This is a genomic window from Ciceribacter thiooxidans (assembly GCF_014126615.1).
GTDB lineage: Bacteria > Pseudomonadota > Alphaproteobacteria > Rhizobiales > Rhizobiaceae > Allorhizobium > Allorhizobium thiooxidans.
In genome coordinates, this window is record NZ_CP059896.1 from 3,455,001 (window position 1) to 3,570,343 (window position 115,343).

Here is a 115,343-nt window from a genome sequence, read left to right on the forward strand (position 1 = left end):
CCTCGTTACACCTCTTTACGGAAACCTGACGCAGAAGGAACAGGATGAGGCGATACGGCCGGCCCCTCCGGGCACCCGCAAGGTCGTTCTTGCCACGTCGATCGCCGAAACCTCGATTACCATCGACGGCGTGCGGATCGTGATCGACAGCGGGTTGCAGCGGCTTCCCGTCTTCGAGGCCTCGACTGGAATCACCCGGCTTGAGACTGTTCGCGTCTCGCGTGCCTCCGCAGACCAAAGGGCAGGACGCGCCGGCCGGACCGAGCCCGGCATCGCGATCCGTCTCTGGCACGCGGGACAAACCGCCGCCCTTCCCGCCTTCACCCCGCCGGAGATTCTGGCAAGTGACCTCTCTGGCCTCGTTCTCGACATGATACACTGGGGCGTCCAGGACCCCGACATGCTCTCCTTCCTCGACCCTCCTCCGGCTGCCGCTCTCCAGGAAGCACGCACGATGCTGACGCTGCTCGAAGCGATTGATCAGCAGGGACGACTAACGGCGAAGGGGCGGGCGATGCGTGACCTCGGCCTGTCACCCCGTCTCGCAGCAATGGTGATTGCGGCGGCCACCAGCGGACACGGGCGCAAGGCGGCCATGCTTGCGGTTCTCCTCACTGAACAGGGACTCGGCGGAGCGGGCATCGACCTCGACGAGCGTCTGCGCAGGTTTGCAGCTGATAACGGAACACGTGCCTCGGCGGCACGAAAGCTCGCAACCCGGATCGCCGGGAATATCGGCTGCAAAGCAGATTCCGAAACTTTTGCGACGGCAGGGCAGCTGTTGCTCCACGCCTTTCCCGACCGTGTGGCGCTGCAGCGTGGCGGCCGTGGCCGCTTCGTCATGGCGAACGGACGCGGTGCCGAAATCTCCGGTATGGAAGAACTTGCCGGCGCGAAAATGCTGGTTATCGCCGATCTCACGGGACGGGCGGCACAAGGACGGGTTCTCGCCGCGGCAGAGGTCAGCCGTGCCGACGTCGAGGAACAACTCGCGGACACAATCAGACGCAGCCAGGAATGCTTCTTCGACGCTGGGAGCGGTAAGGTTCGCGCTCGACGGGTCGTTCGACTTGGCGCGATCCTCCTGGAGGAATCACCCTTACCGAAGCCTTCGGGCGAAGCGGCGGCCGATGCCCTCGTCGCCGGCGTGAGGCAAAGCGGAATCAGTGCCCTTCCCTTCTCGAAGGAAGGCACGCAGTTGCGCCAAAGGATCGGCTTTCTCCATCGGACATTGGGGGAGCCGTGGCCGGATGTCGGCGACGACGCGCTGGCGGCGCGGCTTGATGAATGGTTTACGCCTTTCCAGCGTGACGTGCTCGGTCTCGATCAGATCGATCCAGGCGGCCTGACCGAGGGCCTGCGTATATTGGTCCCGCATGGCATGCAGCGTGACCTCGATCGACTGGCGCCGACCCACTTTCGCGCGCCCACCGGACAGAACCACCCGATTCATTACGGCGGTGACGAACCGAAGGTGTCGATGCGCGTCCAGGAGCTTTTCGGGCTTCGCCAGCACCCCACGATCGGTGGCAAGCTGCCGTTGCTGCTCGAATTGACCTCCCCCGCGCACAGACCGATCCAGACGACCCGCGACCTGCCGGGATTTTGGGCCGGCTCATGGAAGGACGTGCGCGCCGATATGCGCGGCCGATATCCAAAGCATCCTTGGCCCGAGAACCCCGAGGATGCGGAGGCAACGACACGGGCAAAACCCCGTGGTACCTAAAGCACAAACGACACACGAGAAACCGAGGGCGAAGAAAATGGTCGGGGCTGAGATCGAAACCCTAATGGCGCCGTCCAGCCGACGGCTGCGGCTGCAGACGCTCGTGCGGCTGCGGTGGGTCGCCGTGCTGGGGCAGACTGTTACCGTGCTCATTGTCGCTTTCTGGCTGCAGTTTCCGTTACCCGTCCTCGCTTGCGTACTGCTGATCGGTGCACTCGCAGTGGCCAATGCCTTACTGGCCGCCGCTTTCCCTTCGACCCACCGATTGGAGCCGCTCTCTGCCTTCGCGGTGCTCGGCCTCGACCTTCTGCAACTCGGTGCGCTTCTCTTCATCACCGGAGGTCTGGCAAACCCCTTCTCCCCCTTGATCTGTGTGCCTGTCATCATCTCATTCGCGTCACAGCCGCCAAGGCACTCTCTCGCGCTTTTGACACTCGCCATGGCGACCATCACCGCTCTCGCCTTTTCGCCCTTTCCGCTTCCCTGGTATCCGGAGGAGACACTGAAGATCCTGCCGGTGATGCAGGTCGGAACCTGGTTCGGCATCGCCTCAATGATGGGCTTTGCGGCCTTTTATGCCTATCGTGTTTCCCAGGAAGCTTCCTTGCTCGCAGACGCGCTTTCCGCGACGGAACTCGTGCTGCAGCGGGAAAAGCACCTTTCGCAGCTCGACGGCCTGGCCGCAGCGGCTGCCCATGAACTCGGCACGCCGTTGGCGACCATCAGCGTTGTCGCGCGGGAGATGGAAAAAGAGCTCGGCGAAGACGAACGATTCGGCGAGGACGTCCATCTCTTGCGAAGCCAGAGCGAACGCTGCCGCGATATCCTTCGGCGACTGACGACGCTGCCCTCCGCGAACGAAGCACACATGAGCCGCCTACCCCTGTCCTCCATGATCGAGGAGGTCCTGGCCCCCATCGCGAGTTCGGCATCAAGCTCGAACTCGTCGAAAAGGCTGACCGCGCAACAGAGCCGGTCGGCTTGCGCAATGCCGGCATCCTCTACGGCCTGGGCAACCTGGTCGAGAATGCTCTCGATTTCGCCAGGAGCAAAGTCACGGTGACGGTCGGTCACGACAGCGACAAGGTGTCGATCGTGATCGAGGACGACGGTCAAGGCTTCTCGCAGGACATTCTGCAGCGGATCGGTGAGCCCTATGTCAGCAGCCGTGCGCGCGAAAATCGGGCCGGTGGCCTCGGCCTCGGCCTCTTCATCGCGAAGACGCTGCTCGAGCGCTCGGGGGCGAAATTGCACTTCGAAAATCGTAGCGACCAATCGGGTGCCCGGATTTCGATCGTCTGGCCGCGGCGCCTGATGGACGCCGCAGCCACAAAATGACTTTACCGTCCATGCATAAGTGTCCATAACGCAAGGGCAAGTTTCGACCAGAATACCCCTGCAGGGATGTCAGCTCATGACTGAGAATGCTCCATCCAACGCTCAGAGCCCCTCGGGCAATGCAACAAGCGAGGCGCTCGGACCCGATCCCAGCCTTCTGATCGTTGACGACGACGTGCCGTTTCTACGCCGTCTGGCGCGCGCCATGGAATCGCGAGGGTTCGCCGTTGACATCGCAGCGTCGGTTGCCGAGGGCATCGCGAAGTCGAAAGCTGCGCCGCCGAAATACGCAGTTGTCGACCTTCGCCTCGGAGACGGTAACGGTCTCGACGTTATTCAGGCGATAAGGGAACGGCGCGACGACACCCGAATTGTGGTGCTCACCGGCTACGGCAACATCGCCACAGCCGTGACCGCGGTAAAACTCGGTGCGCTCGACTATCTGGCGAAACCTGCCGACGCGGACGACATATACCACTCTCTCACCCAGCGCCCTGGCGAGAAAGCCGAAGTGCCGGAAAATCCGATGTCTGCCGATCGTGTCCGGTGGGAACATATTCAGCGGGTCTACGAGAACTGCGAACGCAATGTCTCGGAGACGGCACGGCGGCTGAACATGCATCGTCGAACCCTGCAACGCATCCTCGCGAAGCGCGCACCGAAGTAGCGACCGACTACGACTCGACGCTCTGCCTCGAGGCGGCCCACTCCGCCATCATCAGGCGCTGTGCGGCCGTCCTGGAGAAATTCAGCATCATTGACTTGCGGGTCGCCGGAGCCAGGCGGTGTTCGGGCGCATCGCGGACGATATGCGCACCATAGCCGTCGGAAAGCAGGAGTCCACAATCCTCCGGAAAGATGTCCAGCGGCACCTCGCCATGTGTGGCGAAGAACAGGCGATCGCAATGCGCTCTGTAATCCGGCCATTTCCGGTCGACGCGGAAATCCTCGATCGAGGACTTGATTTCGATAATCCAGAGCTCCCCTTTTTCAGATAGGCTCACCAAATCTGCACGCCGGCCACTCGACAGCGAAAGTTCGGGCAATACGGCCTGGCGCATCTCGCTCAAAAGTACCTGTACTCCACGGCGGACGAGCAGTGCCCGCTCCGACTGGCGCCCGTCGATTAACGGGTTGTTAATGGCGATCGAAAGAATGGTCATTGATACCGCCCGTCGGGAACAAAGGCATGTTGCAAAAAAGCAATGCCGAGTCATTTTGCAGCGCCAAACAGATTTGGCGCCGACGGCACTCTTGCCAAGACCAGCTTAATTCAAAATAAACCATATTCAAAGATGGTTGGGCTGACCATCATCCCCGCAAAAGACGAGTTCTCCATGCGCCTCCGCAATGCTCTCACTGTGTTCGGTTTCGTGGCCACGATGGCCCTCACCGGCTGCTCCACGACGTCCGAATCCGGCAAGCCCGGAACCGAAACGGCAACGGCAAAGATCTTCAGCGATTCCTATGGCAAAGTGACCGACGCGGGCTATGCCCTCCCGGCGATCCCGATCGAAAAGCTGAACAAGAAGTTCCACCGGCAGATCGTTTCCTATCAGACGAAGGAAAAGGCGGGAACGATCGTCGTCGATACCCGCGAACGCTTTCTCTACTACGTGCTGCCGAACGGCAGGGCGATCCGCTACGGCATCGGCGTCGGTAAGCAGGGCTTTGCGTGGCAAGGCGAAGCCTATATCGCTTGGAAACAGGCCTGGCCTACCTGGCATCCCCCAAGGAAATGGCCGCACGCAAGCCGGAAGTCGCCAAGTATGTCGAGGATGGCATGGAGCCCGGCGTCCGTAATCCGCTCGGTGCACGCGCCCTCTACCTCTTCAACGACAAAGGACAGGATACGTTGTTCCGTCTCCACGGCACCCCGGAATGGGCCTCGATCGGAACCGCCGCGTCTTCCGGCTGCATCCGCCTGATGAACCAGGACATCATGGATCTCTATGATCGCGTGCGTCCCGGCAAGGCTGCACGGGTCGTCGTTCTCCAGTAAGGTTCTGCGAAAGAACCGTTGCCATACAAATGCGAAAGCCGCCGGCATATGCCGGCGGCTTTATTTTGTTCGGCGTATCGATTCAGGCGGTAAGTCTCGCCTTGAGTTCCCGCCGCCGCCGGTGCAGGACCGGCTCCGTATAGCCGTTCGGCTGTTCGCGCCCCTTGAGAACAAGATCGAGCGCGGCCTGGAAGGCGATCGACTCATCGAAGTGACCGGACATCGGCCGATAAGCCGGATCATCCGCGTTCTGGGCATCAACGACAGCCGCCATCCTTTTCATCGTCTCGACGATCTGCTCGCGGGTGGCGACTCCGTGGTGCAACCAGTTCGCCATGTGTTGTGCCGAAATGCGGAGGGTCGCGCGGTCTTCCATGAGACCGATGTTGTTGATGTCCGGCACCTTTGAGCAGCCGACCCCCTGGTCGATCCAGCGGACGACGTAACCCAAAATCCCCTGGGTGTTATTATCCAGTTCGCGCTGAATTTCTTCCGGCGTCCAATTCGGACGGACGGCAACGGGAACGGATAGAATGTCGGAAAGTTTGGCGCGCGGCCGAGCTTTAAGCACGTCCTGCACATCGGCAACGTTGACGTGGTGATAGTGCGTCGCATGCAGCGTCGCTGCTGTCGGCGAGGGAACCCAGGCGGTATTGGCGCCGGCCTTCGGATGCGCAATCTTCTGCTCGAGCATCGCCGCCATCATGTCGGGCATGGCCCACATGCCCTTGCCGATCTGTGCACGGCCGGAAAGGCCGCAGGCCAAACCTATATCAACGTTCCAGTTCTCGTAGGCAGATATCCACGTCGCCTGCTTCATGTCACCCTTGCGGATCATCGGCCCGGCCTCCATCGAGGTGTGGATCTCGTCGCCGGTACGGTCGAGGAAACCCGTGTTGATGAAGACGACACGGTCCTTGGCAGCGCGGATGCACTCCTTCAGGTTGACCGTCGTGCGACGTTCCTCGTCCATGATGCCCATTTTCATCGTGTTGGGCGACATGCCGAGCACTTCTTCCACGCGCCCGAATATCTCGCAGGCGAAGGCAACCTCATCGGGACCGTGCATCTTGGGCTTAACGACGTACATGGAGCCCTTGCGGGAATTCATCCGCCGACCGCCGGGGCCGACATCGTGAAGCGCGATCAACCCGGTAATCAACGCATCCATGATGCCCTCCGGAATCTCGTCGCCATTTCGGTCCAGGATCGCCGGGTTCGTCATCAGATGACCGACATTGCGCACAAGCATGAGCGAGCGACCGGCGATAGAAACCGGGCTGCCGTCAGGTGACGTGAACTCGACATCCGGATTGAGCCTGCGTGTGAAGGTCCTGCTCCCCTTCGTAACTTCCTCGGTCAGATCCCCCTTCATCAGGCCAAGCCAATTGGAATAGACGACGACCTTGTCCTCCGCGTCGACCGCGGCGACCGAATCCTCGCAGTCCATGATCGTGGTGATTGCCGATTCGAGGCGTACGTCATTGATGCCGGCCGGATCGCTCTTGCCGATCATACCCGAGCGGTCGATGACAATCTCGACATGAAGGCCGTTTCTGCGCAGGAAGATACTTTTTGGTGCCTCCGCCGCGCCGGTATATCCGACAAACTGCCTCGGCTCCTTCAGAGCGGTCTGGCGACCTTCGCTCAGGCCGACGGAAAGGATCCCGTCATTAAAGGCAAGGGACGTGACCTCCGACCACTTCCCTTCCAGGAGGGGCGCGGACGCGTCAAGTAGGTTGCGCGCCCATGCGATGACCTTCTCGCCGCGAACGGGATTGTAGCCTTTGCCTTTCTCAGCCCCACCGTCCTCTGGAATCGCATCGGTTCCGTAGAGCGCGTCATAGAGCGAACCCCAACGCGCGTTGGCGGCATTCAGGGCATAGCGGGCGTTCATGACCGGCACGACAAGCTGTGGGCCGGCGATCTCGGCGATTTCCGGGTCGACATCGGCGGTCGTCACCGAGAAATCGTCTCCCTCCGGAAGAAGGTACCCGATATCGCGAAGAAATTGCTCATAGACGCCCATGTCGGTCGGCGCGCCGTTTTTCCGGTACCAAGCGTCCAACTTCTCCTGGAGCTCGTCGCGTCGTACGAGAAGCAGGCGGTTCTTTGGTCCGAGTTCATGCACGAGCGCCGAAAAGCCGGCAAAAAAGCGTTCCGGATCCACCGTGGTTCCGGGAAGGGCCTGCGTTACCAAAAAATCATACAGACTCTGATCGATGGACAATCCGTGGCTCTGGACGCGGCCCATTGCATTCTCCTTACTGCGTTTGCTGCTCAGGCATGGCGCACAGGATCGCGTATTCGCATCCCTTGTCAATTATGCATAAGTGACAAATATTCTTTCCGATAGAGAAACAGTCAGTCGACCGCGACGGGCGGCCGGCCGACTGCACGCGCAACGATACGGGCCTCAATCAGGCGTCGCCTACCCTCGATTTCGGGCGCCTCGACGCTTTCTTCCATGACAACGAGCGTCGCACTGGCTCCGTTGGCGGCAACACGTTCGCGAACGACAGTGTCGGCCCGGCGCCTCGCCTCGGCGAACGCCTCCTCCTGTTCGGTCAGTCGTAGGCTGTCACCGCAACCGGACAATATGAAGAGACCTTCTTGCGGCGATGTCACGAGGACTTCCGCCGACATCTGTACCTGCCCCACCACCGCGCCAATGGCATTTGCCACATCGGAATCCACAGGGATTGAGACGGCGGATGAGAGAATTTCAGCGATTTCCGGATAGTAGACCCGTGCCGAAGCACCGAGGCCCACAAGGGGACGGTCGAGCGCGAGACCGAAGCGGACGATACCGTCCTTGCCAGAGAGAGCGCGATCGATCAGAATCGATCTCGCGGGATCAACCTCAGCCAGATCGTCCTCGGCAAGGCAGGTACCGAGGACGATTTCCGCCGACCGCCGATGCAACCTCGCGACAACACGGCCAGCAAGCTCCTCCGTGGATTCCGCGATCGGACGTCCCGTGCCGTCCTTCGTCCGCAGTGCAAGTCTCAGGCCGAGCTCGGCCGCTTTCCGCTCCCATTGTTCCTGCCGCCCCAAGAAATGCATAGCATCCGAAGGCGTTATACCGCAGAGATGGACGAGCCCCCTCGCCACCAGCCGATCGAGAACGGCACCCTGTGCAGTCGACGTCAGAAGTTGGTCGAGCGGAACCGGCTTGTCACCGACACGAGCAAACAGGTTGGCATCCTGTGGCTGAAGGCCGGCGGCCAGGCCTTCCGGAACGCCTGTGCGCACCACAAACCGGCCATCGTGACGGCCCGGGTGGACATTCCGAAGCTGCCGTTCAAGCGCATCGAGCACGATGTCACCGTGAAGTGCGGCGGCGAGGCTGAGCGGTACGAGGCGTCGCGGCCCGAGTTCGATCTTCGCGGTCAGGCCGCGCTCGTCGATCCGCACCTCGGAATCGCCGCCGAGACCGTAGGTACGCATCGCGACCGCTTCCACCATCGTACGGTGACCGCCAACGACGGCGCCATCCGCATCGAGGCGCGGCTTTCCCCCGTCGAGGATGGCGACATCAGTCGTCGTGCCGCCGATATCGGAGACGACGGCATCATCCAGGCCTGTGAGATAGCGCGCGCCGACCAGGCTCGCCGCCGGGCCCGAGAGGATCGTCTCGATTGGGCGCAGCCGGGCCTCCGCCGCAGAAATCAGTGCACCATCGCCGCGCACCACCATCATCGGTGCGGAAATTCCGCGCTGCTTCGTAAACGTTTCGCAGCTCCCGATCAGGCGATCGATCATGGCGACAAGGCGCGCGTTGAGCAGGGTCGTCAGCGCACGCCGCGGACCACCCAGTTTTGACGACAGTTCGTGGCTGCAGGTAACCGGCAGGTCGGTAACAGCGCGGATGCGGTCTCGGACACGGATTTCGTGGGCGGGATTGCGGACCGCGAAATAGCCGGCGATCGCGAACGAAGACACGGTCTGTCCAAGTTGCGTCAGTGCATCCTCGAGAGGACGCATGTCCAGCAGGTTTTCGTTGCCGTGGGTATCGTGTCCACCGGGGAGGAAGACCACGGGGTCGGTCCCCAGCGCCTCGAACAGACCGTCTCGCTTGAGGTCGGCGGGCTCGAAGCCGATCATGACCAGGCAGGTTCTACCGCCCTGCCCCTCGACCAGAGCGTTCGTCGCGAGCGTAGTTGACAGCGAGACGAGACCGATAGCACTAGCCGCAACACCGGAAGAGCGCAGGACTTCATCGACGGAAGCCGAAATCCCGATAGCAAGGTCGTGACGCGTCGTAAGCGCCTTCGCCTTGGCCAGAAGCCCATCCACTTCGGTGAAAAGGACCGCGTCGGTGTAGGTTCCACCGGTGTCGATGCCGAGCAGTACTGACATGGTCAACGGCGCTCCAAATGCCTGTCAAAGAAAAAGGTGCCCGGATCCGTCGGTTCCGGCTGCAAAGTCGGCCTGACAAATGACAAGTTTTTACGGGAAAGCCAAGACGTCTGCAGACATCTGTGACCGTCCGGCTCAAAGCAGCGCCCTGAGCTCCGCCAGACGATCGTTCACCAGCCAGCCGTAATAGTTTTCCTCCGGCAGAACGACGCCGCCTGCCGCGTTCTTGCGGGCAAGAGCCTGCGCCCGGCCGAGCGAGTTGCCGACATTGAACAAGGTGGCCGTGATGCCCGGATTGCGGGAGATGTCCATACCGGCAATCGATCGATAGTCATCGATTGATTTCCGGATAATTGCCGCCATGAAAGCAAGCGATATATCCGGATCCATGATGGCCTTGTACACACCGGCCGCATCACTCGCGTGGAGCTTCGGATAACCGGATTTCTGAGCGACGAAGTCCGTAAGCATCAATGCCGTCAGCGGATTGATCTGGCCGAGGCCAAACGTCTGGCCCGCATAGAAAGGCTGGAAAAACACAGCACTGAAGCGATTGTTCGGGTAACTTATGCCGCCAACCGAATGTCCGCGGAACGTCTTCTCCCAGACAAGCTCGCGGCACGACCACAGGCGATAGGAATCTGAAAAACCGTTGCACTCCGAGAACTCGGGACGGTTCACGAAATCCTCGATCGATTCGTCCTCATAACCGAAGCGGAAACTGCTGCCTGCGTACGACGCTGCCTTGACGTAATAGCTCTGGAGGCGGTCGTAAGCATCGACGTTATAGGTATGCTCTCCGACAATGGCGCCGACGATATGGATCGGATCGATGTCGTAGTCGGCCGCCGTAGACTTGATCTTCGCGATCAGCTGCCGATCGGAAGAAAGGAGATCCCGGACCTTCTCGTATTTCAGATCAAAGGTGGTCTTCCCGGCCTTCGTGCGCCTCACGGATGCGCCCGGGATCGAGGGTTGTTCGGCGTGGCGATTCCCTTCCGGAACGAGGACGACACCGGCGAGCGCCGATGTCGGCGCCACCAGCATCAGAGCTACGATGACTGCCAGAAAGAGCCGCACCACGATCCGCCTGCCCCATTGTTGTTACGCAAGGTCGGAGGTCGACCTCTCTGCGGCTGCTCCTCTATAAGGCGCAGCCTTCCTTGTCGACCACCGCATTAACCATCTCTGGTTCACCGTTTCCGGAAATAACACAGAGATGCACAAAGATCACAGGATATAGCGAGAGAGATCAGCGTCGGCGGCTATATCACCCACGTGTTCGCGTACGTAGCCTGAGTCGATCATGATGGACTGCCCACCCCGATCGGGCGCATTGAACGAAATATCGTCCAACACGCGTTCCATGACCGTCTGCAGCCGTCGGGCGCCGATATTCTCCACCGACGTGTTCAGGTGAACTGCAACATCCGCCAGGGCATCGATCGCATCCTCGGTGAAGTCGAGATTCAACTCCTCCGTGGCCATCAGTGCCCGGTATTGGCGGATGAGGCTCGCCTCCGTCTCCGTCAGGATTCGGCGAAAGTCCTCCTTCGTCAGCGGCTTCAGTTCGACGCGGATCGGCAGACGTCCTTGCAGTTCGGGTAGGAGATCGGACGGTTTTGCGACGTGGAACGCGCCGGACGCGATGAACAGAATATGATCCGTTTTGACCGGCCCGTACTTGGTGGACACGGTCGTACCTTCAACCAGCGGCAGCAAGTCTCGCTGGACCCCTTCACGGGAGACGCCTGCGCCGATCCCACCGTCGCGCGCGGCGATCTTGTCGATCTCGTCGAGGAACACGATCCCGTCGTTCTCGACCGATTTTACGGCTTCGCGCTGGATCAGCTCATTGTCGATCAACTTGTCGGATTCGTCGCGGATCAGTTCCGGATAGGAGTTCTTGACCGTCGTGCGGACCTTCTTAGTTCGGCCCCCCATCGCCTTCCCGAACATCTCCGACAGATTGAGAATTCCGACGTTTGCTCCGGGAATTTCGAAGCCGGGCATACCGCCGCCGGTATCGGCAACCTCGATCTCGATCTCCTTGTCGTCGAGAAGGCCGTCACGCAGCTTCTTGCGGAAGCTGTCGCGCGTAGCCGGGGACGCCGTGGAGCCGACTAGCGCGTCAAGGACACGCTCTTCCGCGCTTGCATGGGCTTTTGTCTGGACTTCGGCCCGCTTTTTCTCACGCACCAGTCCAATGCCGACTTCAACGAGATCGCGGATGATCTGCTCGACGTCGCGGCCCACGTAGCCCACCTCGGTGAACTTCGTGGCTTCGATCTTGATGAAGGGAGCGCCGGCGAGCTTCGCCAGTCGCCGGGAGATTTCGGTCTTGCCCACGCCCGTCGGCCCGATCATCAGGATGTTCTTCGGCATGACTTCATCACGAAGGCTCTCATCGAGCTGCTGGCGGCGCCACCGGTTGCGTAGGGCGATCGCAACGGCGCGCTTCGCCTCATGCTGTCCGATGATATAACGGTCGAGTTCGGAAACGATCTCGCGGGGAGAGAATGTTGTCATAGCCCTTTTCCGTAAAATGATGGCTTGAATAGGTGAGCTCAGGTGTCGCTTGCAATCGTTTCCACGACGACATTGCCGTTCGTGTAGACGCAAATCTCCGCCGCGATCGCCATTGCGCGGCGGGCAATATCCTCGGCGGACAGCTCGGTTTCCATGAGCGCGCGCGCGGCCGCGTAAGCATAGTTGCCGCCTGATCCGATGGCGATCGTGCCGTGCTCCGGCTCCAGGACATCTCCATTTCCCGTGATCGCCAGAGTTACCGATTTGTCCGCAACCAGCATCATCGCTTCCAGATTACGCAGGTACTTGTCCGTCCGCCAGTCCTTGGCCAACTCCACCGCCGCCCGCATCAATTGACCCGGATACTGTTCAAGCTTTTTTTCGAGCCGCTCCAGCAAAGTGAAGGCATCTGCCGTCGCACCCGCAAAGCCGGCGATCACATCACCCTTACCGATCCGCCGCACCTTTCGGGCGTTACCCTTCATGACGGTCTGGCCGAGGCTGACCTGTCCGTCGCCGGCCATGACGGCGACGCCACTCTTGCGCACAGTGATGATGGTCGTGCCGTGCATAGTGCCGTAGGGATTATGTTCGCTCATCTTGGAAACCAATCTGAAAGAATGAATTCATACCGGGGGATTGCCGCCAGCCTTTGCTCTTATTTAAGTTTCCGCAGACGGATTGCAAACCGGACACGTCGCCCGACGGCCAAGTGCCTGTCACCGCGCTGTTTTGACGCTCTCTTCTGGATATTTGCCACGGCGCCTGATAAGGAGCACGCAGAACTTTTCGGAGTAGAACCATGTCGACTGCCGCATCGGGCCGCGCGGGCACCGTCTCTCGCAAGACCAACGAGACTTCGGTTGCCGTTTCCGTCAATATCGACGGCACCGGCCAATCCCGGATATCGACCGGCGTCGGCTTCTTCGATCACATGCTCGACCAGCTCTCCCGGCATTCTCTCATCGACATGGATATCGACGTCAAAGGCGACCTGCACATCGATGATCACCACACGGTCGAAGACACAGGTATCGCGCTCGGGCAGGCGATCTCGAAGGCGCTCGGCGAGCGCCGCGGCATAAGCCGCTATGCGTCTATTGACCTTGCCATGGACGAGACCATGACGAAGGCGGCGATCGACGTATCGGGGCGGCCGTTCCTCGTATGGAACGTCGTCTTCAGTGCACCCAAAATCGGCACGTTCGACACGGAGCTGGTGCGTGAATTCTTCCAGGCGCTTGCGCAGAACGCCGGCGTCACGTTGCACGTCATGAACCATTACGGCGCCAACAACCACCATATAGCGGAAACCTGCTTCAAGGCGGTCGCCCGTGTGCTTCGCAGCGCGACGGAAATCGATCCGCGACAGGCAAGCCGCGTCCCGTCGACCAAGGGTTCCCTGGTCTGAAAAGACAGCGTCATTGCGGTCCTGCCTTGATGTCCTCATGACCCCGCCGGATGGCCGGAGCAAGGACGCGGTGGTGACCACGAACAGAAGGACTAAGCCCATGCGTGTGGCGATCATCGATTACGGCTCGGGTAACCTCCGTTCAGCCACCAAGGCATTCGAGAGGGCGGCACGGGAGAGCGGGGTCGTCGCGGATATCGAGTTGACCGACCAGCCCGAACGTGTCGCGTCTGCCGACCGTATCGTTCTACCAGGCGTCGGTGCCTACGCCGACTGCCGACGAGGGCTTGACGCGGTCGCCGGCATGACGGAAGCCCTTACCGTTGCCGTGGAAAAGAATGGACGACCATTTCTCGGTATCTGCGTCGGCATGCAACTGATGTCCAGTCGCGGTCTCGAGAAGACCGTCACTCCCGGTTTTGGCTGGATTAAAGGTGACGTCGTCGAGATGACACCTGGTGATCCCACTCTGAAAATACCGCAGATCGGCTGGAATACGCTCGATCTTCGTCGACCTCACCCGCTCTTTGAAGACATTCCGACCGGTCCGGACGGCTTACATGCCTATTTCGTCCACTCGTATCATCTGGCGGCTGACAATCCCGAGGACATCGTGGCTACGACCGACTACGGCGCGCCGGTTACCGCCTTCGTCGCCCGTGAGAACACGGCGGGTGCCCAGTTCCATCCGGAAAAGAGTCAGACACTCGGCCTCAAGCTGATCGCAAACTTCCTGACCTGGACTCCGTGAAACAGTTGGACGAAACCATGATCCTTTTTCCTGCGATAGATCTCAAGGACGGTCAATGTGTCCGACTGAAGCTCGGCGACATGGGCCAGGCGACCGTCTACAATCCTGATCCGGCGGCACAGGCAAGAACCTTCGAGAAACAAGGGTTCGAATGGTTGCACGTCGTCGACCTCAATGGTGCCTTTGCGGGCGAGAGCGTCAACGGCGCGGCGGTCGACGCGATCCTGAAGGCAACGAAAAACCCGGTCCAGCTCGGAGGCGGCATCCGTACGCTCGCACATATCGAATCCTGGCTGGCACGTGGTCTCGCCCGCGTGATCCTCGGCACAGTGGCCGTGCGTGATCCGGCGCTTGTCATCGACGCCTGCAAGGCGTTTCCCGGAAAGATTGCCGTCGGAATAGATGCCAAGGGCGGCAAGGTGGCGGTGGAAGGTTGGGCGGAGGCCTCTGAACTCGGCGTAATCGAGCTTGCACGCAAGTTCGAAGGCGCCGGAGTTGCGGCCATCATCTACACCGACATCGATCGCGATGGGATTCTGACCGGCATCAACTGGGAATCGACACTGGTGCTCGCAGATGCGGTCTCCATTCCGGTTATTGCGTCCGGTGGGCTCGCCTCGATCGAAGACATACGTCGCTTGTTGCGACCGGATGCCAGAAAGCTTGAAGGTGCAATTTCCGGCCGTGCCCTCTACGACGGCCGCATTGATCCGGCCGAGGCTCTTGCGCTGATCAAGACCGCCCGCCAAGCCGAGGTGCAACAATGACGTTGAAAGCTCGTGTAATTCCCTGTCTCGACGTCAAGGACGGCCGTGTCGTCAAGGGCATTAATTTCGTCGATCTCATCGATGCCGGCGATCCGGTGGAGGCGGCCAAGGCTTACGATGCGGCCGGCGCCGATGAACTCACCTTCCTCGACATCACCGCATCGTCGGAAGATCGTCACACCATTTTCGACGTCGTTGCGCGCACGGCGGAGCACTGCTTCATGCCGCTCACGGTCGGTGGAGGCGTTCGGACGATCGCCGACATCCGCAAACTTCTCCTCTGCGGAGCGGACAAGGTGTCCATCAACTCGGCCGCGGTGAAAAATCCGGACTTCGTGGCGGAGGCCGCGGACAAGTTCGGCGATCAATGCATCGTCGTGTCCATCGATGCCAAGAAGGTATCCGGGGCGGGAGAAACCGACCGATGGGAGATCTTCACCCACGGCGGTCGTCAGCCGACGGGCATCGACGCGATCGAATTCGCAGGCAAGATGGCAGCGCGCGGTGCCGGCGAACTTCTCGTCACGTCCATGGACAGAGACGGGACGAAGAGCGGCTATGACATCGTGCTGACTCGGACCATTGCCGACTCCGTACGTGTCCCGGTCATTGCCTCGGGTGGCGTGGGCAACCTCGACGATCTCGTTGCGGGCATCAAGGAAGGGCACGCCACTGCCGTCCTTGCGGCATCGATCTTCCATTTTGGTACATACAGTATCGGCGAAGCGAAGCGTTACATGGCGGACCATGGCATCCCCATGCGACTCGACTGAAGAAGACGGAGCGGCGGAATGACCACGTTTTCCCTGACGGACCTCGAAAAAATCGTCGCCACGCGTGCCATGGCCGAACCGGACCAATCCTGGACGGCGAAACTCGTCCACGGAGGACAGCAAAAAGCAGCCAAGAAGCTCGGTGAGGAAGCGGTAGAGACCGTGATCGCGGCGATCGCCGCCGACCGCCAGAATCTTGTCTACGAGAGTGCCGATCTGCTCTATCATCTGTTGGTCGTATTGAAAATCGCGGACGTACCGCTAGAAGCTGTCATGCAGGAGCTTCAGCGGCGAACAGCCCAGACAGGCCTCAGCGAAAAGGCCAACCGGCGGGATCCATGACAACAGCTATACGGCCAGCCGACGTGCCCGAAACGCTCGATCACTTCCAAGCCAACGATTATTCGCCCTATCACTTCTATTCGTCGGACGAATGGGCGCGCTTTCGCGCCGACACCCCGCTGACGCTGACCGCGGACGAAGTACACCGCCTGCGGTCGATCGACGACCCGATCGATCTGGAGGAAGTTCGGCGAATCTATCTGTCGCTGTCGCGCCTGCTTTCCTCGCACGTGGAATCCTCGCAGTTGCTCTTCGAGCAGCGCAACCGATTTCTCAGCATGTCGGATGTGGCGAAAACACCTTTCGTCATCGGTATCGCCGGGTCGGTGGCAGTAGGCAAGTCGACGACCGCCCGCATTCTGAAGGAATTGCTTGCCCGGTGGCCGTCGAGCCCGAAGGTCGACCTCATCACAACCGACGGCTTTCTCTATTCGAATGCGGTTCTCATCCGTGACAATCTGCTGAACCGCAAGGGCTTCCCCGAGAGCTACGATATTGGCGCACTTCTGCGCTTCCTGTCGGCGATAAAGGCCGGTCTGCCGAACGTGAAGGCCCCCTGCTATTCGCACCTCACCTACGACGTGCTGCCGAACGAGTACAAGGTCATCGACCGACCCGATATCCTGATCTTCGAGGGAATCAATGTCCTGCAGTCGCGTGATCTGCCCGCGGATGGTAAGATCGTCCCGATGGTCTCCGACTTTTTCGATTTCTCTATCTACATCGATGCCGACGAGACGCTGATCCATCGCTGGTATGTGCACCGCTTCATGAAGCTGCGACAGACGGCCTTCCGCGACCCGAACTCGTACTTTCATCGCTACGCCACCATAAGCGAGCAGGAAGCACTGGAGATCGCCGAAGATCTCTGGACCAACATCAACCTGAAGAACCTTCGGGAGAACATTCTTCCAACGCGACCGCGCGCCGACCTCATCCTTCAGAAGGGCGAAAACCACTTCATCGAGAAAGTGGCCCTGCGGAAGCTCTGACCCGCCCTCGCCAGCGATCAGAGGTTGACACGTCGAAGCGTGAGATTGATCCGTCCACCGTTCTTCAGCAACGTCGAGGTCCCGGGGTAAACCCGATCGACCCCGTGAAAAGCCAGGCGTCCCTCGCCTCCAAGAACGAGCACATCGCCGCTCGCAAGTCGGAATGAGCGGGTCCTGTCATCACGTCGCCTGCCACCAAGGCGAAATAGGCAAGTGTCGCCGAGAGAAACCGACACCACCGGTGCTTCAAGGGCCTGTTCGTCCTTGTCCTGATGCAAGCCCATCCGCGCGTCTTCAGTGTAGAAGTTGACGAGGCAAGCATCCGGTGGCTTCGGATAGCCTGTAACTTGCTCCCATATGTGGATGAGGCTGTCAGGAATTGGCGGCCAGGCCGCTTGGGTAACGGGATGCACGCTTTGGTATCGGTAGCCATGATCCTTGTCCGTCACCCACCCGAGCGGGCCGCAATTGGTCATGCGAACAGATAATGGTGTGCCGGTGCCGGGCATCACCGGGACATAGAGAGGGGCGGCGGCGACAACCTCGCGCACCTCTTCCAGCAGCGCCCTCTGATGCTCGCGCGTAAGATACTCGGGATAGAATTTTACCCCTTCCGGAAAACTCCAGCCTGTACCGGTGTTGGTTGCCATCACGTCTCCTTGTCAGGCCTCGCATCCGCACCGGGCAGCTCCCGTCAATCTCCGGCAGGCCGGCCGCGCATTTTCTTCACCTCCGAACGACCTGCCTTTTCCTTCAGCCGTCGCTCGACAGAGCCTTTGGTGGGTTTGGTCTTTCGTCGCGACGGCGGTGGCGGCTCGGCCGCTTTGAGGATCAGCTCCTTCAGTCGCTCTCGCGCATCGGCGCGATTGCGCTCCTGGCTGCGGAAACGGCTCGACTCGATCATCAGGACACCGTCCTTGGAGACGCGTCGGCCGCCAAGTTTCAGGGCGTTTACCTTGACCCGCTCGGGAAGAGAAGGCGATCCGGCAATGTCAAAGAAGAGCTGTACGGCAGTCGAAACCTTATTGACGTTCTGACCGCCCGGCCCGCCCGCCAGGACAAACTGCTCCGTCAGTTCCCAACCCGAAATGGTTATCCGGTCGTCAATGTAAAGTGCGTCGCTGGCCATCAGTTATCTCCAGCCGTTTTCTTCCCATATTCGAACGCCGACGGAAACCATAAATGGCAAGAGGCCCGGCGGTCATACGACCGCCGGGCCTCTGAAAACTTTGCGTAGTCGAAGTTATTCGGCGGCGATGCTCGCGCTCGGCGCGGCAGCCCGAACCGTATGGTCGACATGATCTTCAAACTTCGCGAAGTTGGTGATGAACATTGCGACCAACTTCTTCGCCTGAGCATCATACTCCTCGCCGTCCGCCCAGGTCGAGCGTGGATCGAGGATTGCGCCGTCCACCGCCTCGACGGCAACCGGAACAGCAAAGCCGAAGTTCGGATCGATACGGGTTTCGACCTTCTTGAGCTCACCATTGAGCGCCGCGGTCAGAAGGGCACGCGTTGCCTTGATCGGCATGCGATGGCCCACGCCGTAAGCACCTCCGGTCCAGCCGGTGTTTACCAGCCAGCAATCGACGTTGTGGCGGGCGATCAGATCACGAAGCAGGTTCCCGTACTCAGCCGGGTGCCGCGGCATGAACGGCGCACCGAAGCAGGTCGAGAACGTCGCTTCTGGCTCTGTGACACCCTTTTCGGTGCCAGCGACCTTCGCCGTGTAGCCGGAGAGGAAGTGATACATCGCCTGCTCGGGCGTCAGGCGTGCGATCGGCGGCAGGACACCGAAGGCGTCGGCCGTCAGCATGATGATCGTCTTCGGATGTCCGGAACGGCCCGTGTCGGAAGCGTTCGGGATAAAGTGCAGCGGGTAGGCGCAACGTGTGTTTTCCGTCAGCGAACCATCATGGAAGTCGGGCAGACGACGCTCGTCCAGCACGACGTTCTCGAGAACGGTGCCGAAGCGCTTGGTGGTTGCGTAGATTTCCGGCTCGGCTTCCGCCGACAGCCGGATGGTTTTCGCATAGCAACCGCCTTCGAAGTTGAACACACCGTGCTCGCCCCAGCCGTGCTCGTCATCACCGATAAGCGTCCGGCTCGGATCGGCAGAAAGCGTCGTCTTGCCGGTGCCCGAAAGACCGAAGAAGACCGCGGTGTCGCCCGCCGGTCCAACGTTGGCCGAGCAGTGCATCGGCATGACGCCCTTCGGCGGCAGCAGGTAGTTGAGTGCGGTGAAGACCGACTTCTTGATCTCGCCGGCATAGGAGGTTCCGCCGATCAGTACGATGCCGTTGATGAAATCACAGGCGATCACCGTCTCGGAACGGCAGCCATGGCGGGCCGGATCGGCACGGAATGTCGGCAGATTGATGATGGTCAGCTTCGGCTGGAACTCGCCGAGGGTCGAACGATCCGGCCGGATCAAAAGATTGCGGATGAAAAGCGAGTGCCAAGCAAGTTCCGTCACGACGCGTGTCGGCAGGGCGTTGTCGGCGTCAGCGCCGCCGATAAGATCCTGGACGAAGATATCCTTGCCTGCGGCGTGCGCCAGCATGTCCTTGTGGAGCAGGCCGAAGTGCTCGGGCGACATGGGCTTGTTGTTGTCCCACCAGATTTCACCGTTGGTGTGGCTGTCGCGAACGATGAACTTATCTTTGGCGGAGCGGCCGGTGTGCTGCCCGGTCAAGGCGCAAAGCGCGCCGTCGGCGGTCAGGACTGCTTCCTTGCGGCGAAGGGCTTCTTCATAAAGTTCGCTCTCAAGGAAGTTGTAGTAGACGCGTGCCGCATCCCCCAACCCGATCGACGCTACCCCGATGAGGGGATTATTTACACCAAGCTCCTCCATGGACACTCTTCCTTTGCTGTGGGGGATTGCCGTTGAATTTTTCGCGAACCTAGTGTTCGACTTTCTAAAAGGCAAGACGACGATAGAAGAAAATACCAATGATATCAAATAATTAATCGATTTAAATTACGGTACACATTTTTAAATCGGTTTGAATGGCGCGCCAGTGGCCTTTTCCCCCTCGTATTTGGGGCTCCAGCGGAGGCGACCGATCGACGCGCCCCTTTATCTCTGCCACAATTTGTTCCACCTTTACCCCCATGAAGCGCGCGAGAGGGAACCCGGATTGACAGGGATCGATACCAGGAGCCGCGCTTATGATGACGGAGACGAACAACATGCAAACAATCGCGCTCGTTGACGACGACCGTAACATCCTGACGTCCGTGTCCATTGCTCTGGAGGCGGAGGGGTACAAGGTCGAGACCTACACGGATGGCGCCTCAGCGCTGGACGGCTTGCTGGCCCGTCCGCCCCACCTCGCCATCTTCGACATCAAGATGCCGCGAATGGACGGGATGGAACTGCTGAGGCGCCTTCGGCAGAAGTCGGATATTCCCGTCATTTTCCTCACGTCTAAGGATGAAGAGATCGACGAACTCTTCGGCCTGAAGATGGGCGCCGATGATTTTATCACAAAGCCCTTTTCACAACGGCTTCTCGTCGAACGCGTAAAGGCAATCCTTCGGCGCTCAGGCAGTCGCGAGACTTTGGCCGGTTCGGGTGGAGCAAAGGCAGGGAGCGAGTCGCAGGCGCGCACGCTTGAGCGTGGACAGTTGGTCATGGACCAGGAACGGCATACCTGCACCTGGAAGGGCGACCCGGTGACCCTCACAGTCACCGAGTTCCTGATCCTGCAATCGCTGGCCCAACGCCCGGGCGTGGTGAAGAGCCGCGACGCTCTTATGGACGCCGCCTACGACGAACAGGTATATGTGGACGACCGTACCATCGACAGCCACATCAAGCGCCTGCGCAAGAAGTTCAAGATGGTAGACACTGAATTCGACATGATCGAAACGCTTTACGGCGTCGGATATCGGTTCCGCGAAGCGGCCTGACGACGTCCTTCGTTTCGGCTCCTACCGGCTTGGTGCCGCGCAAATGAGGTTGACGTTGGAACAACAGGTTTCCGATTCCGGTCTGGAGGATACGGATGGCCCGGCCGAGGGGCGGCGCTTCCCCTCACACCCGTTCACCCTCGTGCGCCGTATTTTCGGTCATGCGCTTTTTTCCAGCCTCACACGCCGGATCGTCTTCTTCAATCTTGCCGCCCTTTTCGTTCTGGTCGGCGGTATTCTTTACCTGAACCAGTTTCGGGAAGGGCTGATCGACGCGCGTGTCGAAAGCCTTCTCACGCAAGGCGAGATCATGGCAGGGGCGATCTCCGCCTCGGCTTCCGTCGACACCAACTCGATCACCATCGATCCGCAGAAGCTGCTCGAACTCCAGGCAGGCCAGAGCATCACCCCGGTGCCGAATGACGAGGACCTCGAATTTCCGATCAATCCGGAGAGGGTCGCGCCCGTGTTGAGGCGGCTGATTTCTCCGACGCGTACCCGCGCTCGTCTCTTTGACGCGGATGCGAACCTGCTCCTCGACTCGCGCCATCTTTATTCGCGTGGTCAGGTGCTACGTTTCGATCTACCGCCGATCGAGAATGAAGCGCCCGGTGTGATCGAGTGGCTGGCACGTGTGTTCAACCGGATGCTTCAGCCGAGCGGCCTGCCACTCTACAAAGAGGCCCCTGGCGGGGACGGCTCAATCTACCCGGAGGTCATGAATGCGCTCACGGGTGTGCGAGGAGCGGTCGTTCGCGTAACTGATTCTGGCGCCTTGATCGTCTCGGTTGCCGTGCCCGTGCAACGGTTTAGGGCTGTTCTCGGCGTTCTGCTCCTTTCTACGCAGGCGGGCGACATCGACAAGATCGTCCACGCCGAACGGCTTGCAATCCTGCGTGTCTTCGGAGTCGCGGCGCTCGTCAACATCGTCGTTTCCCTGCTTCTGTCCTCCACGATAGCGACTCCGCTGCGCCGCCTTTCAGCCGCCGCGATCCGCGTTCGACGTGGAGCGAAAGAACGCGAGGAAATTCCGGATTTCTCCGCTCGGCAGGACGAGATTGGCAACTTGTCGGTGGCGCTGCGCGAGATGACCACAGCTCTTTACGACAGGATCGACGCAATCGAGAGCTTTGCCGCCGATGTCAGCCATGAATTGAAGAACCCGCTCACGTCGCTGCGGAGCGCCGTGGAAACGCTGCCGCTTGCCCGCACAGACACGTCCCGGCAGCGGCTGATGGACATCATCCAGCACGATGTGAGACGGCTGGATCGCCTGATCAGCGATATTTCGGACGCTTCGCGCCTTGATGCCGAACTGGCGCGCAGCGATGCCAAGCCCGTCGATCTCGAACAACTTCTCGCCAGCATGGTGGAAATCTCCCGCCAGATCCGTAGCACGAAGAAGCCGGTGGACATCACCCTCCTCGTCGACCGAAAGCCCGGAGTGCGAACATCCTTCGTGGTCAATGGCCACGATCTGCGGCTCGGGCAAGTCGTCACGAATCTCATCGAGAATGCCCGTTCGTTCGTGCCGGAGAAAGGGGGGCGCATCATCGTTCGGCTCTTCCGGACCAAAGGCAGGTGCGTCGTGCAGGTGGACGATAACGGCCCCGGGATCCAGATTGAGAACATCGACCGGGTCTTCGAACGCTTCTATACCGACCGGCCGGAGGGAGAGAGCTTCGGCCAGAATTCCGGTCTGGGCCTTTCGATCAGTCGCCAGATCGCCGAAGCACACGGCGGAACACTGAAGGCGGAGAACATCATCGACGGAGCCACCGGCCAGACGCACGGCGCACGCTTCACGCTGTCACTACCCGTCGAGGCTGCGCAATGAGCGGCGAAGAAGTCAACATCCATGCTACGGCGATCGTTGTCGGCACCACCGGTTTCCTTTTTGTCGGCCCTTCTGGGGTAGGAAAGTCCGCTCTCGCTTTCGCATGCATGCACGAAGCGCGGGCCCTCGGCCGGTTCGCGGCTCTCATTGCGGACGACCGCGTTCTCGTCAGCAGGTTCGGCGAGCACCTGCTGGCGCGCTGCCCTCCCCCGATTGCCGGCCTTATCGAATTGCGGCACGGCGGAATTGCCAAGGTTGAGCATCTACCATCCGCGCTGATGCACGTTGCGATATCGCCAGTCGACGGCGCAACAGCGGAGCGCCTGCCGCCGGAAGGCGAACAGTTCTCTGCAGCGCACGGCATAGCACTTCCTCTTGTTCGGTTACCCCTCGGTACGCCGACCCCGTTTTCCTTTATCGAAGCGGTGATGCCGGCACTGCGCGATGACCGCAACGGGCGCACTGGCTGATCGCCCAATCGGCGCGTTGCCGTGAATCAGAAACGCGCCGAAGTTCACAAAGGCTGCGGCGCGCTTCCAAAGTTGTTCTCAGACGAGGAGGCGGGATCAATCCCAGCTGAACCCCTTGTTCTGCATGTAGATATTGCTCGGATGCTTGCACCAGTCGACCTTGAAGTCGTCGGCGCCGTAATTGTCCCAACTCACCCGGAACGGCACGACGCAATCGCCCTCGTTGCTGTACCAGTCCATGTCGATGTCTTCACCCGGCCGGACGCGTTGTCCCTCCTTGAGCCAGTTATCGCTCCATTGCCCGTCCTGATAGGTGTAGAAGCCATTGATCGTGTAGCCATCCGCCCTGTTGTGCAGGCGGAACGCATAGTTGCTGGCATGCGCCAGCGACGCAACCGTCGCCACAGCGGCGACTGCAAGAAGAATCGTTTTTTTCATAGTCCAAGCTCCAGAAGCGGTCCCAACTGTCCAGACCCCGACCGCTCACGCACCCGTTCTGCCACAAGATGGCCGGTCTGTGTCGCATCATTTCTGGGACGATTTTAGAAAGACGTCAGGCCGGGACCGGCAGCATGATTGCGGCACAGGCTTCGTCGATCCGACTAAGCTTGTCGGCCTGATAGGCGACATATTCGTCAATGAAGCCGGGAGACAGCCAGAGCGAGGATGCGCCGCGCCTGCCCGTCCAGCCAAGGCTGCCCTCGCGCTCGGCCACGGCCATCTTGCGCGACAGATGAGTCTTGGTAACACGTAGCGCCGCCGCAATCTCGTCGAGCGAGGCGATTCCGGTCACGATCCGGTCCTCCTTCGACGAGAAGTCGGCTATTGTGGCGATCATCTTGTCCATGACCAGCCCGCCGTCATTCATCCAGGTGAAGAGCGAGAATGTGCCGTCAGGACTGGTGGAGCGCTGCGATCCCATGATGCGGTCGACGATCTCGGGATGCAGCTTCGCCAGCATGCCCGGCGTTGCTGCAAAGGTGGCCGCCCGCCGACCGCTGTCGAACGCGTCCAGCGTTTTCAGATGAATAGCTACCCAGACTCCGAGCAGCCCAACCGTTTCGTCGGCAAGCTTCAGCGGACGCGAGCGCTTGTCCTTCGGGGTTGGACAGGGGCGGATAACGCCATATTTTTCCATTTCGCGGACGAAATCATGCGCCGTGTTGCGGCTGGCAATACGGAAGGCGACTACGGCTTCGAGGAAGCGGCTGAGACGCAAGGTTCCGTCCGTCCCCCGGAACATCATAGCGCAGCCAAGCTGCGCCAAAAGATAGCGCTGCTGCGTTCCGAATATGCCGGCCACCCGCGTCGAACTTCGTTCGACGGTCAGAAAAGATGCGGCCTGATGCCGAAGGATCGGCAAGACGTCTGCATGTGTTGAAATAGCCTCGGCGGTCAGCATGAGGAGCAACTCCGACGACCGGGCAGAAAACTGTTACAATTCATTGCGCTGCGAGAGCCAGTAGTGTGGATCCGGACGTTTCACTCCCTGCCCGATCCTGAACTTTTGATCAAGTGGAGAGAAATTTATCATTTCCCCTGGCAGAGCGTCGAAACCTCCACTGTCTTCCGGTCGCATTGCAACATGGAGCGCAAGTCCTGATCGCCGATGACGTTCAGGGAGACGCATCCATCGATACGATCCCATGATAATGGGCAGCGTCCTTCCGCCCGACTACACTCCCTTCGACCACAGCCGCATCATCGACAGCGACGAGATCCTCGAGATCAAGGCCGTTCCCGCTCCAGGATCGTGATCGGAGATCGTCGCATTTTTGGCTTGCACTTCGGATTTACATCGCCAAGATGACCAGCCACTGATGGACGAATTTGCTGCATTGCACTATTTGGCCATCCCAGTGCATGTGCAGAGGGGCAGAAAGAGAATGATCGGACTTGTGCTTGTCACCCATGGCAAGCTGGCTGAAGAGTTCCACCACGCGGTAGAGCACGTGGTTGGACCGCAGAAATTCATCGAGACGGTATCGATCGGCCCGGAAGACGACATGGATCAACGCCGCCAGGACATCCTGGACGCGGTTCAGCGTGCAGATGATGGCCACGGAGTGGTCATACTGACCGACATGTTCGGCGGAACTCCCTCCAATCTCGCAATTTCGGTCATGAACGCCGGGCGCATCGAAGTGATCGCTGGCGTCAACCTCCCCATGTTGATCAAGCTCGCCGGCATCCGTGGCGAAGACAACATGGAGAAGGCGCTGGTTGAAGCCTCAGAAGCCGGCCGCAAGTACATAAACGTCGCCAGCCGCGTCCTCAGTGGCAAGTAAACGCCTTGAAAGAAATCCATGACATCGGCGTCCCGTGAACTCGTGATTACCAACAAGCGTGGCCTGCATGCACGCGCCTCAGCGAAATTCGTGCAGACCGTCAGCAGCTTTGACGCAAGGGTGACGGTCGCAAAGGACGGCACTGCCGTCGGTGGCACGTCGATCATGGGCCTCATGATGCTCGCGGCCAGCCCAGGCTGCACGATCGTCGTATCCGCCAGCGGTAACGAGGCGAAGGAAGTTCTGGACGCGCTCGAGACGCTCGTCTGTGACAAATTCGGCGAAGAAGCCTGACACCACTCCATATAAAGACATAAAGACTTCTTTATGTCTTAGTTGCCAACTGCTCGCAAGCCTGCTAAACGCTACCTCATGGACCCGGCTCCGCGGAGCCGGACGATCCCTCGCGGGCATACTCGCGTCAGGGGCGCATTATCCTCAGACTTTCAGCCGGAGAGCTTCATGAGCACAAATAGAGATTACATCGTCGCGGATATCGGTCTTGCTGATTTCGGTCGCAAGGAGATCGAAATTGCCGAAACCGAGATGCCTGGTCTCATGGCCTGCCGCTCGGAGTTCGGTGAACGGAAGCCGCTCAAGGGCGCACGTATCACCGGCTCGCTGCACATGACCATTCAAACGGCGGTGCTGATCGAGACCCTGGTTGCCCTTGGCGCCGAGGTTCGCTGGGCCTCGTGCAACATCTTCTCCACTCAGGACCACGCAGCTGCAGCCATCGCCGCGGCCGGCATCCCGGTCTTTGCCGTCAAGGGAGAGTCGTTGCAGGATTACTGGACCTACACTGACCGGATCTTCCAGTGGAGCGATGGCGGCCTGTCGAACATGATTCTCGACGACGGTGGCGACGCCACGATGTACATCCTGCTTGGAGCGCGAGCCGAAGCCGGAGAAGACGTGTTGAGTCAACCGCATTCCGAGGAAGAGGAAATTCTCTTCGCTCAGATCAAGAAGCGTTTGGCGGCGTCTCCGGGCTGGTTTACCCGTCAGCGCGACGCGATCCGCGGAGTGACGGAAGAGACGACAACCGGCGTCAATCGCTTGTACCAGCTGAGCCAGAAGGGACTCCTTCCCTTCCCGGCCATTAACGTCAACGACTCTGTCACCAAGTCGAAATTCGACAACAAATACGGCTGCAAGGAGTCGCTCGTGGACGGCATCCGCCGTGCAACCGACGTCATGATGGCCGGCAAGGTGGCCGTGGTTTGCGGTTATGGCGACGTGGGCAAGGGCTCAGCCGCCTCGTTGCGCGGGGCGGGTGCCCGCGTGAAGGTGACCGAAGTCGATCCCATCTGCGCCCTGCAGGCGGCCATGGACGGCTACGAGGTCGTCCAGCTGGAAGACGTGACATCGAGCGCCGATATCTTCATCACCACCACCGGAAACCGCGACGTCATCCGTATCGAGCATATGCGTGCTATGAAGGACATGGCGATCGTCGGCAACATCGGCCATTTCGATAATGAAATTCAGGTTGCGGCCCTGCGGAACCTCAAGTGGACGAACATCAAGCCACAGGTCGACATGATCGAGTTTCCGAAAGGTAACCGCATCATCCTGCTTTCCGAGGGCCGTCTGCTGAACCTCGGCAACGCAACCGGCCACCCGTCCTTCGTTATGTCGGCATCCTTCACCAATCAGGTTCTCGCGCAGATCGAGCTGTTTACGAAGCCGGATGCATACGGAAACCAGGTCTACGTCCTCCCCAAGCACCTCGATGAGAAGGTGGCGCGCCTACACCTTGAAAAGCTCGGCGTACGTTTGACCGAGCTCTCGGAAGAGCAGGCTTCTTATATCGACGTCACGCCACAGGGTCCGTTCAAGTCCGACCACTATCGCTATTAAGATCAGCGCAAATATCCACAAGATGTAGTGGTCGCGGCCTTGACAGAGGCCGCGACTTCTTTTTTGGGGCCAATACTTCCCGCCGATTCCCTTAGGCAGTATTGTTTTAAGACTTGATTCGCGCTTCGCGCTTCGGCGCGCCACGCGAAGTGGGATGTCTTGTCGAGATGCGGCACATAGGACGGAGACAGACCGAATATGTCGGTGAATAGAGATAATCCGTGCGGGCGGGGCACGGTGCGCAGTAGTCGTATACGGCGCCTGCTCGCACGCAGTCCGAAGCTCGTGGACAGCGGTGAGACGCGTGGGGTCGCCCTGCTGCAATGGCGGAGAGCCTATCTCGCAGGCACGATGCTTGCCGGCATGCTCCTGCCGGCGATCGCAAAGGCGGAAGCGGTTCCCGGCCAGACGCAACGACTCTTCACATCCGTCGAAATGGTCGGTTTTTCGCTTGTCATCGGCATCCTCTCCGCCGCGCTGCTGTCGGCGGTTTGGCTCATCCGCCAGCGTGGCGCGCTCGAGGCTGAAAGTCATGAGATGCGCTCTGCGCTCTCCGACGCGAAGCAACGAATTTCCCGCTACCAGGCAATCATCGCGGACAAGAACAGACGCATCGTCATCTGGGACGGCAACGACCGCAAACCTGAATTCCTCGGCCAGCTCCCCGGCGAAACGGGTGCTCCACAGGCAGACAACGAATTTCTGGCTTTCGGTCGCTGGCTCAAGCCATCCTCCGCCGGCGAACTGGACAAGGCGATAGAGCGGCTGCGTTTCGATGCCCAGTCCTTCGACCTGATCGTCGAAACGACGCGTCAGGAAGTGATAGAAGTGCAAGGACGGCTGTCAGGCGGTCGGGCCTTTGCACGGTTCGTAGCCCTCAACAATCTCCGCGCCGAGCTCGCGGAGCTAAAGATCGAACGATCCCGATTGAAAGCCTCCATCGCGACCTTCGAAGCACTTCTCGACGCGATCGAGCAGCCGGTCTGGCAGCGCGATGCGGAAGGACGACTGGTCTGGGTCAACCAAGCCTACTCCGAGGCGGTGGAAGCCAGCTCGCCCACCCAGGCAATCGACGAGGCCCGGGAGATCCTGGGGACTGTCTCCCGGGAAAGGATTCGAGCGACATCGACGCCCGAATCACCGTTCCACGAGAAGGTCTCCACTGTCGTGCGCGGCAATCGGACCTTCTTCGACGTCGTTGATGCAAGAAGCCCGTCGGGTTCCGGCGGCATGGCAATCGACATCTCGCAAGCTGAAGCATTGCGCGAAGAGCTTGTTCGTACCCTCAAAAGCCACGCCGACACGTTGGACCACCTGGCCACGCCGGTGGCAATCTTCGATGGGGACCGCCGGCTCCAGTTCTACAACCAGGCCTTCGCCCAATTGTGGCAGCTCGACACACCGTTCCTTGAAGCGCGTCCGGACAACAGCGAATTTCTTGATCGGCTGCGAGCGGCAAAGAAGCTGCCTGAGCAACTCAACTGGAAGAATTGGAAGGAAAACGCCCTTTCCGTCTACCGGTCCTTCGAGACACAGACCGATCTTTGGCACCTTCCAAACGGTCAAATCCTGCGCGTCATCGCCTCGGCGCATCCACAAGGCGGTGCAACCTGGGTTTTTGAAAACCTCACGGACCAGGTGGACCTCGAGACCCGCTACAACACGCTGGTGCGTGTGCAGGGCGAGACAATCGATCACCTCTCCGAAGGTGTTGCGGTCTTCGGTCCCGACGGGCGCATTCAGCTCTCCAACCCGGCCTTCCGCGCGCTCTGGGGCATCACCGAGGCGGAAGCCGCGCCGGGAACCCATATCCGCAGCATCGAGGCGGCCTGTGCACCGTCCTACGACAAGCCGGACGGATGGAAGGCGTTCAGCAAGATGATCACGAGCTTCGACGACGAGCGTCCGTCGAGCCAGGGAACCCTCGAGCTTTATTCAGGCCTTGTGCTCGATTTCGCGGTGACGCCGCTTCCGAACGCACAGACCATGCTGACCTTTGTGAACATGACCGACAGCGTGCGTGCAGAACGCGCCCTGAAGGAAAAGAACGAAGCCCTGCTGAAAGCGGACGAACTCAAGAACGAGTTCGTGCAGCATGTCTCCTATGAGCTGCGCTCCCCGCTTACCAACATCATCGGCTTTACCGACCTGCTCAAAACGCCGGTCGTCGGACCTCTGAACGAACGTCAGGCGGAATATATAGATCATATCTCGACCTCGTCGGCCGTCTTGCTGACGATCGTCAACGACATTCTCGATCTGGCAACGGTCGACGCGGGCATCATGCGGCTCGAATATGCCGAGATCGATCTGAACGACCTTCTCGATGACGTATCGATGCAGATGACCGACAGGCTGCAGGAAAATAACGTCGCACTGGACATCAACGCGTCGGCTCATCTCGGACAGATCGTTGCGGATCCGCAGCGACTGAAACAGATCCTGGTCAAGCTTTTGACCAATGCAGTCAACTTCTCGCCGGAAGGCGCCATCGTCAATCTCAGATGCTGGCGCGAGGGCACTGACTTCGTCTTCGACGTAACCGACCGCGGTTGCGGCATTCCTCAGGACGTCCTTGCCACGGTCTTCGACCGTTTCTCATCGAACGGCAAGGGCGGCAAGCGTACCGGTGCGGGCCTCGGACTTTCGATCGTCGAAAGCTTCGTCAGCCTGCACAACGGCACAGTCTCCATCGACAGCGATCCCGGTCGCGGCACCACGGTCCACTGTCAAATCCCGTCGGCTGCCGTCCCGCAATCCGTTGCCGCAGAATGAGTTCGAACAGCCTCACACTCTTTCTAGCTGCAGAGGACGAGACGCGTCGTCTCGGCGAAGATCTTGCGCTTGCCGTCACGACCGGAGATTGCCTTGCACTTTCCGGTGATCTGGGCGCAGGCAAGTCCACGCTGGCGCGCGCGCTCTTGCGTGCAATAGCCGATGACGACAGCCTCGAGGTACCGAGCCCGACGTTTACTCTCGTTCAGAACTACGACCTTCGGCTCCCGCTTGCTCACTTCGATCTCTATCGCCTGAGCGACGAAATGGAATTGGAGGAGATCGGTTTCAGCGATGCACTCGATACCGGCGTCTGTCTCGTCGAGTGGCCGGAGAAGGCCGGACACGCACTGCCGGCGGACCGCATCGATATCCAGCTTGATTTCGAGAGAGGCGGGCGCCGCGTAACCATTTCCGCCTCACCCCAGCGGCTCCAACGGATCGAGCGTAAGCTGGCCATTCGCCACTTCCTTGATGGGCGCGGCTATCGCGGATCTACCCGCCGCCACTTGATTGGTGACGCCTCCACCAGGGCGTATGAATATCTCTATACGACCAAGGGCGATCGCCTGGTCCTCATGGACGCGCCGCGACGACCAAACGGCCCTCCCATTCGCGATGGAAAGCCTTACTCGCAGATTGTCCATCTTGCGGAGGACGTTTATCCGTTCGTCGCCATCGCCACGAGCCTGCGAGAGCGCGGCTTCAGCGCGCCACAGATCGTGGAAAGTGACTGTGAAGCAGGGATTCTGCTTCTCGAAGACCTTGGTGCGGAAACCATCCTCGACGAGAATGGAAAGCCGCTTCCCGAACGTTACCGCGCCGCCGTCGCCTGCCTTGCACAGATGCACGACACCACCTTCGACCGCTATATTTCGCTGCCGGGCGGTCACGTCCATTACGTGCCGGACTATGACAGGACGGCGATGAAGATGGAGGTCGAACTCCTGATCGACTGGCACCTCCCCTGGAAGCGAAACGGCACCCCTGCCACCGCTTCGGAGCGTGCCGAATACCTGGCGATCTGGGACAGACTGATCGACGAGCTCGACGACGCCGAAAAGACGCTGGTCCTGCGGGACTTTCATTCACCAAATATCCTGTGGCGTGCCGGCGAAGAGGGTATACGACGCGTCGGACTCATCGATTTCCAGGATGCAATGATCGGGCCTTCGGCTTACGACGTGGTTTCCATCGTGCAAGACGCACGCGTTACCGTCGAACGTGATCTCGCCGACGAGTTGACAAAAGAATACGTAAAGTTGCGGCAAGCCCGGGGCCTGTTTGACGAGAATGCGTTCCGCAAGGCGTGGTCGATCATGTCCGCGCAAAGAGCCTGCAAGCTTGCGGGTCTTTGGGTGCGGCTGCTTCAGCGTGATAAAAAGCCCGGCTACATCAAGCACATGCCGCGGACGCTGTGGTATCTTGGCATCGCGTTCGAGCATCCGGTCCTTGCCCCTTTACGAGAATGGTGCGTAAAGGCTGGGATTGAGACAGCCGAATCAGCTCAGTAAGACGAATGAAGATCACTGACGCAATGGTGCTTGCTGCCGGACTCGGGACCCGGTTGCGACCTGTCACCGACACCATTCCCAAACCGCTCGTGAAGGTAGCCGGGAAGGCGATGATAGAGTACGCGCTCGACCTGCTTGCCGACGCCGGCGTGGAGCGCGTGGTGGTGAATGTCCACCACCACGCCGAACAGATGATCGACTATCTGGAAAGCTATCCACGGCTGCAAGTCATCGTCTCCGACGAACGGGAAGCGTTGATGAACTCAGGCGGCGGGCTCGCCAAGGGCCTGCGCCTCCTTGGCGACGCGACGGTCTTCGTCATGAATGCGGATCTGTTCTGGATCGGTGACAAACGCAACCACGGGAGCAATCTCGAGCGGCTCGCCAGCTTCTTTGATCCCGCACGCATGGATATGGCGCTTCTTTGCGCTGATCCCGATCACACGAGCGGCCACAACGGCAAGAACGACTTCAATCTCGATGAGCAAGGACACTTGACGCGTTACCAGCCGGGAGATGCGCGTCCCGTCGTCTATGCCGGCGCGCTCGTCATGAACCCGTCTCTCCTGGCCGATGCTCCGCCCGATGCCTTCAACCTCAACATCTATTTCGACCGTGCCATCGCCAAAGGTCGCCTCTTCGGGCTAACATTGAACGGACACTGGATAACGGTAGGAACCCCGGAGGCGATCGGCGAAGCTGAAGACGCGATCCGGAGCCTGCAAAATTAGGGTTTGTGTAATGGCGAGGGCGTTTGAGCCGCGCGTTCTGACGATCCCGCCGGGCCTGCCTTTCCTCAAGGTGCTCGCGCGAAAGCTCATCGACGGAGAACTTGCACCCGGCTACAAATACGACCCCGTCGATCCTCTGTCGCTCGCAAAGGTCACGGTCCTCGTCCCCACCCGACGTGCGGCACGTGTATTGCGGTCGGAATTCGTCGATCTTCTCGGTGGCCGATCAGCGATTCTTCCCGTGATTCGCCCGCTGGGTGAAATGGACGAAGACGGTGGCTTCTTCGAAGTGGACAATCCTGTCGCCTTCGATCTCGCGCCGCCGGTCAACGGAACGGTCATGCTGCTGGAGCTCTCGCGCCTCGTTCTCGCCTGGCGCAACCAGTTGCCGGAAATAGTCCGTAACATTCACTCCGATACACCCTTGGTGGCGCCGGCGAGTCCGGCCGACGCGATCTGGCTCGCCCGTGCCCTGACCGAACTCATCGAGGCCATCGAGACCGAGGAACGGGATTGGTCCGACCTCGAAAAACTCGACAAGGAGGATTTCGCGTCATGGTGGCAGCTCACGCTCGCCTTTCTGCGGGTTGCTACGACCTTCTGGCCGGCGCGCCTGGAGGAGCTCCGGCGCTCGTCTCCACACGGACATCGAAACGCACTTCTCCGCAGCGAGGCAGTACGCTTGGCAGACGCCGCAGAGGGACCGATCATCGTCGCCGGTTCGACCGGCTCGATTCCCGCCGCTGCCGATCTCATTGCCACCGTCGCCCGCCTGCCGCAAGGCGCAGTCGTACTGCCTGGTCTCGACCTCTCCATGCCGGAAGCGGACTGGAAGAACGTGGGAATAGAAGACTCCAAGCACACTCTGCAGGATCCCGCAGGTCGGAGCCACCCACAGTATGGCCTGAGCAGATTGCTTCGGCATTTGCAGATCACCCGGTCGGACGTGACCGAACTCGCGGCTGCCCCGCCTGTACTCGCAGACCGCGCGGAAGTCCTTTCACGCGCCATGGCGCCCGCCTCCGCAACCGCCAATTGGAACGCGTGGCACTCCGAGTTCGGCCTTGACCGCATCCGAAAGGCTTTTGGTGAGGTCGCACTCATTGAAGCTGCGAATGAACGAGAGGAAGCCACAGCGATCGCCATCGCCCTCCGGCTCGCTTTGGAGAAACCCGGCGCCGACGGAGACAGTAAGGCTGCCCTCATCACGCCCGATCGCAATCTTGCGCGGCGCGTTGCGGCGGAACTCGCCCGCTTCGGAATTATCGCCGATGATTCCGCCGGAACACCGCTCAGCGCGACGCCACAAGGTACACTGACACAGCTGCTGCTGGAGGCTACGTTACGCCCCGGCGATCCGGTTCCAGTCGTATCTCTGCTCAAGCATCCCCTCGCCCGCTTTGGATTCGAACAGGACGGATACGACGAAGCAATCCAGGCGCTGGAGATGATAGCGCTGCGCGGCGGAACGCACGGCATCGATATCACGAGCCTGCAGCCGCTTTTCGACACCCGTTGCGAGGAACAGAAGGTTGACCGTCATCCGCCGCAGTGGCGGCTCTCACTGACCAAAACCGCGGTCGACGCAGCGCGGGATCTTGCCGCGGCGATCGGCACCGCGGTCGAGCCGCTCGCGAGCATGCTGGTGCGTCGGGATGGACATAACAGTCTTTCGGCCAAAGCCGGTCTCGCGGAATGGGCGCGACGGACCGGGCAGTCTCTGGAAGCCGTCTGCCGCGGACCGGACGGCGACCTTGCCCCGCTCTGGAGCGAGGAAGCCGGTGACAAGCTGGCGAGCCTTCTTGGTGAGATCATGGAGGCAGACGGTCAGATCGAGGCAGACGGACCACAATGGATCGACATCATGACTGCGCTTGCCGCGGGCGAAGCCGTCAAGCCGAAGGCGCTAAGGCACCCGCGTGTCTTCATATTCGGCACGCTCGAGGCTCGTCTCCAGAGTGTCGATATGCTGGTGCTCGGAAGTCTCAACGAAGGCTCCTGGCCGGGGCAGACCACAAACAATCCGTTTCTGTCACGCGTGATGAAGGCGGAAATCGGACTTGAGCCACCGGAACGACGTATCGGTCAGCTCGCTCACGACTTCGAAATGGCGAACGGAACACGGAACATCATCTATTCGCGCTCCCTGCGTCAGGGCTCGGCCCCGACCGTCGCCTCTCGTTGGCTGCAGCGGCTTCTGGCGCTCGGCGGACCTGCCTTGGCGCGCGACTTGAAAGAACGCGGCGACCAGTATCGGCGCTTCACCGATTTGATCGATCGCGGCAGCGAGCAACAGCCCGCGCAAAGGCCAGCTCCGAAGCCGCCCGCCGAACTGCAACCAAAAAGCTTCTCCTTTTCCGAAGTCGGACGTCTGCGGCGTGATCCATATGCGATCTACGGACGGCGGATATTGAGGCTCGATCCCCTCAAGCCGTTCAACACCGATCCCGGTGCCGCCGAAAGGGGAACGCTCTATCACCGTATCCTGGAGTGTTTCGTTCGCGAAGAGCATTCACCGAATGCCAAGGAAGCGCTGCAGGCCATGCTGGCCATCGCCGACCGTTGTTTCGACGCCGAAAACCTGCCGGTTCACGTCGACGTCGTCTGGCGGCAGCGTTTCCGAGAAATCGCGCGTTCATATCTTGCCTGGGATGCGGCGCGGCGTCCTTCGATACGCCGCATTCTCACGGAGGTTCCCGCCGGAGTCGAACTTCCGGCAGCGGGTATACGTCTGACCGGCATCGCCGACCGCCTAGACCTAAAGACAAGCGGCGGCGTCGATATCATCGACTACAAGACAGGGCTAAGCCCCAGCGTACAGCAAGCCCGCAGCCTTCTCGATCCCCAGCTTGCGCTCGAGGCGGCGGCGCTCATGACCGGCGGCTTCCGTCAGGTCGGCCCGCTGTCCCCCGAAAACCTTGTCTATGTACGGCTGCGGCCGGGGGAACGTTTCCGTGCAGACGTCGTCAATAACGAGGAGAACGGGCGAGGAGACAACAAGAAGTCCGCCACAGAACTCGCTGAACAGGCGCTCGGTGAGCTGACCCGGCTGGTGAGCTTGCTGCGTTCAGGCGAACGGGGCTTCGTTTCCCGTCTCATCCCCGCCCAGCAAAATGACTTTGGCGGAGAGTACGACCATCTTGCGCGGGTGGCGGAATGGTCGACGGCAGAGGGGGAGGAATCGTCCAATGACGAATGAACCCACCGATCTGCCTGCGGGTGATGATCCGTTTGTCTGGATCAACTGGACAACGGCACAGCAGGCACTTGCGTCCGATCCCGCCCGCTCGGCCTGGGTTTCGGCCAATGCCGGATCAGGAAAGACCCACGTACTGACACAAAGGGTCGTTCGGCTTTTGCTGGCCGGCGCGAGACCTGCATCCATTCTCTGCCTTACTTATACCAAAGCCGCTGCGTCCGAGATGTCGAACCGTGTGTTCGAGAGGCTCGCCGAATGGGCAACGCTTCCTGACGACGATCTCGCCACTCGCATTGGCGAAATCGAAGGCGAGGCTCCCGATCGACCAAAGTTGTTGCAGGCACGTCAACTCTTCGCACGCGCACTGGAGACGCCCGGCGGACTAAAGATTCAGACGATCCATGCCTTCTGCGAAGCCCTGCTGCATCAATTCCCGCTCGAAGCCAACGTAGCCGGACACTTCTCTGTCCTCGACGACAGGGCGGCAGCTGCGGTACTCGCCGACGCCCGGCGGAGTTTGCTGACCGCGACCTCGACAGAGGAAGATCCGGAACTTGCCGACGCGTTCTCGCGTATCCTCAGCATTTCAGACGAGAGCGGGCTGGAGGCCCTACTCGGCGAAATCGTTGCAAACCGCCACGCGATCCGTCGCTTCCTTTCGGCCTCACACCGGCTGGGCGGACCGGACCTCACTCTCCGTCGGGGCCTGGAGTTGGAACCAGAGGCGACGGAGGCCACACTTACTTCCTGCTTCTGGCCGCTCCCGGAGCTTTCGGGTGCGACGCTCTCCGAATATCTGTTGCTTGCAAGAGACAAGGGTGGCGAACGTGCTCGCGAGATCGCCGATGCTCTTGCCGCCGCTTCTCTGGAAGCGGACGGCCTCCTCCGTATCAAGCATCTCGAAAAGGCATTCTACACCTCAACCGGAAGCCCGCGTGCCGACAGTACACTCTGCACCGCAGCCATGACAAAAGCGATGCCTGATCTCCGCGAGCGGCTCGTTTCCGCCCGTGATCATGTTGCTGCCTGTCATGCGCGCCTCTCCACCTTCCGGATGTATGAGGCAACCAAAGCCGCGCTAACGCTCGCGAAACGGCTCGATCGCGATTATGAACACCTTAAGAAAGCACGCAGTCAGCTCGATTTCGAAGACCTGATCGAGCGCACGGCCAGCCTTCTCACCCGTGGAGATGTCGGCCCGTGGGTTCATTACAAGCTCGATCAGGGAATTGACCATATCCTTGTCGACGAGGCACAGGATACAAGCCCCATACAGTGGGCAGTGATCCGATCGCTGCGGGAAGATTTTTTCTCCGGCCTCGGAGCGAAGGCACTGAGCCGCACGTTCTTTGCCGTAGGGGACGAAAAACAGTCCATCTACTCGTTTCAGGGAGCACGCCCCGAACGCTTTTCCGAAGAGGCGACCGTTGCTGCCCGGCTCGTGTCGTCCAGCGGCGAGCGCTTCAGTGCTGTCCGCCTCCCTCTTTCGTTTCGTTCGACGTCGGCGGTGCTCTCGGCGGTCGACCAGGTGTTTTCTGTCGACGAGAACGCCCGCGGCCTCAGCGCCTTGAACGAGTCGGTCGTCCATATGTCCAGCCGCACCGGCCACCCGGGTGCCGTCGACCTATGGGAAGTGATCGCTCCCGAGATCAATGAGACAAGCGACGACTGGACAGCGCCCTTCGATGCCACGCCCGAGAGTGCGCCCTCTGCTGTGCTGGCTCGCCGCATCGCTTACCGGATCGAGCAAATGGTCGGCCGCGAGACAATCATTGAAAAGGGAGTCGAGCGGCCGATCCGGCCAGGCGACATCCTGGTGTTGGTTCGCAAGCGGGATTCCTTCGTCAATGCACTCACCCGTGCACTCAAGCGGCGAGACAATATTCCGGTCGCGGGCGCCGACCGATTGCGCCTGACCGGGCATATCGCCGTGCAGGATCTGCTTGCGCTCGGCCGTTTCGTCCTGCTGCCAAACGACGACCTTTCGCTCGCAGCGCTGTTGAAAAGTCCCCTCTTCGATCTGAGTGAAGAAGACCTGTTCGAACTCGCTGCAACGCGTCCACCCGAAAGCAGCGTCTGGTCTGCTTTGCAGAGGCACGCGGACGACGACAGCGGCAAGTGGCGCTCGGCCGCCGACCGACTTGCGAGGTGTATTTCGCTGTCACGGAACCTGTCTGTCCACGATTTCTATGCACGCATCCTCGGCTCCGAAGGCGGCAGACGCGCCTTCCTTGCACGTCTCGGAAGCGAGGTTACCGACATCCTCGACGAGTTCCTCAACTCCTCGCTGACATTCGAAACGGCCGGGCTTCCGGGTCTGCAGTCGTTCGTCTCGGCACTCGAAACGGAGGCGCCGGAGGTCAAGCGTGAGCATGACAAGGATCGGGACGAAGTGCGGATCATGACAGTTCACGCTTCGAAAGGCCTTGAAGCGCCCGTGGTCTTCCTCGTGGACGGCGGATCGAAGGCATTCAATCACACGCACGTGTCGAAGCTCCGCCTCGTCGAGGCAGGCATGGAGGCACCGCTTCCGGCGTGGGTCCCGGTCAAGTCCCTGGAGAACCCAGTAATCGCTGCCGACACCGAGCGCCTGAGACGGCTGGCTGAAGAGGAGTACCGTCGACTCCTATATGTGGCGATGACGCGGGCCGCAGATCGACTGTTCGTATGCGGCTACCGTGGCAAGCAGGAGCCGAAGGATACCTGGCATCAGATGATCTCCGAGGCGCTGGGACGCTCCGACGACTACTGCACAGAAGCCCGGTTCGAAGGCCCAGAAGGAAAATGGAGCGGGTTGGAATGGCGCCTGCCGACGCCTCCCAGAGCGTTCGACCTTCATCAACAAAGCGAGAGCGAACGTCCTGACGTGTCACTTCCCGACGCATTGTTTCGGCCGTTGCCGCCGGGACCTCATCTTCCCCGGCCGTTAAGTCCCTCCGGCGCCGGCGCCTTCATCGATGACGCCGGGGAGGACCTCACAGTGTGGAGTCCGCTGTTCAGCGAGAAGACGGACAACGGCATAGCACTGCAGAAGGGCAAGCTCACTCACCGGATGCTGCAGGTTCTGCCTTCCCTTCCGGTCGACGAGCGCGACGCCGCCGCACGACGCTACGCCGAACGCGCAGCACGGTTCTGGCCAGCCGGTGAGCGCGAACGGCTGGTGAAAACAGTCCTCACGATCCTCGACCATCCCGATCTCGCGCCTGTGTTTTCACCCCTCGCGCAAGCGGAGGTCTCCATAATGGGAACCGTCATGATCGACGGGCAGCCGCGAGCTGTTTCGGGGCGCATCGATCGTCTGGCCGTCACGGATGACCGGGTAATCCTTCTCGATTTCAAGACGAACCGTTCACCGCCGAGAACCATGGACGCCATACCCTTCAGCCATCGCGCGCAGCTTGCGATCTACCGAGAGCTTCTGAAACCTCTCTATCCACAGAAGGAAATCGAATGTCTGCTGGCTTACACCGAAGCCGGTACCGTCGTGGCGGTGCCTGTCGCGGAGCTAATGCGGACGCTTGCTGACCTCAAGACTTCGTGAAATATCATATCTTGAAAAACAATCGCGAGGGCCTCAGATAACCCTCCAACACGACCGGAAAAGGAGCAGCCTATGGCCACGGTAAAAGTCGACAATTCCAACTTCCAGACGGAAGTCCTCGAGTCCGCTCAGCCGGTGGTCGTCGACTTCTGGGCCGAGTGGTGCGGTCCGTGCAAAATGATTGCACCGAGCCTGGAAGAGATCTCGAACGAGATGGCGGGTAAGATCAAGGTTGCCAAGATCAACATCGATGAGAATCCGGAGCTTGCCGCCAAGTTCGGCGTTCGCTCCATTCCGACTTTGGCCATCTTCAAGGGCGGAGAAGTAGCGGATATCAAGGTCGGTGCCTCGCCAAAGACGGCGCTGGCGAGCTGGATCTCCAGCGCCGCCTGACCTCGCCCGGATCAGCTCGAAATAGATGAAGCCCGGCCTTGTCCGGGCTTCATTTATTTGGGCGGCGTTCCGTTGTCCGCGAGTACGTTGCCGACAAGGTAAAGCGAACCACCAATCAGGATCCGCGGTGCAGCCTCGCCTGCCGTCAGGCGATTCCCAATAGCCTGTAGAGAATCCGCCACCGAAGATATCGGCGACGCCTGCAAGCCGGCATCTGATGCGGCTTGCGCCAGGGCGACAGGATCCAGCGCGGCATCGGTCCCTCTGATCGGAACCGTGAAAACCTCTTGGGCCAGGCCAGCAAAGGCCTGGAAATAGCCGACAGGATCCTTCGTGTTGATCATTCCTGTGATCAGATAGAGCGGACGCGGCTGCTTTTCCTCGAGACCCGCCATGGCCTCCGCGATGACCTCACCTGCGCCGGGATTATGGCCGCCGTCGACCCATATTTCGGCGCCAGTCGGCGCGTGAGCCAAAAGCGTACCTGCAACAAGCCGCTGCAAGCGGCCCGGCCATTCAACCGATGTCATTGCTTTCTCGGCCATTGCCTCTGTTACGTCGAAGCCTGCCGCCTTCACCGCACGGATCGCCGCCGCTGCGTTAGCGTATTGATGACGCCCAGGCAATCGTGGCAACGGCAGGTCCGAGAGACCGAATTCGTCCTGATAGATCAGGCGCCCTTGCTCCTCATAGGCGAGGAAATCCTGCCCGTAGATCGAAACCGGACAGCCGATGCGCTCCGCCGTTGATATAAGAACGTCGCGGGCGTCGTCATATTCCTGATGCCCGATCACAACCGGACAACCACGTTTCATGATACCTGCCTTCTCCGCCGCGATCAGTTCGACCCGATCACCGAGATAGGATTGGTGATCCAGCGATATCGGCATGATCACCGACACGGCAGGATGTTCGATGACATTGGTCGCATCGAAACGACCACCCAGGCCGACCTCTACGATCGCGACATCCGCCGGATGCTCCGAAAACAGAATGAATGTGACGGCCGTCAGAATCTCAAAAACAGTGATCGCTTGCCCGCCGTTTGCTTCCGCAACCCGACGGAGCGCATCTGCGAACACCGTATCGTCAACCAACTCTCCTCTGCCACCTTTCTGACCGATGCGATAGCGTTCATGCCAGCGGACGAGATGCGGTGAGGTATGGACGTGGACACTGAGCCCGCCAGCCTCGAGGATCGCGCGGCAGAATGCCGTGACCGAGCCCTTACCGTTGGTGCCGGCAACATGGATCACCGGCGGCATCCGCAGATGAGGATTGCCGAGCACTTCGAGCAGACGGCGGATGCGGCTAAGAGAGAGATCGAATCCCTTGGGATGCAATCCCATGAGCTTGTCGATCTCGTGCTCTGCCTCACTGAATGCAGGCTTGTTCATAACGGATTCCGCACTCCGGGCTTGCCGGAGAGAGTTCGGGGTGAGCTGCCTTTTCCTCTCGAAAGCGGAACGTCAGGCAGCCATCGGTTGCCTCATCATCATGCGGAGCAGCCGGGCAAGAAGGGCCGGGATATCGTGCCTCTTGGCGACCATGTCTACCATGCCGTGTTCGAGCAGGTACTCAGAGGTCTGGAAGCCTTCCGGCAGCTTCTCGCGAATCGTCTGTTCGATCACACGCTTGCCGGCAAAGCAGATCTCGGCGCCTGGCTCGGCGATATGGAGGTCACCCAGCATCGCATAGGACGCCGTCACGCCACCGGTGGTGGGATTGGTCAGGACGACGATGTAGGGAAGTCCGGCTTCTTTCAGCATTTCCACAGCAACAGTCGTTCGCGGGAGCTGCATGAGCGAAAGAATACCTTCCTGCATTCGCGCCCCGCCGGAAGCAGGGAACATGACGAGCGGGCATTTCTCGGCAACAGCACGCTCGAACGCCTTCACGATGGCCTCGCCGGCAGCAATTCCGAGCGAGCCACCCATGAAGTTGAATTCATGGACAACGGCTACGAGCTTAACGCCTTCGACCGTTCCGAGACCAGCGAGGATCGTGTCTTCCTGCTCCGTCTTCAAGCGGCTGTCTTTCAGGCGATCTGTGTATTTTTTTGAGTCGCGAAATTTCAGCGGATCCTGTGCGACCTTCGGCTGCGGCAAAGCCTCGTAGGCTCCGTTGTCGAAGAGGTCGAGGAGCCGCGCTTTCGCCGGCATCTTCATGTGATAGCCGGACGACGGGATCACCCACTTGTTCTCTTCGAGGTCTTTGTGAAAGACCATCTCGCCGGTTTCGGGGCATTTGATCCAGAGGTTTTCCGGAACCTCACGGCGGCCGAGCATGGAATTGATGCGCGGCCGCACGTAGTTGGTAATCCAGTTCACGTCACTAAACTCCTGACTGATGTCACCGATATGGGGTGTTATTCTGCTGCGGCAAGCCGGGCGGCCCGGACACCGGTCGCCAGCCCCTGCACCAGGGTCGCGACGGCCTGCACGGTATCCGCACTCGCTGTTCCGTCCTTGTTGAGGCTCAACGCGACCTGATTCACGATCGCGGTGCCAACCACAACACCATCGGCATTGGCGCCGATCAGACGCGCATGTTCAGCCGTCTTGACACCAAAGCCGACGCAAATCGGCAAGTCGGTATGCGCCTTGATGCGATTGACGGCTGCAGCCACCTTGGACGGATCCGGCAAGGCGGAGCCGGTGATGCCCGTCATGGATACATAGTACACGAAGCCCGACGTGTTCCTCAGTACTGTCGGAAGGCGTCGGTCATCCGTTGTCGGTGTCGCCAGGCGGATGAAGTTGATGTCTTTCCTGCGAGCAGGGATGCAAAGCTCGTCATCCATTTCCGGCGGCAGGTCTACGACGATGAGGCCGTCAATGCCCGCCTCCAGCGCCTCGTCGAGGAACTTCTCGACTCCGAATACATAGATAGGGTTGTAGTAACCCATCATGACGATCGGCGTGTGCTGATTTCCCTTCCGGAAATCACGCGCCAACTGAAGCGTCTTCTTCAATGTCTGTCCGGACTTCAGTGCCCGCTGGCCTGCCATCTGGATCGCAGGGCCATCCGCCATCGGGTCGGAAAATGGCATGCCGAGCTCGATCACGTCGGCACCGGCCTCTGGCAAAGCCTTCATGATTGCAAGCGAAGTCTCGAAGTCAGGGTCGCCGCCCATGAAGTAGGTGATCAGCGCCGGCCGGCCTTCCGCCTTCAGCTCGGCAAACTTCTTATCCATACGTGCGGTCATTTCAGAGCTCCATGCCGAGGATCTTGCCGACGGTGAAGATATCCTTGTCACCGCGACCGGAGAGATTGAGCAGGATCACCTGATCCTTGCGCATCGTCGGCGCCCGCTTGATAACCTCGGCAACGGCGTGCGACGGCTCAAGGGCCGGAATGATCCCCTCAAGTTTCGTCAGCAGCTGGAAGGCTTCGAGTGCCTCTCCATCCATGATCGGGACATACTCGGCGCGGCCGGTATCGTTCAGCCAGGCATGTTCCGGCCCGATGCCCGGATAGTCGAGACCTGCGGAAATGGAGTGCCCTTCCTTGATCTGGCCGTCGGTATCCTGGAGAAGATAAGTCCGGTTGCCATGCAGGACACCCGGGGAACCCGCGGTAATCGACGCACAATGCTCATCACCGGAAAGCCCCTTTCCGCCTGCCTCGACCCCGACGATCTTGACGTCAGCATCATCAAGGAACGGATGGAAGATGCCAATCGCGTTCGAACCACCGCCGACGGCAGCGATAACGAGATCGGGAAGCTTGCCCTCTGCGTCCAGAATTTGCTCGCGCGCTTCCTTGCCGATCACCGACTGGAAGTCCCGAACCATCTCCGGATAGGGATGCGGACCCGCTGCGGTGCCGATCAGGTAATAGGTGTCCTCGACGTTCGTGACCCAGTCCCGAAGCGCCTCGTTCATGGCATCCTTGAGAGTACCATGTCCCGAGGTCACCGGTTTGACCTCTGCACCCAGCAGCTTCATGCGGAAGACATTCGGCGCCTGGCGCTCAACATCAGTCGCGCCCATGTAGACCACGCAGGGAAAACCGAACCGCGCGGCGACGGTAGCCGAGGCGACGCCATGTTGGCCGGCACCGGTTTCGGCGATGATGCGTTTCTTGCCCATACGCTTGGCGAGGAGAATCTGGCCAATGCAGTTGTTGATCTTGTGCGAGCCGGTATGGTTGAGTTCCTCGCGCTTGAAATAGATCTTCGCGCCGCCGAGGTGCTCGGTCAGGCGTTCCGCGAAATAAAGCGGGCTTGGCCGTCCAATGTAGTGGGCGCCAAGCCCGGCGAGCTCGGCCTGAAATTCCGGATCGTTCTTAGCCTTTTCCCACTCTGCCTGCAGATCAAGGATCAACGGCATCAGGGTCTCGGCCACGAAGCGACCGCCGTAGATACCGAAACGTCCATCTTCATCCGGACCTTCACGATAGGAATTCGGTGATAGTGTCTGGTTCACTTCGTGCTCCCTGAAACCGGCTCAAGCGCAGAGGCGCGTTTCACTGCCGCAAAAAACTCGTCGATCATCGCGATGTCCTTCACACCAGGCGCGCGCTCAACACCTGAGGAGACGTCGATACCGCCGGCACCTGTCTCGCGCAGGGCCTCCGCTACGTTGTCCTTATTGAGGCCGCCGGAAAGCATATACTCGACGCTGCCGTCAAGCGTGCGCAGCACACGCCAATCAAAAGGAACGCCATTGCCACCAGGCAATTCCGAGCCGCTCGGCGCCTTTGCATCGAAGAGAAACCGATCGGCTATACCGATATACGGCTCGATCCTTTTCAGATCATCCGGTTCCCGGATCGAAAACGCTTTCATGATGGGAAGCCCGTAAAGCGCCTTCAGCATGAGAAGACGTTCCGGGCTCTCCTTCCCGTGCAGCTGGAGGATATCAGGCTTCAGCAAATCCACGATTTCATCGAGCTCATCGGTATCGGCATCGACCGTCACTGCGACGATCTTACTGCGTCCGCGCACGCGATCAGCCAGCGCACCGGCGATCTCAGGTTCGATGTTGCGTGGACTCTTCTCGAAAAAAATGAAACCGACATGAGTCGCGCCGCGTTCAACCGCGCGGTCGACCGCCTCCGACGTTTTCAATCCGCAGATCTTGATATCCGGCATCATGGCAGCGAAGTCGCACGAAAACACAAAAGAGTCGAGCCAAATTGCGACAATCGCCGCTCGCCCTTGCCCATACTAGCCAAAGTCGATGGCGTGCAGCTGCGCACCGTGCCGCTTCAGCCAAGCCTTCGCCTCGTCCATCGCCGGGCACAGCTCTCCGCAGAGGGCCCAGAAAGCGGCGCTGTGGTTCATCTCCCGCAAGTGGGCGACCTCGTGGGCTGCGAGATAATCAATGACGTTCGGCGGAGCCATGACGATACGCCAGGAGAAGCTCAGATTGCCGTCCCATGAACAAGAGCCCCAGCGGCTGCGCGTATCCTTCATCGTCAGCGAACGAACGGGCCGCCTGACGCGCGAGGCATGCGTGGCCACGAGCTTCTCCAGATCCCGACGCGCTTCCTTCTTGAGAAAGGTCGCTATCCGGCGACCGATATGTTCCTCCATGCCGCTCACCCTCAGAAAGGATTGACCGTCGATCACGATGGTTTCCGTAATGCCTCGTAGAAGACCCGTATGTATGATCCGGTGAGGCACACCGCGGATGGCTATCTCGGCGTCATGTCGGAGCGTCTTTTCCGAGCCGTAACGCGCCAGACGCGTCGTCAACCAACCTTGATGGCGTTCGAGGAACTCATCGACTTCCCAATGATGCAAGCCGCGCGGCACTGTCATCTTCAAGGCTCGACCGCCTGGCTCGATCCTCAGGGTAATTCTTGTGGCGCGCGGATTTTGCCGGATTGTCAGCGGCATCTCTCGACCGTTGACCTGCAGCACCCGCTGCTGCGGCACCGCCTTCGGTCGCGTCGATTTCTTCAGGAGCTGAAACATAGGTCTTGTTTGTATCCGATTCGCCATCGGGACGCGAAAAAACCGGCATCCACGGATGCCGGCCCCGGTCATGATGCAGCAGATGTTTACGTCGCCGGTTGAACAGGCCCTTCGCCGGGACGTTTCGCCGCTTCGCGGTCCTTCATGAAGCGGTTGAACTCCTCCTGGTCCTTTGCCCGCCTCAGCTCCCGCAGATAAGCGTCGAATTCTTCCCGCATTTCGTCGAGCTTGCGCCGTTCAGCCTCCAACCGCTCAAGCTCTGCCTTTCGCCAATCGTCGAAAGCAACATTGCCGGACGTGAAATGCGGCCCGCGATAGCGACCGTGGCGGCAACGGCCGAACATGCCGTCGACCGTCATATTCGCCTCGCGTTTGAAATTCCGAAAACGGTCGCCGAACAGAATGTAGGCAAGCATGGCAAGGCCCAAAGGCCAAAATACGATGAAACCGAGCACCATGAGCGCAACGGTCGCCGGCGTCCAATCCGGACGAAGCAATGCAGACTGGTTCATTGTCGATGATCCTCGTTTCGCGGACGCGACATGCTGCCCGCTGACAACGATGTGGGAAGGAGCCGTGCCCGCTTCAAGGATAATCTGCCAAAACTAGGCCTACCGCCCGTCGCGTCGTTCGTTCGGTCAGGCCGAACGACCACCTTTGATCACGCCCTTGACGGCGGATTGCTTCTTTCCCCGTGCGTGTTCGTTCGCAAAGGCAAGGATGCGGGGGGCTATTTCCTTGCGGAACCGCGAACCATTGAAGACACCATAGTGGCCGACATCCGGCTGCAGATAATGCATTCGCTTAGCTTCCGGGATGTTCGGGCAAAGCGATTGGGCTGCTCGCGTCTGACCGACGCCGGATATGTCGTCGTTCTCGCCCTCCACGGTAAGGAGCGCCACATTGCGGATAGCCGTTGTATTCACCGGCTTGCCACGATGCGTCATCTCCCCTGTCGGCAGAGCATGCCGAATAAATACGGTCTCTACGGTCTGCAGATAGAATTCGGCTGTCAGGTCCATGACGGCCAGATACTCATCATAGAAATCACGGTGCTTCTCGGCAGAGTCGCCGTCGTTCTTGACCAGGTTCACAAAGAAATCCTTGTGCGCGATCATATGCCTGTCGAGGTTCATCGACATGAAGCCGGAGAGCTGCAGGAAGCCCGGATAGACGGCACGCATGAAGCCCGGCTGCGGCCATGGGACATTCATGATGACATTGTCTCTGAACCATTCGAGCGGCCTGTTCTTTGCCAGCTCGTTGACCGCGGTGGGATTGATCCGCGTGTCGATGGGACCACCCATAAGCGTCATGGTGGCCGGAGCAAGAGGATCGCCATTCGCTTCCATGACCGCAACCGCGGCCAGAACGGGAACCGAGGGTTGGCACACCGCAACAACGTGGGTATCGGGCCCGAGGTAGTGCAGAATGTCGATCACGTAGTCGATATAGTCGTCGAGATCAAAGGCTCCGTCGGTGACCGGAACCATCCGCGCGTCGATCCAGTCTGTAATATAAACATCTGCTCCCGGAAGGAGCGCCTCCACGGTGCCGCGCAGGAGCGTAGCATAATGTCCGGACATTGGAGCGACGAGAACGATCTTGGGATCGGAATGACCGGCGGGCAGCTGGCGATCGAAATGGATGAGATTGCAGAAAGGTCTGCTCCAGACGACCTGCTCCTTTACGGCGACCGGTCGACCACCGATCTGGGTAAACGGCAGACCGAACTCGGGTTTGCCGTAACGTCGTGTCACGCGCTCAAAGACCTCGAAGCCTGCTGCAAGTGTTCGTCCGACGACAGTGTGTGCCACGGGATTAAGCGGATTCCTGTAGGCAAGGCGCATTGCGTCGGCCGTGGCCCGGAACGGGGCCATCGCGGCATGGTTCAATTCATAGAGCTGATAGAACATGAGCGCTCTTGCCTTTCGGTGATCGTCGAACGCCGGATGTGCCGACGGCTTAGGTAGAAGAATTATCAGAGTTCACTGCATAAGTAACGAATTTGTTGCCGCGCAAAAAACACCCTCGCAGGGCAACATCAAGGCGGTTCTCGGATGACCTTTTGCTTGCGCGCAGTCGAATGACGCCCGATGATCGGACGCCATTACCGGATCGTAGACGTTCACCAACCAACAGGATCGGGACGAGAGAATTTCATGACGAGCAGCAATCATCGGCACTCCGATTTAGACATCAATCCCCTCTTTCTCGACCGTTGGTCGCCCCGCAGCTTTTCGGGGGAGCCCATACCGAAAGAGACACTACTTACCATGCTCGAGGCTGCCCACTGGGCACCTTCTGCTTCGAACTATCAGCCGTGGCGCTTCGTCTACGCGCTGCGTGGCACTGACGGCTTCGACAGGATTCTCTCTGTCCTGGCTGAGTCAAATCAAGTCTGGGCGAAGTCCGCCTCCGCCCTCATCATCATCTTCTCGGACATGCTGAACCGAAAGGACGATGGCTCCGAACCGAAGCCTTTCCGCAGCCATAGCTTCGATGCCGGAGCAGCGTGGGCGATGCTGGCTCTTCAGGCCGTGTACTCCGGCTATTACGCGCACGGTATGGGCGGAGTCGATTTCGACAGGGCGATCGACGTTCTCAAAGTTCCGCCGGGTTACCGCGCGGAAGCTGCCGTCGCGATCGGCAGACTCGCCGACAAAAACCTGCTGCCGGAAAACCTGCAGGCACGAGAGATCCCGAGCAACCGCAAACCGCTCAGCGCCGTGGCCTTTGAAGGTCTGTTTCAGTCCACATGACGCCGAAATTGTTTCACGTGAATCATCGTTAACCGATGATTCACGCTCCTATCAGATGTCGAGATTGGCGACGCTCAGTGCATTGTCCTGGATAAACTCGCGTCGGGGCTCGACCTCGTCACCCATCAAGCGCGAGAACAGTCCATCGGCGTCGGTCGCATCGGTGACCTTCACCTGAAGCAGCGAACGGACGTTCGGATCGAGCGTCGTTTCCCAGAGCTGCTCGGCGTTCATTTCGCCGAGGCCTTTATAACGCTGCATCGAAAGACCTTTTCGGCCGGCCGCAAAGATGGCATCGAGCAAGGCACGAGGACCCGACATCTCCTGCTGTCCATCCTTTCTGGAAAGTACGGGCGGAACGCCGTAAACTTCCCGCAGCCTCGCTGACAGCTGGTCGATGTGACGCGCGTCGGCCGAGCCGATGAGGGCGACATCGACGAAAGCCGCTTCTTTAACACCGCGGACCATTCGCTCGAAACGCAGTCCGCCTTCATCGGTTACATGGCCGGTCCAGCCGCGCTCCGTCTCCTCAGCGATCAGATCGAGCCGACGTGCAACTTCCGCTGCGGTCTGTTCCGCGCGTTCGCGATTCCCCGTCAGTTCCGGGTTAAGTGCCCCCGCAATTGCCGCCTGCTCGATCACGTTACGGTTGTAGCGGGAGTGCAGACCCTCGATCAGAGACCGCAACCGCAGAGCGTCCTGAATGACCTCGCGAAGATCGGAAGCCGCACGAACCTCGCCGCTGCCGAGCGTAAGTCGCGCATCCTCGAGACCCATCGTGATGAGGTAATCTTCGAGCGCTTTTTCGTCCTTCAGGTATTGAACCGACTTGCCGCGAGTCACTTTATAGAGCGGCGGCTGCGCAATGTAGAGGTGGCCGCGCTCGATCAGTTCCGGCATCTGGCGGAAGAAGAAAGTCAGCAGAAGCGTGCGGATGTGGGCGCCGTCGACATCGGCATCGGTCATGATGATGATCTTGTGATAACGCAGCTTGTCTGCGTTGAACTCATCCTTGCCGATCGACGTGCCGAGCGCCGTGATCAACGTTCCGATTTCCTGGCTCGACAGCATCTTGTCGAAACGCGCACGCTCGACGTTCAGGATCTTACCGCGCAGGGGCAGGATAGCCTGTGTCTCGCGTGAGCGTCCCTGTTTTGCTGATCCACCTGCGGAATCGCCCTCGACAAGGAAGAGTTCGGATTTGGACGGATCACGCTCCGAACAGTCGGCAAGCTTGCCCGGCAACGATGCGATGTCCAATGCACCCTTGCGGCGGGTCAATTCACGCGCCTTGCGCGCGGCCTCGCGAGCCGCAGCTGCCTCGACGACCTTGCCGACCAGAATCTTAGCATCACCCGGATGCTCCTCGAGCCACGTGCTGAGGGCTTCGTTGACGAGGCTTTCGACCACAGGGCGGACCTCGGACGAGACGAGCTTGTCCTTTGTTTGCGAGGAGAACTTCGGATCCGGGACCTTTACCGAAAGAACTGCAGTCAGTCCTTCGCGACAATCGTCGCCGGTCAACGTCACCTTCTCCTTCTTCATGATCCCGGAACTATCGGCATACGAGACGATCTGACGGGTCAGTGCCCCGCGGAAACCGGCCATGTGCGTACCGCCATCCCGCTGCGGAATATTGTTCGTGAAGCAGAGGACGTTCTCGTGATAGCTGTCGTTCCACCACATGGCGACTTCGACGGTGATGCCGTCCTTTTCACCCCTAATGGCAACCGGCTGTTCCACCAGTGGCTTCTTTGAGCGGTCGAGATAGCGGACAAAGGCTTCCAGGCCTCCGTCATAGATCATCTCTTCCTGGCGGACATCGGATTTGCGCTTGTCGGTCAGCAGGATACGGACACCGGAATTGAGGAACGCCAGTTCGCGAAGCCGGTGTTCCAGCGTGCTGTACTCGAATTCGATATTGGTGAACGTCTCCGGACTCGGCAGGAACGTAACCTCTGTGCCCGATCGACCTTCGTACTCGCCACTGACCCGGAGCGGAGCGTCGGCGACACCGTGCGTAAAGCAGATTTCGTGAATCTTGCCGCCACGGCGGATCTTGAGTACCAGCTTGGTCGACAGGGCATTGACGACCGAAACACCGACCCCGTGAAGACCGCCCGAGACCTTGTAAGAGTTCTGGTCGAACTTGCCGCCGGCATGGAGCTGCGTCATGATCACTTCGGCGGCGGACACCCCTTCCGACGGGTGAATGTCCGTCGGAATTCCACGACCATTATCCGTGACGGTAACAGAGCCATCCGCGTTCAGCGTGACAGTGACGATATCGGCATGGCCCGCCAACGCCTCGTCGATCGCGTTGTCGACGACTTCGTAAACCATGTGGTGCAAACCGGAACCGTCATCGGTGTCGCCGATATACATGCCGGGGCGCTTGCGCACGGCATCCAGACCTTTCAGCACCTTGATCGACTCTGCCCCGTATTCAGCGGAAGCAGTGTTCTCAGTTACCGGCGTCTCACTCATTCAACGATCTTTCCAGTCAGTCATAGGAGCCGCGGCATCGAATCAGCGGCTACAATCGCGTCGACTATAGGTGGTTTGGCAAAACTTCCAAACGTGAAGGACCCCAAATCCCGTGGATAGGGGCGCCAGCCGGGGGTTAAGCAGCTATTTGGCTTTTTCTAGGACGTCATTCAACTCGTTTATCACGTTCGGAGGCAGCGAGCGAATCCTGTGAGCGAGCGTATTCGCGAGAGCGGTATATTGCGGAGGAAGGCCTGACGTGTCGAGCACCACACGAGGATCGGACATGCCTGCTACAGAAAAGAGCTCCTCGGCTTCGTCCCAGATAATGTTGAAATAGCCGGCGATGCGTTGGAGAAGATCGAAATTCGGCCTGCCACGTTTGCCGTGCTCGAGCGCCGACAGGTAGGCCGGCGACACGCCAATCGCGGCCGCCATCTCTTTTTGCGAAACACCTTTTCGCTCGCGAAGCATCCTCAGCGCCTGTCCAAAGGGTGTCACGGACGATCCCCGGTTGCGCGGGACAGACGGACATACAACGCCCCCTCACCGCCGTGCTGGCGTGCAGCCACCTCATACGATGAGATCAAGTGGCGAAATTCGGGCTTCGAGAACCACAACGGAACGGCCCGCTTCAACGCGCCGTCGCTCCCACGTGAACTTCCCTTGCCTGTAATGACAAGAACATGTCGCAGGCCACGCTCATGCGCTCTCACAAGGAAGTCGAGAAGCATTGCATGCGCCTCGCTCTGGATAAGGCCATGAAGATCGATGCGCGCTTCAAGCGCAAGATGTCCCCGGGCCAGCTTGCGCTTGACGGGCCTCTCCAGCGGGTGATGACGGCTGGCAATTTTCTTTTCGCGATCGGTTCCGGTCGCTGTTGGCGCGGTACTGCTCTCAGGCTGCTCGACCGCAGCCCGGAACAACTCCCCCGGTTCGGAAAACTCCTCATCGAAAATCAGCAGATCTTCGAGGCGGCCATGCAGCGGTCGCGTGGTGCGGGCCACCTTGCCCCAGAGAATTCGATCGTCGGCGCTGAGCTTTCCTTTTCCCGACACTAGAGGTACCTCGCCGCTGCTTCTTTCGGCACGAGTATGTAGAAATCAGCGTCGTTGCGAACGGCCCCCGCCAGTTCGCCGGCCTCATCACCCGAACCGGTGAAGATGTCACCACGTGCCGGTCCGACGATCGCGGAGCCAGTATCGAGGGCGAGCATAAGCCGCGCGAACGGCTTGCCACCGTCAATGTTCGTCAGGGTCTCGGAATGGACAAAAAAGGGAAAGCCGAAGGTATGGATCTGCCGATCGACCGCCAGCGATCGTCCGGCGATCAGCGGCACTTTCGCTGCAGCGATCGGGCCGAGGGCCGGATCGTCCACATCCGCCTCTCGGAAGAATATGTAGGAGCGGTTATGCCATAACACTTCGTCGATCTGGTCGGGATGCTGTGCCAGCCAGCTGCGGATCGACTGCATCGAGATGTTCGCCGGCTCGATCTCGCCACGCTCGATGAGCAACTTACCGATCGCCGAGAAAGGGTGGCCTGCCTTCGCGTCGTAGGTGATACGCTTCGTTCCGCCGTCCGGGTAGCGAAGACGTGCAGCGCCTTGAACATGGGCGAAGAAGACGTCGACTTTCGACTTCGCCCAGGCGATCTCGAGACTCTGTCCGTCGAGATAACCGCGGTCAATCGCCCTCCGGTCCGGATAGGCTGAAATTGCCCCATCCCGCAGCAATCCGAAGCGATATGAGGGATCCATGTTTGCCGGCCGGTTCCCTTCGTCGATATCGATCAGATCGGAGGGACGGCGATAGAACGGGTACAGGTACTCATCGTCTCGTTTCGAAGAGACACTGACCTCTGGTTCGTAGAAGGCGGTGACCAGGCCCGGCTTGCCATCCGCCCCCTCAATCCGGAATGGCTGACACCTCGTTTCGAAAAATTGCCGGGCGAGTTCACTGGTTTGGATTGCCGCTTTTTCGACCCCATCGAGAAGTGGCATCAGATCGTCGCAACCGAGACCCAGCGAGCCCTTGCGGTAAGGCTTGACAGAACGAACGTACCGCCCGCACTCCTTCAGGCCAGCAAAGAGCGGCGAAGGATCGTCCTCACGCCACCGAGGGATCTCGTCGAACGAGACAGGTGCCAGCCGGAAGCCTTCGAGTTTGCCGCTCATTGTTCCGATTCGGTCGCGACGAGCTTCCAGTTTGGATCGCGTGACCGGATGTCGCGTGCAAACGTCCAGATATCGTTGACTTCGCTAACCGCATCGGGGTCGCCGTCGATTAGCTTTCCATCCTTATCGAAGGTCGCAGTTATGAGTTGGCAGACCACGCGAACGGTGACCTGTTCCTCGTTGTCCTTGATGCCGGCCTGCTTGATTTCGGCCTTTTCGATTCCGACGAACGTCGACTTCATCGTCTCCCCGCGGGACTCCCGCTCGGAAATCGCGCTGTCGAAACCCTCGTAGACCTCTCGCGAGAGCAGGCCTTTCAAGGTCTTGCGATCTCCCTCGGCAAAGGCAGTCACGATCATCTCGTAAGCCATTCTGGCGCCGTTGAGGAATTCTTTGGGGTTGAAACCGGCGTCGAAGGCCACCAGATCCCGAAGTGAAGCATTGAGCGAAGTACCGGGTTTGGCGAAGGCGTCGATGGCCGAAAAGCGCTCGTCGCCACCTTCCTCGCGGCGCGGCAACGTCACCAGCTTTCCATCGTCGCCGCCAGGCGCTTGTGATACATCGCGCTGATTGTAAGGCTCGAAGGGCGGCTTCTCATTGCCGGTCCTCCGGCCGAGCACGCTGCGCAGCTGTAGAAAAATCAGCACTGCGGCTACGAGAAAAAAGAGCGTTACAAAGTCGTTGGAACCCATCGCATCCCGCCGGTGACGTTTATTTTCTAATCTTCATCCCCATATAGTCCGCATCAGGCCATCATTCAAATGGCGTTGCCAGTGTTTGGCTCGCCACGTCATCCCGAACCAGTGCCGAGGGGCCATCGGCGGGTTCGGAGGAGAGTTAGGCATGCGCATTCCGGCACTGTTATTCATCGTCCTCCCGTTGGTCGAGATTGCTGGCTTTATCGTTGTTGGACAGGCGGTCGGCGTGGTAACCACGCTGGGCTTGATTGTCCTTTCGACTGTCACCGGGCTCATGCTGCTTCGCGTTCACGGCTTTGGAATGCTACGGAAACTGCGCGAGGAAGGCCAAGCGACGACTGATGCGGGAAAGGCCTTCGTTGATGGAGCGATGATTGCTGCAGCAGCCATACTTCTGATCATTCCAGGCTTTGTTACCGACCTGCTTGGGCTGCTGCTCCTGCTGCCGTTCGTACGCAAGGTTGTATGGTTGCGGCTTGGCGCACGAACCGTCTTCTTCTCCTCACGGCAGCAGTACTACGCCGGGCCGCGTGGCAGTTCGCAGAGGGAGGATTCAAGAACGATAGATCTTCACGAGGTCGATTTCCATCGTGAGCCAGACAATAGTTCACCTTGGCATATAAAGAAGGAAGGCGACCGGTAAGCTCGCTGTTTCGGCCGGGCGCAAGGGTTGTAACCGCGGGCCCGAAGTGTTAGATGGCCCCGATAATCCAAAGCCACGAGGACGCCCAATGGCCAACGACGACACGGGAACGGCGAGCCCCTCCCTCAATATTCTGGCTCAGTACATCAAGGATCTCTCATTCGAGAACCCTGGCGCTCCGCGCTCGCTGCAATCTCGCGACAGAGCCCCTGCAATCAACATCAACGTCAACGTCAATGCCAATCCGCTGTCGGATTCGGACTTTGACGTTGTGCTTTCGCTGAATGCAGAAGCCAAGGATGGTGACAAAACGGTGTTCGCCGCAGAACTGGTTTACGGCGGCGTCTTTCGCATTTCCGGGTTCCCGCAGGAACACATGCTGCCGGTTCTCTTCATCGAGTGCCCGCGTCTGCTTTTCCCATTCGCACGCCAGATCATCGCCGATGCAACGCGCAATGGTGGCTTCCCGCCGCTGATGATCGATCCCATCGATTTTGCACAGATGTTCGCGCAGCGTGTGGCTGAAGAACAAGCCCGCGCAAAGGTGCAGGCGACGAACTAACCGCCTTTACGTCAAAAAGAGAAAGCCCGGTTCGCCGGGCTTTTTTGTAGATCAAGGTCTGACGTCTCTAAGACCTGTATCTCGACCAGATGGCTTTCTCGCCCAAGCGTGCGATCAACAAGCGGTGAGATTCGATTTCTTCGGCGGTAAGACGCGACGCAAGCTTTGTCGTTCGCACAAGCAGATGATCGGCAATCTCGACTTCTTCCTCCGTAACAGCCTTTTTTTCCTCCGCCTGCACCAAGCCAAAGGCTGCCTGACGGCCTCCCAGCATCTCGATGTAAACCTCGGCCAAAAGCTCGGCATCGAGAAGTGCCCCGTGCTTCGCGCGGTGCGAGTTGTCAACACCGTACCGGCGGCAAAGCGCATCAAGCGAGTTCGGTCCCATCGGGTGCTTTCGACGCGCCAGGGCCAGGGTGTCGATCACCATGTCGGGCGGCACCGGCGGTCGATCCAGTCGATCGAACTCGGCGTTCATGAAGCCGATGTCGAAGTTCGCATTATGCGCGATCCACCGTGCGCCATCGAAGAACTCGAGGAGTTCCTCGACGATCTCCGCGAAATGCGGCTTATCCTTCAGAAAATCATCGCTGATACCGTGAACAGCAAGCGCGTCCGGATGAACCTTGCGGTCGCCTGGATTGATATAGACGTGGAAGCTCCGACCGGTCGGAAAATGGTTGAGAAGCTCGATCCCGCCGATCTCGATAACTCGATCGAACTTGGATTCCAGCCCCGTCGTTTCCGTATCGAAGACGATTTCCCGCATGCACTATCCTCCAGCCCGCGACCAATGTCGCAAGGTCGAAATAATCTCACCAACCTGGCGCCGTGCCGATTCGATGCCGTGACCCGTATCGATGATAAAGTCGGCCTGCGCACGCTTTTCCTTATCGGGCACCTGCCGCGCCAGGATCAAGTCGAATTTCTCCTCCGTCATTCCTGATCGCTTCAGGACCCGCTCCTTCTGTAGCTGCGGATCACAACTGACGACCACGACAACATCCACACGATTCTGGACCCGTGTCTCAAAGAGAAGGGGAATGTCCAAAACCACTATGTCGGCACCAGAATCCCGTGCGCTATCCAGGAAGTCCTGCTCCCGGCTCCTCACCAGCGGATGGACGATCGCCTCAAGGATCTTGAAGTTAGCCGGATTCTTCGCCAGATTCTCGGAGAGCTTCGTCCTATCGACCACACCCTCGACAATTACGTCCGGGAAGGCAGCAGCGATCAGCGGCACCGCCTCTCCACGGTAGAGTTCGTGGACAACACGATCCGAGTCATTGACGGGAATCCCTTGCTCCGCAAAGAGCGCTGCCGTCGTCGACTTGCCCATGCCGATGGAACCGGTCAATCCGATAACGATCATGCATGCATTTCCATATCGGCAATGACGAGCGCCCGCAGTTCAGGTGTAACTTGCGGAAGACGGCCGAACCATTTTTCGAAACCGGGCACAGCCTGGTGCAAAAGCATGCCGAGCCCGTCTACCGTCGCCAGTCCGTGCCGCTCCGCCTGCAGCAAAAGCGGTGTGACGAGCGGGACATAGACGATGTCGGTCACGGTCGCGTCCGCCTTCAGGCGTTCTAACGGAAAGTCCGGGATCGGCGTCCCGTGCATACCCAACGAGGTTGTGTTGACAAACAATCCCGCGCCAGTAAGGACTTCGGCGAGCGCTCCCATCGGATGGGCGAAGACTCTCTTGCCGAAGCGATCCGCCAGTTCCTCCGCACGCTCCACCGTGCGATTGACGACATGGATCTCATCGAAACCTCGATTTCTCAGGGCTTGGATGATCGCTCGGCTCGCACCGCCCGCACCGAGGACGACAGCTTTGTCGAAACAATCCCAACCCGGTTTACGCTCGTCGAGATTGGCAAGGAAACCGAGTCCGTCGGTATTCGTCGAGTGCACCAGTCCATCTTCTACCCACAGTGTGTTGGCAGCACCTAGTTCCTCGCTCAGGGCATCCGGTCTGTCGGCAAGTCGCACCGCCCTCTCCTTATGAGGTATGGTGACGTTACCACCGCTGTAACCGGAGCTACCGTCTCTCAAGCGTTCCAGGAAGACCGGAAAATCCGCTTCGGTGACTTCAACGGTGCGATAACTCCCCTCGATGCCAAACTGCCTGAGCCAGTAGCCGTGGATAAGCGGCGAGCGGGAATGCTTAACCGGATAGCCAACCACAAAAGCGTGACGACCTGTTTCACGTGAATCAGACATCGATTTCCCCCAGTTCCCGGAGTTGAGCCAAGAGCGGCAGGAGAGGAAGTCCCAAGATGGTGAAATAGTCTCCCTCTATTCTCTCGAAGAGCTGAATGCCCTCCCCCTCTAGTTGGTAGGCTCCAACGCTACGCAGGACCGCCTCAGCCGTCCTGGTGAGATAGAGATCGAGGAAGTCATCGGAGAATTCGCGCATCGTGAGGTCGGCTATGTCGACGTCACACCACAGAATCGCGCCGTTGCGCGCAAGGGCGACTGCGCTGTTCAAGCGGTGCGTCTTTCCTCTGAGGACCAGAAGATTGGCCTTCGCCTCGACAGTATCCGCAGGTTTGTGAAATATGCGATTTCCGAGCGACATCGTCTGGTCGCAACCGATCACCAGCGCAGACGGAAGACGCTGGCTCACGTCAATCGCTTTCTGGCAAGCGAGCTCCGCAGCCAGTTCCGCGGGTCCGAGGCATCTGCCTGCATTGCCGCGTTCGATCTCACGCTCGTCTATTTCCGCCGGAATCGCCTCGAAATCGAGACCGGCGTTCTTCATCAGCATTCGCCTTGACGGGCTTGCCGATGCGAGAACCAGTCCTATTGCCATAAATCTCGTCCCGTCTCTGTTGCCGGAATCGCTTAACGCTGCTTCATCTTCAGAGCAACGATCGCTGCTGCAGTCTCTTCGATTGACCGTCTGGTGACATCGATCAACGGCCAGTTATGACGAACACAGAGCAGACGCGCATATTTTAGCTCCTCGGCGATTGATGCGCGGTCTGTATAGTCGCGCTGGTCAAAGCCGTTCGTCGTCCCGAGCTCGCGATTTCCCCTTACCTGCGATATCCGGTCACTCGTAGCAATCAGTCCGACAACAAGAGGTCTCGTGGCGTTGAGCAGACTTTCCGGCAACGGCACATCGCAGACAATAGGCACGTTGGCCGTCTTGATGCCACGGTTAGCCAGGTAGATGCTGGTCGGTGTCTTCGAAGTGCGGCTGATGCCGACAAGGACTACGTCCGCCTCGTCATAATCGCCGGGCAATTGGCCGTCGTCATGATCCATGGTGAAATTGAGCGCTTCAATACGGGCGAAGTATTCGGCCGTAAGAGCGTGCTGTGCGCCGACCCGTCGGCGTGACGGAGCACCTAGATACGTCTGGAAGATTGCCATGACCGGTTCAAGGACATTGACAGTCGGAAGTGCCATCTCTCGGCAACAGGATTCCAGCATGTCGGCAAGCTCACGATCGACGACCGTATAAAGAACGATTCCAGGCTCCCGGTCGATCGTCTCGAGTACCGACGCCAACTGTCGCTTGTTACGGATGAGCGGATAAACGTGTTCGATCGCGACGCTCGAATTGAACTGCGCGGCAGCGGCTCTTCCGGCAGAGATCAGAGTCTCCCCGGTCGAGTCAGAAATCAGATGCAGATGGAAGAAGTTTTTTCTGTTCTCCACGCTGTTCTTGCTCGCCTGTTGAAAACCGGGGAGGAAAAGAGGTAGCGACAGCCGAGGTCCCCGGGCAAGGGGAAAAGTGCACTTTTATCCACATCGGCTCCGACAAGGAAAGATGTCAGAAGGCGATGTGAATTACGGGAATATGAAAACGGCAGCTTCTGTTATCCACAGCTTATCCAGTTCAATCCGATGATCACAGACATACTAAGCTATTGGAGCTTAATGATATAAGCGATTTTCCCAGCTTTCCGGTTCGAAGATCGGATTTTTGTCCCCTGGCACTCAGGCATCGCGCGCAGCCACCGTATTGTTGTGGACCAGCTTTAATCCTTGATAGTCAGTGACTCTTAGAAATAGAAGAAGATTCATATCTCATATTTTTTTTGGAAGGTTTGACCGTTGGCCAACTCTCGTCGGAAGGTGATGGATGTCTTGAGAGGTGAAGTGGTGAACCCACCGCCGATCTGGCTCATGCGGCAGGCGGGCCGCTATCTTCCGGAGTACAGGGCAACGCGTGCGCAGGCGAAGACTTTCCTCGACCTCTGTTATTCGCCTGACCTTGCCGTCGAAGTCACAATGCAGCCGATCCGCAGATACGGCTTCGATGCAGCGATCCTTTTTTCGGACATCCTCGTGGTACCGGATGCGCTTCACCGCAATGTACGCTTCTCAGAGGGCCATGGTCCGCAGATGGATCCGATTTCGGCTGATGAAATCGGTGCGCTGAAGCCGGTAGGTTTCCTTGGCCATCTCCAGCCGGTCTTTGAGACTGTTCGTCGGCTGCGGCAGGAACTCCCTAATGAGACAACGTTGTTGGGCTTCTGTGGTGCGCCATGGACTGTCGCAACCTACATGATCGCTGGTCACGGAACGTCCGATCAAGCGCCGGCGCGGCTATTCGGATACCAGCACCCCGAGGCATTTGAACACTTGCTGGCTGTTCTCGCGGAGCTTTCGGCCGAGTACCTGGTGGCGCAGATCGACGCGGGCGCCGACGCGCTGCAAATTTTCGATTCTTGGGCTGGCGTTCTTGGTGAGGATGAGTTCGAACGCTATTGCGTCAAACCCGTGGCACGAATCATCGCTTCGGTGAGGGCGCAAAGACCGTCGGCCAAAATCATCGCATTTGCCAAAGGAGCCGGCCTGATGTTGGCGGATTACCGGCGGAAGACCGGGGCCGATGCCATAGGTCTCGACTGGACGGTGCCTCTCACCTTTGCCGCGGAACTGCAGAAGGACGGACCGGTGCAAGGAAATCTTGACCCGATGCGCGTGGTGGCTGGCGGGAACGCCCTTGCAGAAGGTGTCGATGCGATCCTGGCCGCACTCGGAAATGGGCCCCTGATTTTCAACCTCGGCCACGGCATCACTCCTCAGGCCGATCCGGAAAACGTTGCCGCCTTAGTCGACCGAGTGCGGGGGAGCGGAACCTGATGGCGGAGCAAGAAGCGAAGGCGTCAGGACGGAAAGTCGTTGCGAGGGCTGCGACGGCCATCTTTCTGTTTTGCCTGGCCGCGTTAGGTCTTGTGTTCCTGCAGCCGGAGGCATTGTATCTTTGGATCAAGGCACTCCACGTCATCGCCGTCATCTCCTGGATGGCGGGAATGCTCTACATGCCGCGTTTGTTCATTTACCATTTGGATGCGCCGTTAGGCTCGCAACAGGCGGAGACCTTCTCGGTCATGGAGCAGCGGCTGCTGAAGATCATCATGCGCCCTGCGATGGTGATTGCCTGGATTCTGGGCCTCTACCTGGCTTGGGAGGGTTTCGGCTTTATGGGTGGTTGGCTTCATGTGAAACTGGCGGCAGTGCTTGCGCTGTCGGCCGTGCATGGATATTTTGCCCGTGCCGTTGCAGCCTTCGCCGGTGGTAACTACATGAAGACTGCGCGGTTCTGGCGGTTGATGAACGAAGTCCCGACCGTTCTGATGGTTGTCATCGTCATCATGGTCATCGTGAAGCCTTTTTAGGCCGCTCGGCGGCCTTTCGGCTTATTTTGGACGGGATGCGCCTTTTCGCTTGCGGCGGGTAGGTTGAATCGCTATTTTCCCGAAAATTCCATCTATCCTCAGTGTGCGTGACATCCTGTCACTTGCGGCTCCACAGACCGTACCGATCAGCATCAGCACGCCCTCCCCTACAAAAACGTGGTTCCCCTTAATGGCTGAAATGAAGCTACAAGAACTCAAGAGCAAATCTCCGACGGACCTGCTTACCTTTGCGGAGTCGCTTGAGGTCGAGAACGCCAGCACGATGCGCAAGCAGGAGCTGATGTTTGCGATCTTGAAGATGCTCGCCGCCCAAGACGTAGAGATTATCGGCGAAGGCGTCGTTGAAGTTTTGCAGGATGGCTTCGGGTTTTTGCGTTCGGCCAACGCAAACTACCTGCCGGGGCCGGATGATATCTATATCTCTCCCTCACAGATCCGTCGCTTCTCTCTGAAGACTGGCGATACGGTCGAGGGCCCGATTCGTGGACCGAAGGAAGGTGAACGATATTTCGCGCTTCTGAAGGTCAACACGATTAATTTCGAGGATCCTGAGAAGATCCGCCATAAGGTTCACTTCGATAACCTGACGCCGCTTTATCCGAACGAGCGGTTCAAGATGGAACTCGAGACGCCGACAAAGGACCTGTCTGCGCGCGTCATTGATCTCGTCGCTCCTTTGGGTAAAGGCCAGCGCGCACTGATCGTTGCGCCACCGCGAACCGGTAAAACGGTACTTTTGCAGAATATCGCGCACTCCATCACCGCCAATCATCCGGAATGCTATTTGATCGTTCTGCTGATCGATGAACGTCCGGAAGAAGTGACCGACATGCAGCGTTCGGTGCGGGGCGAGGTTATCTCCTCGACATTCGACGAGCCGGCAGTTCGCCACGTGCAGGTTGCCGAGATGGTCATCGAAAAGGCCAAGCGGCTGGTCGAGCATGGTCGAGACGTCGTCATCCTTCTCGATTCGGTCACGCGCCTGGGTCGTGCTTATAACACGGTTGTTCCGTCCTCCGGTAAGGTTCTGACCGGTGGTGTCGACGCGAACGCGTTGCAGCGTCCCAAGCGTTTCTTCGGCGCGGCGCGCAACATCGAGGAAGGTGGCTCTCTGACGATTATCGCGACGGCGCTGATCGACACCGGCAGCCGTATGGACGAAGTGATCTTCGAAGAGTTCAAGGGCACCGGTAATTCGGAAATCGTCCTCGATCGTAAAGTCGCCGACAAGCGTATCTTCCCGTCCATGGATATCCTCAAGTCCGGCACACGCAAGGAAGACCTGTTGGTCCCACGCCAGGATCTCCAGAAGATCTTCGTGCTGCGGCGTATTCTTGCCCCCATGGGAACGACCGATGCCATCGAGTTCCTCATCGACAAGTTGAAGCAGACAAAGAACAACGGAGACTTCTTCGACTCGATGAACACCTAAAGTTTCCGGTAATTAGCCGGATTCCGTGGGTGGTAGTGAGAACGAGCGGGCGAGGCTCGGTTGGGGTATGTCTATGATCCCTAATTCAGACGAAACGATCTTTGCACTTTCGTCCGGTGCCCTGCCCGCTGGTGTCGCCGTTGTACGGCTGAGTGGTCCAGCGACCTTTTCGGTGCTACGGACCCTCGTTGGAGAGCTCCCAGAACCCCGTTTTGCTGCTTTGAGATCGATCCGGAGCCGTGACGGCCACCTGCTGGACACCGGACTTGTTGTCAACTTTCCAAACCCGGCATCCTTTACCGGAGAGGACTGTGCCGAGATCCATCTTCATGGTGGAAAGGCGGTGGTCGCGGCGTTGCTTTCAGAGCTGGAGAGCTTTGAGGGATGCAGGATTGCCGAAGCCGGAGAATTCTCGAGACGTGCCTTCGAGAATGGTAAACTCGACCTGGTCGAGATAGAAGGCCTCGCCGATCTACTCACCGCGGAAACCGAGATGCAGCGGCGGCTCGCTGCCGAACAGAGCTTCGGCCGGTTGTCGGCGGTCTACGAGGCGTGGCGTGAGCGGCTGCTTCATGCGAGGGCGATGATCGAGGCAGAGCTCGACTTCGCAGACGAAGGTGACATTCCTGGCAGCGTCTCGGACCGTGTCTGGCCCGACCTCGGTGCGCTTGCCGAAGAGGTGAGGAAGCAGCTTGAAGCTGAGAGGGCGGGCGAGATCATCCGAGACGGCTTCAAGGTTGTGATCGCCGGTTCCCCGAACGTCGGCAAGTCAAGTCTCTTGAATGCCCTTGCAGACCGCGAGATCGCGATCGTCACCGAGTACGCTGGTACGACGCGTGACATTCTCCACTGTGAACTCGACCTCGACGGCTTCGCCGTTCACCTCTTTGATACAGCGGGCATCCGCGAGACCAATGAACCGGTTGAGCAGGAGGGTATACGTCGTGCCTTGGGGAAAATGGCGGAGGCCGATCTCATCCTTCATTTGAAGGACGCAAGCGCGGCCGCGGGCTCCGTCGAACTGGCCTACGACGGTAACGTTCCGGTGATTACTATCGGTACGAAGACCGACCTTAGAAACGATTCTTCTCCGAAACAAACATATGATTTGATGATATCCTCGGTTCAGAGAGCCGGGATGGAGGAACTGCGTCAAGTGATCCTCCGGAAGGTGCGGCAGAAAACCGATGTGATGTCGCTTGCAATTCCGAGCCGGATCCGGCAGAGACAGCACTTGCGCGATGTGCTTACGAACGTTGAAGAAGCGATCAAAAGCGTCCATATCGGGCTCGAGCTCCGAGCCGAGTACCTCCGGCGTGCGTCAGACTCGTTAGGTAGGATTACCGGAAAAATCGACGTCGAAGCTATGCTTGGTAAAATATTCTCCGACTTTTGCGTCGGCAAGTGATTCACGTGAAACATGTGGCATCTAGACCCAAGTGAGATCTGCGGATGCGGAAGGTAGGAGACATGTGTTTTGATGTCGTTGTTGTCGGAGGTGGCCATGCCGGTTCCGAGGCTGCTGCTGCCGCTGCTCGGATCGGCGCACGAACTGCCCTCGTCACGCATCGTCGCGACACGATTGGTACAATGTCGTGCAACCCGGCGATCGGTGGTTTGGGTAAGGGACATCTGGTTCGCGAAATCGATGCCCTCGACGGTCTGATGGGGCGTTGCGCAGACCGGGGTGGCATCCAGTTTAGGATGCTCAATCGGCGTAAAGGTCCAGCGGTGTGGGGTCCGCGGACCCAAGCGGATAGGAAGCTCTATCGAAACGCTGTGCAGGAGTCGCTCTTTGCACTCGATAATCTGGAAATCGTCGAAGGCGATGTCTTCGACATAGAACGTTCCGATTCCGAAATAAGATCGGTAGTTCTTCAGGATGGTCGCCGGATTTGCGCTCGCACGGTCGTGCTAACGACGGGAACGTTCCTGCGCGGGCTCATTCATATTGGAGATAGGAAGATTCCAGCAGGCCGCCTCGGCGAGGATCCGTCCGTCGGACTGAGTGCGACATTGGCGAAAGCTGGCTTGCGGCTCGGGCGACTGAAGACCGGAACGCCTGCTCGTCTCGACGGAACGACGATTGACTGGGCCTCGCTCGAGCGTCAGGCAGCTGATGCTGATCCGACTCCATTTTCCTTCCTGACCGAAAAAATTACAAATCCGCAGATTACCTGCGGCATCACGCGCACGACGGAGCGAACGCACGCGCTCATTCGGGAGAACATCTACCGTTCAGCGATGTATTCCGGACAGATCGAAGGGGTTGGGCCTCGTTACTGCCCGTCGATCGAAGACAAGATTATGCGATTCGGCGACCGCGACGGCCATCAAATTTTCCTTGAGCCGGAGGGGTTAGACGACAATACCGTGTATCCGAACGGTATTTCCAGTTCCTTGCCTGAAGAAGTCCAGGACGCTCTGATCCACTCCATTCCCGGTCTTGAGAGAGTTCGAATTCTGCAGACCGGCTACGCGATTGAATACGATCATGTCGATCCGACCGAGCTCTACCCCACCTTGGAGGTGAGGAGTATGCCGGGTCTGTTCCTCGCGGGACAAATCAACGGCACCACCGGCTACGAGGAAGCAGGTGCTCAAGGGCTCGTCGCCGGGCTGAACGCCGCGCTCGTTGCCGGAGGCATTGCGCCCGTCGTGTTGAGCCGGACGAATTCCTATATCGGTGTGATGATTGACGATCTTACATCCCGGGGAGTGGCCGAACCTTACCGCATGTTTACCTCTCGCTCGGAGTACAGGCTGACGCTCCGGGTTGACAATGCCGACGAGAGACTGACCCCTTTCGGAATCGAACTCGGATGTGTCGGCGCGGAGCGCGTCCGGCGCTTCTCGGCCTACCGCGGTGAAGTTGAAGATGCGTTGGCGCAGCTTTCGGCACGGACACTTTCTCCAACCGCCGCCGCGCAGGCTGGCATCGCTATAAACCAGGATGGACGTCGACGGACTGGCTTGGAGCTTCTTTCCTATCCCGGCGTGGACTTGAATGTGTTGCGCCGTGTTTGGAGTGATCTCCCCGAGTGGCAGCCGAAGGTTCGGCAGGCGGTCGAGATACACGCCGCGTATTCGGTTTATCTCGATCGGCAGGAGTCCGATATAGCCGCCGTACGGAGGGAGGAAGGCCGAGTGATCCCGGCGAACTTCGACTACTCTCAACTGTCGGGGCTTTCAAACGAGCTCAGGCAAAAACTCGAGGCCTCTCGTCCGTGGAGTATCGCTCAGGCGTCAAGACTGGATGGAATGACCCCTGCCGCGCTTTCTCTGTTGATTGCGCATCTCAAACGCGCAGAACTCCGGATGGTCGGTTGAATACAATGCAAGAGAGTCTTCTTTTCGACCTGATCGGCTTGCGTGTTTCACGTGAAACGCTAGAACGGCTCCGTCACTTTGCGGAACTCTTCGAAAAATGGTCGCGAACGATCAACCTCGTGGCAGCGTCCACGCAGAGCGATATGTGGACGCGTCATATTGCCGACAGTGCACAGATCTTTGCTCTTTCACCAGAACCCAAGCAGTGGGTTGATCTCGGAAGTGGTGGGGGCTTTCCGGGCGTCATTACCGCCATTCTACTGGCGGAAGCAGGTGCTGGATGGGTCCATCTCGTCGAGAGCAATCATAAGAAGGCGGGATTCCTGCGCGTGGCCCTCAGTGAAACCGGTGCTCGGGGGAGTGTGCACGCTTGCCGGATAGAGGAAGCACACCGGCAAATCCAGCATTGCGATGCGATATCAGCGAGGGCGCTGGCCGTGCTCGATGTGCTGTTCGATTTCGCAGCTCCCTGGGTTGAGCGCAACCCTGATCTGCATTGCTTCTTTCACAAAGGGCGGGATTACCAGACCGAAGTGGACAAAGCTCATGGTCGTTGGTCTTTTGATCTGCTACAACACCAGAGTGCGATAGAGACGGACTCCGTTATTTTGGAGATCGCCCGTTTGACGCGGAAAATCTGAGCAGAGTCAGGTAACACATGGCTGGCGATAAGAACCGGATCATTACCATTGCCAACCAGAAGGGTGGCGTAGGGAAGACGACAACTGCAATTAACTTGGCCACGGCGCTTGCAGCTATCGGAGAGCGCGTGTTGATCGTCGATCTCGACCCGCAGGGAAATGCCAGCACAGGTCTCGGAATCGAACGCAAGGAGCGCAGGTATTCATCCTATGACGTGCTGATCGGGAGTCGCCGCATAGAGGATGCTGCTTTGCAGACGGCGGTGCCAAATCTCTCCATCGTTCCGTCGACGCTCGACCTTCTGGGGCTGGAGATGGAGATCTCCCAGTCTGCAGACAGGGTCTTCAGGCTGAAGAACGCACTCCAGGCAAAAGACGCTCAGGACTATACGTATATATTAATCGATTGTCCTCCGTCGTTTAATCTTCTTACGATGAACGCCATGGCCGCCGCGCATTCCGTTCTCGTCCCACTACAATGTGAATTTTTTGCTCTGGAGGGCCTCAGCCAATTGCTGGAGACGATCAACCAGGTCCGTCACAGCGTCAATCCGACCCTGGACATCCAGGGTATCGTCCTGACGATGTTCGACTCCCGCAATAACCTGGCCCAGCAGGTGGTCTCCGACGTGCGTACGCATTTGGGTGAGAAGGTCTATTCGACGCTCATTCCCCGCAATGTGCGTGTTTCTGAAGCGCCCTCGTATGGAAAACCCGCAATTCTCTATGACCTCAAGTGCGCGGGTAGCCAAGCCTATCTCCAGCTTGCGTCCGAGGTCATTCAACGTGAGCGTCAGCGGCGAGCCGCGTGACGCTGTAATTCTGTTCTGTCAGATGGTGAGGCGAGTATGAGCGACGATCTTTCCAAACGCCGGCTTGGGCGCGGCTTGGCGGCACTTATCGGCGAGATGGATCAGCCTCTCCCTGTCGGAACCGCTCGCTCTTCCGTCAATCCGGACCGGACTGTCCCGATCGAATTCGTTTCGCGCAATCCGCGCAATCCTCGTCGATATTTCGATGAGACGGAGCTGCAGGATCTTGCCGGGTCTATCCGCCAGCACGGGATTGTTCAGCCAGTCGTGGTCAGGACATCCGGTGCCGACCGGTACGAAATAATAGCCGGCGAAAGACGTTGGCGAGCGGCTCAACTTGCCGGGTTGGCGGAAATCCCTGTAATCGTCAGGGATGTCGATGACCGGACAGCCTTGGAGCTCGCGATTGTCGAAAACGTCCAGCGCGCGGATCTTAATCCGTTGGAAGAGGCGCTCGGCTATGAGCAATTGATAGCGGAACATGGTTACACTCAGAATGATCTCGGCGAGATCATCGGCAAGAGCCGGAGCCACGTTGCCAACAGCCTTCGCTTGTTGAAACTACCCGACCAAGTACGAGATATGCTGGCCGAGGGAAGTCTGTCGGCTGGGCACGCAAGAGCGCTGGTGTCTACACCCGATCCGGTGATCCTTGCAAAGGCAATCGCCACCAAGGGGCTTTCGGTGCGCGATGCCGAACGGCTCGCTCAGAACCAGATCAGGACTCACTCTGATCCGGCCGCGGCGGCGATACAGCGGGAAGCCAAGGATTCAGATACCATCGCGCTCGAGCGCAGCCTTTCCGACCGGCTCGGCCTTTCGGTGACCATCAGTCACAAAGGCGCCGGCGGTCAGATCAGGATCGGCTATAAGTCGCTGGATCAGCTCGAGGAAATCTGCCGCCTTCTGGAGGGGCGCTGATCGAAAGACTTTATCGGCTTTGCTTGTTTCTGCGCGAGGCCTGCAACGTCGTCGAGAGAAGCGTTTGTAGGGCGAGGTTGTCTTCCAGGAGCGGTTTCTGTCGTGATTGCAGGATCGCGGCTTGCAGCTTTGTCGCCTCGCGCGAGAGGTCTGTGGAGTTCCAGTTCCTGAGTGTTCGCTCCACGATCGGCTTGCGCCTGAAATGTATTCCGCGGCCAAGACTCTGTATAACCTGAGCCGGTTGCAGGCGTCGCTCCTCCATCTCCGTCCGCATGATATCGAGCTGCTGGAATTGCCTGAGGCAGGACTGAAGAACGAGGAATATCGGCGTCTTCGAAGTCGTGATCTTTTGCACTGCGTGAAGAAAGGCGTCTGGATCTCCGGTCAGTACGGCATCGACGACCTCATCGGTCGAAATGCTACTCGCGTCTCCGATAATATCCCTCACGTGCTCTTCATCAATGACCTCCCGGTTGAGGCAATAGAGAGCAAGTTTCCTGATCTCATTGCGTGAAGCGATCCTGTCGCCACCGAGCAGATCGAGCAGCAGTTCACGCGCAGCGGGTGTGATTCGCAGTCCCGCGGACGCGAGCTCATTGTCGACCAGAGCGTTTAACTGGCGGGCATCGTCTTGATAGCAGGCGATTGCCGCCACTGTCCTGGCGGCCTCCGCCGTCTTGCGCAGCAACGCCCCCTTCTTAAGGTCTCCAGCCTCTATTATGACGTGGCTCGTTTCCGGCGGGTTCTCGCTGAGGTATTGCAGACCGTCGACCAATACCTTTTCGTTGGCCGCATCCTTGATCCAGATAAGCTTTCCGCCACCGAAGAGTCCAAAGGCGTTTGCTTCGTCGATCAGGCGTCCTGGAGCCCCCTGAAGGTCACTGACGTCAAGACGGATGACCGAGAAGGGATCCTCGAGGTCCACTCCGGTGACCTTCGCAAGTTGGCTTGCCCGCTCGGAAACAAGCCCTCTATCGGGCCCGTAGATCACAAAGAGACGGTAATGCCTGGCCGATTTCTGGAGAAAACTATCAAACTCGCCTGACTTTATCTCCGACATCGCACGATTGCTCAGCGCCCAATGATCGTCGCGATATCGGCTCGGATAAGCTCGGCCAACTGATGAGCACCCCGGTCTTCCGCATCGCGTATCGCGCGCAGCTTGGCAAACTCCTGCTCGGGATAGTCGACTGGTGCAACAATCTGTCGACGGCCGGCACGCAGGACCGTCCCGTCCGAGGTCCGCGTGAGCGTATAATCGGCCGAAACAATCACCCGTCCCGCTTTCGGAACGTCAGAAGATTGCTCGAGAAGTACTCCCATCGTCCTCGACTCGACCTTCATATCGACCGTGTACTGCGGAGCCGCCGGTTCTCCGGCACCTCCTCCCGTCAGAAATATCAATTGATTGCGGACCTCCTGGCCGACTCGGCTGTCGGCCTGCGAGTAGGCGATCGACCCCAAGTTTTCCGCCCTGCCAGGCACTCCGTCATGCAGCGGACGAACCTGACAGCCAGCCACCCCCACAGCCAAGCTCAAGCCGAGCAAAATCCTCCGGATCTGACGAGCGATGCTTTCAGACGACAATGTTGACGATCCTCTGAGGTACCACGATGATCTTCTTCGGCGCCTGCCCGTTCAAGGCGACCTTGACGGCATCCAGGGCGAGGACCGCATTCTGTACCGAGATTTGATCCGCCTCGCGAGCGATTGTCAATTCCGCGCGCTTCTTTCCGTTGATCTGCACCGGCAGGACAATTTCGTTCTCGGTGACCAGGTCAGGATCGTATGTCGGCCACGGCGCCTGGGCGACCATGCCCGCATTGCCGAGCGCTCTCCAGCACTCTTCTGCCAAGTGTGGTGTCATCGGAGCGATCAGGTGGACGAGGATGTTCGCCGCGTCCTTGACCGCAGCTAGGTAGGCCCTGTCGGCACCACCGGCTGCTACTCTCGTCAGCGGGGTTGCGAGCGCGTTCACGAACTCGTAGATGCGTGCGACAGCCTTATTGAAGGCGAGCTTGTCGTAGTCGGCCTGAACCGCCTTCAGGGTCTTGTGCGCGATTTGCGATATGGCGAGCCCGTCGCCTTCCTTAGCCGGATTCGCGTTACACTCGCTCATTTGCTCGGAAGCTTCGGAAATCAGACGCCATGCTCGTTGTACAAAACGATGTGCGCCTTCCACCCCCGATTCCGACCAGATGACGTCGCGATCGGGCGGCGAATCTGAAAGCACAAAGAAGCGCGCGGTATCGGCCCCGTAGGAGGCGATGATGTCGTCCGGGTCGACCACGTTCTTCTTCGACTTGGACATCTTTTCGATTGAACCAATCGTGACCTCTTCGCCGGTGGCGATCAGAACGGCGCGACGGATGCCATCGACCTCTTCGACGCGGATGTCGGCCGGCGCCACCCACTGGCCCTGTGCGCCGGAGCCGAGCTTATAGGTTTCGTGCACCACCATACCCTGGGTGAACAGGCCCTTGAAGGGTTCGCTGAGGTTCACGTGACCGGTCTCGCGCATTGCTCGGGTGAAGAAGCGCGAATAGAGCAGGTGCAGGATCGCGTGTTCGATACCGCCGATATACTGGTCGACCGGCAGCCAGTGGTCGGCGATCGCCGGAACGGTCGGCAGGTCCTCGTGCGGTGCCGTAAAGCGGGCGAAATACCAACTCGAATCGACGAAGGTATCCATAGTGTCGGTCTCGCGCCGGGCATCCTTCCCGCATTTCGGGCAGGCCACATGGCGCCAGGTCGGATGGCGATCGAGCGGATTGCCAGGGACGTCGAAGGCGACGTCGTCCGGCAGTCTGACCGGCAGGTCCTTCTTTGGCACTGATACGACACCGCAGTCGTCGCAGTGGATGACCGGAATCGGGCAACCCCAATAGCGCTGGCGTGAAATGCCCCAGTCGCGCAGGCGGAACTGCACCTTGCGTTCGCCCTGCGGTGAATTGCCCAGCATGGTAGAAGACAGGCGGTCTGCCACCACCTTGAAGGCGACCTCCGTGTCGAGACCATTGAGAAAGCGCGAATTGATCATCACGCCGTCACCGTCATAGGCGGTGTCGCCGACCGTGAAGGTCGTAGCGTCGCCGTCCTTCGGCATAACCACCGGCACGACCGGCAGATCATACTTGCGGGCGAAGTCGAGGTCACGTTGGTCGCCGGACGGGCATCCGAAGATCGCGCCGGTGCCGTATTCCATCAGCACGAAATTGGCGACGTAAACCGGCAGTTCCCAGGCGGGATCGAAGGGATGGCGAACCTTGATACCGGTATCGACCCCCTTCTTCTCGGCCGTCTCCAGCGCGGCGAGCGAGGTGCCGGCCCGGCGGCATTCCTCGCAGAAGGCGGCGATCTCGGCATTGCCTTCGGCGACGGCCCTGGCCAGGGGGTGATCGGCCGCAATTGCCAGGAAGGAAGCGCCGAACAGCGTGTCGGGCCGTGTGGTGTAGACCGTGATCTCGGAATGCCCGTCCGGAGCCGCGCCGGCGATCTCCCAGCGAAGCGTCAGGCCTTCCGAACGTCCGATCCAGTTCTTCTGCATCAAACGCACTTTTTCCGGCCACTGGTCGAGCGTGTCGAGCGCATCAAGCAGGTCCTGGCTGAAGTCGGTGATCTTGAAGAACCACTGCGTCAGTTCGCGCTGTTCGACGAGAGCACCAGAACGCCAGCCGCGGCCTTCGATCACCTGCTCGTTGGCGAGCACGGTCTGGTCGACCGGATCCCAGTTGACCTTCGACTGCTTGCGGTAAACCAGACCCTTTTCCATCATGTCGAGGAACAGATACTGCTGGCGATGGTAGTATTCGACGTCGCAGGTCGCGAATTCACGGGACCAGTCCAGCGAAAGACCCATCGACTTCAGCTGGCCGCGCATCGTCGCGATATTCTGATAGGTCCAGTCCTTCGGATGAACCTTGTTCTGCATTGCCGCGTTCTCGGCCGGCATGCCGAACGCATCCCATCCCATCGGATGCAGGACGTTGTAACCGCGAGCGCGCTTGTAGCGGGCGACAACATCGCCCATGGCGTAGTTGCGCACATGGCCCATGTGAATGCGTCCCGATGGATACGGGAACATCTCTAGCACGTAATATTTCTCGCGCTTGTCGTTGTTGTCCGTGACGAAAACGCCAGCTTCGGACCATTTCGCCTGCCAACGAGGTTCGGCGTCGCGCGGATTGTAACGTTCGGTAGCCATTTGTCGCATTTCCGGAAAATCAAGGAGAGTCGGCGTGACCTTCACCACGAAACCGGCCAAGCGTCAAGTTTTCCGGGCACTTCGGTGGCGGAAAGCTCCGCCGGATACGCCGCTGCAGGTTGCGATCGAAGCGGCTTGCTTCAGGGACGCACCAAGGGTGATTATATCGGCCGTGAGTCGATTGACCGGAAGGACAGAAATGACAGTCACAGAGCAGCTAGACGGGGTGGTGGATCGAGTCGCTTCGGCGGCGAGAAGGGCAGGTCGTGAGCCGGATTCAGTGCAGCTCGTCGCGGTATCGAAGACCTTTCCGGCTGACGTGATCCGCTCGGCGATTGCCCGTGGTCAGAGGGTGTTCGGCGAGAACCGCGTGCAGGAAGCGCAACAGAAATGGCCGCAGCTGAAGGCGGAGACTGGAGGGATAGAGCTTCATCTCATCGGGCCGCTGCAGTCCAACAAAGCTGCTGATGCCGTTGCGCTTTTCGATGTGATAGAGACGGTTGATCGAGAGAAGATTGCCCGTGTCCTGAGTGAGGAAACGAAACGGCAGGGGCGCTCACTGCGCTTCTATATCCAGGTAAACACAGGGCTCGAACCGCAAAAAGCAGGTCTCGCACCGGACGAGACCGTCGAATTCGTCCGGTTCTGTGACGAGGAACTCGGCATGAAGGTCGAGGGACTTATGTGCATTCCTCCGGCCGGAGAGAATCCCGGTCCGCATTTTGCGCTGCTTGCAAAGCTGGGCGCGGAGTGCGGTTTGAGCAAACTCTCCATGGGAATGTCGGGTGATTTCGATACCGCTATCGAGTTCGGGGCGACTAGTGTTCGGGTCGGATCGGCGATCTTCGGCACGCGGTAACCACCTCAGCGACGATAGCCCACGCAGGCCATAGGCTTTCGTCTGACTTTCCAGCTTGCGAGCGCCTGCCTAATATCCCGCCAATCTTGCAAAGAGTTGGTTCGGGAGGACGTCATGGAGAGCAAGTACCGGGATACCTACCGCTCGTGGGAGCGTGATCCGGAAGCGTTCTGGGGGGAGCAAGCGGCCAAGATCGACTGGTTTCGCCCTGCCGACAAGGTGTTCGACGCGGGCATGGGCGCCTATGGTCGCTGGTTCGTGGGTGCGGAAACAAATACTTGCCACAACTGTCTTGACCGGCACGTTGCTGCTGGCCGCGGCGAACAGGCTGCAATCATCTACGATAGCCCGATGACGGGCGAGAAGAGGCGTTTCACCTACAACGAGGTGTTGACGGAAGTCACGGCGATCGCGGCCGTTCTCAGGAACCACGGCGTGACCAAGGGCGACCGGGTCATCATTTACATGCCTATGATTCCCGAGGCGGTCTTCTCCATGCTGGCCTGTGCGCGGCTGGGCGCCATTCACTCGGTTGTGTTCGGCGGGTTTGCAGCACATGAACTTGCGACTCGTATCGATGACTCGAAGGCGAAGGTGATCATCAGCGCGAGTTGCGGTCTCGAGCCCGGCCGTATCGTGCCGTACAAGCCACTTCTCGATCATGCTATCGATATGGCCCAGGTAAAGCCCGAATACTGCTTCGTTCTGCAACGCGATCAACTACATGCACCGCTGCGGTATGAGCATGGTGACGTCGACTTCGCCAAAGCTGTCGAAATCGAGCGGGCGAACGGCACCGACGTCCATTGCGAGCCCGTGCTCGCGACAGATCCGCTTTATGTCCTCTATACCTCGGGTACCACGGGACAACCGAAGGGCGTCGTTCGCGACAACGGCGGGCACATGGTTGCGCTACAGTGGACGATGGAGAACATCTACGGGGTCGCTCCCGGGGAGGTGTTCTGGGCGGCATCGGACATCGGCTGGGTCGTCGGTCATTCCTATATCGTCTACGCGCCTCTTCTTGCGGGAAACACCACGGTTATCTTCGAAGGCAAACCTGTCGGCACGCCCGACGCCGGAACGTTCTGGCGTGTTGTTTCCGAGCATGACGTGAAGGCACTATTCACCGCGCCTACCGCCTTCCGGGCCATCCGTCGTGACGATCCCGACGGCGAACATATCCGGCGCTATGATCTCTCGGGCCTCCGTTCGCTGTTTCTTGCCGGTGAACGCGCCGATCCGGAAACGATCAAATGGGCGGAGAGGATGCTGGAGGTTCCGGTAATCGATCATTGGTGGCAGACGGAGACCGGCTGGCCGATGGCGGCCAATCCGGCGGGCCTCGGCCTTTTGCCGGTCAAATATGGCTCTCCCACCGTGGCGATGCCCGGATATGCAATCGACGTGCTCGACGATGCCGGCCACCCCGTACTGAAGGGGACGCTCGGCAACATCGTCGTAAAACTTCCCCTGCCCCCCGGTTGCCTGGTCACATTCTGGAACGCGGAGGAACGTTTCCACTCCTCCTGTCTCGAGGAGTTTCCCGGTTACTACAAGACCGCCGACGCGGGGATGGTCGACGATGACGGCTACGTCTTCGTTATGGCCCGGACTGACGACATCATCAATTGCGCCGGCCATCGCCTTTCTACGGGTGCCATGGAAGAGGTCTGCGCCATGCATCCGGATGTCGCCGAATGCGCGGTCATCGGTATCGCCGACGACCTCAAGGGTCAGATTCCCTGCGGCTTCCTCGTCCTGAAGAACAACGTCTCGCGTGACTTTTCGACCATAGAGCGTGAAGTCGTCCAACTCGTCCGTGATGAGATCGGCCCGGTGGCAGCGTTCAAGACCGTCATGAAGGTCGAGCGGCTGCCGAAGACCCGATCCGGCAAAATCCTGCGCGGGACGATGCAGAAGATTGCCGACGGCCTGCCCTGGAAGATGCCGGCCACGATCGACGATCCTGTCATTCTCGACGAGATCAGCGCCGTTCTCAGGCAACACGGTCACGGCTGATCGCCGGCACGTCGAGCCGCCACGCTTGGCAAACGAAAAAGCCCGCGACTGGCGGGGCTTTGAAATGTCGGGCGATGAAAGCGGCTCAGTAGAGGTCGTCTTCTTCGTCGTCCTTGCGGTCCGATTTCAGCGACTTCAGCTTGGCGAAAACCGCATTGGCGTCGATTTCCTTCTCCTCGTCCTGAGAGAAGTCATAGCCAAGGTTTTCAGTCTCGGTCGCCGACTGGAGGGTTGCGCCGAGTTCGGCAGCGGTCGGCAACGGCCGGCCTTTGGATGCCTTCTCGACTTCCATATCGAGATCAATCTGGCTGCAAAGCCCAAGGGTGACCGGGTCCATCGGCGTGAGGTTCGCCGAGTTCCAGTGGGTACGGTCGCGAATCTGTTCGATCGTGCTCTTGGTGGTGCCAACCAACCGCGAAATTTGCGCGTCCTTCAACTCAGGATGGTTGCGCACGAGCCAGAGGATGGCGTTCGGCCGGTCCTGCCGCTTGGAAACGGGCGTATAGCGGGGACCACGACGCTTGGAGTCCGGAACACGTACCTTCGGCTCCTGCAGCTTCAGCTTGTAGTTCGAGTCGGCTTCCGCGCGGGCGATCTCCTCACGGGAAAGCTGCCCGGTTGCGATCGGGTCCAGGCCCTTGATGCCTTGCGCTGCCTCACCGTCCGCGATGGCCTTGACCTCGAGTGGGTGAAGCTTGCAGAACTGTGCGATCTGATCGAACGACAATGCCGTGTTATCGACCAGCCATACGGCCGTTGCCTTTGGCATGAGCAATGTCTGAGCCATGGAAATAGTCCTTCTTTGCGTCCGCGCCGGGGGCCGCGGGCCGTGGGTATCAACCACAATTTCCGGAGAATAATGAGCTGTATACCCTCATTAAACGGCAATTGCAATTCTTCCTAAAACGGATGACCTTTGTCTAATTGCTGGGTCTGTATGACCTGCTATGAATGTGGCACATATGGCCGAAAACGGGAGTTCGGCGTCCAGACCAATTGGCGTTTCTACATGAGGAGGAGTTCATGTCAGCCAAAATCTATCCGGTCCTAAAGGCGGCGAGGAGCCGAGCCTTGGTCGACAACGAAAAATACCTGAAGTGGTATGAGGAGAGCACTGAGGATCCGGAGAAGTTCTGGGACAAGCACGGCAAGCGGATCGACTGGTTCAAGCCTTACACGAAGGTCAAGAACACCAACTTCAAGGGTAAGGTTTCGATCAAGTGGTATGAAGACGGTCTGACGAACGTCTCTTACAATTGCATCGACCGTCACCTGAAGACCCACGGCGAGCGCACAGCGATCATCTGGGAAGGTGACAATCCATACATCGACAAGAAGATCACCTACAATCAGCTTTACGAGCATGTCTGCCGCCTTGCGAACGTGCTGAAGGCGAACGGCGTCAAGAAGGGCGATCGCGTCACCATCTATATGCCGATGATTCCGGAAGCGGCTTACGCCATGCTGGCGTGTGCTCGCATCGGCGCGGTACATTCGGTGGTCTTCGGCGGATTCTCTCCGGAAGCTCTGGCGGGGCGCATCGTCGACTGTGAGTCGACCTTCGTTATCACATGCGACGAAGGCCTCCGCGGCGGCAAGCCCGTGCCGCTGAAGGAGAACACGGATACGGCGATCGATATCGCCGCGAAGCAGTTCGTCATTGTCAACAAGGTCCTGGTTGTTCGGCGTACGGGCGGCAAGATCGAGTGGGCTCCAGGCCGCGACATCTGGTATCATCAAGAGATTGCCAAGGTGAAGCCCGACTGCCCGCCGGTCAAAATGCGAGCCGAGGACCCCCTCTTCATCCTCTATACCTCTGGTTCAACCGGCAAACCGAAGGGTGTCGTACATACGACGGGCGGCTATCTCGTTTATGCCGCGATGACGCACGAGTATGTGTTCGATTACAAGGACGGCGAGATCTATTGGTGTACGGCGGATGTCGGTTGGGTGACCGGTCACTCCTACATCGTCTATGGGCCGCTTGCGAACTGTGCGACGACGCTGATGTTCGAAGGGGTGCCGAATTTCCCCGATCAGGGCCGATTCTGGGAAGTGATCGACAAGCACAAGGTGAACGTTTTCTACACCGCTCCGACGGCGATCCGTTCGTTGATGGGCGCCGGCGACCATTTCGTGAAGCGGTCGAGCCGTTCGAGCCTCCGTCTGCTGGGGTCGGTCGGCGAGCCGATCAATCCGGAAGCCTGGGAGTGGTACTATAATACGGTGGGTGACGAGCGTTGCCCGATCGTGGATACCTGGTGGCAGACGGAAACGGGCGGCATCCTGATCACGCCGCTGCCGGGTGCTACGGACCTCAAGCCCGGCTCCGCGACGCGACCATTCTTCGGAATCAAGCCACAGCTCGTCGACAACGAGGGCAATGTGCTTGAGGGGGCAGCCGACGGCAATCTCTGCATCGTCGACAGTTGGCCGGGTCAGGCAAGATCGATCTATGGTGATCACCATCGTTTCGCGCAGACCTACTTCTCGACGTACAAGGGCAAGTACTTCACCGGTGACGGGTGCCGCCGCGACGAAGACGGCTATTACTGGATCACCGGACGCGTGGACGACGTTCTCAACGTATCCGGTCATCGGCTCGGTACCGCCGAAGTCGAGTCCGCCCTCGTGTCGCATCATCTGGTCTCCGAGGCAGCGGTGGTCGGCTATCCGCATCCGATCAAGGGCCAGGGCATCTACTGCTACGTCACCCTGATGGCAGATCACGCCGGCGATGACACGCTACGCCAGGATCTCCTCAAGCATGTGCGAGCGGAAATCGGCCCCATCGCCACGCCGGACAAGATCCAGTTTGCTCCGGGATTGCCGAAAACTCGCTCCGGCAAGATCATGCGGCGCATCTTGCGCAAGATCGCTGAGGACGATTTTGGCTCCCTCGGCGATACCTCGACGCTGGCCGATCCGAGTGTCGTCGACGACCTGATCGCCAACCGGCAAAATCGCAATGGTCAGTAGATGATCTGACAAGAGCGTTCAGAAAGGCCGTCCCACGATGTCGTGGGGCGGTCTTTCTTTTTCTTTACTCGCAGGGGTGCGTATGTTTCCGGCCGCCGTCATACGGCTCAACAAGGCCGGAGGCGAGCAAGACATCCGCGACGCTTCGTCCATCCTCCAAGCGGATATCGGCAAGCACTCGCCCGTAATATTTGTCGCCGGAAATTGAGAGCAGCGCGACCTTTCCTGTGATGAGGGAAGAGAGGGCATCCCGCGCCTGCCGCGCGGCAAAGCGGATCGCTTCGCATTTTGCGTGCAGTTCCGGTGCGTCAATTCCGCGCAGCCGCACATAGGTCTCGATGCTGTGTTCTGGCCACGGAGCGGCATTGACCAGTAGCGTATCTCCATCGACGACGCGAATGAGCTTCGCTTCCACTGGCCCCGAGATCAAGTGGTTTTCGGACGCCGCCACGGGGCTCCCGGTCAAGGCCGTTAAAAGCAGGAGTGACGAAAGGGAAGTCGAGCGCATGAAAAGGAATATATTCCGATTAGCTTGCATCGACAATAGGTATTTATTCCCCGTCAAAAGTCGATGGCGCGACCCTTGATCTCCCAGTCGCCGAAACGTGCGGGATCAGGGCCACCTCGCCCACCGATCTCCTTTGCGGGTTCGACTGCAGCTTCACTGCGGCGTCTTTCCTCGGCCTCCTTCAGCGCACGTATGGCCGCGGCAGATAAGTTCTTCTTCACAGGCTGCTCGGCGGCGGGGCTGTTGTCGGAGGGAGAACGCGGTTGGTCTTGCAGGGGTGTCATGTCCGTTCGTATCCGCATGTATCGGCGCTCGGCAACATTGAAATCGCCAGCTCAAATTTTAAATCATAATGTAGCTGCTGCAGCCGGTGATGTCCAACTGCAGAAAGTCTGAGGAGCAAAACATGAACTTCATGCGCACCGCGATGCTGCTCGCGTCTATGACGGCACTGTTCATGGGCGTCGGCTATCTGTTAGGTGGTCAGAGTGGCATGGTCATCGCGCTGATGATCGCCGCAGGCATGAACTTCTTTTCCTATTGGAACTCCGATCGAATGGTGCTCGCCGCTTACCGGGCACAGGAGATTGACGAGAACAATGCCCCGGAATTCTTTCGGATCATCCGGGATCTGGCACATCGCGCGGGTCTGCCAATGCCGCGCGTCTACGTTTTCGACAGTCCGCAGCCGAATGCGTTTGCCACTGGACGCAATCCGCAGAATGCGGCCGTAGCCGCCTCAACCGGCCTCCTGAACCGCCTGACGACGGAAGAGGTGGCCGGCGTCATGGCGCACGAACTTGCGCACGTCGAGAATCGTGACACGCTGACCATGACGATTACGGCGACGCTCGCCGGCGCGATTTCCATGCTCGGTAATTTCGCTTTCTTCTTCGGCGGCCGCCGCGACGAGAACAACCCCCTCGGCTTGGTTGGGCTGCTCGTTACGATGATTGTCGCTCCTCTTGCGGCCATGTTGGTTCAGATGGCGATCAGCCGTACCCGCGAATATGCCGCGGACCGTCGTGGCGCCGAGATCTGCGGCGATCCCCGGTGGCTTGCGTCCGCCCTCCGCAAGATTGCGAACGACAGCGCCCAGATAGTCAACGAGGACGCCGAGCGTAATCCTGCGACGGCGCACATGTTCATAATCAATCCCTTGAGCGGCGAACGCATGGACAACCTTTTTTCGACCCATCCAAACACGGAAAACCGCATTGCGGAGCTGATGCGGATGGCAGAAAGCACAGGCTCGGTATCGACGTGGTCCAATTCCGCTGTTAAGCCGACCCGCAAGTCGCGCTCTGTTCCAGATACCGGGCGTGGCCGCGTTGATTCGCAACCGCCCAAGGGACCGTGGTCTTGAACGACAGAGACAAGAATAAGAAAGCCAAGGTCGGCAAGGCAAGAAACAAGGATAGTCACGCTGATTTCCGCCGACCTGCCTTGGAAGAGAAAGCCGGGCTGGACGCGAGAATAGCGGCTGCCAAAATCCTTGCGGCTGTGGTCGATCGCCGGACACCTCTGGACGGTATGCTGGATGCGGAGCACGGCAATCCGGCGTATAGAGCGCTCATCGAGCCGGATCGTGCGCTGGTTCGGGCGATAGTCCAGGCTGCGCTCAGGCATTTGCCGCGAATCGAAGCGATTCTCTCATCGCTTCTCGACTCGCCTTTGCCTGAAGGCGCCCGATCGTTGCATCACCTGCTCGTGATTGCGATGACTCAGATGATGTATCTCGACGTTCCGGACCACTCGGCCGTCGACCTCGCCGTCGAACAGGCGACGCGGGACCCTCGCAACAGACGGTTTGCAAAGCTCGTCAACGCCGTGCTGCGCAGATTGGGGCGGGAGAAGGCGGAGCGCCTCGCGAGTGTCGCATCGCTTCCCTCAACGCCGAAATGGTTTTTCGATCGTCTTGTCAAAGTATACGGAGCCGATGTGGCAGCGCAGATTGCCGAGGTCCACGGTCGTCCCGCGCCTATCGATATCACCGTGAAGAGCAATCCGGAGGTATGGGCAGAGCGTCTTAATGGATGCGTTCTGCCGACGGGCAGTGTGCGCCTTGCCGAGTTTCGTGGTGGAATTCCGACGCTTGAAGGTTTTGCTGACGGCGAATGGTGGGTGCAGGATGCCGCCGCTGCTTTGCCTGCCCGGCTTCTTGGCGATATCTCCGGAAAGCGGGTGGCTGATCTCTGCGCGGCACCCGGCGGAAAGACGGCGCAGCTTATCCAGGCCGGAGCGATCGTCACTGCTGTTGAGCAGTCAGAAAGCCGCATACGGCGTCTGAAGAGCAATCTGAATCGCCTGCATCTCGAGTGCGAATGCGTGAACGCCAGTCTGCTTGATTTTCGGCCGTCCGAACTCTTCGACGGCGTTTTGCTCGATGCGCCCTGCTCGTCAACGGGTACTGCGAGACGGCACCCCGACGTGCTTTGGACTAAAGGTCCGGAGGACGTGGCGAAACTCGCCAGCCTCCAGGAAACGCTTCTCCGGCATGCTCTGACGCTGGTGCGACCCGGCGGCCGTCTCGTTTTCTCGAACTGCTCGCTCGATCCTTCCGAGGGAGAGGAGGTCGTCGCGCGCGTGCTCGCCGACACGCCCGGCTATCGCCGGGAGCCGATCGTCGCTGTCGACTGGCCGGGACTGGAGGATGCCGTGACTCCGCTCGGGGAGTTGCGAACCACGCCGGCGATGCTGACACCAGAGGACGCCGAAGGTGGAATCGACGGTTTCTACGCCTGCGTTCTCTCGCGCAGTTAACGGAATATTTACCAAAATCGTTGCCATCATCCGGTGAATAACGACTAAATCGCTCAGCGCGCCGGTCGTTCATGCGCATGCATTTCGTGGGTACGAAATGGCGAGATCTCCGATGCGCATCTCGTCAGATTTCAGTGCTGCCGCGCTGTCATGGAAAAACAATGCGATTCACGGAACGCCAAAGGCTGGTTTATCTTTACCTCCGTGAAGCCTGGAGACGGATTTCCCGGCAAATTGCGATCGGGCACATCTCAGCTCTGCGCTTTGCAGGTTCGGGATCAGGTCGCCTGATCGTCGCACCCACTGACCTCAGGATCGTCGATCCGTTCGTGGCCGAAGAAATCCTCGTGCGGCGCTTTCCCCTTGCGGGCAAGATTCTGGACGCGGGTGACCGGTCGCCCTTCGAATTCGAACCACCTTCACAGTTGTTTGCAGTTCGTCTGCATTCCTTCGCGTGGCTCAGGCACGTACGCGCAGACAAATCACCAGGCGCCTGCGCCAATGCTCGCGCCATAGTTGATGACTGGATTCGATCCCACGGCACCCGCATTGGCGGACTTTCGTGGGACGCGGACGTAATCTCGCAGCGTGTCATTTCTTGGTTATCGCATTCTCCGGTTGTCCTGCAGGACGCTGAAGCCGGCTTCTACCGACGTTTCCTAGGCAATCTCGCCTTTCAGATCCGCTATCTCAACCAAATCGCTGATCATGTACCGGATGGGCTGCCGAGACTGAGAGTCCGGATTGCCCTCGCAATGGCTTCCATTTGCATGCAGATGCGAGGCATTTCCGTTCGCCGGGCGGCCCGACATCTCGACCGCGAGCTCGACCGGCAGATTCTCCCGGACGGCGGCCACATTTCGCGTAATCCGAACGTGGCCGTCGAACTCTTGTTCGATCTCCTGCCACTGCGCCAGACCTATATTAATCTTGGCCACGAAATACCAGTAAAGCTCATTCCGGCCGTCGACAGGATGTACCCTGCGGTACGCTTCTTTCGGCACGGCAGCGGTGATCTCGCTCTCTTCAACGGCGCAACCTCGATTCTCGCCAACGAGCTGATGTCCGTACTGCGCTACGACGAGACCGCTGGGCAACCCTTCAAGTCGCTGCCACATTCGCAGTACCACAGGCTCGCCGGTGGCTCGGCGGTAATCCTGGTCGACACCGGTTATCCGCGATCCACCGAGCTGTCGAAGACAGCCCATGCGGGCTGTCTCTCCTTCGAGCTTTCCTCCGGACGCCATCGCCTCATCGTCAACAGCGGTTCTCCCCGATTCGCGGGCGAGAGGCTGCGCCAGCTCGCGCGAACCACCGCCGCGCATTCCACCGTTTCGGTCAGTGAGACCTCTTCGGCGACGATTTCGCGTTCTCCCTTTCTCGGTCCTCTGATGATATCGGGCGTAACCGCGGTCGAGGTCACACGACAAACGGCAGCCGACGGCAGTGACCGGCTTTGCGCCCGTCACAACGGCTATCTTGTCAATTTCGGCCTCTGGCATGAGCGGGAACTACGGCTGAACGAGGCGGGCACGAAGGTCGCGGGGCGTGATCGCTTTCTGATGGTGAATGGCGAGCCACTACAAAGCGCGCCGCCTCCTGAAAGTGTTGCCCGCTTCCACATCCATCCGGCGGTGCATCTCGAACAGGTGGACGATCGTGTTGTTCATCTGATCGCTCCGGATGGCGAGATCTGGATGTTCTCCGTTCCGACAGGTGAGGTGGTTATCAGCGAGGACGTCTTCTTTGCCGATGCTTCGGGCGCACGTGCCTCCGAACAGCTCGAAATCGTCTTTGACGGCCCGGAAATCCGCTGGTTTCTCACCCATAAGGCTTAGGCCAGTTTCCTCTCGTTGCGAGCTATGCTAGGCGGCTGCCACACATGTTATTTTCCGCGCTGCCGCAGCACGCCCATCAGAATGGAGCAAAAACCATGGCCGTCGTTTCCAAGAAAATACCCGCTCCCGACCGGGTCAAAATCCAATCTGCCCTTCTCTCGGTCTCAGACAAGACCGGCATCGTCGATCTGGCCCGAGCGCTGAACGCGATGGGTGTACGACTTCTGTCAACCGGCGGTACTCACAAGGCGATTGCGGGTGCCGGCCTGCCGGTGACCGACGTCTCCGACGTCACCGAATTTCCGGAAATCATGGACGGACGAGTGAAGACGCTTCATCCGCGTGTCCATGGCGGTCTTCTCGCGATCCGCGACGACGTCGAGCACCAGCAGGCGATGCAGGAGCACGGTATTGATGCCATCGATCTCGCCGTCATCAATCTCTATCCGTTCGAGGAGGTTCGAGCCGCTGGAGGGGATTATCCGACGACCGTCGAGAACATCGATATCGGCGGCCCGGCGATGATCCGCGCGTCCGCGAAGAACCACGCTTATGTAACAATCGTAACCGATCCTGCGGATTACGAGCCTCTGCTTGCGGCGCTCACGTCCGACGATTGCCAGACAACCTATGCCCTTCGCCAGCAGTTCGCAGCGAAGGCATTCGCGCGGACGGCCGCCTACGATACGATGATCTCCAACTGGTTTGCCGATGCTCTTTCGATCGATGTTCCGGTGTATCGCACGATCGGCGGCGTTCTGAAGGAGAAGATGCGCTACGGCGAAAATCCGCATCAAAGTGCGGCATTCTACGTCACCGGTGACGATCGCCCGGGCGTCGCGAATGCTACCCTGCTACAGGGCAAGCAGCTCTCCTATAACAACATCAACGACACCGACGCGGCATTCGAGCTGGTGGCTGAGTTTGCGCCCGAAAACGGGCCGGCCTGCGCAATCATCAAGCACGCCAATCCCTGCGGCGTCGCAACCGGGCCGACGCTCGTCGATGCCTACAAGCGCGCCCTCGCCTGCGATTCCGTTTCTGCCTTCGGCGGCATCATCGCACTCAACCAGACACTCGACGCCGCGACCGCTGAAGAGATCGTCAAGCTCTTCACCGAGGTGATCATTGCGCCCGATGTCACTGAAGAAGCCAAGGCAATCATCGCCCGGAAAGCAAACCTTCGCCTCCTGACGACGGGTTGCCTCCCCGATCCGCGAGCGGCTGGCATCACGGCGAAGACCGTTTCCGGCGGGTTGCTGGTCCAGTCTCGCGACAATGTCGTCGTCGAAGATCTAGACCTTCGTGTCGTCACCAAGCGCGCGCCGACGCCGACCGAACTCGAGGACATGAAATTCGCGTTCAAGATCGCCAAGCACGTGAAGTCGAACGCGGTGATCTACGCCAAAGATGGGCAGACAGCGGGTATCGGCGCAGGCCAGATGAGTCGTGTCGATTCTGCGCGCATCGCCGCAATGAAGGCGCAAGACGCCGCCACGGCACTGGGCCTCGCACAGCCTTTGACGAGGGGTTCGGCGGTTGCCTCGGAAGCCTTCTATCCCTTTGCCGATGGTTTGCTCGCTGCCATCGCCGCAGGTGCGACGGCTGTTATCCAGCCGGGCGGCTCGATGCGCGATGAGGAAGTGATCGCGGCGGCTGACGAACATGACGTAGCGATGGTATTCACCGGCATTCGGCACTTCCGCCACTGATCATGGCAGCCCTGTTGCCTTCTTGGAGCCCGGTTTCGGCCGGGCTCTGTCTATTTTTGGCTCGTCGTGGGACTACTGACAGCCGGGTAAGGCGTGGCAAGCAACACGACAAAACCGCCCCCCAGGTAGATGAGAATGCTCGCCATCCCGACACGTGGTGAGCCGGTCCAATAGGTCAGCATCGAGAAGCTCAGGGTGGCCATAAAACTCGTGACGCGTCCGGACAGTGCATAAATGCCGAAGTAGCGCCCCGCTTCCTTCGGGGGAACACTGCGGGCGAGGTAAGAACGCGACGAAGCCTGAACGGGGCCGAAGGCTAGCCCGATAAGAACACCGAACAGGATATAGGTCTTCTCCGCGGCTGTTCCGAAAATACCGGGTGTGGACATCGCGGAGAGGTCGATGATGCCAAAGAACGTGTAGCCCGGGCCGGTCGAGATGATGCCGAACGTAGCGACGATCAGCAGAACCAGGCTGAGAAGCACTGTGAACTTCGAGCCGAACCGCCGGTCGATCGAACCGGCTACCAGACAGCCGAAGATCGCGACGACATTTAGAATTATGCCGTAGAGCCCGATTTCCATCGTCGACCACTGGAACATTGCCGCCGCAAAGACGCCGCCCAGCACCAACAGGCCGTTCACACCGTCCTGGTAGATCATGCGCCCGATCAGGAAGCGCGCGAGACCGGCTCTCGCCCTCAGTTCACCAAGCGTGTTGCCGAGTTCGCTCAAGCCGGTTCTCACGGCTTCGCGGAATGGTTTGCCCTTGGTCGCGTCCGGGGTGAAGAAGAACATCGGCAGGATGAAAACGAAATACCAGAGAGCCGATATCGGTCCCGTGATGCGCGCATCCTCGCCGGTAACCGGGTCCAGTCCGAAAAGTGGCGGTCGGCCGATCAGTGTCATTCCTGTCTCCGGGTTCGCCGCAAGCAGCGTCACCACAGCGATGAGAACGATGATCCCGCCGAGATAGCCGAGACCCCAAGCGATATTGGAGATCCTGCCCACCGTCTGCGGCGTAACGAGACGAGGCATCATGGAGTCGTTGAAAACGACGGAGAATTCGGCCGACACCGTGGCGAGAATGATCAAAATGACTGGGACGATAACCGGCGAACCCGGGGCAGCGGTCCAGAGCAAGCTGAGACTGATGATCTTGATGACTGCGAAAAAGGCAATCCACGGCTTGCGGCTGCCCGACTGATCGGCAATCGATCCGAGGACAGGCGAGAGAATGGCGATGATGACGGACGCGATCGTCGCCGTATTGCTCCACGTCGCTTGGGCGGAAACCGGGTCGGCGGTCATTCTCGAGACGAAGTAGGGTCCGAAGATGAATGTCGTAACCACTGTAAAAAAGGGCTGGGCTGCCCAATCGAACAGCATCCAGCCCAAAATTCCGCGGGCGGGCACCTCTGCGGTTCCCGCTGCCGACATCTCCGTTTCAACCGTCACCAAACTCTTCCCCGAATGTTTCGGGGGAGAGTGTCACCTTGTCTTTCCGTGCGCAAGATCGGTGAGAAGACCCGCGGCAACTGCGATTTTCGAAAGGCTGGGGTCGCCGCTCTCCGTGATCGCAACCAGCTCGGTGACAAGTCGATCAATGCGCTGTTGATCGGCCTGGCGCCACGCGGCGATCGGGTCCCTTTCCTTCGCGTAACGCGACAGCGCTTCGGCCACGATGTCGCGCCTTGCCGCACCGATCTGATGGATGCTGCGGGTCAGCGACAGGCTCTCGTAATGATCGGTCGTGGCGACACGGTTCGCCGCTGCGAGGACCCGTTCGATGCTGAAGGCCGCCGAGGCCGCGAAGTAGCTGCTGACCGTGCGTGCGATTGTTGCGCCCGTTCGCCCTGCAATTTGCATGACCTCCGGCACCAACAACAGGACCGACAGGCGAACGACGTCGCCGGCAATATCCTCCGGTGCTCCTGCCTGCACGAGCTCGGCGACTTCCTTGTCGAGCCTTTGACGCAGGTCTTCGGGCAGCGCAGTCCCAAACGACTGCTTCAACGATTTGACGGACGACTTGAGGCGGGCAAGCGCTTCGGTGATCGTGCCAGCGGAAAGGCCTGTTTCGACGAGCAGACGTGATACGCCGGTATAAACGTCTTCTACGGCTGCGTAGAGCCTGTTCTGCAGTTCTCCCGGTACCTTCGCATCCAAAGCATCGATGCGCGCCCACAGATCCGTCAGGTCGAGACCATCCCTGACAAGCAGCGCCGCCTTCACCACATCGGCCGGAAGAACACCGGTCGCATCTGCTGTGGTGACGACAAAGCCCGGACCTCCGCGATTGATCACGTGATTGGCCAGTACGGTGGCAATGATCTCCCTGTGCAGACGGTGGCCGGCGATCTCTGCCGCAAAGGTCTTGCGCATCTTGGCAGGAAAATAGTTGAAGAGCGTTGTCGCGCAGTACGGGTCATCCGGCAGCTCCGAGGCCACCAGTGAGTCGAAGAGAACGATCTTGGCATAGGAGAGCAGAACTCCGATCTCGGGCCGGGTCAATGCCTTTCCTTCGGCATAGCGTTCGGCGAGCGCATTGTCGTCGGGCAGGGTTTCGACCTTGCGATTGAGCCGTCCCGCTGCCTCGAGCGAGGCCATTAAGCGACTCAGTTCTTCCCGGTTGCGAACGCCCTTTCGCTCCGTCAGCGAGATCGCCAACGGCTGCAAGTAGTTGTTGCGCAGAACGAGGGAAGCGACTTCATCGGTCATCTCGGCGAGCAACTTGTCGCGCTTTGCCATAGTGAGACGATCTTCCGCCACCGCTGGCGCCAACGCGATCTTGATGTTGACCTCGACGTCGGAGGAATTCACGCCTGCCGAATTATCGATCGCGTCCGAATTCAGGCGCCCGCCGCTGAGAGCGTAGGAAATCCGCCCGCGCTGGGTCACACCGAGGTTTGCCCCTTCGCCGATAACCCTGGCGCGAACTTCGTTTCCGTTCACGCGGATCGCGTCGTTGGTCCGGTCGCCGACCTCCGCGTCCGTTTCCCCCGCGGCCTTGATGTACGTACCGATGCCTCCGAACCAGAGAAGATCGACAGGTGCCTTCAGGATCGCCGTCATGATTTCGAAGGGTGTTGCGGTCGTTTTTTCGAGGCCGATCACTTCGGCCGCTTCCGCCGTCAGGTCTACGGATTTGACCGTGCGGGAAATGATCATCGCGCCTTTTGAAAGTGCCTTGCGATCGTAATCCTGCCAGCTCGACCGCGGCAGGGCGAACAGCCGTTTGCGCTCGGCAAAGGAAAGGTCTGTATCCGGATTCGGATCAATAAAGATGTCGCGGTGGTCGAATGCTGCAACGAGGCGGATCTTTTCGGAGAGCAACATTCCGTTGCCGAAAACGTCACCTGACATATCGCCAACGCCTGCGACCGTGAACGGCGTCGTCTGTATGTCGAGGTTCATCTCGTGGAAATGCCGCTTGACCGCTTCCCAGGCGCCCCGTGCGGTGATGCCCATCTTCTTGTGGTCGTAACCCGCGGAGCCGCCCGATGCGAATGCATCGTCCAGCCAGAAACCGGCCGCGCGTGCAAGGGCGTTTGCCGTATCGGAGAAGGTTGCCGTGCCTTTGTCGGCGGCAACGACGAAGTAGGGGTCGTCGTCGTCAAGCCGTACCGTGTCGTCCGGCGGTACGATCTGTCCACCCTGAATATTGTCGGTGATCGACAGCAGCGTTGTGACGTAGGTCTTGTAGGCTTCCTTGCCTGCGTTCAGATATTCGTCGCGGCTTCCGCTCGCCGGGAGCTGTTTGGGGAAGAAGCCACCCTTGGCACCCACCGGCACGATAACGGCGTTCTTGACTTGCTGGGCCTTTACGAGCCCCAGTACCTCCGTTCGGTAGTCCTGCGCGCGGTCGGACCAGCGCAGCCCGCCACGTGCGACCTTGCCGAACCTGAGGTGGACGCCCTCCACTTCGACGCCATAGACGAAGATCTCGCGGAACGGGCGCGGTTCCGGCAACCCCTCCAAACGCTGGGGGTCGAACTTGAACGCGAGCATCGCGCGAGGCTCGCCATGTAAGGTCTTCTGGAAGAAATTCGTCCTGAGCGTCGCGTCCACCGCATTCAGATAGCGGCGAAGAATGCGGTCTTCATCAATGCTGGGCACGGCAACGAGCGCATCCAGCAGCTCCTGTCGGCTGTCATTGACTTTCCGCTGTCGGCTCTTTTCGCTGAGAGCGGGATTGAAGATGTCACGGAACAGCCTGAAGATCGACGCGGCGATCTGCGGATACTTGTTCAGCGTTTCGGCAATGTGGTTTTGCGAATAGACGATTCCGCACTGGCGGAGATACGCTGCATAGGCGCGTAGGACCGTGACCTCTCGGGCAGTCAGCCCCGCGGTCATGACCAGACGGTTGAAGTTATCGTTGCCGATGGTGCCGGTGAAGGCACTGACGAACGCGTCCTCCAGCAGTTTTCCATCACGATCGATGTCGAATGCTCCGCCGCCCCGGACTTCCAGCTCCATGTCGTGCAATACGACGAGGTTACGACTCTCCGCCGCTGAGACATGGATGTCGAAGGTACGTTCACTGATGACACTGAAGCCTAGGTTCTCGAGAAGTGGTACGCGCCGCGACAGCGGCAGATGTTCTCCGGCATGAAAAATCTTGAGATAGAGGAGGCTTCCTTTCTCCGACGCTTGGGTATGGAAGCCGATACTGACAGGCTGGCCCTCGAGGCAGGCGTTGATGTGCCGCAGATCAGCCACCGCTTCTTCGGGAGTAAAGGCCTCCTGATACGCTTGGGTGACGGTAAGCGCCGGAGCGCTCGATCCCGCGAGGACCGCAAAGCGATCCGCCCAGCGCGCGGTGATCGCGCGGACCTCTTCCTCAAGCCGTGCTTGCGGTATACGGGGCGTTTTGCCTTCGTTGCGGCCGATGATGATATGGACGCGCGCGACCCCACCTTCCGGGAAGGCCGGATAGTAGGCCGAGACATGGCCCTGATAGGCGTCCTTGAAGTAGTTTCCGATCTTTTCGCGTACGAGAGAATTGTAGTCCTCTCGAGGAACGTAGACGATGAGGGAGACGAACCGATCGAAATGGTCGATGCGCGGCAGGACGCGGACTCTCGGGCGCTCCGAAAGATCGTTGATTTGTTCGCAGAAGCGGGCGAGCAACTCTGCGTCGATCTGGAAAAGGTCGTCGCGGGGATAGGACTCGAGCGTGTTCTGCAACATGCGGCCGGAATGGCTTTGCGGGTCAAATCCGAAGTATTCGACCACTTTCTCGACCTTGGCTCGCAGCAACGGAATCTGGCTTACCGAGCGGGTATAGGCGGTGGCGGTGAAGAGGCCGACGATGCGAAGCTCCCCCACCACTTTTCCGGACGCGTCGAAACGCTTCACGCCGACATAGTCCATGTACGCCCGCCGGTGCACAACAGACTTCACATTCGCCTTTGTGACGATGAGAAAATCCGGGCCCTGTAGAAATTCGAGGATCTCGGGTGTCGTCGTGACAGCTTGCTTGCCGTGACGGAGAACGAGAACCTCCGGATCCGCGAGGATGCCGAGACCGCGCCCCTTGCCACGCTCCAGTTTGGCGTCAGGACCGTCGCCCGTGTACACGTATTCGCGCATCCCGAGGAAGGTAAAATTGTCATTCCTGAGCCAATCGAGAAAGGCCAGCGCTTCGTCGCGCTCTGCTTGCCGACGGCCCGGCGCGACCTGCCTCACTTCTTCCATTGAGGTCTCCAGGATCGCAAGCATTGCCTGCCAGTCACTGGAAGCCATTCGGACCTGTTCGAGGACGAAAGCGAGGCGCTTTTTCAGCGCGTCGGCCTGTTCGTTCGTGAGCGGTGCAAGATGGAGTTGAATGTAGCTGACGCGATGCGCTGGATCGGTCGGCTTGTCTGGCCGGAAGAGCTCGATGGTCCTGTCCGGCCCCGTCACCAGAATCGGGTGAATTGCGAGGAAGATGTCGCGATGCAGGCTGGTAACCTCGCCCATCACAGAATCGTAGAGGAAGGGTTTGTTCCGATCGACGATCGAGAGCACGCTCGCCGGTGTACCGAAGTGCTCAACGCCGGGGACAGGCTGGATCGTGATCTTCGGTTCCTGCCCGTCCCAGGCTGCGACATCGTCTGCCGCTCGTACAGCCGAAGAAGCAAGCATCTGAGGCGTGTAGAGAGCGAGATCGTCGGCGCTCGCCCGGCCAAACAGAATATCGGGATCGATGAAATGCTTCCCCAGTTCCCCAAGCTGTTGGCGGGTCAGATCCCAATTGTGATCTCGCTTGGATTTCCTGCTTGCGACCATTGAGCCTTTCCTCCCTTATGCTCCAGCCTACAACGTGACTCGTGTACGCGTGTTTAATACCGACTCGTGTAAAATTTCCACACGAATCCGGCATGAAATTAAAAACAACATCATGATTTTGCATTTTTGTGGCTATTAGACGACAAAAACCATGGGTGAGGGATGTCAGACATGAACAAAAGCCCGGCCGGCGCGGTGATTGTTATCTCCAGTCACGTGGTTCGGGGATCTGTCGGCAACCGTGCTGCCGTTTTTGCGCTGGAAACGCTCGGGCATCCGGTCTGGGCTGTGCCGACCGTCGTCCTGCCCTGGCATCCGGGACATGGAAGGGCGACGCGGCTTTCCTTTCCGGACGACGGCTTCGACAGCATGATCGAGGACCTGATCGACGCGCCGTGGACTTCTGAAGTGAGCGCTGTACTCACAGGCTACTTCGGAAGCGCTGCGCAGACCCGCTCCGTTGCACGCCTGATCACGACGCTTAAGGCGAGAAATCCCGACCTCCTTTATGTCTGCGATCCGGTGGTGGGGGATATAGGAGGTCTCTATGTTCCCGACGACACCGCCGAGGGAATCCGCGACAACCTGGTTCCGCTTGCGTCGATTGCAACGCCCAACCGGTACGAACTTGGCTGGATGGTGGGGAGCCCACTCGAAACCAATACGGACATCATCGATGCGGCGCTGTCTCTCGGTCCGGCGCGAACGGTGGTGACGTCGGCGGTACCGATGATGGCGGGCGGGGTCGGTAACCTTCTGCTTTCCGGCCGGCACGCCCTGCTGGCTGAGCACCGATGGATCGACAACTCGCCGAATGGCTCGGGTGATCTTTTCGCCGCGGTCTTCCTTTCTCGCCTTCTCTCTGGGATGCCCGACGAGCGCGCACTCCAACTGGCGACTGCGAGTGTTTACGAGATGCTGGCGCGGACGATGAAACGCGGGAGCGACGAGCTGACACTTGAAAGTGATGCCTCGAGCCTAGTGTCGCCGATGGCGCTTGTTCAGGTTCGACGAATTATGCACCGTGCTTTAAAGCCCGCGTCTCCTTCGTGAAAGACGGGAGAAAACGGAACATCGACAACTCCTACAAGAATGTTGCGGGTGCGCATTGCATCTCATTTCAGAGCGCTATAATCCAATGTACATGCTGCGTTTTCCAGATTCTCTTGTTACCGGGTACCGCAACTTTATGACGGGGCGCTACGTCGATGAGCGCGAACGTTACCGTGTGCTGGCGGAGACCGGCCAGAAACCCCAGACGTTGGTGATTGCCTGTTGCGATTCTCGGGCAGCGCCAGAAACCATTTTCGGCGCGGGCCCCGGTGAGCTTTTCGTGGTGCGCAACGTTGCGAACATGGTTCCTCCATATGAGCCTGACGGTCAGTATCACGCGACGTCAGCGGCACTCGAATTCGCGGTGCAAGCGCTGAAGGTGCGTGACATCATCGTCATGGGGCATGGACGGTGCGGAGGCATTCGCGCCGCGCTCGATCCAAACGCGGAACCTCTTTCTCCCGGTGACTTCATCGGCAAGTGGATGGGGCTGCTGAAACCCGCCGCTGAGCAGATTCAGACGAACTCCGTCATGACGGCAGGCGAGCGGCAAACGGCCTTGGAGCGTGTCTCGATCCGCAATTCGATTGCGAATCTCAAGACTTTTCCGTGCGTGAAGATTCTCGAGGAGCGCGGAAAGCTCAATATTCACGGCGCCTGGTTCGACATCGGTAATGGCGAACTCTGGATCATGAACCGCGAGACGCGCGACTTCGAGCGTCTCGAGTTTTAGGTCTACGTTACCGCCCGTCGATCTGTGCCCCGATATAGGCAATGGCCTGTTGGTAAACTGATGCCGCGTTCCAGCCTTGGAGCGCGGCGAAATTCGACTCGCCCGGTTGATATCCCGCGCCGGCCTGCCAGCCGTGACCGCGCAGGAAATTGGCGGTGGAAGCCAGGGCGTCAGCGCGTGAGTGCACAAGGTCGACGCGCCCGTCTCCGTCGCCGTCGGCACCGAAACGGACGACATTGCGCGGCAGGAATTGTGTCTGGCCGATTTCGCCGTGGGCGGCACCTCTGGCATTGAGGGCCAAAGACTTGCGTCCGACGAGCTGGAGTGCGGCATAAAGCTGATCGGTGAAGTAGTCGGTTCTGCGGCAGTCATAGGCAAGGGTGGCGACGGCAGAGAGCGTGTGCTCGTTGCCCATATATCCCCCGAAGCCAGTCTCCATACCCCAGATGGCGATCAGTGGACCAGCGGGAACCCCGTATCTGCTCTCGATCCTGGAAAACAACGAAGCATTGTTCTTTTTCATCGCCTTGCCGCGGGAAATAATAACCGCACCGCCGCGCTTTTTCATGAACTGGTCAAAAGAAAGCTTGAAGCTCTTCTGCCCGCGGTCCGCACGAATGGTGTTGGTATTATACGAGACCGTCGCGAAAACCTGGTCCAGCAACCTTGCACTTACACCTTGTGCGGCCGCTTCCTGCTTGAAGTCCTGAATCCAGTCAGAGAACCCTGCGGATGTCTTGCCGCATTGAGCTGCGCTGGCGGTGCTGATCGTTGCGCCACCCATAACCATTGCCAGAAAAGCGGCCGTGGCAAACTTTGAGAATTGCATGGAGACCTCGTGTTCCGCGCCCTGAACCTTGCCGGCGAACATGCCAGCCAGCATTGATTCTGTCACGCGGTAGTTTCAGACTTGTTGGTTACTTGAGAGTGCGGCCTTCGGTGAAGGTTTTGTGCCCCGCCGCCTGCTGGTGCCGGCGGCGGGGCGAACGACCACTATTTTTCTGCGTTCTTTGGCTTTATCAGGCCTCGATTGACGAGCAGTTCTGCGATCTGCACCGCGTTGAGTGCTGCGCCCTTGCGGAGATTGTCGGACACGACCCACATGTTGAGGCCATTCTCGACCGTCGCGTCCTCGCGAATACGGGAGATATAAGTCGCATCTTCGCCGGCACACTCGACCGGCGTGACGTAACCGCCGTTCTCGTGCTTGTCGACAACGAGGCAGCCGGGGGCTTCGCGAAGGATGTCGCGGGCCTGATCGGCCGTGATTTCGTTCTCGAACTCGATGTTCACCGACTCCGAATGTCCGATGAACACGGGGACGCGGACCGCGGTGCAAGTGACCTTGATCGCGGGATCAAGCATCTTCTTGGTTTCGGCGAGAACCTTCCATTCTTCCTTGGTGTAGCCGTCTTCCATGAAAACGTCGATGTGCGGAATGACGTTGAAGGCAATGCGCTTCGTGAATTTCTTCGCTTCGATCGGATCGGCGACGAAAACGGCGCGGGTCTGGCTGAAGAGTTCGTCCATTCCCTCCTTGCCGGCGCCCGATACCGACTGGTAGGTGGATACGACCACTCGCTTTATCTTTGCCGCGTCGTGAAGTGGCTTCAGGGCGACCACCAGCTGGGCGGTCGAGCAGTTCGGATTCGCAATGATGTTACGCTTCTTGAAATCGACAACGGCGTCCGGGTTTACTTCCGGTACAATCAGCGGAACATCGGCGTCGTAGCGCCATGCAGACGAGTTGTCGATGACAACGCAGCCCTGGGCTCCGATCTTCGGCGACCATTTCTGCGAAATCGTCCCGCCTGCCGACATGAGGCAGATATCCGTGTCGGAGAAATCGTAGTTCTCGAGGTTCTGTACCTTCAGCGTCTTATCGCCAAAGGATACCTCCGTGCCCTGCGAGCGGGCCGATGCGAGTGCAACAACCTCGTCCGCCGGAAATCCGCGCTCAGCGAGAATGCCGAGCATTTCTCGCCCCACATTGCCGGTGGCACCTACAACTGCAATCTTGAAACCCATGTTTCCTGCTCTCTTTCTTTCTCTCCACGACTGGTGAGGGGAAACATGCGGCAATCGCCTTGTTTCCGTGTCCCCGGCCTTGCCGGGGAGAGAGCGGAGGCCAGAGACGTCAGACGGTTTTCGTCGTCGTTTTGGCCTTGGTTGCGGATGAACGGGAGGCAAATGCACTCTGCCCGGCCATTTGGGCCAGGTCGGACGCCGCAAGAATTTGCAGACTGTGACGGTGCATGAGTGAATCCCTTTTCCGGCCGAGCTATTAAGGCGTTTTTTGGCGGAGTCAAGTGGAAGAGCAAGACCTTTGCGATAAGACGACCATCGGACGCCGAACATGCAAACTTGTGGCTCGGTCCGGGAAGCCTGTGTGTCATCGGCATAATCTTCCTTCGGGAAACGAAGGACAGGACATCCACACATAAGCGTTTTTTGTCTAGGATGAGTTAGCCTGTTCAACGAAGGCACGGTGAAGAACTGCCTGGCCCCTTCCTTGTCTGCCCTAAGACCGATCTTGCGGCACGGTGATGTTTGTGAAAGATGGGGTATTGCTTCCCCTTTCCGGCGTTCCAGTCATGTCTTTCATTCTGCGTGAAACCGAGTCGACGGATCTCTCATCGATAGCTGCGATCTATGCCGACGCTGTGCTCACTGGCACCGCCAGCTACGAACTTGTTCCGCCGACAGCGGAGGAAATGGCCTCGCGCTTCGCCGCGATAACCGGGCAGGGATACCCGCATATCGCCGCCACCGATCAGGTGGGCACGGTTCTCGGATACGCGTATGCGTCCGCGTTCCGCACCCGGCCCGCATACCGGTGGCTCGTCGAGGATTCGATCTATCTGGCGCCGGAAGCTCAAGGCCGGGGGATCGGCAAAGCGTTGTTGAGAGAACTGATCGGGCGCTGCACGGCACTCGGCTTCCGACAAATGGTCGCTGTCATTGGCGGTGCGAGTCCCGCCTCTGTTCGCCTCCATGCCGTGTGCGGTTTCCAAATGACAGGCACACTGATCGGGACAGGCTTCAAGCACGGTCGGTGGCTCGACACCGTTCTCATGCAACTGCCTCTTGGTGAAGGCAATGCAACGGCGCCGGACGAGATGTCTTACCCGGGATCTCTGTTTTCAGGCTAGCCTATTCGACCAGCTTCAGTTTCTTGTCGAAGATCTTGAGAACCTGTGCCAGTTCGTGTCCGCGCTTGAGCACCCGGCCGCTGGTGTGAATCACCGAATAGGCGCCCTGTTTGGCGGCAAGCTTCGGATCTTTTTCGATGCGATAAAGTGGCAGTTCGCCGGACCTCTTGAACACTGAGAAGACGGCCCTGTCCTTCAGATGGTCGATCGCGTAGTCACGCCATTCGCCCTCGCCCACCATGCGTCCATAAATCCAGAGGATTGAATCGAGCTCTTTGCGGTGGAAGGTGACCGGAAGCGGATCACGGCTCTGGCGGTAGTCCTGTAGGCTGACGATAGGCGCCGAATGGCTTGCCTGCGGTGAGTCCGTGCGCGGCGAATCCGGCTGATCGCTCATCAAGACTTCCCCGAGTTCTCGGTTGTGACAGATGGGTGACAGTTTGCCTCAGGCAGCACAAAAAGCAAGCCTGTGTGCAAATAAGTGAAGCACACTGCCTTTCTTTCCATCGCCGCATTTTGGTCAAAACAGCGCCCCATTTGCAACCGAAGCTGGCGTTACTGAGTTGGCGCGCCGCGCCAAAGGTCCGGTCTGTCGCATTGACCCCTTACCCCCAGCCCCCAATGCTTCTAGGCCGGACCACCCCTCAGGGGCTAGGTGCCATCGTTGCCGATGATCATCGTCGCGCCGAGAATGGCGGACGGCTCTCCTTCATCACTCGAAGTCTGAAGTAGGACGGCGCAACCGTCGTTACTGTCCTTTGCCATGACTTTGGCCGGCAGCACGAGGTGCAGTTCGTTTCCCTCCCACATTCCGACCGTCTGAACGTCGGTGACGCTGTTCCAATAGGCGACTTTCTTACCGACGTTCTCGCCTTTCAGAACATCGACGATCTCCTTCCGGCGGAAGTAGACAATGACGACGTCTGCCTTTCCCTGCCCTCTGCCGACAGTAATCGTCAATTCTTCGTTCTTGCGCGCTGCGCGGACGGCCACCGAAAGACCGAGCCCCTGTTGCCGCATTCCGTCCAGCTTGCGCGTAACCTCGTCCGCATCAGTACCTTTCAGATGATCGCGGCCATTGAGAACGGCTTGCGGCGTGTAGACGCCGCTACGTCCCAGACTGCGGGCATAAGCGTATTGGCGTCCGGTATTTTCAGGCGTGGCCAGCGTATCGTTCCAGCCGAGATAATTCCAGTAGTCGACGTGATAGGCGAGCGCTACGATATCGCCCTTCCGCACGAGTTTCTCGAACGCTTCGTCGGCCGGGGGGCAGGAACTGCAGCCCTGCGAGGTGAAGAGCTCAATAACTCCTCGGGGCACTACGGCGTCCTGGGCCTCTGCGGAGGTGCCGGTAAAAGTCAGGCAAACCAGGACACAGCGGGCGAACACAATCGAGGTCATTCCATCGAACCCGTTTACTCGGTGGCTTGTGCGGCTCGCGCGTTGTCGCGAGCCGACAGCCGACAAATAGTCACACGCCAGCAATACTCGTTCATGCTTTCAACGAGAAGTCACGATGGGGTGAGGCCCTTGTTTGTGATCACAGGGCAAGAAAATACCGCCGGGAACATGTCCCGGCGGCTCGTATTCTCATGCGAGCGGAAGTCAGGCGGCCAGATCGCGCAGAACAGTCTGCAGGATGCCGCCGTTGTTCACATAGGTGACCTCGTCGAGCGTATCGATACGGCAGATGAGAGGGATGTCCTTCACCGTGCCGTCCGAGTAGGAGACCTTGGCGATCTTCTTCTCGCGCGGTTTGATCTCCCCGTCGAGGCCCTCGATGGTCACCAGCTCATCGCCCTTCAGGTTGAGGCTCTGCCAGGTGGTACCATCCTCGAAGACGAACGGTATGACGCCCATGCCGACCAGGTTCGAACGGTGGATGCGTTCGAACGACTGGGCAATGACCGCGCGGACTCCGAGCAGGTTGGTGCCCTTGGCAGCCCAGTCGCGGGAGGAGCCGTTGCCGTACTCGACACCGGCGAAGATGACGAGCGGAACGCCTTCGGCCTTGTACATCATGGCGGCGTCGTAGATCGACATCTCTTCCTTGGACGGATAGTGGATGGTGTAGCCACCTTCCTTGCCGTTCGGGCCGAGCATGTGGTTGCGGATGCGGATGTTGGCGAACGTGCCGCGCATCATCACTTCGTGGTTACCACGACGCGTGCCGTACTGGTTGAAGTCGGCAACGCCGACGCCATTCTCCATAAGGTATGCACCGGCCGGCGAGGCGGCCTTGATCGAACCGGCCGGCGAAATGTGGTCGGTGGTGATCTTGTCGCCGAAGAGGCCGAGCACGCGGGCGCCCACGATGTTCGACACGCCGGAACCGGTCTTGCCCATGCCGACGAAGTAGGGCGGGTTCTGCACGTAGGTCGACTTGTCGTCCCAGGCGTAGGTCTGACCAGCGGGAACCTGCACGGCCTGCCAGTTTTCGTCGCCCTTGAACACGTCCGCATACTTCGACTCGAAAAGTTCACGGGTCACGTACTTGGCGATGAATTCCTGGATCTCGTGCGAGGTCGGCCAGATGTCCTTCAGGTAGACCGGGTTGCCGTTCTGGTCTTCGCCCAGCGGTTCCTTGGTCAGGTCCTTCTGCACCGTACCGGCGAGCGCGTAAGCGACGACGAGCGGCGGAGAGGCGAGGTAGTTGGCCTGGACGTCCGGCGAGATGCGGCCCTCGAAGTTGCGGTTGCCCGAGAGTACACCCGCGGTGATCAGGCCTTTGTCGTTGATCGTCTTCGAGATCGGGCCCGGCAGAGGGCCGGAGTTGCCGATGCAGGTCGTGCAGCCGTAGCCGACGAGATTGAAGCCAAGCTTGTCGAGATCGGCCTGCAGGCCGGACTTGGCGAGGTATTCGCCAACGACCTGCGATCCGGGTGCGAGCGAGGTCTTGACCCACGGCTTGGACTTGAGGCCCTTGGCGGCTGCGTTACGGGCGAGAAGACCGGCAGCGATCAGTACACTCGGGTTCGAGGTATTCGTGCACGATGTAATGGCGGCGATGCAGACGTCACCATGTCCGAGATCGAAGCTTTCACCTTCAACCGGGTAGCGGGCGTCGATCTGACCGGGCTTCTTGTAGTCGCCTTCGAGGGCGGTTGCGAAGTTCGGGGCGATGGTTTCGAGCGGCAGGCGGCCTTCCGGACGCTTCGGGCCGGCCATCGAGGGGACGACGTCGCCGAGGTCGAGTTCGAGTGTGTCGGTGAAGACGAGATCGGAACCGTCACCTTCGCGCCACATGCCCTGTGCCTTCGAATAGGCTTCGACGAGGGCGATGCGATCCTTGCTGCGACCCGACATGTCGAGATAACCGAGCGTTGCCGAGTCGACCGGGAAGAAGCCGCAGGTCGCACCGTATTCCGGGCCCATGTTGCCGATGGTCGCGCGATCGGCGACGGGCAGCGTATCGAGGCCGGGACCGAAGAACTCCACGAACTTCGAGACGACACCCTTCTTGCGCAGCATCTGTACGACTGTCAGCACGAGATCGGTGGCGGTGACACCTTCCTTCAGTGTGCCGGTCAGCTTGAAGCCGATGACCTCAGGCAGAAGCATGGACACCGGCTGGCCGAGCATGGCGGCTTCGGCTTCGATACCACCGACGCCCCAGCCCAGCACGCCGAGACCGTTGATCATCGTGGTGTGGCTGTCCGTCCCGACGCAGGTGTCCGGATAGGCGATCGTTTCGCCATCCTCTTCCTTCGTCCAGACGGTCTGGCCGAGATATTCGAAATTCACCTGGTGACAGATGCCCGTACCCGGGGAACGACGCGGAAGTTCTTGAAGGCCTGCTGGCCCCACTTCAGGAAGCGGTAGCGCTCCCCGTTGCGCAGATATTCGAGCTCGACGTTTTTCGCGAAGGCCTGGGGCGTGCCGAATTCGTCGACGATAACCGAGTGGTCGATGACGAGGTCGACCGGAACGAGGGGATTGATCTTCTCCGGATCGCCGCCGAGCGCCTTGATCCCGTCACGCATCGCGGCGAGGTCGACGACCGCCGGAACGCCGGTGAAGTCCTGCATCAGGACGCGCGCCGGGCGGTAAGCAATCTCGGCTTCGGTCAGGCCCTTGTTGGTGAGCCAGGCGGCGACACTTTCGATGTCGGCTTTGGTGACCGAACGTCCGTCTTCGTTGCGCAGCAGGTTCTCAAGAAGCACCTTCATCGAGTAAGGGAGCTTCGAGACGCCTGCGAGGCCGTTCGCTTCCGCCTTGGGAAGGCTGTAATAGACGTAATCCTTGCCATTCACGGTAATCGTGGACCGGCAATTGAAACTGTCGAGTGATTTGGACACGGACATGAACCCCGCTTATTCTGATAGCCAACACATTCGTGCGGACGCCTATGCACTTCATGCACATCAGGATGCGGGTACGGCCATTTCCGCTGTCCGCACGTGAAAGTCGCGAGTGCAACCCCAAGTTCGGCACAAGGATGATATTCACGCCGACCGCTGGCGTGGTTGCAGGTCTTATAGATAATTTCTAAGAAGGGCACCAGACCAACGAATGGTGAATTTCTACAAATTTTTGCAGGGCCCGAAGGGTCTCCGCTGGAAGGCTGAAACATGCGGCTGAGTGCCGAAAATCTCTCCGCGAGGCGCGGCGAGGACTTCATCTTCGAGGACATTTCCTTCGCACTCGGTGCGGGCGAAGTAATGATCTTAACGGGGCGGAACGGGTCGGGAAAATCGACGCTCCTTCGGGTGCTGGCGGGTTTGCTGAGACCGGAGGGAGGCCGCGTGGACTTTATCGCCGCGGGAGATCACGAGAGCCGCCCTGCACGCGAGGCAAGTCATTATCTCGGCCACCGCAACGCAATGAAGCAGGAGCTGACGGTATCGGAGAACTTGGTCTTCTGGAAAGAATTCCTCAGGGATTTCGATGGGGGAAGGGGATAGCGGTCGACGATGCCGCCCATGCCGTCGGCCTCGAAGGTATTGCACATCTTCCGTTCGGCTATCTTTCCGCCGGACAGCAACGACGCTTCGCCATGGCGAAACTGCTCGTGGCTTACCGGCCTGTCTGGATTCTCGATGAACCGACCGCGGCACTCGACGCAAGTGCCGACCAGATGTTTGCCGGCCTGGTCCGCGATCATCTCGCAACCGGTGGGATCGCGATCGCCGCAACGCACCAGCCGCTGGGACTTGACGCCGCCCGTGAACTGAAAATGACCGGGTTCTCCGGCGCCCCAGGAGGTGTCTGGCAATGATGGCGCTCTTCCTGCGTGATCTCAAGCTTTCCGTCCGGGCCGGTGGCGGCGCGCTGATCGGTGTGCTGTTTTTCATGACGGTCGTCGCCGTGATCCCGTTCGGCGTTGGACCTGATCTCAACCTGCTTTCGCGTATCGGACCGGCAATCGTCTGGATCGGCGCCCTTTTGTCTGCTTTGCTCGGGCTTGACCGGCTTTTCCAGGCCGAGCGCGACGACGGATCGCTGGACCTGATGCTGATGCAGGAGTCACCTCTGGTCGTGACGGTTTTCGTGAAGTGTTTGGCGCATTGGACTGCGACGAGCCTGCCGCTCGTCATCGCCTCGCCTTTGCTTGGCCTTTTCATGAACATGAACGAGATCGCGATCGGGGCGGTGATGCTGACCCTGCTCGTCGGTTCGCCCGCCATCACGTTTATCGGTGCGGCAGGTGCGGCTGTGGCCGTGGCGCTTCCGCGCGGTGGCCTGCTCGTGTCCATCCTCGTACTTCCGCTTGCCATTCCCGTGTTGATCTTTGGCGTCAGCGCGTCCTATGCCGCGGTCGAGGACCCCGCCCCATTTATGCCGCCCTTTCTCTTTTTGATTGCGATCGTACTCTTCTTCGCCGTGATCGGCCCTGTGGCCGCTGCCGTCGCCTTGCGCAACGCCTCGGATTGATTGGTATCAATTGCAGCAAAACGGCAGTCAGGTTAGAAGTGTTCTATGAACCAAGCGAGCCTTACCATCTCCAAGATTACCGACCTTGCAAACCCCACCCGTTTTCTCGCACTTGCCAGGCGCGTGATTTCGTGGCTCGCGGTCTTGACCGCGCTGCTCTTCGTGGCTGGCCTCTATCTGAGTTTCACGACCGAGGGCGATTATCAGCAGGGCATGACGGTGCGCATCATGTATGTGCATGTGCCTGCCGCCTGGCTCTCGATGATGTGCTACACCGTCATGGCAATTTCCGCCATCGGAACGCTCGTTTGGCGTCATCCATTGGCTGACGTCTCCCACAAATCCGCAGCGCCGCTTGGTGCGGCATTCACGTTCATCGCTCTTCTCACCGGCTCCCTCTGGGGTAAGCCCATGTGGGGTACGTGGTGGGTCTGGGATGCCCGGCTCACCTCGGTCTTCGTGCTGTTCCTGATGTATCTCGGGCTTATCGCACTCAATCGTGCCGTGGATGATCCTTCCAAGGCTGCGCGGCTCAGTGCGGTACTCATTCTCGTCGGCTTCGTGAATATCCCGATTATCAAGTTCTCAGTCGAATGGTGGAACACGCTGCACCAGCCGGCGAGCGTGATACGCATGGGCGGCCCGACGATCGACGCGGAATTCCTGCGGCCGCTACTGGTGATGGCGATCGCCTTCACCCTCCTCTTTTTCACGCTGCACATCGCGGCCATGCGTAACGAAATCTGGCGCCGGCGCATCGCCGTCCAGCGACGACTCGCCGCACGTATGGCAGGGCGGGAGACCTCGCAATGAGCCATGAGTTTTATATCTATGTATCTTATGGCGTGACAGGTATTGTCATTCTGGCTTTGATCGGGTGGGTCTGGCTTGATGGCCGTGCACGGCAACGTGAACTGAAGGAACTGGAAGCGGCCGGCGTTCGCCGCCGCTCGGCGACGGTGGCTGGTGATCGGCAAGCATGAGTGAAAGACTGAGGGAATCCCCGGAAAAGGGCAGAGGAGGCGTCGGCCGCTACGCTTTGGCCGTCGTGCCGCTGGCCGTTTTTCTTGTCATCGCCGGCACTGCCGGCAAGATGCTCTACGATCAGGATTTCAACGGCAAGAGCACGTCGGAGATTCCCTCCGCTCTGATCGGCACCAAGGCACCCGATCTCGAATTGCCCGCGCTTGAAGGGGCAGGGGTACCGGCGCTCACTTCCGAGGTTCTCGCGGGCAAGCTGACATTGGTCAATGTCTTTGCGTCCTGGTGCGTTCCCTGTCGGCAAGAGCATCCGATCCTGAAGGAACTCGCTAAAGATCCGCGGCTTACGGTGGTCGCGATCAACTACAAGGACACGACCGAAAACGCGCTTAAGTTCCTCGGCGAGCTTGGAAATCCCTATAGCGCCATCGGCGTCGATCCCAACGGCAAGGCAGCGATTGACTGGGGCGTCTACGGAATTCCCGAATCTTATCTCGTCGATGCTGGCGGGACGATTGTCTATAAGCGTGTCGGTCCCTTCGATGCGCTCTCGCTCGAGAAAGGGCTATATCCGGCGATAGAAAAAGCGCTGGCAAAAGGCTGATTCAGAGGCCAGCCTGCCATGCCCTGATGGCTTCGATGGGCCAGAGAAGCATCAGCACGTTCAGCGTCAGGTTGTCGCGGATCAGCCATCCCACGTAGATTTCCAGGAACACAGCGATCGAGACAGTCAGCCAGACCGGCGCTCGGGCGGCGAAAAGGAAACCGACGGCCATGAACGCCGTATCCATCGTGGAGTTCAGGATACTGTCACCCTGATAGCCAATCGCCATCGTCGCCGTGCGATATCGGTCGATGACGAGCGGAGAGTTTTCCACCAGCTCCCATGCCGCCTCAATCAGGGTCGCTAACGCAAGTCGCATGGACAATGGCCGGCGTCTGAAGAGGACGAAAGCGAGAAGATAGAACAGGAAGCCGTGAATGATGTGTGACGGCGTGTACCAATCTGCGAGATGCTGCGAATTTCCTGCAGTGTTCACACCGGGCTCGAAGAGCTTGATATAGCCGCATTCGCAGATAGGTATTCTGCCCATCAGGTGAAGGATGCCGATCTGTGCAAGGACGATCAGGCCGACGGCGAATAGCCAGAGGCGGGTCGCTTTGTGACGATCCTGCGGATCGAGCGCGGTGATCGTCACTTTGTCTCCTCCGTCCGTTCCTCGAGTGTGTGGCGCATGATCAGCGGCATTTGCGCGAGCGTGAAGAGGATCGTGATCGGCATCGTGCCCCAGACCTTGAAATTGACCCACACCTCGTCGGAAAAGTTGCGCCACACCGCCTCATTCAGGACGGCAAGGAAGAGAAAGAAGACACCCCAGCGCAGTGTCAGCTTCCGCCAACCGATGTCATCGAGCTGGAAGGCTGCGTTGAAGACATAGCCGAGCAGTGACTTGCCGAAGAAAAGCCCGCCGAGCAGGACCGCGCCGAAAAGAGTGTTCACGATCGTCGGCTTCATCTTGATGAAGGTTTCGTCCTGAAGCCAAATTGACAAAGAACCGAACACCAGCACGACAATGCCCGAGACGAACGGCATGATCGGCAAGTGTCGGAAAACAATCTTCGAAACAACCAACGAGGCCACCGTCGCGGCCATGAACAATGCCGTTGCGATGAAGAGCGGCCCCCCCACAGTGGAAAGCACCGGGAACGCCTTCGCTAGCCATTCGCCGCGAAGATTACCAAAGAAGAAGATGATCAACGGGCCCAGCTCAAGCGCTAGCTTGAGGAGCGGGTGGTGCTTCTCGGCGGCAGTCGGTTCTGTGTCACTATGGCTGGATGTCATTGTCTTTGCCTGTCATACTTTCTTGCTTGAGCGCCGCGCGTTCGTTTTCCCGCCTCTTGCGTCAGCCTCCGAGACCCGCAATCGCCTTGGCGAAGTCATCCGCCTCAAACGGTTCGAGATCATCGATCCCCTCGCCGACACCGATGAAATAGACCGGCAACTTGTGCTTGGCGGCGATGGCGACGAGAATGCCGCCGCGCGCCGTGCCGTCCAGCTTTGTCATCACGAGCCCGTTGACGCCCGCAATGTTGCGGAAAATCTCGACCTGCGCCATCGCGTTCTGGCCAGTGGTTGCATCCAGTGTCTGGAGCACCGTATGCGGCGCGTCTGGGTCGAGTTTGCCGAGCACTCGGACAATCTTCTCAAGCTCCGCCATCAGTTCCGTCTTGTTCTGCAGGCGACCGGCGGTATCGATGATGAGGACGTCCGACTTCTCCGCCTTGGCCTTCTCGAACGCCTCGTAGGCCAGCCCGGCAGCGTCGGCGCCGAGCTTGGTGCCGATGAAGGTCGAGCCCGTGCGGTCTGCCCAGATCTTAAGTTGCTCGATTGCGGCGGCGCGGAAAGTGTCACCGGCGGCCAGCATGACCTTCAGGCCGGAACCTGAGAGTTTCGCCGCCAGCTTGCCGATCGTCGTGGTCTTGCCGGTGCCGTTGACGCCGACGACCAGGATGACGTGGGGCTTGTGGCTGAGGTCCAATTGCAGGGGGCGGGCGACGGGTTTCAGAACCTTGGTAATCTCGCTTGCCATGATGTGGGAGACATCTTCGCCGGTGACATCCTTGCCGTAGCGCTCGGAAGACAGCGTGTCGGTGATGCGCATCGCCGTCTCGACGCCGAGATCGGCCTGGATGAGCAGGTCCTCGAGGTCCTGAAGCGCGTCGTCGTCGAGTTTGCGCTTGGTGAAGAGCGCTGTGATCTGTCCTGTCAGCTGCGAAGACGTGCGCAGCAATCCGGCCCGCAGACGTTGGAACCAGGAGAGTTTTTGAATAGGCTTGTCCGGCACCTCCTCCGGCGCAGTCGTACCCAACGCAAATCCCTTCGGGAGGTTATGTTCGGCGAGGCCCGTCAGTTCCTCTTCTTCGGCCGGAGGGATTGCGTCGGACTCTTCTGATGCGATCGCTGCATCGGCATCCGAGGGCAGTTCCGGTGCTTCGTTATGGTCGGCGGCTCCGGGGCGCCCGCCCTCATGTTCGTCAGGGGATAGGGCCTCCACAACGTCTTCGGACGTCGTGTCGGCCACGGCCTGTTCTTCCGCGGCTTGCTGCGGAGCCTCGTCCGAGGCCGGAGCGTCTTGTTCGGCAGGCGCCGAGCCGGTCGGCTTGTCCTTGCCGAAGGTGAAGACCTTTTTGATGAAGCCGAGCGCCATGAACAGTCCGTTCGAAATCAGGCAGCCGAGCGGCCAGCCAATTGCATTTCCAGATTCTTGCCATTGTGACCGGTGATCGTGACCGTCACAAGATCGCGCGGCGCCAGCCCCGAGGCGTCAACCAGCGAGAAGTTTTCCGTATGGCCCATGCCGTTATTTTCGACAAGGATCGTCTGACGGGTTCCGACCATTGACGTCAGGTGCGCGGTATGAAGCTTTTGGGCGCTGTCGCGCAAGCGTGCCGCTCTCTCCTTCACCAGCCCGCGATCGAGTTGCGGCATTCGCGCCGCCGGCGTGCCCGGACGCGGACTGTACGGGAAGACGTGGAGATGGGCGATCCCCATCTCCTTGGCAAGACTTGCGGCATTCGCGAACATCTCCTCCGTCTCGGTCGGAAAGCCGGCGATCATGTCCGCTCCGAATGCAACGTCCGGCCGCAACGCACGGACCTTTCTTGCGAAATCGACCGCGTCCGCGCGGCTGTGGCGACGCTTCATTCGCTTCAGGATCAGGTCATCTCCATGCTGCAGAGAGAGATGGAGGTGCGGCATGAAGCGCGGTTCGTCGGCGATGAGATCGAACAAGTGACCGTCGACTTCGATACTGTCGATCGAGGAGAGGCGTAGCCGCCGGATTTCCGGCACCTGCTTCAGCAGCGTCTTTGCCAGCAGACCGAGACTCGGCCGGCCGGGAAGATCGTTGCCGTAGCTTGTCGCGTCGACGCCAGTCAGTACCACTTCGCGGTAGCCGTTTTCAACAAGCCTGCGAGCTTGTTCGACGATTGCGCCCATAGGAACCGAGCGGGAATTGCCGCGTCCGTAAGGTATGATGCAGAAGGTGCAGCGGTGGTCACAGCCGGTCTGCACCTGCAGAAAGCCGCGGACGTGACCGTCGATATGCGCGACCATTTGCGGCGCCGTTTCCGAAATGCTCATGATGTCGTTGACGCGGATCTTTTCCTCGCCTTCGACCCCGAAATCCGGCATCCCCCGGTAATATTCGGCTTTGAGCTTCTCCTCATTGCCAAGGACGGCGTCGACTTCGGGCATGGCGGCAAAGCCCCGGGCATCGGTCTGGGCGGCGCAACCGGTCACCACGATCCGGGCATTCGGGCTTTCGCGACGGGCGCGGCGGATCGCTTGGCGGGCCTGCCGGACAGCTTCGCCGGTAACTGCGCAGGTATTGACCAGAATCGCGTCGTTGAGGCCAGCCTTGGCCGCTTCAGCCTTCATGACTTCGGACTCGTAGGTATTGAGTCGGCAGCCGAAGGTAATGACCTCAATCCCGCTCACGAAGCGGATGCTCCGCTTTCAGAGGATGTGCTGCGCTGCCAGGCGCCGGTCGCCGGATCGAGCGTACCGGACCATTCCCACTCGGCGGGGCCGGTCATGACCACATGGTTATCACGTTCGCGCCATTCGATCGTGAGCGTCTGCCGGTTCGGGCTGGAAGCGACAGTAACAGTCACCCTGCGGCCGGTCCGGCCGGTGCGTGCGCCGCTGACGGCAGCCGCACATGCGGCTGAACCGCAGGCGAGTGTCAGTCCCGCCCCCCGTTCCCAGGTACGGGTCGTCATTGCGTCAGGTGCAGTCACTTGCGCCAGTGTGATGTTTGCCTTTTCAGGGAACATCGGATGATTTTCGAGAAGCGGACCGAAGCGGTCGAGATCGAACGTCATCGGATCGCGATCGACCCAGAAGATCGCGTGCGGATTGCCCATCGATACGGCCGAGGGCGAATGCAGGATCGGCGCGTCGATTGGGCCGATCTGCAATTCGATGCGGCTGGTGTCGTGAAATTCCTCGGCAAGTGGAATGCGGTTCCACTCGAAGACAGGTTCGCCCATATCGACTGAAATGGTACCGTCCTCATGCTCGACGGCATTCAGGATGCCGGCGATGGTCTGAAATGTGAAGGTCTTGCGTCCTGTCTCGGCTGCAAGCGCCTGCACGACGCAGCGCGTTCCGTTACCGCAGGCCTGCGCCCGCGTGCCGTCGCAGTTCAGGATATCAATGTAAGCGTCGGTGCCAGACAGCTTCGGATCGTGGATCGCCATGATCTGGTCGAACGCCGTTTCCGGGTTGCCGGCGAGGCTGACGGCGGCTGCGGGCGAGACCCGGTCGACACGGCCGCGCATGTCGACGACCAGGATCTTGTTGCCAAGCCCGTTCATCTTTGCGAATTCGACCGTCGCTGCCGTCATGCTGATACTTTCGATGGTTGTCGCCGCTTATATGGCGGAAAAGCGCCGGAATTACCAGTGCGCTTCGTGATCGGCCAGAGCCTCACCGGAACGAACTACCGCCGTCCGGTAGGGCCAAACGCGCAGATTCGAGGGGCGCATTCGTCATGGAGGGCTGAAATACTTGACTCCGGCGCGGTTTTCCTGTTTATCGCCAGCAAATCTGCGACGAGATTGAGACTCCGAGCCGCCGACCGGGACCCGTAAAGGTATAAAGAGATCCCGGAGGTCAACATCCGACAGCGCGTTGCGCTCTCGGGTGCTTTTTGGTTTTTCGTCTTGTTTTCGTCGGAGAAAAGACCAACGTTTCGGCAATTCTCGACGAAACCGGAACGATAAGGAAGAGCCGATGTTTGAAAACCTCCAGGACCGCCTTGGATCCATTCTGAATGGACTGACCGGCCGTGGCGCACTGTCCGAAGCGGATGTCTCCGCCGCGCTGCGCGAGGTGCGTCGTGCACTTCTGGAGGCTGATGTCGCGCTCGAAGTTGTGCGCTCGTTCACCGACAGGGTCCGCGAAAAGGCTGTCGGCGCGGCGGTGGTGAAATCGATCAAGCCCGGACAGATGGTCGTCAAGATCGTCCACGACGAACTCGTCGAAATGCTGGGCTCCGAAGGCGTTTCGATCGATCTCAATGCACCGGCCCCGGTCGTCGTCATGATGGTCGGCCTGCAAGGCTCCGGCAAGACCACGACCACGGGCAAGATTGCCAAGCGTCTGACCGATCGCGAGAAGAAAAAGGTCCTGATGGCCTCGCTCGACACGCGTCGTCCTGCTGCCCAGGAACAGCTGCGTCAGCTCGGCGTGCAGACGGGCATCGACGTGTTGCCGATCATTGCCGGCCAATCGCCGACCGATATCGCAAGCCGCGCCGTACAGGCCGCCAAGCTCGGCGGTCACGACGTCGTCATCCTCGACACAGCGGGCCGCACGCATATCGACGAGCCGCTGATGGTCGAGATGGCCGAGATCAAGGCCAGATCCAAGCCGCACGAAATTCTTCTCGTTGCCGACGCTCTGACCGGTCAGGATGCCGTCAATCTCGCCCGCAATTTCGACGAGCGCGTCGGCATCACCGGGCTCGTGCTCACCCGCATGGACGGTGACGGCCGCGGTGGTGCAGCGCTTTCGATGCGCGCGGTTACCGGCAAGCCGATCAAGCTGATCGGCGTCGGCGAAAAGATGACGGAGCTCGAAGAGTTCCATCCGCGGCGCATCGCCGACCGCATTCTCGGGATGGGCGACATCGTTTCGCTGGTCGAGAGGGCGGCCGAGACGATCGATGCCGAGAAGGCGAAAGCCATGGCCGAGAAGATGGCCAAGGGCAAGTTCGACCTGAACGACCTCGCCGAACAGTTGAAGCAGATGCAGAAGATGGGCGGCATGGGCGGCATCATGGGTCTTATGCCCGGCATGGCCGGCATGAAGGACAAGATGGCCGCCGCTGGGCTGAGCGACAAGCTGTTCGGTCGCCAGATTGCCATCATCCAGTCGATGACCAAGGCGGAGCGGGCCAATCCCGACATTCTCAAGCATTCCCGCAAGAAGCGCATCGCGGCCGGCTCCGGCACCGACGCCGCCGAAATCAACAAGTTGCTCAAGATGCATCGTCAGATGGCCGACATGATGAAGGCCATGGGCGGCAAGAAGGGCGGCGGCATGATGAAGCAGATGATGGGCGGCCTCGCTGGCAAGATGGGTCTTGGTGGCATGGGCGGGATGCCGGATCTGTCGAGTATGGATCCGAAGCAGATCGAGGCACTTGCCAAACAGGCGGAGGCGGCGGGTATCAATCCGGGTGCTCTTCCGGGGATCGGCGGCGGATTGCCAGGACTTGGCGGGAAGCTGCCCGGTCTCGGTGGCGGCGGGTTCCCGGGCCTCCCCGGTTTGCCGAAGAAGAAGTGAGACGAGACATCGCCATGATCGCTCCACACGTCAAGGAACAGCTCGCGAGCTACCGCCAGTCGATCGACAACATCGACGCCGCTCTCGTGCATATGCTCGCCGAACGGTTTCGATGCACGAAAGCGGTCGGCGTTCTCAAGGCCCAATACGATTTGCCGCCGGCCGATCCGGCGCGCGAGGAATACCAGATCGAACGTCTTCGCCGTCTGGCGCAGGATGCCCATCTGGATCCGGATTTCGCAGAAAAGTTCCTGAATTTCATCATCAGGGAAGTGATCCGGCATCATGAAGCAATCGCTGCCGACATCGGCAGCAATTCGGAAAAGACCGCCTGAACAGCCGGCGGAAAAGAAAAGCCCAAGGAGTAAAGAAATGGCACTGAAAATTCGTCTCGCCCGTGGCGGTTCCAAGAAGCGTCCGTACTACCAGATCGTCGTGGCCGACGCCCGCTCGCCGCGCGACGGTCGTTTCCTCGAGAAGGTCGGCGCATGGAACCCGATGCTTCCGAAGGACAGCGAAAAGCGCATCGAACTGAACGTTGAACGCATCAAGGAATGGGTCGCAAAGGGCGCCCAGCCGACCGACCGCGTGCTGCGTTTCATGGCCGAGGCTGGCCTCGCCACCCGCGACGCCCGCAACAACCCGGAAAAGGCAAAGCCGGGCAAGAAGGCTGTCGAGCGTGTAAAGGAAAAGGAAATGAAGGCCGCTGAGGCAGCCGCTGCTGCTGCTGAAGCAAGCGCCGCGGAATAATTTCCATTCCCTTGAATTCCGACGGGCGGCAGTATCTGCCGCCCGTTTTTCGTTTCTTTTCGCCATGCTTCGTCCTAAGAAGACTGCATGACGGCGATGTTGGATTATCGGTACTCATGACGACGCTTAAGAATCCTGTACTGATGGCTACAGTGGGCGCCGCCCAGGGGCTCCGCGGAGAGGTTCGGGTCAGAACGTACACGGCTGATCCGATGGCGCTGGGCGATTACGGCAACCTGCGAAGCCTGGATGGCCGGGTCTTCGAGATTCTGGAGATTCGCGAAGCCAAGAACGTGGTGATCGTGCGCTTCCGCGGCGTGAATGATCGCAATGCTGCCGAGGCTTTGAACGGACTCGAGCTCTATGTCGATCGGGACGCGCTTCCGGACGGCGATCTCGAGGACGACGAATTCTACTATGCCGACCTCGAGGGTCTCGACGTCTACGATAGTGCTGGAAAGCACTACGGCGCGGTGTCCGCTGTCTTCGATTTCGGGGCGGGCGATCTGCTGGAAATCAAGGGACCGGGCAAGCGCCCCGTGCTCATCCCGTTTTCGGAAACAGCGGTGCTCGAAATAGACCTCGAGAGTGGCCGTCTGCTGATCGATCCCGTGGCGGCTGGTCTCGAGGAGGAGCGTAAGACGCCACGCCGTAAAGGATCTGACCTGAGTGGTTCGGACGAGGAATGAGCGGTCGGACATGAGCTTTCGAGCAACAATCCTCACGCTCTACCCGGAGATGTTTCCCGGTCATCTCGCTTACTCGCTTGCGGGCCGGGCGCTGGAGCGCGGCCAGTGGGTGGTGGAGACCGTTCAGATACGAAATTTCGCCACAGATCGGCACCGGACGGTCGACGACACGCCTGCCGGCGGCGGCGCCGGCATGGTGCTCAAGCCCGATGTGCTGGCGCGAGCGATTGACGACGTGGCGAAGGATGACCGCCCGAGGCTGCTTATGAGCCCGAGAGGTCGCCCGTTGACGCAGCGACGGGTGAGGGAGCTCGCTTCCGGTGACGGCGTTGTGATCGTCTGTGGCCGTTTTGAAGGCGTCGATCAGCGCGTCATCGACGCTCGCGGTTTAGAAGAGGTCTCGATCGGCGATTATATCCTCTCAGGCGGCGAGCCGGCGGCGCTTGTCGTTCTCGATGCTGTTGTCCGCATTTTGCCGGGGGTGATGGGCAACGAGCTATCCGGGGTCCACGAGAGCTTCGAGGGTGGGCTTCTGGAGCATCCACAGTATACCCGTCCGCAGGTGTTCGAAGGCCGAGAAATCCCCGCGGTGCTGACGTCGGGCAATCACGGTGCAATCGAGACGTGGCGACACGAGCAGGCGCTTGCCCTTACGAAGGAGAGGCGAGCGGACCTTCTGGCTACCGATACCGCATCTCAGCCAGTGACGAAGTAGTAGCCGGCGAGCGCCAGCCCCAAAACCACGACAATCCAGCGCAACAACGCCTGAGGAGCACGTCTGGCGACACCGACGCCGGCATATCCGCCCAGCGCTACGGCAGGCACCATGATGGCGGCGTGGAGCCACGAGATTGCGCCGGCAGACGTAAAGACGATGATCGCCACGGCGGCGATGACGATCGACAGAAAGTTCTTCAGCGCGTTGAGACGATGATAGTCGCCGCCGCTGGCAAGTCCCAGCGAGGCGAGCATCATGATGCCCATACCGGCGCCGAAGAAACCTCCGTAGAAGGACGTTACGGTTTGCAGTGCAAGACCGAGGGGGCTCGCGGGATGGCTCTCACCCGCATTCTTGGGGCGGAGCTTGGGGCCCGCCGCGAAGATCGCGGTCGCCGCGATCAGCAGCCAAGGCACCATCGCTCGAAAAGCAGGATTCGAGAGCGAAACCAGGAAGAGAGCGCCACCGAGGGAACCTGCTGCCGAGACGAGCGCCAGCACGATCGCAGCTTTTCCGATCGCCTTCAGTTCGCGCAGATATGCGAGCGTCGAGGTAATGTAACCCGGGAACTGGGTGATTGACGAAGTGGCGTTGGCGGCAATTGGCGGAAGGCCGGCGAGCGTCATGGCTCCGAATGTCAGAAACGTACCGCCGCCGGCGATGGCATTGATCACGCCCGACAGGAAACCGGCGACAAACAGAAGTACGATGACGGCCAAGGTCATGATCTCACCCCTCCAGATGCAGGGAATGCATATTCGTTCTCGCCGCCGCCGACAAGCTCATCCAGAAAGGACAAATGAGGCCGCAGGGGGTGACAAGCAGGTTTGTTTCGTGTATTGGCACGCGCGGAAATGGGCTTTTGCCCGTCTGCCACAACAAAGAACCGCGTAACCGCTCCGACCCATCCGGGTCAACATTCCGAGGCATGACCAAGGGATCACAGTCGAGCGCTCTGGCTGTTTCAGAAGAAATCGAGGTTAGACATGAACATCATTCAGCAGCTGGAAGCCGAACAGGCCGCCAAGATCGAAGCCAAGCGCAAGCTCCCGGAATTCTCCCCGGGCGACACGCTGCGCGTCAACGTCACCGTCAAGGAAGGCAACCGTACCCGCGTACAGGCCTACGAAGGCGTGTGCATCGCACGTTCGGGCGCCGGCATCAACGAGAGCTTCACGGTTCGCAAGATTTCCTACGGCGAAGGCGTCGAGCGCGTATTCCCGGTCTACTCGCCGCTCGTCGAAAGCGTCGAAGTCGTTCGTCGCGGTAAGGTCCGTCGCGCCAAGCTCTACTACCTGCGCGATCGTCGCGGCAAGTCGGCTCGTATCGTCGAGAACACCGGCACCCGTGCTCGCAAGCTCAACGAAAACGAACGTGCTGCGGTCGCCGAGGAAAAGGCGCGCATCGAAGCTGAGAAGATCGCAGCTGCCCAGGCTCTCGCTGCCGAAAAGGCAGCCGCTGAAGCCGCTGAAAAGGCTGCAGCCGCCGAAGGCGCAGCAGAGTAACTTCTTGAAGGAACGGCTTCGGTCGTTCTGATCGATCCATGGCCGGAGCATCGGGATAGATGCTCCGGCTTTTTTGTTCATGAGGCTTCGGTCTACTTTTGCCCGGTGCGAGGCCGTTCTGCGGCACCTGTCGGGCCAAAGAACTCACATTGCGGCATATCCCGGAACCAGGGAGTCCTTGCTCTTGCAACGGTAGAAGAAATTGTGACACTCTGGCGCTGCCACAATTCAGGAGACCAGAATGTTTGTCCGCCGCGCCGTTCTTGCCGGTCTGTCCTCCCTCTTGCTTGCCCCCTTCGCATCGTTTGCAGCCGATCTGCCGGATCTCGGTGGCAGGACGGTCGTGGTGGTGACGGAAAATGCCTATCCGCCGCTGCAGTTTGTCGACCCGAAGACCGGTGAGGCTGTGGGTTGGGAATACGACGCGATGAACGAGATCGCAAAGCGCTTGAACTTCAAGGTCGAGTATCAGAATACGTCTTGGGATGCGATGATCCAGGCGGTCTCGGACGGACAGTATCAGGTCGGCATGACCGGTATCACGATCAAAGACGATCGCAAGGAAAAGGTCGACTTTTCGGATCCTTACATGCGGTCGCAGCAGTTGATGCTCGTGCGCGGAGACGAGACGCGTTTCAACGATGCCAAGAGTTTTGCGGCACTTGAAGGCGGCCTCGTCGGAGCCCAACCCGGCACCAGTCCTTTCTATACCGCAGTCTATGAGATCCTCGACGGGAATGAACAGAACTCTCGGATCAAGCTGTTCGAGACATTCGGCGCAACCGTTCAGGCGTTGAAGGTCGGCGACGTCGACCTCGTGTTGACCGACAGTACGGCGGGCGAAGGTTATGTCGCCGCCTCCAACGGCAGTTTGAAGATTGTCGGTGAGCCGCTTGGCACAGAAGATTTCGGCTTCATTTTCCCGAAGGGGTCCGATCTCGTTGGGCCGGTCAACACGGCCATCGCTGCGCTAAAGGCGGACCGCACGTTCGAGACGCTGAACAAGAAGTGGTTCCTCGACTACAAGATGGGCGAATGACCACGTTCCTCCGTAATCCGGGCGGGGCGCTTGTCTGATGGGCTTCCAGACTTTGACGGGTGCGAGTGACCGAGGCGATCGGCCATGGTGGCTGTTCGCTTTTGTCCTGATTGCAGTCGCCATTGCCGCGATTGTCGTCTTCAACGATCTGTATACGCAAGTCTTCCAGACAGTCGCGGCCGGATTGGGGGTAACGATCTTCGTCACGCTTGCTGGTTTCGGGCTGGCGATGGTCCTGGGGCTGCTTATTGCGCTGCTCGGTATGGCGCAGAACAATGTCATGCGTCAGGTCGCACGCTTCTATGTCGAAGTCATCCGTGGCGTGCCGATTCTGGTGTTGTTGTTCTACATCGCCTTTGTGGGTGCTCCCGGGTTCGTCGCGCTCTACAACGTGATTACCGCGCCACTGGTTGCGGCTGGCCTTGGTGAGCCGCTGGTTGTGCGCGATATTTCGTTGATGTGGCGGGCCATTATCGCGCTGATGATCGGCTATTCAGCATTTATCGCGGAGATATTTCGCGCCGGATTCCAGTCGATCGACAAGGGCCAGGTCGAAGCGGCGATGGCGCTTGGTCTCAATCGCTATCAGCGGTTCCGTCTCGTGGTCTTTCCGCAGGCGATCCGCGTGGTCTTTCCGCCACTGTCGAATGACTTTGTCGCCATGGTCAAGGACTCGTCGCTGGTCTCCGTTCTCGGAGTCGCCGACATTACGCAGATGGCCAAGGTCTATGCTTCCGGCTCCTTTCGCTTCTTCGAGACG

Annotated in this window: 100 protein-coding genes and 4 pseudogenes (2 of these 104 cut by a window edge); 56 read left to right on the plus strand and 48 right to left on the minus strand. The window is 59.4% G+C overall.

Going from position 1 to position 115,343, the window contains the following annotated elements; genetic code table 11:
- The 3 genes and pseudogenes from hrpB to H4I97_RS17145 all read left to right on the plus strand — a co-directional run.
- On the plus strand, positions 1–1,726 hold the 3' portion of the coding sequence (gene hrpB, locus H4I97_RS17135) for an ATP-dependent helicase HrpB (RefSeq protein ID WP_182305799.1). The gene continues 734 nt to the left of window position 1, outside the view; only the last 1,726 of its 2,460 coding nucleotides appear in the window; its start codon lies off the left edge, out of view; the stop codon is at positions 1,724–1,726.
- 37 nt (positions 1,727–1,763) lie between these two features.
- Positions 1,764–3,064, plus strand: a pseudogene (locus tag H4I97_RS17140) (ActS/PrrB/RegB family redox-sensitive histidine kinase).
- A 76-nt stretch (positions 3,065–3,140) separates the two neighbouring features.
- Positions 3,141–3,731 carry an ActR/PrrA/RegA family redox response regulator transcription factor gene (locus H4I97_RS17145; RefSeq protein WP_182305800.1) on the plus strand — a complete coding sequence of 197 codons (591 nt, stop codon included), beginning with the start codon at positions 3,141–3,143 and terminating at the stop codon, positions 3,729–3,731.
- Positions 3,732–3,738: 7 nt separating this feature from the next.
- Here the strand turns inward: H4I97_RS17145 and H4I97_RS17150 are convergent, their stop codons facing one another.
- Entirely contained in the window at positions 3,739–4,227 is a 489-nt protein-coding gene (locus tag H4I97_RS17150) for an MmcB family DNA repair protein (RefSeq protein ID WP_182305801.1), read from the minus strand.
- 174 nt (positions 4,228–4,401) lie between these two features.
- Here H4I97_RS17150 and H4I97_RS17155 point away from each other — a divergent pair.
- A pseudogene (locus tag H4I97_RS17155) lies at positions 4,402–5,066 on the plus strand (L,D-transpeptidase).
- An 82-nt stretch (positions 5,067–5,148) separates the two neighbouring features.
- Here H4I97_RS17155 and H4I97_RS17160 read toward each other — a convergent pair.
- The 5 genes from H4I97_RS17160 to hslV all read right to left on the minus strand — a co-directional run bounded on the left by H4I97_RS17160 (position 5,149) and on the right by hslV (position 12,556).
- Complete coding sequence (locus tag H4I97_RS17160; protein ID WP_182305802.1) at positions 5,149–7,320, minus strand: malate synthase G; 2,172 nt, start codon at positions 7,318–7,320, stop codon at positions 5,149–5,151.
- A 110-nt stretch (positions 7,321–7,430) separates the two neighbouring features.
- Positions 7,431–9,434 (minus strand): hydantoinase/oxoprolinase N-terminal domain-containing protein, encoded by a 2,004-nt coding sequence (locus tag H4I97_RS17165; protein ID WP_182305803.1) that lies wholly within the window; start codon positions 9,432–9,434, stop codon positions 7,431–7,433.
- A gap of 129 nt (positions 9,435–9,563) precedes the next feature.
- Positions 9,564–10,475: a DUF1402 family protein gene (locus tag H4I97_RS17170; protein WP_182307697.1), complete on the minus strand. Its 912-nt coding sequence runs from the start codon at positions 10,473–10,475 to the stop codon at positions 9,564–9,566.
- A 183-nt stretch (positions 10,476–10,658) separates the two neighbouring features.
- Positions 10,659–11,957, minus strand: coding sequence for an ATP-dependent protease ATPase subunit HslU (hslU, locus tag H4I97_RS17175; RefSeq protein ID WP_182305804.1), 1,299 nt, complete (start codon positions 11,955–11,957; stop codon positions 10,659–10,661).
- 38 nt (positions 11,958–11,995) lie between these two features.
- On the minus strand, positions 11,996–12,556 hold the full coding sequence (hslV, locus tag H4I97_RS17180; protein ID WP_182305805.1) for an ATP-dependent protease subunit HslV: 561 nt from the start codon (positions 12,554–12,556) through the stop codon (positions 11,996–11,998).
- A gap of 203 nt (positions 12,557–12,759) precedes the next feature.
- Here hslV and hisB point away from each other — a divergent pair, with 203 nt between their 5' ends.
- The 6 genes from hisB to coaA all read left to right on the plus strand — a co-directional run bounded on the left by hisB (position 12,760) and on the right by coaA (position 16,993).
- The gene (hisB, locus tag H4I97_RS17185; RefSeq protein ID WP_182305806.1) at positions 12,760–13,368 is read left to right on the plus strand and encodes an imidazoleglycerol-phosphate dehydratase HisB; all 609 of its coding nucleotides are present in this window, start codon (positions 12,760–12,762) and stop codon (positions 13,366–13,368) included.
- 100 nt (positions 13,369–13,468) lie between these two features.
- A complete protein-coding gene (gene hisH / locus H4I97_RS17190; RefSeq protein WP_182305807.1) occupies positions 13,469–14,119 on the plus strand; it encodes an imidazole glycerol phosphate synthase subunit HisH in 651 nt (216 codons plus the stop codon).
- A 17-nt stretch (positions 14,120–14,136) separates the two neighbouring features.
- Positions 14,137–14,886, plus strand: a complete 750-nt coding sequence (hisA, locus tag H4I97_RS17195) for a 1-(5-phosphoribosyl)-5-[(5-phosphoribosylamino)methylideneamino]imidazole-4-carboxamide isomerase (RefSeq protein WP_182305808.1) — start codon at positions 14,137–14,139, stop codon at positions 14,884–14,886.
- A complete protein-coding gene (hisF, locus tag H4I97_RS17200; RefSeq protein ID WP_182305809.1) occupies positions 14,883–15,659 on the plus strand; it encodes an imidazole glycerol phosphate synthase subunit HisF in 777 nt (258 codons plus the stop codon). Before hisA ends, hisF begins: the two co-directional genes overlap by 4 nt.
- Positions 15,660–15,677: 18 nt before the next feature.
- The gene (locus tag H4I97_RS17205) at positions 15,678–16,001 is read left to right on the plus strand and encodes a phosphoribosyl-ATP diphosphatase (RefSeq protein ID WP_182305810.1); all 324 of its coding nucleotides are present in this window, start codon (positions 15,678–15,680) and stop codon (positions 15,999–16,001) included.
- Entirely contained in the window at positions 15,998–16,993 is a 996-nt protein-coding gene (coaA, locus tag H4I97_RS17210) for a type I pantothenate kinase (protein WP_182305811.1), read from the plus strand. Before H4I97_RS17205 ends, coaA begins: the two co-directional genes overlap by 4 nt.
- A 17-nt stretch (positions 16,994–17,010) precedes the next feature.
- Here coaA and H4I97_RS17215 read toward each other — a convergent pair whose 3' ends face one another.
- From H4I97_RS17215 to H4I97_RS17225, 3 genes are all read right to left on the minus strand, one after another.
- Positions 17,011–17,643 carry an alpha-ketoglutarate-dependent dioxygenase AlkB gene (locus H4I97_RS17215; RefSeq protein WP_182305812.1) on the minus strand — a complete coding sequence of 211 codons (633 nt, stop codon included), beginning with the start codon at positions 17,641–17,643 and terminating at the stop codon, positions 17,011–17,013.
- A gap of 44 nt (positions 17,644–17,687) precedes the next feature.
- The gene (arfB, locus tag H4I97_RS17220) at positions 17,688–18,122 is read right to left on the minus strand and encodes an alternative ribosome rescue aminoacyl-tRNA hydrolase ArfB (protein WP_182305813.1); all 435 of its coding nucleotides are present in this window, start codon (positions 18,120–18,122) and stop codon (positions 17,688–17,690) included.
- A gap of 114 nt (positions 18,123–18,236) precedes the next feature.
- Positions 18,237–19,847 (minus strand): phosphoenolpyruvate carboxykinase, encoded by a 1,611-nt coding sequence (locus H4I97_RS17225; RefSeq protein WP_182305814.1) that lies wholly within the window; start codon positions 19,845–19,847, stop codon positions 18,237–18,239.
- Positions 19,848–20,185: 338 nt separating this feature from the next.
- Here H4I97_RS17225 and H4I97_RS17230 point away from each other — a divergent pair, with 338 nt between their 5' ends.
- From H4I97_RS17230 to H4I97_RS17240, 3 genes are read left to right on the plus strand one after another with little or no spacing between them, the layout of a single operon-like run.
- Entirely contained in the window at positions 20,186–20,908 is a 723-nt protein-coding gene (locus H4I97_RS17230) for a response regulator transcription factor (RefSeq protein WP_194306216.1), read from the plus strand.
- Positions 20,909–20,963: 55 nt separating this feature from the next.
- The gene (locus H4I97_RS17235) at positions 20,964–22,745 is read left to right on the plus strand and encodes a stimulus-sensing domain-containing protein (RefSeq protein ID WP_378143159.1); all 1,782 of its coding nucleotides are present in this window, start codon (positions 20,964–20,966) and stop codon (positions 22,743–22,745) included.
- The gene (locus H4I97_RS17240; protein WP_182305816.1) at positions 22,742–23,215 is read left to right on the plus strand and encodes an HPr kinase/phosphorylase; all 474 of its coding nucleotides are present in this window, start codon (positions 22,742–22,744) and stop codon (positions 23,213–23,215) included. The genes H4I97_RS17235 and H4I97_RS17240 overlap by 4 nt, the downstream gene beginning before the upstream one ends.
- A gap of 96 nt (positions 23,216–23,311) precedes the next feature.
- Here the strand turns inward: H4I97_RS17240 and H4I97_RS17245 are convergent, their stop codons facing one another.
- The gene (locus H4I97_RS17245; protein ID WP_182305817.1) at positions 23,312–23,653 is read right to left on the minus strand and encodes a hypothetical protein; all 342 of its coding nucleotides are present in this window, start codon (positions 23,651–23,653) and stop codon (positions 23,312–23,314) included.
- Between the two features lie 115 nt (positions 23,654–23,768).
- Positions 23,769–24,617, minus strand: coding sequence for a hypothetical protein (locus H4I97_RS17250; protein ID WP_182305818.1), 849 nt, complete (start codon positions 24,615–24,617; stop codon positions 23,769–23,771).
- 484 nt (positions 24,618–25,101) lie between these two features.
- Between H4I97_RS17250 and H4I97_RS17255 the strand changes: the two genes are divergently transcribed.
- The 9 genes from H4I97_RS17255 (at position 25,102) to trxA (ending at position 39,519) form a co-directional block, all read left to right on the plus strand.
- Positions 25,102–25,503, plus strand: a complete 402-nt coding sequence (locus H4I97_RS17255; protein ID WP_112690550.1) for a PTS sugar transporter subunit IIA — start codon at positions 25,102–25,104, stop codon at positions 25,501–25,503.
- Between the two features lie 18 nt (positions 25,504–25,521).
- Positions 25,522–25,797 (plus strand): HPr family phosphocarrier protein, encoded by a 276-nt coding sequence (locus tag H4I97_RS17260; RefSeq protein WP_182305819.1) that lies wholly within the window; start codon positions 25,522–25,524, stop codon positions 25,795–25,797.
- Between the two features lie 168 nt (positions 25,798–25,965).
- Entirely contained in the window at positions 25,966–27,366 is a 1,401-nt protein-coding gene (ahcY, locus tag H4I97_RS17265; RefSeq protein ID WP_182305820.1) for an adenosylhomocysteinase, read from the plus strand.
- A gap of 285 nt (positions 27,367–27,651) precedes the next feature.
- On the plus strand, positions 27,652–30,141 hold the full coding sequence (locus tag H4I97_RS17270) for a PAS domain-containing sensor histidine kinase (protein ID WP_244658800.1): 2,490 nt from the start codon (positions 27,652–27,654) through the stop codon (positions 30,139–30,141).
- Positions 30,138–31,655 carry a tRNA (adenosine(37)-N6)-threonylcarbamoyltransferase complex ATPase subunit type 1 TsaE gene (gene tsaE / locus H4I97_RS17275; RefSeq protein WP_182305822.1) on the plus strand — a complete coding sequence of 506 codons (1,518 nt, stop codon included), beginning with the start codon at positions 30,138–30,140 and terminating at the stop codon, positions 31,653–31,655. Before H4I97_RS17270 ends, tsaE begins: the two co-directional genes overlap by 4 nt.
- A 5-nt stretch (positions 31,656–31,660) precedes the next feature.
- Positions 31,661–32,386: a nucleotidyltransferase family protein gene (locus H4I97_RS17280; RefSeq protein ID WP_182305823.1), complete on the plus strand. Its 726-nt coding sequence runs from the start codon at positions 31,661–31,663 to the stop codon at positions 32,384–32,386.
- 10 nt (positions 32,387–32,396) lie between these two features.
- A complete protein-coding gene (addB, locus tag H4I97_RS17285; RefSeq protein WP_182305824.1) occupies positions 32,397–35,585 on the plus strand; it encodes a double-strand break repair protein AddB in 3,189 nt (1,062 codons plus the stop codon).
- Positions 35,575–39,126 carry a double-strand break repair helicase AddA gene (addA, locus tag H4I97_RS17290; protein ID WP_182305825.1) on the plus strand — a complete coding sequence of 1,184 codons (3,552 nt, stop codon included), beginning with the start codon at positions 35,575–35,577 and terminating at the stop codon, positions 39,124–39,126. Before addB ends, addA begins: the two co-directional genes overlap by 11 nt.
- A gap of 72 nt (positions 39,127–39,198) precedes the next feature.
- Complete coding sequence (trxA, locus tag H4I97_RS17295; RefSeq protein ID WP_182305826.1) at positions 39,199–39,519, plus strand: thioredoxin; 321 nt, start codon at positions 39,199–39,201, stop codon at positions 39,517–39,519.
- A 53-nt stretch (positions 39,520–39,572) separates the two neighbouring features.
- Here the strand turns inward: trxA and H4I97_RS17300 are convergent, their stop codons facing one another.
- The 8 genes from H4I97_RS17300 to H4I97_RS17335 all read right to left on the minus strand — a co-directional run bounded on the left by H4I97_RS17300 (position 39,573) and on the right by H4I97_RS17335 (position 47,361).
- A complete protein-coding gene (locus H4I97_RS17300; protein WP_244658671.1) occupies positions 39,573–40,916 on the minus strand; it encodes a bifunctional folylpolyglutamate synthase/dihydrofolate synthase in 1,344 nt (447 codons plus the stop codon).
- A 72-nt stretch (positions 40,917–40,988) separates the two neighbouring features.
- Positions 40,989–41,849 carry an acetyl-CoA carboxylase, carboxyltransferase subunit beta gene (accD, locus tag H4I97_RS17305; RefSeq protein WP_182305827.1) on the minus strand — a complete coding sequence of 287 codons (861 nt, stop codon included), beginning with the start codon at positions 41,847–41,849 and terminating at the stop codon, positions 40,989–40,991.
- Positions 41,850–41,887: 38 nt separating this feature from the next.
- Positions 41,888–42,727 (minus strand): tryptophan synthase subunit alpha, encoded by an 840-nt coding sequence (gene trpA / locus H4I97_RS17310; protein ID WP_182305828.1) that lies wholly within the window; start codon positions 42,725–42,727, stop codon positions 41,888–41,890.
- A gap of 1 nt (position 42,728) precedes the next feature.
- Positions 42,729–43,949 (minus strand): tryptophan synthase subunit beta, encoded by a 1,221-nt coding sequence (gene trpB / locus H4I97_RS17315; RefSeq protein WP_182305829.1) that lies wholly within the window; start codon positions 43,947–43,949, stop codon positions 42,729–42,731.
- Positions 43,946–44,620, minus strand: a complete 675-nt coding sequence (locus H4I97_RS17320; protein ID WP_182305830.1) for a phosphoribosylanthranilate isomerase — start codon at positions 44,618–44,620, stop codon at positions 43,946–43,948. Before H4I97_RS17320 ends, trpB begins: the two co-directional genes overlap by 4 nt.
- Positions 44,621–44,692: 72 nt before the next feature.
- Positions 44,693–45,445: a M48 family metallopeptidase gene (locus tag H4I97_RS17325; protein ID WP_182307700.1), complete on the minus strand. Its 753-nt coding sequence runs from the start codon at positions 45,443–45,445 to the stop codon at positions 44,693–44,695.
- A gap of 86 nt (positions 45,446–45,531) precedes the next feature.
- Positions 45,532–45,957, minus strand: a complete 426-nt coding sequence (locus H4I97_RS17330) for a DUF2852 domain-containing protein (RefSeq protein WP_182305831.1) — start codon at positions 45,955–45,957, stop codon at positions 45,532–45,534.
- 126 nt (positions 45,958–46,083) lie between these two features.
- On the minus strand, positions 46,084–47,361 hold the full coding sequence (locus H4I97_RS17335; RefSeq protein WP_182305832.1) for a polyhydroxyalkanoate depolymerase: 1,278 nt from the start codon (positions 47,359–47,361) through the stop codon (positions 46,084–46,086).
- A 246-nt stretch (positions 47,362–47,607) separates the two neighbouring features.
- Between H4I97_RS17335 and H4I97_RS17340 the strand changes: the two genes are divergently transcribed.
- Positions 47,608–48,207 (plus strand): nitroreductase family protein, encoded by a 600-nt coding sequence (locus H4I97_RS17340; RefSeq protein ID WP_182305833.1) that lies wholly within the window; start codon positions 47,608–47,610, stop codon positions 48,205–48,207.
- A gap of 51 nt (positions 48,208–48,258) precedes the next feature.
- Here H4I97_RS17340 and gyrB read toward each other — a convergent pair whose 3' ends face one another.
- The 5 genes from gyrB to H4I97_RS17365 form a co-directional block, all read right to left on the minus strand.
- Positions 48,259–50,694, minus strand: a complete 2,436-nt coding sequence (gene gyrB / locus H4I97_RS17345) for a DNA topoisomerase (ATP-hydrolyzing) subunit B (RefSeq protein WP_182305834.1) — start codon at positions 50,692–50,694, stop codon at positions 48,259–48,261.
- Positions 50,695–50,838: 144 nt separating this feature from the next.
- Complete coding sequence (locus tag H4I97_RS17350) at positions 50,839–51,195, minus strand: helix-turn-helix domain-containing protein (protein ID WP_182305835.1); 357 nt, start codon at positions 51,193–51,195, stop codon at positions 50,839–50,841.
- Positions 51,192–51,752 (minus strand): Smr/MutS family protein, encoded by a 561-nt coding sequence (locus tag H4I97_RS17355; protein WP_182305836.1) that lies wholly within the window; start codon positions 51,750–51,752, stop codon positions 51,192–51,194. The genes H4I97_RS17350 and H4I97_RS17355 overlap by 4 nt, the downstream gene beginning before the upstream one ends.
- Positions 51,752–52,870 carry a murein transglycosylase A gene (gene mltA / locus H4I97_RS17360; RefSeq protein WP_182305837.1) on the minus strand — a complete coding sequence of 373 codons (1,119 nt, stop codon included), beginning with the start codon at positions 52,868–52,870 and terminating at the stop codon, positions 51,752–51,754. The genes H4I97_RS17355 and mltA overlap by 1 nt, the downstream gene beginning before the upstream one ends.
- Positions 52,867–53,562 (minus strand): Tim44/TimA family putative adaptor protein, encoded by a 696-nt coding sequence (locus tag H4I97_RS17365; RefSeq protein ID WP_182305838.1) that lies wholly within the window; start codon positions 53,560–53,562, stop codon positions 52,867–52,869. The genes mltA and H4I97_RS17365 overlap by 4 nt, the downstream gene beginning before the upstream one ends.
- Positions 53,563–53,713: 151 nt before the next feature.
- Here H4I97_RS17365 and H4I97_RS17370 point away from each other — a divergent pair, with 151 nt between their 5' ends.
- Together H4I97_RS17370 and secB are read left to right on the plus strand one after the other, a co-directional pair.
- Positions 53,714–54,211: an FxsA family protein gene (locus H4I97_RS17370; RefSeq protein ID WP_182305839.1), complete on the plus strand. Its 498-nt coding sequence runs from the start codon at positions 53,714–53,716 to the stop codon at positions 54,209–54,211.
- Between the two features lie 88 nt (positions 54,212–54,299).
- Complete coding sequence (secB, locus tag H4I97_RS17375) at positions 54,300–54,773, plus strand: protein-export chaperone SecB (protein ID WP_182305840.1); 474 nt, start codon at positions 54,300–54,302, stop codon at positions 54,771–54,773.
- Positions 54,774–54,840: 67 nt separating this feature from the next.
- Here the strand turns inward: secB and dnaQ are convergent, their stop codons facing one another.
- The 5 genes from dnaQ to H4I97_RS17400 are packed head-to-tail and all read right to left on the minus strand — an operon-like array spanning position 54,841 to position 58,445.
- Positions 54,841–55,542 (minus strand): DNA polymerase III subunit epsilon, encoded by a 702-nt coding sequence (gene dnaQ, locus H4I97_RS17380; RefSeq protein WP_182305841.1) that lies wholly within the window; start codon positions 55,540–55,542, stop codon positions 54,841–54,843.
- Between the two features lie 3 nt (positions 55,543–55,545).
- Positions 55,546–56,145 (minus strand): dephospho-CoA kinase, encoded by a 600-nt coding sequence (gene coaE / locus H4I97_RS17385; RefSeq protein ID WP_182305842.1) that lies wholly within the window; start codon positions 56,143–56,145, stop codon positions 55,546–55,548.
- Complete coding sequence (locus tag H4I97_RS17390; RefSeq protein WP_182305843.1) at positions 56,142–56,999, minus strand: shikimate dehydrogenase; 858 nt, start codon at positions 56,997–56,999, stop codon at positions 56,142–56,144. The genes coaE and H4I97_RS17390 overlap by 4 nt, the downstream gene beginning before the upstream one ends.
- On the minus strand, positions 56,992–57,591 hold the full coding sequence (locus tag H4I97_RS17395; RefSeq protein WP_182305844.1) for a Maf-like protein: 600 nt from the start codon (positions 57,589–57,591) through the stop codon (positions 56,992–56,994). The genes H4I97_RS17390 and H4I97_RS17395 overlap by 8 nt, the downstream gene beginning before the upstream one ends.
- A gap of 32 nt (positions 57,592–57,623) precedes the next feature.
- Positions 57,624–58,445, minus strand: coding sequence for a pyruvate, water dikinase regulatory protein (locus tag H4I97_RS17400; protein WP_182305845.1), 822 nt, complete (start codon positions 58,443–58,445; stop codon positions 57,624–57,626).
- Positions 58,446–58,844: 399 nt separating this feature from the next.
- On the opposite strand from H4I97_RS17400, the gene hemE reads away from it, so the two are divergent.
- The 8 genes from hemE to H4I97_RS17440 all read left to right on the plus strand — a co-directional run bounded on the left by hemE (position 58,845) and on the right by H4I97_RS17440 (position 67,572).
- On the plus strand, positions 58,845–59,879 hold the full coding sequence (gene hemE, locus H4I97_RS17405; protein ID WP_182305846.1) for a uroporphyrinogen decarboxylase: 1,035 nt from the start codon (positions 58,845–58,847) through the stop codon (positions 59,877–59,879).
- Positions 59,879–60,415: a protoporphyrinogen oxidase HemJ gene (gene hemJ, locus H4I97_RS17410; RefSeq protein ID WP_182305847.1), complete on the plus strand. Its 537-nt coding sequence runs from the start codon at positions 59,879–59,881 to the stop codon at positions 60,413–60,415. Before hemE ends, hemJ begins: the two co-directional genes overlap by 1 nt.
- A 190-nt stretch (positions 60,416–60,605) precedes the next feature.
- Positions 60,606–61,868, plus strand: coding sequence for a transcription termination factor Rho (rho, locus tag H4I97_RS17415; protein WP_129334076.1), 1,263 nt, complete (start codon positions 60,606–60,608; stop codon positions 61,866–61,868).
- A 67-nt stretch (positions 61,869–61,935) separates the two neighbouring features.
- Positions 61,936–63,276 (plus strand): tRNA uridine-5-carboxymethylaminomethyl(34) synthesis GTPase MnmE, encoded by a 1,341-nt coding sequence (gene mnmE / locus H4I97_RS17420; protein ID WP_342344128.1) that lies wholly within the window; start codon positions 61,936–61,938, stop codon positions 63,274–63,276.
- Positions 63,277–63,338: 62 nt separating this feature from the next.
- Positions 63,339–65,198 carry a tRNA uridine-5-carboxymethylaminomethyl(34) synthesis enzyme MnmG gene (gene mnmG, locus H4I97_RS17425; protein ID WP_182305848.1) on the plus strand — a complete coding sequence of 620 codons (1,860 nt, stop codon included), beginning with the start codon at positions 63,339–63,341 and terminating at the stop codon, positions 65,196–65,198.
- 5 nt (positions 65,199–65,203) lie between these two features.
- Positions 65,204–65,839, plus strand: a complete 636-nt coding sequence (rsmG, locus tag H4I97_RS17430; RefSeq protein WP_182305849.1) for a 16S rRNA (guanine(527)-N(7))-methyltransferase RsmG — start codon at positions 65,204–65,206, stop codon at positions 65,837–65,839.
- A gap of 17 nt (positions 65,840–65,856) precedes the next feature.
- Positions 65,857–66,651, plus strand: coding sequence for a ParA family protein (locus tag H4I97_RS17435; RefSeq protein WP_182305850.1), 795 nt, complete (start codon positions 65,857–65,859; stop codon positions 66,649–66,651).
- A 36-nt stretch (positions 66,652–66,687) separates the two neighbouring features.
- Positions 66,688–67,572: a ParB/RepB/Spo0J family partition protein gene (locus H4I97_RS17440; protein WP_182305851.1), complete on the plus strand. Its 885-nt coding sequence runs from the start codon at positions 66,688–66,690 to the stop codon at positions 67,570–67,572.
- Positions 67,573–67,582: 10 nt separating this feature from the next.
- Here the strand turns inward: H4I97_RS17440 and holA are convergent, their stop codons facing one another.
- From holA to leuS, 3 genes are read right to left on the minus strand one after another with little or no spacing between them, the layout of a single operon-like run.
- Positions 67,583–68,632 carry a DNA polymerase III subunit delta gene (holA, locus tag H4I97_RS17445; protein WP_182305852.1) on the minus strand — a complete coding sequence of 350 codons (1,050 nt, stop codon included), beginning with the start codon at positions 68,630–68,632 and terminating at the stop codon, positions 67,583–67,585.
- Between the two features lie 11 nt (positions 68,633–68,643).
- The gene (locus tag H4I97_RS17450; protein WP_182305853.1) at positions 68,644–69,159 is read right to left on the minus strand and encodes an LPS assembly lipoprotein LptE; all 516 of its coding nucleotides are present in this window, start codon (positions 69,157–69,159) and stop codon (positions 68,644–68,646) included.
- On the minus strand, positions 69,149–71,776 hold the full coding sequence (leuS, locus tag H4I97_RS17455) for a leucine--tRNA ligase (protein ID WP_182305854.1): 2,628 nt from the start codon (positions 71,774–71,776) through the stop codon (positions 69,149–69,151). The genes H4I97_RS17450 and leuS overlap by 11 nt, the downstream gene beginning before the upstream one ends.
- Before the next feature lie 199 nt (positions 71,777–71,975).
- Here leuS and H4I97_RS17460 point away from each other — a divergent pair, with 199 nt between their 5' ends.
- Together H4I97_RS17460 and H4I97_RS17465 are read left to right on the plus strand one after the other, a co-directional pair.
- On the plus strand, positions 71,976–72,635 hold the full coding sequence (locus H4I97_RS17460) for a YggS family pyridoxal phosphate-dependent enzyme (protein ID WP_182305855.1): 660 nt from the start codon (positions 71,976–71,978) through the stop codon (positions 72,633–72,635).
- A 114-nt stretch (positions 72,636–72,749) separates the two neighbouring features.
- Positions 72,750–74,657: a propionyl-CoA synthetase gene (locus H4I97_RS17465; protein ID WP_182305856.1), complete on the plus strand. Its 1,908-nt coding sequence runs from the start codon at positions 72,750–72,752 to the stop codon at positions 74,655–74,657.
- Between the two features lie 85 nt (positions 74,658–74,742).
- Here the strand turns inward: H4I97_RS17465 and H4I97_RS17470 are convergent, their stop codons facing one another.
- On the minus strand, positions 74,743–75,444 hold the full coding sequence (locus H4I97_RS17470) for a DUF1013 domain-containing protein (protein ID WP_182305857.1): 702 nt from the start codon (positions 75,442–75,444) through the stop codon (positions 74,743–74,745).
- A gap of 236 nt (positions 75,445–75,680) precedes the next feature.
- Between H4I97_RS17470 and acs the strand changes: the two genes are divergently transcribed.
- On the plus strand, positions 75,681–77,636 hold the full coding sequence (gene acs, locus H4I97_RS17475; RefSeq protein WP_182305858.1) for an acetate--CoA ligase: 1,956 nt from the start codon (positions 75,681–75,683) through the stop codon (positions 77,634–77,636).
- A 64-nt stretch (positions 77,637–77,700) separates the two neighbouring features.
- Here acs and H4I97_RS17480 read toward each other — a convergent pair whose 3' ends face one another.
- Positions 77,701–78,087, minus strand: a complete 387-nt coding sequence (locus tag H4I97_RS17480; protein WP_244658672.1) for a thermonuclease family protein — start codon at positions 78,085–78,087, stop codon at positions 77,701–77,703.
- A 110-nt stretch (positions 78,088–78,197) separates the two neighbouring features.
- The gene (locus H4I97_RS17485; RefSeq protein WP_244658673.1) at positions 78,198–78,428 is read right to left on the minus strand and encodes a DUF1674 domain-containing protein; all 231 of its coding nucleotides are present in this window, start codon (positions 78,426–78,428) and stop codon (positions 78,198–78,200) included.
- 122 nt (positions 78,429–78,550) lie between these two features.
- On the opposite strand from H4I97_RS17485, the gene htpX reads away from it, so the two are divergent.
- From htpX to purH, 4 genes are all read left to right on the plus strand, one after another.
- Positions 78,551–79,510 carry a zinc metalloprotease HtpX gene (htpX, locus tag H4I97_RS17490; RefSeq protein WP_182305861.1) on the plus strand — a complete coding sequence of 320 codons (960 nt, stop codon included), beginning with the start codon at positions 78,551–78,553 and terminating at the stop codon, positions 79,508–79,510.
- Complete coding sequence (locus tag H4I97_RS17495) at positions 79,501–80,907, plus strand: RsmB/NOP family class I SAM-dependent RNA methyltransferase (RefSeq protein WP_378143140.1); 1,407 nt, start codon at positions 79,501–79,503, stop codon at positions 80,905–80,907. Before htpX ends, H4I97_RS17495 begins: the two co-directional genes overlap by 10 nt.
- A gap of 161 nt (positions 80,908–81,068) precedes the next feature.
- The gene (locus tag H4I97_RS17500) at positions 81,069–82,745 is read left to right on the plus strand and encodes a heparinase II/III family protein (RefSeq protein WP_182305863.1); all 1,677 of its coding nucleotides are present in this window, start codon (positions 81,069–81,071) and stop codon (positions 82,743–82,745) included.
- A gap of 95 nt (positions 82,746–82,840) precedes the next feature.
- The gene (gene purH, locus H4I97_RS17505; RefSeq protein WP_182305864.1) at positions 82,841–84,457 is read left to right on the plus strand and encodes a bifunctional phosphoribosylaminoimidazolecarboxamide formyltransferase/IMP cyclohydrolase; all 1,617 of its coding nucleotides are present in this window, start codon (positions 82,841–82,843) and stop codon (positions 84,455–84,457) included.
- 50 nt (positions 84,458–84,507) lie between these two features.
- Here the strand turns inward: purH and H4I97_RS17510 are convergent, their stop codons facing one another.
- Together H4I97_RS17510 and H4I97_RS17515 are read right to left on the minus strand one after the other, a co-directional pair.
- Positions 84,508–85,896: an MFS transporter gene (locus H4I97_RS17510; RefSeq protein ID WP_244658801.1), complete on the minus strand. Its 1,389-nt coding sequence runs from the start codon at positions 85,894–85,896 to the stop codon at positions 84,508–84,510.
- A 51-nt stretch (positions 85,897–85,947) separates the two neighbouring features.
- Positions 85,948–90,732: an NAD-glutamate dehydrogenase gene (locus H4I97_RS17515; protein WP_182305865.1), complete on the minus strand. Its 4,785-nt coding sequence runs from the start codon at positions 90,730–90,732 to the stop codon at positions 85,948–85,950.
- Positions 90,733–90,903: 171 nt separating this feature from the next.
- Here H4I97_RS17515 and pdxY point away from each other — a divergent pair, with 171 nt between their 5' ends.
- A complete protein-coding gene (gene pdxY / locus H4I97_RS17520; protein WP_182305866.1) occupies positions 90,904–91,785 on the plus strand; it encodes a pyridoxal kinase PdxY in 882 nt (293 codons plus the stop codon).
- Between the two features lie 91 nt (positions 91,786–91,876).
- Complete coding sequence (locus tag H4I97_RS17525) at positions 91,877–92,518, plus strand: carbonic anhydrase (protein WP_182307703.1); 642 nt, start codon at positions 91,877–91,879, stop codon at positions 92,516–92,518.
- Positions 92,519–92,525: 7 nt separating this feature from the next.
- Here H4I97_RS17525 and H4I97_RS17530 read toward each other — a convergent pair whose 3' ends face one another.
- Both H4I97_RS17530 and H4I97_RS17535 read right to left on the minus strand, forming a co-directional pair.
- A complete protein-coding gene (locus tag H4I97_RS17530; protein ID WP_182307704.1) occupies positions 92,526–93,347 on the minus strand; it encodes a lytic murein transglycosylase in 822 nt (273 codons plus the stop codon).
- A 164-nt stretch (positions 93,348–93,511) separates the two neighbouring features.
- Positions 93,512–94,546 carry an aspartate-semialdehyde dehydrogenase gene (locus H4I97_RS17535; RefSeq protein ID WP_182305867.1) on the minus strand — a complete coding sequence of 345 codons (1,035 nt, stop codon included), beginning with the start codon at positions 94,544–94,546 and terminating at the stop codon, positions 93,512–93,514.
- Positions 94,547–95,112: 566 nt separating this feature from the next.
- Here H4I97_RS17535 and H4I97_RS17540 point away from each other — a divergent pair.
- Entirely contained in the window at positions 95,113–95,670 is a 558-nt protein-coding gene (locus H4I97_RS17540; RefSeq protein WP_182305868.1) for a GNAT family N-acetyltransferase, read from the plus strand.
- Position 95,671: 1 nt separating this feature from the next.
- Here the strand turns inward: H4I97_RS17540 and H4I97_RS17545 are convergent, their stop codons facing one another.
- The 3 genes and pseudogenes from H4I97_RS17545 to acnA form a co-directional block, all read right to left on the minus strand.
- Entirely contained in the window at positions 95,672–96,067 is a 396-nt protein-coding gene (locus H4I97_RS17545; protein ID WP_182305869.1) for a DUF2794 domain-containing protein, read from the minus strand.
- Positions 96,068–96,321: 254 nt separating this feature from the next.
- Positions 96,322–97,071, minus strand: a complete 750-nt coding sequence (locus tag H4I97_RS17550) for a DUF1223 domain-containing protein (RefSeq protein WP_182305870.1) — start codon at positions 97,069–97,071, stop codon at positions 96,322–96,324.
- A gap of 204 nt (positions 97,072–97,275) precedes the next feature.
- Positions 97,276–99,968 (minus strand): annotated as a pseudogene (acnA, locus tag H4I97_RS17555) (aconitate hydratase AcnA).
- 273 nt (positions 99,969–100,241) lie between these two features.
- On the opposite strand from acnA, the pseudogene ccmA reads away from it, so the two are divergent.
- The 5 genes and pseudogenes from ccmA (at position 100,242) to H4I97_RS17580 (ending at position 103,129) form a co-directional block, all read left to right on the plus strand.
- Positions 100,242–100,888: pseudogene (gene ccmA, locus H4I97_RS17560) on the plus strand (heme ABC exporter ATP-binding protein CcmA).
- Positions 100,885–101,544 (plus strand): heme exporter protein CcmB, encoded by a 660-nt coding sequence (gene ccmB, locus H4I97_RS17565; protein ID WP_182305871.1) that lies wholly within the window; start codon positions 100,885–100,887, stop codon positions 101,542–101,544. The pseudogene ccmA and the gene ccmB overlap by 4 nt, the downstream one beginning before the upstream one ends.
- A gap of 45 nt (positions 101,545–101,589) precedes the next feature.
- Positions 101,590–102,357 carry a heme ABC transporter permease gene (locus H4I97_RS17570; RefSeq protein WP_182305872.1) on the plus strand — a complete coding sequence of 256 codons (768 nt, stop codon included), beginning with the start codon at positions 101,590–101,592 and terminating at the stop codon, positions 102,355–102,357.
- Positions 102,354–102,527: a heme exporter protein CcmD gene (gene ccmD, locus H4I97_RS17575; RefSeq protein WP_182305873.1), complete on the plus strand. Its 174-nt coding sequence runs from the start codon at positions 102,354–102,356 to the stop codon at positions 102,525–102,527. The genes H4I97_RS17570 and ccmD overlap by 4 nt, the downstream gene beginning before the upstream one ends.
- The gene (locus H4I97_RS17580) at positions 102,524–103,129 is read left to right on the plus strand and encodes a DsbE family thiol:disulfide interchange protein (RefSeq protein ID WP_182305874.1); all 606 of its coding nucleotides are present in this window, start codon (positions 102,524–102,526) and stop codon (positions 103,127–103,129) included. Before ccmD ends, H4I97_RS17580 begins: the two co-directional genes overlap by 4 nt.
- Before the next feature lies 1 nt (position 103,130).
- Here H4I97_RS17580 and H4I97_RS17585 read toward each other — a convergent pair whose 3' ends face one another.
- From H4I97_RS17585 to dapF, 5 genes are all read right to left on the minus strand, one after another.
- On the minus strand, positions 103,131–103,655 hold the full coding sequence (locus H4I97_RS17585; protein ID WP_244658802.1) for a DUF2585 domain-containing protein: 525 nt from the start codon (positions 103,653–103,655) through the stop codon (positions 103,131–103,133).
- Between the two features lie 65 nt (positions 103,656–103,720).
- Entirely contained in the window at positions 103,721–104,368 is a 648-nt protein-coding gene (locus H4I97_RS17590; protein WP_182305876.1) for a septation protein A, read from the minus strand.
- Between the two features lie 61 nt (positions 104,369–104,429).
- On the minus strand, positions 104,430–105,734 hold the full coding sequence (gene ftsY / locus H4I97_RS17595) for a signal recognition particle-docking protein FtsY (protein WP_182305877.1): 1,305 nt from the start codon (positions 105,732–105,734) through the stop codon (positions 104,430–104,432).
- A gap of 17 nt (positions 105,735–105,751) precedes the next feature.
- Entirely contained in the window at positions 105,752–107,026 is a 1,275-nt protein-coding gene (gene mtaB, locus H4I97_RS17600) for a tRNA (N(6)-L-threonylcarbamoyladenosine(37)-C(2))-methylthiotransferase MtaB (protein WP_182305878.1), read from the minus strand.
- Positions 107,023–107,937: a diaminopimelate epimerase gene (dapF, locus tag H4I97_RS17605; protein WP_182305879.1), complete on the minus strand. Its 915-nt coding sequence runs from the start codon at positions 107,935–107,937 to the stop codon at positions 107,023–107,025. The genes mtaB and dapF overlap by 4 nt, the downstream gene beginning before the upstream one ends.
- A gap of 388 nt (positions 107,938–108,325) precedes the next feature.
- On the opposite strand from dapF, the gene ffh reads away from it, so the two are divergent.
- The 5 genes from ffh to trmD are packed head-to-tail and all read left to right on the plus strand — an operon-like array spanning position 108,326 to position 112,036.
- Entirely contained in the window at positions 108,326–109,882 is a 1,557-nt protein-coding gene (gene ffh / locus H4I97_RS17610) for a signal recognition particle protein (RefSeq protein ID WP_182305880.1), read from the plus strand.
- A 14-nt stretch (positions 109,883–109,896) separates the two neighbouring features.
- Positions 109,897–110,217, plus strand: coding sequence for a chorismate mutase (locus H4I97_RS17615; RefSeq protein WP_112690617.1), 321 nt, complete (start codon positions 109,897–109,899; stop codon positions 110,215–110,217).
- 37 nt (positions 110,218–110,254) lie between these two features.
- Positions 110,255–110,632, plus strand: coding sequence for a 30S ribosomal protein S16 (gene rpsP, locus H4I97_RS17620; protein WP_182305881.1), 378 nt, complete (start codon positions 110,255–110,257; stop codon positions 110,630–110,632).
- Positions 110,633–110,667: 35 nt separating this feature from the next.
- Complete coding sequence (rimM, locus tag H4I97_RS17625; protein WP_378143162.1) at positions 110,668–111,321, plus strand: ribosome maturation factor RimM; 654 nt, start codon at positions 110,668–110,670, stop codon at positions 111,319–111,321.
- 10 nt (positions 111,322–111,331) lie between these two features.
- Positions 111,332–112,036: a tRNA (guanosine(37)-N1)-methyltransferase TrmD gene (gene trmD / locus H4I97_RS17630; protein WP_182305883.1), complete on the plus strand. Its 705-nt coding sequence runs from the start codon at positions 111,332–111,334 to the stop codon at positions 112,034–112,036.
- On the opposite strand, the gene H4I97_RS17635 is transcribed toward trmD, so the two are convergent.
- Positions 112,018–112,764 (minus strand): sulfite exporter TauE/SafE family protein, encoded by a 747-nt coding sequence (locus H4I97_RS17635; RefSeq protein WP_182305884.1) that lies wholly within the window; start codon positions 112,762–112,764, stop codon positions 112,018–112,020. The two genes, trmD and H4I97_RS17635, sit on opposite strands and share 19 nt — an antisense overlap.
- A gap of 261 nt (positions 112,765–113,025) precedes the next feature.
- Between H4I97_RS17635 and rplS the strand changes: the two genes are divergently transcribed.
- From rplS to H4I97_RS17650, 3 genes are all read left to right on the plus strand, one after another.
- A complete protein-coding gene (gene rplS / locus H4I97_RS17640) occupies positions 113,026–113,544 on the plus strand; it encodes a 50S ribosomal protein L19 (protein ID WP_182305885.1) in 519 nt (172 codons plus the stop codon).
- Positions 113,545–113,785: 241 nt separating this feature from the next.
- A complete protein-coding gene (locus tag H4I97_RS17645) occupies positions 113,786–114,583 on the plus strand; it encodes a transporter substrate-binding domain-containing protein (RefSeq protein WP_182305886.1) in 798 nt (265 codons plus the stop codon).
- A gap of 37 nt (positions 114,584–114,620) precedes the next feature.
- Positions 114,621–115,343: the 5' portion of an amino acid ABC transporter permease gene (locus tag H4I97_RS17650; protein WP_182305887.1), read on the plus strand. The gene runs 102 nt beyond the window's last position; 723 of the gene's 825 nt are visible here — the first part of the coding sequence; it begins with the start codon at positions 114,621–114,623; the stop codon falls past the right edge of the window.

What these genes read in the sequence shown, in the direction of transcription:
- H4I97_RS17145 (WP_182305800.1), top strand. Translation starts at nt 3,141, where the DNA reads ATGACTGAGAATGCTCCATCCAACGCTCAGAGCCCCTCGGGCAATGCA.
- H4I97_RS17150 (WP_182305801.1), bottom strand. Translation starts at nt 4,227, where the DNA reads ATGACCATTCTTTCGATCGCCATTAACAACCCGTTAATCGACGGGCGC.
- H4I97_RS17160 (WP_182305802.1), bottom strand. Translation starts at nt 7,320, where the DNA reads ATGGGCCGCGTCCAGAGCCACGGATTGTCCATCGATCAGAGTCTGTAT.
- H4I97_RS17170 (WP_182307697.1), bottom strand. Translation starts at nt 10,475, where the DNA reads ATGCTGGTGGCGCCGACATCGGCGCTCGCCGGTGTCGTCCTCGTTCCG.
- hslU (WP_182305804.1), bottom strand. Translation starts at nt 11,957, where the DNA reads ATGACAACATTCTCTCCCCGCGAGATCGTTTCCGAACTCGACCGTTAT.
- hslV (WP_182305805.1), bottom strand. Translation starts at nt 12,556, where the DNA reads ATGAGCGAACATAATCCCTACGGCACTATGCACGGCACGACCATCATC.
- hisB (WP_182305806.1), top strand. Translation starts at nt 12,760, where the DNA reads ATGTCGACTGCCGCATCGGGCCGCGCGGGCACCGTCTCTCGCAAGACC.
- hisH (WP_182305807.1), top strand. Translation starts at nt 13,469, where the DNA reads ATGCGTGTGGCGATCATCGATTACGGCTCGGGTAACCTCCGTTCAGCC.
- hisA (WP_182305808.1), top strand. Translation starts at nt 14,137, where the DNA reads ATGATCCTTTTTCCTGCGATAGATCTCAAGGACGGTCAATGTGTCCGA.
- hisF (WP_182305809.1), top strand. Translation starts at nt 14,883, where the DNA reads ATGACGTTGAAAGCTCGTGTAATTCCCTGTCTCGACGTCAAGGACGGC.
- H4I97_RS17205 (WP_182305810.1), top strand. Translation starts at nt 15,678, where the DNA reads ATGACCACGTTTTCCCTGACGGACCTCGAAAAAATCGTCGCCACGCGT.
- coaA (WP_182305811.1), top strand. Translation starts at nt 15,998, where the DNA reads ATGACAACAGCTATACGGCCAGCCGACGTGCCCGAAACGCTCGATCAC.
- H4I97_RS17215 (WP_182305812.1), bottom strand. Translation starts at nt 17,643, where the DNA reads ATGGCAACCAACACCGGTACAGGCTGGAGTTTTCCGGAAGGGGTAAAA.
- arfB (WP_182305813.1), bottom strand. Translation starts at nt 18,122, where the DNA reads ATGGCCAGCGACGCACTTTACATTGACGACCGGATAACCATTTCGGGT.
- H4I97_RS17225 (WP_182305814.1), bottom strand. Translation starts at nt 19,847, where the DNA reads ATGGAGGAGCTTGGTGTAAATAATCCCCTCATCGGGGTAGCGTCGATC.
- H4I97_RS17230 (WP_194306216.1), top strand. Translation starts at nt 20,186, where the DNA reads ATGCAAACAATCGCGCTCGTTGACGACGACCGTAACATCCTGACGTCC.
- H4I97_RS17240 (WP_182305816.1), top strand. Translation starts at nt 22,742, where the DNA reads ATGAGCGGCGAAGAAGTCAACATCCATGCTACGGCGATCGTTGTCGGC.
- H4I97_RS17245 (WP_182305817.1), bottom strand. Translation starts at nt 23,653, where the DNA reads ATGAAAAAAACGATTCTTCTTGCAGTCGCCGCTGTGGCGACGGTTGCG.
- H4I97_RS17250 (WP_182305818.1), bottom strand. Translation starts at nt 24,617, where the DNA reads ATGCTGACCGCCGAGGCTATTTCAACACATGCAGACGTCTTGCCGATC.
- H4I97_RS17255 (WP_112690550.1), top strand. Translation starts at nt 25,102, where the DNA reads ATGATCGGACTTGTGCTTGTCACCCATGGCAAGCTGGCTGAAGAGTTC.
- H4I97_RS17260 (WP_182305819.1), top strand. Translation starts at nt 25,522, where the DNA reads ATGACATCGGCGTCCCGTGAACTCGTGATTACCAACAAGCGTGGCCTG.
- ahcY (WP_182305820.1), top strand. Translation starts at nt 25,966, where the DNA reads ATGAGCACAAATAGAGATTACATCGTCGCGGATATCGGTCTTGCTGAT.
- tsaE (WP_182305822.1), top strand. Translation starts at nt 30,138, where the DNA reads ATGAGTTCGAACAGCCTCACACTCTTTCTAGCTGCAGAGGACGAGACG.
- H4I97_RS17280 (WP_182305823.1), top strand. Translation starts at nt 31,661, where the DNA reads ATGAAGATCACTGACGCAATGGTGCTTGCTGCCGGACTCGGGACCCGG.
- addB (WP_182305824.1), top strand. Translation starts at nt 32,397, where the DNA reads ATGGCGAGGGCGTTTGAGCCGCGCGTTCTGACGATCCCGCCGGGCCTG.
- addA (WP_182305825.1), top strand. Translation starts at nt 35,575, where the DNA reads ATGACGAATGAACCCACCGATCTGCCTGCGGGTGATGATCCGTTTGTC.
- trxA (WP_182305826.1), top strand. Translation starts at nt 39,199, where the DNA reads ATGGCCACGGTAAAAGTCGACAATTCCAACTTCCAGACGGAAGTCCTC.
- H4I97_RS17300 (WP_244658671.1), bottom strand. Translation starts at nt 40,916, where the DNA reads ATGAACAAGCCTGCATTCAGTGAGGCAGAGCACGAGATCGACAAGCTC.
- trpA (WP_182305828.1), bottom strand. Translation starts at nt 42,727, where the DNA reads ATGACCGCACGTATGGATAAGAAGTTTGCCGAGCTGAAGGCGGAAGGC.
- H4I97_RS17320 (WP_182305830.1), bottom strand. Translation starts at nt 44,620, where the DNA reads ATGATGCCGGATATCAAGATCTGCGGATTGAAAACGTCGGAGGCGGTC.
- H4I97_RS17325 (WP_182307700.1), bottom strand. Translation starts at nt 45,445, where the DNA reads ATGTTTCAGCTCCTGAAGAAATCGACGCGACCGAAGGCGGTGCCGCAG.
- H4I97_RS17330 (WP_182305831.1), bottom strand. Translation starts at nt 45,957, where the DNA reads ATGAACCAGTCTGCATTGCTTCGTCCGGATTGGACGCCGGCGACCGTT.
- H4I97_RS17335 (WP_182305832.1), bottom strand. Translation starts at nt 47,361, where the DNA reads ATGTTCTATCAGCTCTATGAATTGAACCATGCCGCGATGGCCCCGTTC.
- H4I97_RS17340 (WP_182305833.1), top strand. Translation starts at nt 47,608, where the DNA reads ATGACGAGCAGCAATCATCGGCACTCCGATTTAGACATCAATCCCCTC.
- gyrB (WP_182305834.1), bottom strand. Translation starts at nt 50,694, where the DNA reads ATGAGTGAGACGCCGGTAACTGAGAACACTGCTTCCGCTGAATACGGG.
- mltA (WP_182305837.1), bottom strand. Translation starts at nt 52,870, where the DNA reads ATGAGCGGCAAACTCGAAGGCTTCCGGCTGGCACCTGTCTCGTTCGAC.
- H4I97_RS17365 (WP_182305838.1), bottom strand. Translation starts at nt 53,562, where the DNA reads ATGGGTTCCAACGACTTTGTAACGCTCTTTTTTCTCGTAGCCGCAGTG.
- H4I97_RS17370 (WP_182305839.1), top strand. Translation starts at nt 53,714, where the DNA reads ATGCGCATTCCGGCACTGTTATTCATCGTCCTCCCGTTGGTCGAGATT.
- secB (WP_182305840.1), top strand. Translation starts at nt 54,300, where the DNA reads ATGGCCAACGACGACACGGGAACGGCGAGCCCCTCCCTCAATATTCTG.
- dnaQ (WP_182305841.1), bottom strand. Translation starts at nt 55,542, where the DNA reads ATGCGGGAAATCGTCTTCGATACGGAAACGACGGGGCTGGAATCCAAG.
- coaE (WP_182305842.1), bottom strand. Translation starts at nt 56,145, where the DNA reads ATGATCGTTATCGGATTGACCGGTTCCATCGGCATGGGCAAGTCGACG.
- H4I97_RS17390 (WP_182305843.1), bottom strand. Translation starts at nt 56,999, where the DNA reads ATGTCTGATTCACGTGAAACAGGTCGTCACGCTTTTGTGGTTGGCTAT.
- H4I97_RS17395 (WP_182305844.1), bottom strand. Translation starts at nt 57,591, where the DNA reads ATGGCAATAGGACTGGTTCTCGCATCGGCAAGCCCGTCAAGGCGAATG.
- hemJ (WP_182305847.1), top strand. Translation starts at nt 59,879, where the DNA reads ATGGCGGAGCAAGAAGCGAAGGCGTCAGGACGGAAAGTCGTTGCGAGG.
- rho (WP_129334076.1), top strand. Translation starts at nt 60,606, where the DNA reads ATGGCTGAAATGAAGCTACAAGAACTCAAGAGCAAATCTCCGACGGAC.
- mnmE (WP_342344128.1), top strand. Translation starts at nt 61,936, where the DNA reads ATGTCTATGATCCCTAATTCAGACGAAACGATCTTTGCACTTTCGTCC.
- mnmG (WP_182305848.1), top strand. Translation starts at nt 63,339, where the DNA reads ATGTGTTTTGATGTCGTTGTTGTCGGAGGTGGCCATGCCGGTTCCGAG.
- rsmG (WP_182305849.1), top strand. Translation starts at nt 65,204, where the DNA reads ATGCAAGAGAGTCTTCTTTTCGACCTGATCGGCTTGCGTGTTTCACGT.
- H4I97_RS17435 (WP_182305850.1), top strand. Translation starts at nt 65,857, where the DNA reads ATGGCTGGCGATAAGAACCGGATCATTACCATTGCCAACCAGAAGGGT.
- H4I97_RS17440 (WP_182305851.1), top strand. Translation starts at nt 66,688, where the DNA reads ATGAGCGACGATCTTTCCAAACGCCGGCTTGGGCGCGGCTTGGCGGCA.
- holA (WP_182305852.1), bottom strand. Translation starts at nt 68,632, where the DNA reads ATGTCGGAGATAAAGTCAGGCGAGTTTGATAGTTTTCTCCAGAAATCG.
- leuS (WP_182305854.1), bottom strand. Translation starts at nt 71,776, where the DNA reads ATGGCTACCGAACGTTACAATCCGCGCGACGCCGAACCTCGTTGGCAG.
- H4I97_RS17460 (WP_182305855.1), top strand. Translation starts at nt 71,976, where the DNA reads ATGACAGTCACAGAGCAGCTAGACGGGGTGGTGGATCGAGTCGCTTCG.
- H4I97_RS17465 (WP_182305856.1), top strand. Translation starts at nt 72,750, where the DNA reads ATGGAGAGCAAGTACCGGGATACCTACCGCTCGTGGGAGCGTGATCCG.
- H4I97_RS17470 (WP_182305857.1), bottom strand. Translation starts at nt 75,444, where the DNA reads ATGGCTCAGACATTGCTCATGCCAAAGGCAACGGCCGTATGGCTGGTC.
- acs (WP_182305858.1), top strand. Translation starts at nt 75,681, where the DNA reads ATGTCAGCCAAAATCTATCCGGTCCTAAAGGCGGCGAGGAGCCGAGCC.
- H4I97_RS17485 (WP_244658673.1), bottom strand. Translation starts at nt 78,428, where the DNA reads ATGACACCCCTGCAAGACCAACCGCGTTCTCCCTCCGACAACAGCCCC.
- htpX (WP_182305861.1), top strand. Translation starts at nt 78,551, where the DNA reads ATGAACTTCATGCGCACCGCGATGCTGCTCGCGTCTATGACGGCACTG.
- H4I97_RS17500 (WP_182305863.1), top strand. Translation starts at nt 81,069, where the DNA reads ATGCGATTCACGGAACGCCAAAGGCTGGTTTATCTTTACCTCCGTGAA.
- purH (WP_182305864.1), top strand. Translation starts at nt 82,841, where the DNA reads ATGGCCGTCGTTTCCAAGAAAATACCCGCTCCCGACCGGGTCAAAATC.
- H4I97_RS17510 (WP_244658801.1), bottom strand. Translation starts at nt 85,896, where the DNA reads ATGTCGGCAGCGGGAACCGCAGAGGTGCCCGCCCGCGGAATTTTGGGC.
- H4I97_RS17515 (WP_182305865.1), bottom strand. Translation starts at nt 90,732, where the DNA reads ATGGTCGCAAGCAGGAAATCCAAGCGAGATCACAATTGGGATCTGACC.
- pdxY (WP_182305866.1), top strand. Translation starts at nt 90,904, where the DNA reads ATGAACAAAAGCCCGGCCGGCGCGGTGATTGTTATCTCCAGTCACGTG.
- H4I97_RS17525 (WP_182307703.1), top strand. Translation starts at nt 91,877, where the DNA reads ATGCTGCGTTTTCCAGATTCTCTTGTTACCGGGTACCGCAACTTTATG.
- H4I97_RS17530 (WP_182307704.1), bottom strand. Translation starts at nt 93,347, where the DNA reads ATGCAATTCTCAAAGTTTGCCACGGCCGCTTTTCTGGCAATGGTTATG.
- H4I97_RS17535 (WP_182305867.1), bottom strand. Translation starts at nt 94,546, where the DNA reads ATGGGTTTCAAGATTGCAGTTGTAGGTGCCACCGGCAATGTGGGGCGA.
- H4I97_RS17540 (WP_182305868.1), top strand. Translation starts at nt 95,113, where the DNA reads ATGTCTTTCATTCTGCGTGAAACCGAGTCGACGGATCTCTCATCGATA.
- H4I97_RS17545 (WP_182305869.1), bottom strand. Translation starts at nt 96,067, where the DNA reads ATGAGCGATCAGCCGGATTCGCCGCGCACGGACTCACCGCAGGCAAGC.
- H4I97_RS17550 (WP_182305870.1), bottom strand. Translation starts at nt 97,071, where the DNA reads ATGACCTCGATTGTGTTCGCCCGCTGTGTCCTGGTTTGCCTGACTTTT.
- ccmB (WP_182305871.1), top strand. Translation starts at nt 100,885, where the DNA reads ATGATGGCGCTCTTCCTGCGTGATCTCAAGCTTTCCGTCCGGGCCGGT.
- H4I97_RS17570 (WP_182305872.1), top strand. Translation starts at nt 101,590, where the DNA reads ATGAACCAAGCGAGCCTTACCATCTCCAAGATTACCGACCTTGCAAAC.
- ccmD (WP_182305873.1), top strand. Translation starts at nt 102,354, where the DNA reads ATGAGCCATGAGTTTTATATCTATGTATCTTATGGCGTGACAGGTATT.
- H4I97_RS17580 (WP_182305874.1), top strand. Translation starts at nt 102,524, where the DNA reads ATGAGTGAAAGACTGAGGGAATCCCCGGAAAAGGGCAGAGGAGGCGTC.
- H4I97_RS17590 (WP_182305876.1), bottom strand. Translation starts at nt 104,368, where the DNA reads ATGACATCCAGCCATAGTGACACAGAACCGACTGCCGCCGAGAAGCAC.
- ftsY (WP_182305877.1), bottom strand. Translation starts at nt 105,734, where the DNA reads ATGGCGCTCGGCTTCATCAAAAAGGTCTTCACCTTCGGCAAGGACAAG.
- dapF (WP_182305879.1), bottom strand. Translation starts at nt 107,937, where the DNA reads ATGACGGCAGCGACGGTCGAATTCGCAAAGATGAACGGGCTTGGCAAC.
- ffh (WP_182305880.1), top strand. Translation starts at nt 108,326, where the DNA reads ATGTTTGAAAACCTCCAGGACCGCCTTGGATCCATTCTGAATGGACTG.
- H4I97_RS17615 (WP_112690617.1), top strand. Translation starts at nt 109,897, where the DNA reads ATGATCGCTCCACACGTCAAGGAACAGCTCGCGAGCTACCGCCAGTCG.
- rpsP (WP_182305881.1), top strand. Translation starts at nt 110,255, where the DNA reads ATGGCACTGAAAATTCGTCTCGCCCGTGGCGGTTCCAAGAAGCGTCCG.
- trmD (WP_182305883.1), top strand. Translation starts at nt 111,332, where the DNA reads ATGAGCTTTCGAGCAACAATCCTCACGCTCTACCCGGAGATGTTTCCC.
- H4I97_RS17635 (WP_182305884.1), bottom strand. Translation starts at nt 112,764, where the DNA reads ATGACCTTGGCCGTCATCGTACTTCTGTTTGTCGCCGGTTTCCTGTCG.
- rplS (WP_182305885.1), top strand. Translation starts at nt 113,026, where the DNA reads ATGAACATCATTCAGCAGCTGGAAGCCGAACAGGCCGCCAAGATCGAA.
- H4I97_RS17645 (WP_182305886.1), top strand. Translation starts at nt 113,786, where the DNA reads ATGTTTGTCCGCCGCGCCGTTCTTGCCGGTCTGTCCTCCCTCTTGCTT.